The organism is Pseudazoarcus sp. NS20, assembly GCF_059703745.1.
Genome location: NZ_BAAKIY010000002.1, coordinates 170,462 through 285,308, shown reverse-complemented (window position 1 = coordinate 285,308; position 114,847 = coordinate 170,462). Strand labels below are relative to the sequence as shown.

General features: G+C 62.6%; 105 protein-coding genes and 2 tRNA genes (2 of these 107 cut by a window edge). 49 read left to right on the top strand and 58 right to left on the bottom strand.

Annotated elements, in window-relative coordinates; genetic code table 11:
• The 3 genes in view from AC6H0W_RS07050 to AC6H0W_RS07040 are tightly spaced (at most 10 nt apart) and all read right to left on the bottom strand, a layout consistent with a single transcriptional unit that may run on beyond the window.
• Window positions 1-7: the start of an RNA polymerase sigma factor gene (locus AC6H0W_RS07050; protein WP_497576453.1), read on the bottom strand. It extends 1,235 nt beyond the left edge of the window; only the first 7 of its 1,242 coding nucleotides appear in the window; its start codon is at window positions 5-7; its stop codon lies off the left edge, out of view.
• A gap of 9 nt (window positions 8-16) precedes the next feature.
• On the bottom strand, window positions 17-475 hold the full coding sequence (locus AC6H0W_RS07045; protein ID WP_497576452.1) for a VOC family protein: 459 nt from the start codon (window positions 473-475) through the stop codon (window positions 17-19).
• Window positions 476-485: 10 nt separating this feature from the next.
• On the bottom strand, window positions 486-824 hold the full coding sequence (locus AC6H0W_RS07040; protein WP_497576451.1) for a YciI family protein: 339 nt from the start codon (window positions 822-824) through the stop codon (window positions 486-488).
• Between the two features lie 90 nt (window positions 825-914).
• Here AC6H0W_RS07040 and AC6H0W_RS07035 point away from each other — a divergent pair, with 90 nt between their 5' ends.
• Window positions 915-1,130: a DUF3820 family protein gene (locus AC6H0W_RS07035; RefSeq protein ID WP_497576450.1), complete on the top strand. Its 216-nt coding sequence runs from the start codon at window positions 915-917 to the stop codon at window positions 1,128-1,130.
• Window positions 1,131-1,156: 26 nt separating this feature from the next.
• On the opposite strand, the gene AC6H0W_RS07030 is transcribed toward AC6H0W_RS07035, so the two are convergent.
• Together AC6H0W_RS07030 and AC6H0W_RS07025 are read right to left on the bottom strand one after the other, a co-directional pair.
• Entirely contained in the window at window positions 1,157-2,479 is a 1,323-nt protein-coding gene (locus AC6H0W_RS07030) for an NAD(P)/FAD-dependent oxidoreductase (RefSeq protein ID WP_497576449.1), read from the bottom strand.
• Between the two features lie 111 nt (window positions 2,480-2,590).
• Window positions 2,591-3,532: a LysR family transcriptional regulator gene (locus tag AC6H0W_RS07025; RefSeq protein ID WP_497576447.1), complete on the bottom strand. Its 942-nt coding sequence runs from the start codon at window positions 3,530-3,532 to the stop codon at window positions 2,591-2,593.
• An 88-nt stretch (window positions 3,533-3,620) separates the two neighbouring features.
• Between AC6H0W_RS07025 and AC6H0W_RS07020 the strand changes: the two genes are divergently transcribed.
• Window positions 3,621-4,082: a DoxX family protein gene (locus tag AC6H0W_RS07020; RefSeq protein WP_497576446.1), complete on the top strand. Its 462-nt coding sequence runs from the start codon at window positions 3,621-3,623 to the stop codon at window positions 4,080-4,082.
• Window positions 4,083-4,147: 65 nt separating this feature from the next.
• Entirely contained in the window at window positions 4,148-4,957 is an 810-nt protein-coding gene (locus AC6H0W_RS07015) for a DODA-type extradiol aromatic ring-opening family dioxygenase (protein WP_497576445.1), read from the top strand.
• 7 nt (window positions 4,958-4,964) lie between these two features.
• On the opposite strand, the gene AC6H0W_RS07010 is transcribed toward AC6H0W_RS07015, so the two are convergent.
• Window positions 4,965-5,945 carry an LLM class flavin-dependent oxidoreductase gene (locus AC6H0W_RS07010; protein ID WP_497576444.1) on the bottom strand — a complete coding sequence of 327 codons (981 nt, stop codon included), beginning with the start codon at window positions 5,943-5,945 and terminating at the stop codon, window positions 4,965-4,967.
• Between the two features lie 190 nt (window positions 5,946-6,135).
• On the opposite strand from AC6H0W_RS07010, the gene AC6H0W_RS07005 reads away from it, so the two are divergent.
• Complete coding sequence (locus AC6H0W_RS07005) at window positions 6,136-6,459, top strand: hypothetical protein (RefSeq protein WP_497576442.1); 324 nt, start codon at window positions 6,136-6,138, stop codon at window positions 6,457-6,459.
• Window positions 6,460-6,525: 66 nt separating this feature from the next.
• Here the strand turns inward: AC6H0W_RS07005 and AC6H0W_RS07000 are convergent, their stop codons facing one another.
• Both AC6H0W_RS07000 and AC6H0W_RS06995 read right to left on the bottom strand, forming a co-directional pair.
• Window positions 6,526-7,554, bottom strand: coding sequence for a hemolysin family protein (locus AC6H0W_RS07000; protein WP_497576441.1), 1,029 nt, complete (start codon window positions 7,552-7,554; stop codon window positions 6,526-6,528).
• A 248-nt stretch (window positions 7,555-7,802) separates the two neighbouring features.
• Window positions 7,803-8,510 carry an HI_0983 family protein gene (locus AC6H0W_RS06995; protein ID WP_497576440.1) on the bottom strand — a complete coding sequence of 236 codons (708 nt, stop codon included), beginning with the start codon at window positions 8,508-8,510 and terminating at the stop codon, window positions 7,803-7,805.
• Between the two features lie 32 nt (window positions 8,511-8,542).
• Between AC6H0W_RS06995 and AC6H0W_RS06990 the strand changes: the two genes are divergently transcribed.
• The gene (locus tag AC6H0W_RS06990; RefSeq protein WP_497576439.1) at window positions 8,543-9,139 is read left to right on the top strand and encodes a DUF1176 domain-containing protein; all 597 of its coding nucleotides are present in this window, start codon (window positions 8,543-8,545) and stop codon (window positions 9,137-9,139) included.
• Window positions 9,140-9,172: 33 nt separating this feature from the next.
• Here AC6H0W_RS06990 and AC6H0W_RS06985 read toward each other — a convergent pair whose 3' ends face one another.
• Together AC6H0W_RS06985 and AC6H0W_RS06980 are read right to left on the bottom strand one after the other, a co-directional pair.
• Window positions 9,173-10,750 (bottom strand): hypothetical protein, encoded by a 1,578-nt coding sequence (locus AC6H0W_RS06985; protein ID WP_497576438.1) that lies wholly within the window; start codon window positions 10,748-10,750, stop codon window positions 9,173-9,175.
• Between the two features lie 8 nt (window positions 10,751-10,758).
• Window positions 10,759-11,136 (bottom strand): hypothetical protein, encoded by a 378-nt coding sequence (locus AC6H0W_RS06980; protein ID WP_497576437.1) that lies wholly within the window; start codon window positions 11,134-11,136, stop codon window positions 10,759-10,761.
• Between the two features lie 237 nt (window positions 11,137-11,373).
• Between AC6H0W_RS06980 and AC6H0W_RS06975 the strand changes: the two genes are divergently transcribed.
• Together AC6H0W_RS06975 and AC6H0W_RS06970 are read left to right on the top strand one after the other, a co-directional pair.
• Window positions 11,374-11,691: a hypothetical protein gene (locus AC6H0W_RS06975; protein ID WP_497576436.1), complete on the top strand. Its 318-nt coding sequence runs from the start codon at window positions 11,374-11,376 to the stop codon at window positions 11,689-11,691.
• 51 nt (window positions 11,692-11,742) lie between these two features.
• A complete protein-coding gene (locus tag AC6H0W_RS06970; RefSeq protein WP_497576435.1) occupies window positions 11,743-12,213 on the top strand; it encodes a hypothetical protein in 471 nt (156 codons plus the stop codon).
• A 51-nt stretch (window positions 12,214-12,264) separates the two neighbouring features.
• Here the strand turns inward: AC6H0W_RS06970 and AC6H0W_RS06965 are convergent, their stop codons facing one another.
• From AC6H0W_RS06965 to apbC, 3 genes are all read right to left on the bottom strand, one after another.
• Complete coding sequence (locus tag AC6H0W_RS06965; RefSeq protein WP_497576434.1) at window positions 12,265-13,395, bottom strand: hypothetical protein; 1,131 nt, start codon at window positions 13,393-13,395, stop codon at window positions 12,265-12,267.
• Window positions 13,396-13,587: 192 nt separating this feature from the next.
• Window positions 13,588-13,664 (bottom strand) — tRNA-Met (locus AC6H0W_RS06960).
• A gap of 68 nt (window positions 13,665-13,732) precedes the next feature.
• A complete protein-coding gene (apbC, locus tag AC6H0W_RS06955) occupies window positions 13,733-14,824 on the bottom strand; it encodes an iron-sulfur cluster carrier protein ApbC (RefSeq protein WP_497576433.1) in 1,092 nt (363 codons plus the stop codon).
• A 221-nt stretch (window positions 14,825-15,045) separates the two neighbouring features.
• Here apbC and metG point away from each other — a divergent pair, with 221 nt between their 5' ends.
• Window positions 15,046-17,175, top strand: coding sequence for a methionine--tRNA ligase (gene metG / locus AC6H0W_RS06950; RefSeq protein WP_497576432.1), 2,130 nt, complete (start codon window positions 15,046-15,048; stop codon window positions 17,173-17,175).
• 124 nt (window positions 17,176-17,299) lie between these two features.
• On the top strand, window positions 17,300-18,940 hold the full coding sequence (locus tag AC6H0W_RS06945) for a SulP family inorganic anion transporter (RefSeq protein WP_497576431.1): 1,641 nt from the start codon (window positions 17,300-17,302) through the stop codon (window positions 18,938-18,940).
• A gap of 4 nt (window positions 18,941-18,944) precedes the next feature.
• On the opposite strand, the gene AC6H0W_RS06940 is transcribed toward AC6H0W_RS06945, so the two are convergent.
• The 21 genes from AC6H0W_RS06940 to epsL all read right to left on the bottom strand — a co-directional run bounded on the left by AC6H0W_RS06940 (window position 18,945) and on the right by epsL (window position 43,971).
• Complete coding sequence (locus AC6H0W_RS06940; RefSeq protein WP_497576430.1) at window positions 18,945-20,036, bottom strand: nucleotidyltransferase family protein; 1,092 nt, start codon at window positions 20,034-20,036, stop codon at window positions 18,945-18,947.
• Window positions 20,037-20,136: 100 nt separating this feature from the next.
• On the bottom strand, window positions 20,137-21,585 hold the full coding sequence (locus AC6H0W_RS06935) for a mannose-1-phosphate guanylyltransferase/mannose-6-phosphate isomerase (RefSeq protein WP_497576761.1): 1,449 nt from the start codon (window positions 21,583-21,585) through the stop codon (window positions 20,137-20,139).
• On the bottom strand, window positions 21,585-22,913 hold the full coding sequence (locus AC6H0W_RS06930) for a UDP-glucose dehydrogenase family protein (RefSeq protein WP_497576429.1): 1,329 nt from the start codon (window positions 22,911-22,913) through the stop codon (window positions 21,585-21,587). Before AC6H0W_RS06930 ends, AC6H0W_RS06935 begins: the two co-directional genes overlap by 1 nt.
• Before the next feature lie 23 nt (window positions 22,914-22,936).
• Complete coding sequence (locus AC6H0W_RS06925) at window positions 22,937-23,965, bottom strand: acyltransferase family protein (RefSeq protein ID WP_497576428.1); 1,029 nt, start codon at window positions 23,963-23,965, stop codon at window positions 22,937-22,939.
• Between the two features lie 122 nt (window positions 23,966-24,087).
• Window positions 24,088-25,509: an MBOAT family O-acyltransferase gene (locus AC6H0W_RS06920; protein WP_497576427.1), complete on the bottom strand. Its 1,422-nt coding sequence runs from the start codon at window positions 25,507-25,509 to the stop codon at window positions 24,088-24,090.
• 3 nt (window positions 25,510-25,512) lie between these two features.
• Complete coding sequence (locus tag AC6H0W_RS06915) at window positions 25,513-26,607, bottom strand: SGNH/GDSL hydrolase family protein (RefSeq protein WP_497576426.1); 1,095 nt, start codon at window positions 26,605-26,607, stop codon at window positions 25,513-25,515.
• A gap of 9 nt (window positions 26,608-26,616) precedes the next feature.
• Window positions 26,617-27,735, bottom strand: coding sequence for a WecB/TagA/CpsF family glycosyltransferase (locus AC6H0W_RS06910; RefSeq protein WP_497576425.1), 1,119 nt, complete (start codon window positions 27,733-27,735; stop codon window positions 26,617-26,619).
• A complete protein-coding gene (locus tag AC6H0W_RS06905; protein WP_497576424.1) occupies window positions 27,725-28,921 on the bottom strand; it encodes a glycosyltransferase family 2 protein in 1,197 nt (398 codons plus the stop codon). The genes AC6H0W_RS06910 and AC6H0W_RS06905 overlap by 11 nt, the downstream gene beginning before the upstream one ends.
• Window positions 28,918-30,147, bottom strand: a complete 1,230-nt coding sequence (locus tag AC6H0W_RS06900; RefSeq protein ID WP_497576423.1) for a glycosyltransferase family 4 protein — start codon at window positions 30,145-30,147, stop codon at window positions 28,918-28,920. Before AC6H0W_RS06900 ends, AC6H0W_RS06905 begins: the two co-directional genes overlap by 4 nt.
• A gap of 46 nt (window positions 30,148-30,193) precedes the next feature.
• A complete protein-coding gene (locus AC6H0W_RS06895; RefSeq protein WP_497576422.1) occupies window positions 30,194-30,748 on the bottom strand; it encodes a serine O-acetyltransferase in 555 nt (184 codons plus the stop codon).
• Between the two features lie 7 nt (window positions 30,749-30,755).
• Window positions 30,756-32,201 (bottom strand): Atrophin-1 multi-domain protein, encoded by a 1,446-nt coding sequence (locus AC6H0W_RS06890; protein WP_497576421.1) that lies wholly within the window; start codon window positions 32,199-32,201, stop codon window positions 30,756-30,758.
• Window positions 32,202-32,217: 16 nt separating this feature from the next.
• The gene (locus AC6H0W_RS06885) at window positions 32,218-33,651 is read right to left on the bottom strand and encodes an O-antigen ligase family protein (RefSeq protein WP_497576420.1); all 1,434 of its coding nucleotides are present in this window, start codon (window positions 33,649-33,651) and stop codon (window positions 32,218-32,220) included.
• Between the two features lie 88 nt (window positions 33,652-33,739).
• A complete protein-coding gene (locus AC6H0W_RS06880; protein WP_497576419.1) occupies window positions 33,740-35,233 on the bottom strand; it encodes a lipopolysaccharide biosynthesis protein in 1,494 nt (497 codons plus the stop codon).
• Entirely contained in the window at window positions 35,230-36,273 is a 1,044-nt protein-coding gene (locus tag AC6H0W_RS06875) for a glycosyltransferase (protein ID WP_497576418.1), read from the bottom strand. The genes AC6H0W_RS06880 and AC6H0W_RS06875 overlap by 4 nt, the downstream gene beginning before the upstream one ends.
• Before the next feature lie 104 nt (window positions 36,274-36,377).
• Window positions 36,378-37,301 carry a glycosyltransferase family 2 protein gene (locus AC6H0W_RS06870; protein WP_497576417.1) on the bottom strand — a complete coding sequence of 308 codons (924 nt, stop codon included), beginning with the start codon at window positions 37,299-37,301 and terminating at the stop codon, window positions 36,378-36,380.
• Window positions 37,273-38,151, bottom strand: coding sequence for a chain length determinant protein tyrosine kinase EpsG (gene epsG / locus AC6H0W_RS06865; RefSeq protein ID WP_497576416.1), 879 nt, complete (start codon window positions 38,149-38,151; stop codon window positions 37,273-37,275). Before epsG ends, AC6H0W_RS06870 begins: the two co-directional genes overlap by 29 nt.
• 10 nt (window positions 38,152-38,161) lie before the next feature.
• Window positions 38,162-39,550, bottom strand: coding sequence for a chain length determinant protein EpsF (gene epsF / locus AC6H0W_RS06860; RefSeq protein WP_497576415.1), 1,389 nt, complete (start codon window positions 39,548-39,550; stop codon window positions 38,162-38,164).
• Between the two features lie 15 nt (window positions 39,551-39,565).
• Window positions 39,566-40,378, bottom strand: coding sequence for a polysaccharide export protein EpsE (gene epsE, locus AC6H0W_RS06855; protein WP_497576414.1), 813 nt, complete (start codon window positions 40,376-40,378; stop codon window positions 39,566-39,568).
• 85 nt (window positions 40,379-40,463) lie between these two features.
• On the bottom strand, window positions 40,464-41,414 hold the full coding sequence (locus AC6H0W_RS06850; RefSeq protein ID WP_497576413.1) for an EpsD family peptidyl-prolyl cis-trans isomerase: 951 nt from the start codon (window positions 41,412-41,414) through the stop codon (window positions 40,464-40,466).
• A gap of 194 nt (window positions 41,415-41,608) precedes the next feature.
• Window positions 41,609-42,238: a hypothetical protein gene (locus AC6H0W_RS06845; RefSeq protein WP_497576412.1), complete on the bottom strand. Its 630-nt coding sequence runs from the start codon at window positions 42,236-42,238 to the stop codon at window positions 41,609-41,611.
• 506 nt (window positions 42,239-42,744) lie between these two features.
• A complete protein-coding gene (gene epsL, locus AC6H0W_RS06840) occupies window positions 42,745-43,971 on the bottom strand; it encodes an XrtB/PEP-CTERM-associated polysaccharide biosynthesis outer membrane protein EpsL (protein ID WP_497576411.1) in 1,227 nt (408 codons plus the stop codon).
• 326 nt (window positions 43,972-44,297) lie between these two features.
• Here epsL and AC6H0W_RS06835 point away from each other — a divergent pair, with 326 nt between their 5' ends.
• The 4 genes from AC6H0W_RS06835 to AC6H0W_RS06820 all read left to right on the top strand — a co-directional run bounded on the left by AC6H0W_RS06835 (window position 44,298) and on the right by AC6H0W_RS06820 (window position 49,181).
• On the top strand, window positions 44,298-45,692 hold the full coding sequence (locus AC6H0W_RS06835; protein ID WP_497576410.1) for an undecaprenyl-phosphate glucose phosphotransferase: 1,395 nt from the start codon (window positions 44,298-44,300) through the stop codon (window positions 45,690-45,692).
• A gap of 24 nt (window positions 45,693-45,716) precedes the next feature.
• On the top strand, window positions 45,717-46,538 hold the full coding sequence (locus AC6H0W_RS06830) for a polysaccharide pyruvyl transferase family protein (protein ID WP_497576409.1): 822 nt from the start codon (window positions 45,717-45,719) through the stop codon (window positions 46,536-46,538).
• Window positions 46,539-46,637: 99 nt separating this feature from the next.
• Window positions 46,638-46,922, top strand: a complete 285-nt coding sequence (locus AC6H0W_RS06825; RefSeq protein WP_497576408.1) for an acylphosphatase — start codon at window positions 46,638-46,640, stop codon at window positions 46,920-46,922.
• 78 nt (window positions 46,923-47,000) lie between these two features.
• Entirely contained in the window at window positions 47,001-49,181 is a 2,181-nt protein-coding gene (locus AC6H0W_RS06820; protein WP_497576407.1) for a UvrD-helicase domain-containing protein, read from the top strand.
• A gap of 19 nt (window positions 49,182-49,200) precedes the next feature.
• On the opposite strand, the gene AC6H0W_RS06815 is transcribed toward AC6H0W_RS06820, so the two are convergent.
• Window positions 49,201-49,971, bottom strand: a complete 771-nt coding sequence (locus tag AC6H0W_RS06815) for a ParA family protein (protein WP_497576406.1) — start codon at window positions 49,969-49,971, stop codon at window positions 49,201-49,203.
• Window positions 49,972-50,131: 160 nt separating this feature from the next.
• Here AC6H0W_RS06815 and AC6H0W_RS06810 point away from each other — a divergent pair, with 160 nt between their 5' ends.
• From AC6H0W_RS06810 to AC6H0W_RS06765, 10 genes are all read left to right on the top strand, one after another.
• Window positions 50,132-51,109 carry a quinone oxidoreductase family protein gene (locus AC6H0W_RS06810; RefSeq protein WP_497576405.1) on the top strand — a complete coding sequence of 326 codons (978 nt, stop codon included), beginning with the start codon at window positions 50,132-50,134 and terminating at the stop codon, window positions 51,107-51,109.
• A 992-nt stretch (window positions 51,110-52,101) separates the two neighbouring features.
• Window positions 52,102-55,599: a DNA polymerase III subunit alpha gene (dnaE, locus tag AC6H0W_RS06805; RefSeq protein WP_497576404.1), complete on the top strand. Its 3,498-nt coding sequence runs from the start codon at window positions 52,102-52,104 to the stop codon at window positions 55,597-55,599.
• An 862-nt stretch (window positions 55,600-56,461) separates the two neighbouring features.
• Window positions 56,462-59,065, top strand: coding sequence for a leucine--tRNA ligase (gene leuS, locus AC6H0W_RS06800; protein WP_497576403.1), 2,604 nt, complete (start codon window positions 56,462-56,464; stop codon window positions 59,063-59,065).
• A gap of 11 nt (window positions 59,066-59,076) precedes the next feature.
• Window positions 59,077-59,574 carry an LPS-assembly lipoprotein LptE gene (locus AC6H0W_RS06795; RefSeq protein ID WP_497576402.1) on the top strand — a complete coding sequence of 166 codons (498 nt, stop codon included), beginning with the start codon at window positions 59,077-59,079 and terminating at the stop codon, window positions 59,572-59,574.
• A complete protein-coding gene (gene holA, locus AC6H0W_RS06790; RefSeq protein WP_497576401.1) occupies window positions 59,571-60,578 on the top strand; it encodes a DNA polymerase III subunit delta in 1,008 nt (335 codons plus the stop codon). Before AC6H0W_RS06795 ends, holA begins: the two co-directional genes overlap by 4 nt.
• Window positions 60,579-60,640: 62 nt before the next feature.
• Window positions 60,641-61,918 (top strand): glutamate-5-semialdehyde dehydrogenase, encoded by a 1,278-nt coding sequence (locus tag AC6H0W_RS06785; RefSeq protein ID WP_497576400.1) that lies wholly within the window; start codon window positions 60,641-60,643, stop codon window positions 61,916-61,918.
• A 10-nt stretch (window positions 61,919-61,928) separates the two neighbouring features.
• A complete protein-coding gene (locus AC6H0W_RS06780) occupies window positions 61,929-62,417 on the top strand; it encodes a methylated-DNA--[protein]-cysteine S-methyltransferase (protein WP_497576399.1) in 489 nt (162 codons plus the stop codon).
• Complete coding sequence (gene xerD / locus AC6H0W_RS06775) at window positions 62,414-63,328, top strand: site-specific tyrosine recombinase XerD (protein WP_497576398.1); 915 nt, start codon at window positions 62,414-62,416, stop codon at window positions 63,326-63,328. The genes AC6H0W_RS06780 and xerD overlap by 4 nt, the downstream gene beginning before the upstream one ends.
• A 27-nt stretch (window positions 63,329-63,355) precedes the next feature.
• Window positions 63,356-63,853 (top strand): Cys-tRNA(Pro) deacylase, encoded by a 498-nt coding sequence (gene ybaK / locus AC6H0W_RS06770; RefSeq protein WP_497576397.1) that lies wholly within the window; start codon window positions 63,356-63,358, stop codon window positions 63,851-63,853.
• A 95-nt stretch (window positions 63,854-63,948) separates the two neighbouring features.
• On the top strand, window positions 63,949-64,314 hold the full coding sequence (locus AC6H0W_RS06765; protein WP_497576396.1) for an H-NS histone family protein: 366 nt from the start codon (window positions 63,949-63,951) through the stop codon (window positions 64,312-64,314).
• A 67-nt stretch (window positions 64,315-64,381) separates the two neighbouring features.
• Here AC6H0W_RS06765 and AC6H0W_RS06760 read toward each other — a convergent pair whose 3' ends face one another.
• Entirely contained in the window at window positions 64,382-64,750 is a 369-nt protein-coding gene (locus AC6H0W_RS06760; RefSeq protein WP_497576395.1) for a dihydroneopterin aldolase, read from the bottom strand.
• Between the two features lie 74 nt (window positions 64,751-64,824).
• Between AC6H0W_RS06760 and plsY the strand changes: the two genes are divergently transcribed.
• Window positions 64,825-65,415, top strand: coding sequence for a glycerol-3-phosphate 1-O-acyltransferase PlsY (gene plsY, locus AC6H0W_RS06755; protein ID WP_497576394.1), 591 nt, complete (start codon window positions 64,825-64,827; stop codon window positions 65,413-65,415).
• 4 nt (window positions 65,416-65,419) lie between these two features.
• Here the strand turns inward: plsY and tsaD are convergent, their stop codons facing one another.
• Complete coding sequence (gene tsaD, locus AC6H0W_RS06750; RefSeq protein WP_497576393.1) at window positions 65,420-66,445, bottom strand: tRNA (adenosine(37)-N6)-threonylcarbamoyltransferase complex transferase subunit TsaD; 1,026 nt, start codon at window positions 66,443-66,445, stop codon at window positions 65,420-65,422.
• A 150-nt stretch (window positions 66,446-66,595) separates the two neighbouring features.
• On the opposite strand from tsaD, the gene rpsU reads away from it, so the two are divergent.
• From rpsU to AC6H0W_RS06720, 6 genes are all read left to right on the top strand, one after another.
• Window positions 66,596-66,808: a 30S ribosomal protein S21 gene (gene rpsU, locus AC6H0W_RS06745; RefSeq protein WP_473216645.1), complete on the top strand. Its 213-nt coding sequence runs from the start codon at window positions 66,596-66,598 to the stop codon at window positions 66,806-66,808.
• 93 nt (window positions 66,809-66,901) lie between these two features.
• Window positions 66,902-67,348, top strand: coding sequence for a GatB/YqeY domain-containing protein (locus AC6H0W_RS06740; protein ID WP_497576392.1), 447 nt, complete (start codon window positions 66,902-66,904; stop codon window positions 67,346-67,348).
• A 21-nt stretch (window positions 67,349-67,369) separates the two neighbouring features.
• Entirely contained in the window at window positions 67,370-69,169 is a 1,800-nt protein-coding gene (dnaG, locus tag AC6H0W_RS06735) for a DNA primase (protein WP_497576391.1), read from the top strand.
• 59 nt (window positions 69,170-69,228) lie between these two features.
• Window positions 69,229-71,253 (top strand): RNA polymerase sigma factor RpoD, encoded by a 2,025-nt coding sequence (gene rpoD / locus AC6H0W_RS06730; RefSeq protein ID WP_497576390.1) that lies wholly within the window; start codon window positions 69,229-69,231, stop codon window positions 71,251-71,253.
• A gap of 32 nt (window positions 71,254-71,285) precedes the next feature.
• A tRNA-Ile gene (locus AC6H0W_RS06725) sits at window positions 71,286-71,362 on the top strand.
• Window positions 71,363-71,468: 106 nt separating this feature from the next.
• A complete protein-coding gene (locus AC6H0W_RS06720) occupies window positions 71,469-72,581 on the top strand; it encodes a site-specific integrase (RefSeq protein ID WP_497576389.1) in 1,113 nt (370 codons plus the stop codon).
• Here AC6H0W_RS06720 and AC6H0W_RS06715 read toward each other — a convergent pair.
• Window positions 72,520-73,494: a helix-turn-helix transcriptional regulator gene (locus tag AC6H0W_RS06715; protein WP_497576388.1), complete on the bottom strand. Its 975-nt coding sequence runs from the start codon at window positions 73,492-73,494 to the stop codon at window positions 72,520-72,522. The two genes, AC6H0W_RS06720 and AC6H0W_RS06715, sit on opposite strands and share 62 nt — an antisense overlap.
• A gap of 90 nt (window positions 73,495-73,584) precedes the next feature.
• Between AC6H0W_RS06715 and AC6H0W_RS06710 the strand changes: the two genes are divergently transcribed.
• Together AC6H0W_RS06710 and trfA are read left to right on the top strand one after the other, a co-directional pair.
• Window positions 73,585-73,818 carry a hypothetical protein gene (locus AC6H0W_RS06710; protein ID WP_497576387.1) on the top strand — a complete coding sequence of 78 codons (234 nt, stop codon included), beginning with the start codon at window positions 73,585-73,587 and terminating at the stop codon, window positions 73,816-73,818.
• Window positions 73,819-73,859: 41 nt separating this feature from the next.
• Window positions 73,860-74,780: a plasmid replication initiator TrfA gene (gene trfA, locus AC6H0W_RS06705; protein WP_497576386.1), complete on the top strand. Its 921-nt coding sequence runs from the start codon at window positions 73,860-73,862 to the stop codon at window positions 74,778-74,780.
• A gap of 1,152 nt (window positions 74,781-75,932) precedes the next feature.
• Here trfA and AC6H0W_RS06700 read toward each other — a convergent pair.
• Window positions 75,933-76,448, bottom strand: a complete 516-nt coding sequence (locus AC6H0W_RS06700; protein ID WP_497576385.1) for a hypothetical protein — start codon at window positions 76,446-76,448, stop codon at window positions 75,933-75,935.
• A 731-nt stretch (window positions 76,449-77,179) separates the two neighbouring features.
• On the opposite strand from AC6H0W_RS06700, the gene AC6H0W_RS06695 reads away from it, so the two are divergent.
• The gene (locus tag AC6H0W_RS06695) at window positions 77,180-78,508 is read left to right on the top strand and encodes a DUF5623 domain-containing protein (RefSeq protein ID WP_497576384.1); all 1,329 of its coding nucleotides are present in this window, start codon (window positions 77,180-77,182) and stop codon (window positions 78,506-78,508) included.
• Window positions 78,509-78,636: 128 nt separating this feature from the next.
• On the opposite strand, the gene AC6H0W_RS06690 is transcribed toward AC6H0W_RS06695, so the two are convergent.
• From AC6H0W_RS06690 to ffh, 11 genes are all read right to left on the bottom strand, one after another.
• Window positions 78,637-80,187, bottom strand: coding sequence for an LA2681 family HEPN domain-containing protein (locus tag AC6H0W_RS06690; protein ID WP_497576383.1), 1,551 nt, complete (start codon window positions 80,185-80,187; stop codon window positions 78,637-78,639).
• A gap of 65 nt (window positions 80,188-80,252) precedes the next feature.
• Entirely contained in the window at window positions 80,253-81,278 is a 1,026-nt protein-coding gene (locus AC6H0W_RS06685; protein WP_497576382.1) for a DUF4917 family protein, read from the bottom strand.
• 33 nt (window positions 81,279-81,311) lie between these two features.
• Window positions 81,312-82,094 carry a hypothetical protein gene (locus AC6H0W_RS06680; RefSeq protein WP_497576381.1) on the bottom strand — a complete coding sequence of 261 codons (783 nt, stop codon included), beginning with the start codon at window positions 82,092-82,094 and terminating at the stop codon, window positions 81,312-81,314.
• Window positions 82,095-82,195: 101 nt separating this feature from the next.
• On the bottom strand, window positions 82,196-83,917 hold the full coding sequence (locus tag AC6H0W_RS06675) for an ABC-three component system protein (RefSeq protein WP_497576380.1): 1,722 nt from the start codon (window positions 83,915-83,917) through the stop codon (window positions 82,196-82,198).
• On the bottom strand, window positions 83,914-84,162 hold the full coding sequence (locus AC6H0W_RS06670; RefSeq protein ID WP_497576379.1) for an ABC-three component system middle component 6: 249 nt from the start codon (window positions 84,160-84,162) through the stop codon (window positions 83,914-83,916). The genes AC6H0W_RS06675 and AC6H0W_RS06670 overlap by 4 nt, the downstream gene beginning before the upstream one ends.
• Window positions 84,159-85,079, bottom strand: a complete 921-nt coding sequence (locus AC6H0W_RS06665) for an ABC-three component system protein (protein ID WP_497576378.1) — start codon at window positions 85,077-85,079, stop codon at window positions 84,159-84,161. Before AC6H0W_RS06665 ends, AC6H0W_RS06670 begins: the two co-directional genes overlap by 4 nt.
• A gap of 813 nt (window positions 85,080-85,892) precedes the next feature.
• Complete coding sequence (gene gloA, locus AC6H0W_RS06660; protein ID WP_497576377.1) at window positions 85,893-86,309, bottom strand: lactoylglutathione lyase; 417 nt, start codon at window positions 86,307-86,309, stop codon at window positions 85,893-85,895.
• 11 nt (window positions 86,310-86,320) lie between these two features.
• Window positions 86,321-87,097, bottom strand: coding sequence for a M48 family metallopeptidase (locus AC6H0W_RS06655; protein ID WP_497576376.1), 777 nt, complete (start codon window positions 87,095-87,097; stop codon window positions 86,321-86,323).
• Window positions 87,094-87,843, bottom strand: coding sequence for a competence/damage-inducible protein A (locus AC6H0W_RS06650; RefSeq protein ID WP_497576375.1), 750 nt, complete (start codon window positions 87,841-87,843; stop codon window positions 87,094-87,096). Before AC6H0W_RS06650 ends, AC6H0W_RS06655 begins: the two co-directional genes overlap by 4 nt.
• A gap of 12 nt (window positions 87,844-87,855) precedes the next feature.
• Window positions 87,856-88,620, bottom strand: a complete 765-nt coding sequence (locus tag AC6H0W_RS06645) for an EI24 domain-containing protein (protein WP_497576374.1) — start codon at window positions 88,618-88,620, stop codon at window positions 87,856-87,858.
• An 11-nt stretch (window positions 88,621-88,631) separates the two neighbouring features.
• Complete coding sequence (gene ffh / locus AC6H0W_RS06640) at window positions 88,632-89,990, bottom strand: signal recognition particle protein (RefSeq protein WP_497576373.1); 1,359 nt, start codon at window positions 89,988-89,990, stop codon at window positions 88,632-88,634.
• 122 nt (window positions 89,991-90,112) lie between these two features.
• Between ffh and AC6H0W_RS06635 the strand changes: the two genes are divergently transcribed.
• From AC6H0W_RS06635 to argB, 12 genes are all read left to right on the top strand, one after another.
• Entirely contained in the window at window positions 90,113-90,931 is an 819-nt protein-coding gene (locus AC6H0W_RS06635; protein ID WP_497576372.1) for a cytochrome C assembly family protein, read from the top strand.
• Between the two features lie 69 nt (window positions 90,932-91,000).
• Window positions 91,001-92,293, top strand: a complete 1,293-nt coding sequence (locus tag AC6H0W_RS06630; RefSeq protein ID WP_497576371.1) for an HlyC/CorC family transporter — start codon at window positions 91,001-91,003, stop codon at window positions 92,291-92,293.
• A 91-nt stretch (window positions 92,294-92,384) separates the two neighbouring features.
• The gene (gene pilB / locus AC6H0W_RS06625; protein ID WP_497576370.1) at window positions 92,385-94,103 is read left to right on the top strand and encodes a type IV-A pilus assembly ATPase PilB; all 1,719 of its coding nucleotides are present in this window, start codon (window positions 92,385-92,387) and stop codon (window positions 94,101-94,103) included.
• A 16-nt stretch (window positions 94,104-94,119) separates the two neighbouring features.
• The gene (locus AC6H0W_RS06620; RefSeq protein WP_497576369.1) at window positions 94,120-95,355 is read left to right on the top strand and encodes a type II secretion system F family protein; all 1,236 of its coding nucleotides are present in this window, start codon (window positions 94,120-94,122) and stop codon (window positions 95,353-95,355) included.
• Window positions 95,356-95,410: 55 nt separating this feature from the next.
• Window positions 95,411-96,265 carry a prepilin peptidase gene (locus AC6H0W_RS06615; protein ID WP_497576368.1) on the top strand — a complete coding sequence of 285 codons (855 nt, stop codon included), beginning with the start codon at window positions 95,411-95,413 and terminating at the stop codon, window positions 96,263-96,265.
• A gap of 72 nt (window positions 96,266-96,337) precedes the next feature.
• On the top strand, window positions 96,338-96,601 hold the full coding sequence (locus tag AC6H0W_RS06610) for an FmdB family zinc ribbon protein (protein WP_497576367.1): 264 nt from the start codon (window positions 96,338-96,340) through the stop codon (window positions 96,599-96,601).
• A gap of 66 nt (window positions 96,602-96,667) precedes the next feature.
• A complete protein-coding gene (gene aspS / locus AC6H0W_RS06605; protein ID WP_497576366.1) occupies window positions 96,668-98,467 on the top strand; it encodes an aspartate--tRNA ligase in 1,800 nt (599 codons plus the stop codon).
• Between the two features lie 101 nt (window positions 98,468-98,568).
• Window positions 98,569-100,227, top strand: a complete 1,659-nt coding sequence (locus AC6H0W_RS06600; RefSeq protein ID WP_497576365.1) for a response regulator — start codon at window positions 98,569-98,571, stop codon at window positions 100,225-100,227.
• A complete protein-coding gene (locus tag AC6H0W_RS06595) occupies window positions 100,227-100,580 on the top strand; it encodes a guanyl-specific ribonuclease (RefSeq protein ID WP_497576364.1) in 354 nt (117 codons plus the stop codon). Before AC6H0W_RS06600 ends, AC6H0W_RS06595 begins: the two co-directional genes overlap by 1 nt.
• Window positions 100,577-100,993, top strand: a complete 417-nt coding sequence (locus AC6H0W_RS06590; protein WP_497576363.1) for a barstar family protein — start codon at window positions 100,577-100,579, stop codon at window positions 100,991-100,993. The genes AC6H0W_RS06595 and AC6H0W_RS06590 overlap by 4 nt, the downstream gene beginning before the upstream one ends.
• Window positions 100,990-101,457 (top strand): dihydroneopterin triphosphate diphosphatase, encoded by a 468-nt coding sequence (gene nudB, locus AC6H0W_RS06585; protein ID WP_497576362.1) that lies wholly within the window; start codon window positions 100,990-100,992, stop codon window positions 101,455-101,457. The genes AC6H0W_RS06590 and nudB overlap by 4 nt, the downstream gene beginning before the upstream one ends.
• Window positions 101,458-101,541: 84 nt before the next feature.
• Entirely contained in the window at window positions 101,542-102,441 is a 900-nt protein-coding gene (gene argB / locus AC6H0W_RS06580; protein WP_497576361.1) for an acetylglutamate kinase, read from the top strand.
• 21 nt (window positions 102,442-102,462) lie between these two features.
• Here the strand turns inward: argB and cysN are convergent, their stop codons facing one another.
• Window positions 102,463-104,370, bottom strand: coding sequence for a sulfate adenylyltransferase subunit CysN (gene cysN, locus AC6H0W_RS06575; RefSeq protein WP_497576360.1), 1,908 nt, complete (start codon window positions 104,368-104,370; stop codon window positions 102,463-102,465).
• Between the two features lie 78 nt (window positions 104,371-104,448).
• Window positions 104,449-105,348 carry a sulfate adenylyltransferase subunit CysD gene (gene cysD, locus AC6H0W_RS06570; RefSeq protein ID WP_497576359.1) on the bottom strand — a complete coding sequence of 300 codons (900 nt, stop codon included), beginning with the start codon at window positions 105,346-105,348 and terminating at the stop codon, window positions 104,449-104,451.
• A gap of 101 nt (window positions 105,349-105,449) precedes the next feature.
• On the opposite strand from cysD, the gene cysQ reads away from it, so the two are divergent.
• Both cysQ and AC6H0W_RS06560 read left to right on the top strand, forming a co-directional pair.
• The gene (gene cysQ, locus AC6H0W_RS06565) at window positions 105,450-106,223 is read left to right on the top strand and encodes a 3'(2'),5'-bisphosphate nucleotidase CysQ (protein ID WP_497576760.1); all 774 of its coding nucleotides are present in this window, start codon (window positions 105,450-105,452) and stop codon (window positions 106,221-106,223) included.
• Between the two features lie 437 nt (window positions 106,224-106,660).
• Window positions 106,661-107,215 (top strand): SLC13 family permease, encoded by a 555-nt coding sequence (locus tag AC6H0W_RS06560; protein ID WP_497576358.1) that lies wholly within the window; start codon window positions 106,661-106,663, stop codon window positions 107,213-107,215.
• Between the two features lie 9 nt (window positions 107,216-107,224).
• On the opposite strand, the gene AC6H0W_RS06555 is transcribed toward AC6H0W_RS06560, so the two are convergent.
• Window positions 107,225-107,473 carry a phosphopantetheine-binding protein gene (locus AC6H0W_RS06555; protein ID WP_497576357.1) on the bottom strand — a complete coding sequence of 83 codons (249 nt, stop codon included), beginning with the start codon at window positions 107,471-107,473 and terminating at the stop codon, window positions 107,225-107,227.
• 125 nt (window positions 107,474-107,598) lie between these two features.
• On the opposite strand from AC6H0W_RS06555, the gene AC6H0W_RS06550 reads away from it, so the two are divergent.
• Both AC6H0W_RS06550 and AC6H0W_RS06545 read left to right on the top strand, forming a co-directional pair.
• Complete coding sequence (locus tag AC6H0W_RS06550) at window positions 107,599-109,191, top strand: acyl-CoA ligase (AMP-forming), exosortase A system-associated (RefSeq protein WP_497576356.1); 1,593 nt, start codon at window positions 107,599-107,601, stop codon at window positions 109,189-109,191.
• Window positions 109,191-110,432 (top strand): pyridoxal-dependent decarboxylase, exosortase A system-associated, encoded by a 1,242-nt coding sequence (locus AC6H0W_RS06545; protein ID WP_497576355.1) that lies wholly within the window; start codon window positions 109,191-109,193, stop codon window positions 110,430-110,432. Before AC6H0W_RS06550 ends, AC6H0W_RS06545 begins: the two co-directional genes overlap by 1 nt.
• A 4-nt stretch (window positions 110,433-110,436) precedes the next feature.
• On the opposite strand, the gene AC6H0W_RS06540 is transcribed toward AC6H0W_RS06545, so the two are convergent.
• The 5 genes in view from AC6H0W_RS06540 to gpmA are tightly spaced (at most 53 nt apart) and all read right to left on the bottom strand, a layout consistent with a single transcriptional unit that may run on beyond the window.
• Complete coding sequence (locus tag AC6H0W_RS06540) at window positions 110,437-111,195, bottom strand: HesA/MoeB/ThiF family protein (protein WP_497576354.1); 759 nt, start codon at window positions 111,193-111,195, stop codon at window positions 110,437-110,439.
• Between the two features lie 53 nt (window positions 111,196-111,248).
• The gene (locus AC6H0W_RS06535) at window positions 111,249-111,698 is read right to left on the bottom strand and encodes a hypothetical protein (protein ID WP_497576353.1); all 450 of its coding nucleotides are present in this window, start codon (window positions 111,696-111,698) and stop codon (window positions 111,249-111,251) included.
• 21 nt (window positions 111,699-111,719) lie between these two features.
• Window positions 111,720-113,087 (bottom strand): S41 family peptidase, encoded by a 1,368-nt coding sequence (locus AC6H0W_RS06530; RefSeq protein ID WP_497576352.1) that lies wholly within the window; start codon window positions 113,085-113,087, stop codon window positions 111,720-111,722.
• 30 nt (window positions 113,088-113,117) lie between these two features.
• A complete protein-coding gene (locus tag AC6H0W_RS06525; RefSeq protein WP_497576351.1) occupies window positions 113,118-114,347 on the bottom strand; it encodes a murein hydrolase activator EnvC family protein in 1,230 nt (409 codons plus the stop codon).
• 30 nt (window positions 114,348-114,377) lie between these two features.
• A protein-coding gene (gpmA, locus tag AC6H0W_RS06520; RefSeq protein ID WP_497576350.1) for a 2,3-diphosphoglycerate-dependent phosphoglycerate mutase crosses the window boundary here: on the bottom strand, window positions 114,378-114,847 show its 3' portion. It continues 280 nt past the right edge of the window; only the last 470 of its 750 coding nucleotides appear in the window; the start codon falls outside the window, past its right edge; the stop codon is at window positions 114,378-114,380.

Sequence of the window (114,847 nt, the reverse complement as noted above, 5' to 3'; positions counted from 1 at the left end):
CGATCATGGCCGCGCTTCAGGGGCCGGGCGGATTGCAACCGAATTCATCGGCGGCGCGCTGCAACTCGTCGGGCGCCACGTCCCGCACGTGCTGCGCGAACGACCAGCGGTGGCCATACGGGTCGGCCACCACGGCGTAACGATCTCCCCAGAACATGTCCTGCGGCGGCATCTGCGCAGAGCACCCGGCCGCCAATGCCTGAGCGAAAGCGGCGTCGCAATCGCTTACCGGCAGGTTCAGGGTAACGCCGCTGCCGCCCAGATCCAGTGGCGACGGGCAGCCCCACTCGGGCGCAGCTTCGCCGAGGTAGAGCACGGCATCGCCCACCGACAAGGCTGCGTGCATCAATTGGCCATTGGCGGCCTTCAGCACCATGGCGGGCGTGGCGCCAAAGGCGCGGCCGTAGAATTCGACAGCGCTCGCCGCGTCGCGGCACGCCAGGTGGGCAATCAGGGAATGGACTTGGTGGCTCATCGTGATGTCCTCAGGCGTCGGCGTTGAGTTCGCGGAGGGGGCGCACTTCGATGCTGCCCACCTCGGCCGGCGGAATGCCGGCGGCCACCTGAATGGCCGCATTGAGGTCTTCGGCCTCGATGAGGTAAAACCCCGCCAGTTGCTCGCGCGTTTCGGCGAACGGCCCGTCGGTGACCGAAACCTTGCCGCCGCGCACGCGTACGGTGGTAGCGGTCTCCACTGGCTGCAAGGCTTGCCCGGCCACGAAATGGCCGCTGGCGATGAGTTTTTCGACGTAATTCAGGCAAGGGCGGTCGCTCAGCTCGCGCATGCGGCCCTCTTCGCCATAAACCAGGCACAGGTATTTCATGATCGTCTCCGTGAAAGTGCGGGGTGCTTCCCGTACCCTAGTCGAAGCACGCGACAGCAAATCGACACCGAGCTTATTTTTTAGCACCCCATGAACCTGCCTGAACTGGAACGCCTACTCACGGTGGAAATGCCCTTCGGGAAATACAAAGGCCGGCTCATCGCCGACCTTCCCGGGCACTACCTGAACTGGTTCGCACGCGAGGGCTTTCCGCGCGGGGAGCTCGGCAAACTGCTGGCGTTGATGCAAGAGCTTGATCACAACGGCCTGCGCGAATTGCTCGACCCCCTGCGCCGCCGCGGCTGAGGGCCGCACGGCGCACGCCACGCGGCTCAATGCAGCTTTACGGACGGCCCCGTCGGCTTGCGCACGAACTCCGAAACGGTTTCGAGTGCCGTATCGCCCACCCCCTGCACCGTCATGCGGTGGCTGCGGTAGAGCATGCGATACATCATCCCCGCCATCCAGCCTTCGATGCGCAGGCCCTTGCCCTGCACCAGACCACGCAGGTTGCCGACGGTGGTCTCGTCGCCCAGCGACACCAGCGAACCGCGATTGCGGAAGCTGAACGGCTCGACCGACTCCCCGCGCATGCGCGCCGGCAAGGCCTTGGCGAGATAGCTCGCCTGCTGGTGCGCCACCTGCGCCAGTGGCGGCAGGATGCCGTCACCTTCGGCCGGCGTGGCAGCGCAATCGCCCATCACGTAGATGTTGGGGTCCTGCGTGGTGGCCAGGGTATTGGTGACCACCAGCCGGTCTGCTTTGTCGGTTTCGAGCCCGTCGAACTCGGCCAGAAGCGCAGGTGCCTTGGCACCCGCTGCCCATACGGCCAGATCAACGGGAATCACCTTGCCCGACTCGGTGTGGATCTCGTTCTGCGTGACCTTTGAAACCTTTTCATCGGTGAGCACCTCGACCTTCATGTCGTCGAGACGGCCACGCACCTCGCGTGCCAGGTCTTCCGCCAGCCCGCCCAGAATGCGCGGACCGGCTTCGATCAGGCGGATGCGCACATTGCGCTCGGGGTCGAGTCGATCCAGCCCGTACTCGGCCAGCGTCTCGATGGCGCCGTGCAGCTCCGCCGCCAATTCAACTCCCGTGGCGCCGCCACCTACGATAGTGATGCTGAGGTGGTCCGGCGAATCGCCGGGCAGCTCGTTGGCGCGGTAGCAGGTATTGATCAGACGCTGATGAAATTGCTCGGCCTCATGCGCGGTATCCAGCGTGTACATGTGGTCGGCCACGCCGGGCGTGCCGAAATCGTTGCTTACCGAGCCCACGGCAATCACCAGCGTGTCGTAGGGCACGCGCCGCGCCGGCAAGACTTGCTCGCCTTCGCTGCCGAGCACCTCGGCCACCAGAACCTCGCGGGTGAGGCGGTCGAGCCCCTCCATGGCGCCGCGGCAATATTCGAAGCCGGTGGAATGCGCCTGGTAGAGGTAGTCGATGCGCTCGTCGTGCGCGCTCATGCTGCCCGCCGCGATGGCGTGGAAGCGCGGTTTCCAGATGTGCGTGCGGTTGCGGTCGATCAGCGTCACGCGCACCCCGCCCTTTCGACCAGGCGTGCGCCCCAGGCGCGACGCCAGCTCCAGCCCCCCGGCGCCGCCGCCGACGATCACGATGCGATGAAGTGTGTCCGTAGCTTGCTCGGTCATGCAGAACCTCCCGACGTTTTGAGTGCGCTTTCGGGAACGGAGCAATCGCCACGCCCGGCCAATGCATCCATCCCTCATACGTTCACTACGATAGGCCCATGTAGCCAGGGTTCAGGTTTCAGCAAGTAAGTCGGCGAGCTCGCCCTTGAGGAAATCCCGGAAGACCCGCACACGCGCAGGGGCATCTGCACCGCCCACGCTGATGGCGTACATGCGCGCCTTCGCCACGTGCCAGTCCGGCAACACGCGCTGCAGGCGCCCGGCCGCAACGGCCGCGGCGGCCACGAGCGTAGGCAGCGCCGCAATGCCGCCGCCGTGCTCGGCCAGGCGGGACACGCTGGAGAAATCCGAACTGCGCATCACGGCACGCACGGCCACGTTTTCGCTCCGCCCGCGCCGGTCCGTCAAGCTCAACGGCAGGGCAATGGCGGTGCGCCGCGCGCCGACGAAATCGTGCTCCGCCAGATCGGCCGGAGCCTGCGGCATGCCCCGGGCCGCCAAGTAGTGCGGCGCGGCGTACAGATCTATGCTGAAGTCGGTGAGTTTCGAGGCGCGGTAACCCATGTCCGGCAGATCGCCCGGCGTGGCGCGCAGGGCGAGGTCGATGCGGTGTGCAGCAAGGTCGAGCGCCGCATCGTCGAGCAGCAGTTCAACGGTCATTGACGGATGCAACGCACGAAAGCGCACCAGCATGGCGGGCAGCACATCCACGCCGAAATCCACCGGCGCAGTGATGCGCAGGTGACCACGTGGCTCCTGGCGCGCCGTGGCCGCCGCCTCGACGGCGTCGTCAATCAAACGCAGGGATTCGCGTGCCCGGCCGAAGAACAGCGTGCCCTCTTCCGTCGGCGTCACGGCACGCGGCGTACGCGCCAGCAAGGCCACGCCGAGACGCTTCTCCAGGCGCGACACGCGCCGACTCACGCCGCCCTTGGTTTCGCCGAGCAGGCGCGCGGCGGCCGAGATGGTGCCGAACTCGACCACCGCGCAGAACGCACGCACATCCTCGAAGGCGCCGCCAAAGGTTTCCGATACATCAACCTTGTGTTCCATATCCGCCGTCTTCCGCGTTTTTTACAACCATAGCAGTCTACGCACCAGCAGCAAACAAAACACACATTCGAATCCCAGGGAGAACCCCATGAACACGCACAGCACCTCTGCTCTGGCCGGCATCGGCCGCTTCTTCGACGGCCTGTCGCACCTTTCCTACCCCATCGTGCGCATCGTCACCGGCCTGTTCCTGATGCCGCATGGCGCGCAGAAGCTGTTCGGCTGGTTCGGTGGCCACGGTCTCGAAGCCACTGGACAATTCTTCGGCACAAATCTTGGCCTGGAGCCCGGCATCCTGTTTGCCTTCCTCGCCGGTTTCGTCGAGTTCTTCGGTGGTCTGGCACTAGTACTCGGCCTGCTGACCCGCCCGGCGGCACTCGGTGTCGCGGTGTTGCTGGGTGTAGCCATCACGGTGCACCTGCCCAACGGCTTCTTCTGGAACAACGGCGGCTACGAATACCCGCTGCTGTGGGCCTTGCTGGCGGTGGCCATCCTGTTGCGCGGCGGCGGTGAAGCCTCGCTCGACCGCAAGCTGGGCCTGCCCTTCTGAACACCGGGCCGTCACCAAGCAACAAGGCCCGGACGACCCGGGCCTTTTTACTGGAGTATTCGAACATGAGCACTCAACGCCTTCCCACCCTGTTCATCCCCCACGGCGGCGGGCCGTGCTTCTTCATGGAATGGAACCCGCCCGACGCGTGGCAGCGCATGGGCGACTGGCTGCGCACCGTGCCCGAGCTCATCGGCCAGACGCCACGCGCCGTGCTGGTAATTTCCGCGCACTGGGAAGGCCCGGCCTTCACCGTGAATGGCCGCGCCGATCACCAACTGCTGTTCGACTACTACGGCTTCCCCGAGCACACCTACCGCCTCACTTGGCCGGCAAGAGGCGACGCGGCGCTGGCGGAGCGCGTCACAGACTTGCTGTCGGGCGCCGGTTTGCCGGTGGCACGCGACGACACGCGCGGGCTCGACCATGGCGTGTTCATTCCCTTCAAGCTGATCGACCCCGAAGCTGCTCTGCCGGTGGTGCAACTCTCGTTGCGTGCAGGGCTGGACCCGGCCGAGCACATTGCCGCCGGGCGGGCTCTGGCTCCGCTGCGCGACGAAGGGGTGCTGATCGCCGGCACCGGCATGAGCTTCCACAACATGCGGCGCTTTCGGCGCGACAACCGCGCGGCGGATGCAGATTCAGAGATCTTCGATGCGTGGCTGGGCAAGGCCGTCGAACAATCGCGGGCGGAACGCGAAGCTGCACTCATCGCCTGGGAAAAAGCCCCTTCCGCTCGCGCCGCGCACCCGGAAGAGGAGCACCTCATTCCATTGCATGTGGTCGCCGGGGCCGCCGGACAGGACGCCGGCCGTCGCGTACTGGCCGATCAGGTGCTGGGCAGCGCGCAATCGGCGTTCGCGTTCGGGCTGTGAAGGGCGCTCAGAGGCCGGCGAGCAGCTCGTACGAGCGCAGGCGCGCGGCGTGGTCGTAGATGTCGGAGATGACGATGAGCTCATCCGCGCCGGTCTCGGCCAGCAGCGCGTCGATGCCGGCGCGCACGGTGTCCGGCGCACCGACGATGGAACGCGCAAGCATATGCTGCGCGTGCATCTTCTCGGCGTGATTCCAGTAGGTCTCGATGTCGTCGATGGGCGGCTGGCTCAGCGCCCGCGTGCCGCGCACCAGATTAACGAAGGACATCTGCTGAGTGGTGGCCAGCCGGCGTGCTTCGGCATCGCTGTCGGCGACGATGATGTTCACGCCGATCATGGCGTGCGGGCGCTCTAACTGCTTCGACGGCTTGAAGCGCTCGCGATACGCCTCCAACGCCGGCAACAGTTGCTGCGGCGCAAAGTGCGAAGCGAAGGCATACGGCAACCCCAGCTCGGCCGCCAGCATCGCGCCGAAGCGGCTGGAGCCCAGAATCCACAACGGCACTTCGCTGCCGGTGCCGGGTATGGCTTGCACACTGCGGCTGGCAGCCTCTTTCGACAGCAAGTGCTGCAACTCCAGCACGTCCTGCGGAAAGTGATCGGAAGCCGCCGGCGTACGCCGCAAGGCGCGCAGCGTGTCCTGATCGGTGCCCGGCGCACGGCCCAGCCCCAACTCGATGCGCCCCGGAAACAGCGCCTCCAGCGTGCCGAACTGCTCGGCGATCAGCAGCGGCGAATGGTTGGGCAACATGATGCCGCCCGCCCCCACGCGGATACGCTGCGAGCCGGCCGCAATGTGCTGGATCACCAGCGAGGTCGCGGCGCTCGCGATGCTCGGAAAGTTGTGGTGCTCGGCCACCCAGAAGCGCTCGTAGCCCCAGCCTTCGGCATGGGCGGCGAGGTCACGGGCGTTGTCCAGCGCGGTGCGCGCGTCAGCACCTTCGGTGATGCGAACAAGGTCGAGGATCGAAAGCGGTACGGAAGGCATCTGGGCAAGACTCGGTCGAAACAGGGTTGAAACACACAGCCGGGATCGCAACAGACGCCGGCCAGGCTGCAAAGTTCTTCGCGGCCATGCGCCGCATCATCGCACCGCCAGGCCAGCTCCGCCCGCCGCGTGATAGCATCGCCCCACCACGCTGGCCCGAGCCAGCCCCGCGACACCGAACGGAAATACCATGGCAAAGCAGAAAAACGATTACGCCTACGTCGAAGGCGTCGGCCTGTTCAAGAGCCGCAACTCGGCGATGATCTACGACTACTTCAAGAACAATGCACAGGACGGCGTCACCGAGACCATCGAGTGGACCCAATTGCGTGACGCCATGTTCGGCGAGCTGTCGTTCATGGAGCACGACGAATTCGTGCTGTTCGAGATCGAAGTGCTCAACCCGACCCTGTCGGAGATCTACAAGCGCACCGGCGACATGATCGAAACCGAACTCATGGAAACTGCAGCCGGCGCCGAGCAGCGCATGCGCTTCGCCCAGCGCAAGAACTGAACGCCTGAGCACCTCAAACGAAAAGCCCGGTCGATCGACCGGGCTTTTTCGTGGCACGCCGTTGTTTCAGTTGTCCCGTGCAGCCGCTTTCACGCGGTGCTCCCAGCGGCGCTTGGCAAAACGGCGCATGTTCGGAATGTCATCGGTTTCGTCCATGATCGGCTTGCCGATGATGGTTTCCATGATGTCTTCAAGCGTCACCAGGCCCCGCCAACCGCCGAACTCGTCATACACCAGCGCCATGTGCTGACGCTCGTGCATCAATTGCGTCATCAGCGTTTCGACACTGGTGAATTCGGGCACCACCTTGATCGGTTTGACGATGGATTCCACCGTGGCCTCGTCGTCTTCAGCCGCCAGCGCGTCGTAACGGAAGATCACGCCCAGCGGCGCCTCGTCGTCACCGATCACCGGATAGCGCGAAAACTGGCTGTCGCGCACACGCTCCTTGAGCCCGCCGATGCTCTGATCGGGCTGGATGTAATCACACACCGTGCGCGGCGTCATGATCTCGCGCACCTTGATCTCGTGCAGGTCGAGGATGTTGCTGATGACGCGCTGCTCATCTTCGTCGAGCTTGTTCAGCTCACGCCCGAGCACCGTCATGGCCTTGATTTCCTGGCGGATGTCGTACTCCGGCTCCTTGCCGCCGAACAACCTCATCATGGCGTCGGACAGCAGGATGAACGGCTTGAGCAGCACGATCATGCCGTTGAGCAGCGGCGGCAATACCGGCGCAAGCTGCGGCCAGTAACGCGCGCCGATGGTTTTGGGCAGGATTTCGGAGAGCACCAGAATCAGTATCGTCATCACCGCCGACGCGATACCGAGGTAGCCGTTGCCGAACACCACCGTCACCTGCGCGCCCACGCCGGTGGCACCCACGGTGTGCGCAACGGTATTGAGCGTGAGGATGGCGGCAAGCGGTTGATCCACCTTGTCCTTGAGGACTTTGAGCCGCTCGTAAAGGCGTGAATTTTGGAGTTTCTGATGAGCGATGTAGCTCGGCGTCAGGGAGAGCAACGCCGCTTCGAGGATGGAACAGACAAAAGAAACGAGGATGGACAGGACAGCAAACGCTATCAGGAGTGTCATACAGAAAATCAAGTAACGCGAAGCGTGTGAATATACAGCAGTTTCTGCCCACCACTACGCCCTTGGATCACGTGCCGGGCGCAAGCCGCGCGCGCCGGAACAACGCAACCTGCCGGTTGGCTTGAGCCACACCGACTCAACACGAAAAGCCCCGGCGTGTGGCACCGGGGCTTTCGACCACGCTCACGGCTCGCGACGCGAGCAAGTTGACCGCGCTGGCACCGACGCGGCCACAGCGCAGACAAGCGTCATTCGAGTTCGGGCCGTGAAGCGGTCGTCAGAGCTTGTAGACGGGCTTTCTTGAATGCAGCCAGCTCGCGCAGGAATTGCTCTGACGCCTGATTTCCGTACGCACGCTCGCTCAAGGCAAACAGCAGCACGCCCCGCCGGCCTTTGAATTCAGCCTCGACGTAGCGGTAACCGTTCCATTCGACGATGTATTCGCCTCGCTGGTCGCGCGCAGAGAGGATGAAATCGAGCAGCACTTCACCGGTGGCGGGGTTCTCGAACGCGGCGAAATTGGCGACCGGGTCGTTGCCAGCCTTGCGCTCGCGGATCATGTTCGTCTGGGCCGCCACCACATCCGCCACCGGGCGATCGGTGGCAAGGAACTCAACAATGACCATGCTCTTGTACGACTCGAGCTTTTCGCCCGAGGACAGGTACTGCTGCTTGAAATAGTCCGCAGTGGGCTGCGAAGACCAGACCAGCGCATATGACTCACCGCCCACCTTGAGCGGGCCCGGCACGCCGAGGCGGTCCGTCTTGTCCTGCGCGACCGCAGGCACGGCGATGAGCGCGCAGATCAGCACGGCAACAACATGGAGGTGGCGAAACATGGGCACATTCCTTCTGAAATTGAACATGGTTGCTTGCAGATGCGGCGCGCCGTGGGCTTGCCGGATTGGTAAGGTGCTCATGGTATGTGTCGCGGGCCGACTAGCCGCACGCAACATCGTTTCAAATCCTTTAGCACGGGAATGACCGCATGTACCCTGCTCTCATCCGCTCGGCAGTGCCTTTGCTGTGGCTCTCGCCTGCGCTGGTGCTGGCCGCCGACTGGCAGACTCAAGCCGTCGAGAAGGCGGTGGAATACCATCTTGCGCACCTGCCCGAGGCGTGCGAGCGCCCCTCCAGCACGCTGCAGGCACCGACGCATTTCGAGTTGCAGATCGGCGAAGACACGGCTGCACGTCAGGCATTGCTGGTTGAGTTTGCGTGCCGCAGCGGCGCCTACAACCATAGCGCCGTGTATCTGATGTCGGATCAGCACGGCCGCGTGACGGAGGTGTTTTTCCCCTCGCCGCAGATCGAGGTGCGCCATGCCGAAGGCAGCGAACAGCGCTTGGTCGAAGACATCGCCATCGTCGCCACACCCGAGCTGCGCGAGGTGGTCAATCCGCGCTATGACGCGGCCAGCCGCAGCATGTACGAGCGCAACAAATGGCGTGGCCTGGGCGATGCCTACACCACGACGCAATGGGGCTACAAACAGGGCCGCTTCCACATCATGCGATTTGCCGTGGATGCCAGCTTCGATGGCCAGGACAACCCGCGCACGCTGATCGAGCAGGACATCTGGTAACACCCCGACCGTCCCCCGGCACACCGTCGACCCTCAGTCCTTCAGCCAATAGGCAGTGCCGTCGATCAGCAAGGTGTCGGGCAACGCGCCTTTGGCGCTCTCGGGCACGGCCAGGAAGCGCCGCTCGGTTTCACCATCCACGTCGAGGATGAGGGCGTAGCCGTCGATGCGGTAACGAGCACTCACCTTGGGGTCGGCGCTACCCGACACGATGATGTAACTCGTGGCCACTCTGCCCGCCACAAAGCCGCTCCGGCTGTATTCCACCGTACCGTCTTTCTTGAAGGCATAGCGGCGGTCCTGCCGGTGACCACCCATGCCGACCTGCAGGTAGTCGTAATTGGCATCGATGCGACCGAAACGCGCCGGGCTCAAACGTTGCGCGCCCTCCAACACGGTTTCCGCGCCCTTGTTCCAACCGCCTTTCACCGTGAGGGTGACGCGATCACCGCGCGCCTTCCAGTCGAACCAGCGACCCGGTTCGCGCTTGCGCGAGCGCTCGACATCAAGATCGGAAAACGGGAAGCCCCAGGTATGCAGATAGGCCGTGCCATCGCGCAGCAGCACATAAATGTCTTCGCGCCGATCGACGTAGCCGTTGCCGAAACCGTCCTGACGGCTGTCGAACTTCGCGTCGTACAGCACGCGATCTACGCTGCGCGGACGAATGCCCCGATCCGGCCCGGCATACGCCTCATCGAACTCGAGGGGGCGCAGCATCAAGCCGGCACGATCATCCTCCTTGAGCATGGGGCGGCCGGTTTCCTGCACGGTGAACAGGCTGCAGCGGTTCAGATCGACCGTTCCACCTTCGGTGCCGTCATGAACGCTGCGCGGCTCGCCCACCAGCACCATTTCCTGGCCGACGGCATCGGCCATGCGCTGTTCGTGGGCCTTTTCCGAGAACGAGCGGCAGTTGGCTTTGAAGCTGGACTGCTGGTCGTCACGCCATTCGCGCATTTCAGTCGCTTTGGTCACGCGCCCGTACAACACCTGCATGCCGTCTTGCCGCAGCCATTGTATGGCGCGCTCACCGCGCGCGTTGCGCAGGGCGCTGCGCTCGCGTGCGCCCGCCCGGCTGCCGACTTCGGCCATCACGTCTTCCAGTCGCGCCGACAAGGTCGCCAGAGGCACGATCTGCGTCTCTTCCAGCGACTTGGGCGCTGGCCGCGGCGATTCGCGATCCGGCAGCGCGATGCCGAGCGAACGGGTGATCGACACCAAGCGACGTACATCGCTCTTGACGCTGAACTGCTCGCCATCAAGCAGCGCGCGAAAGTCGCTGCACTGACCGGGCTTGCTACGCAGGTCTTGCTGGATCTGCTCGGTCAGCCGCTTGCGCTGCGGCTCGATCTGTTGCGCCACTTCCGGAAACTGGCTCGTCATCCCGGCGAGAATCCGCTGATAGTCCGCATATTCATTGGCGTAGCGCCATGCGGCCAACGCATCCTGACGTGCCGAAGCACCCTTGGGGTCGCGGCGGTCGCACTGGGCACGGTAGAGGTCGCTGGCCTCGAAGGCGCCCACGGCCCTCCCCAGATGCGTGCTGAGCGCCTCGGCCTGATCGGCCAGCGCCCAACTCGGCATCGCGCACAGCATCAACATGGTCATGTGCCGCTTCATGCGCAATCCCCCACAACACGATCCACGCGCACAGCCGGTGGAGCGTCAGCACGCGCCGGCTTGATCACCGCCCCTTCAATTGCAAGGCAGTGCAGCGCATCCCACGCCTGCTTGATGCGGTCAACGTCCTCTTCTTCTCCGATGAGTTTCGGCACGGCGCTGCCGCCCCACCACGGGCGCAGCGGATCACGCGCTTCGTCTTGAGGCAGCACGACGCCGCGCCAGGGGCACGGCTGGGTCACGCAACTGATACCGGTGGCGCCGATGTGCATGCGCACGCTCTCCGACGCCGTCTCGCCAGCAATGGCCGGCGCACCCCCCGCCATCAATGTCGTCAGGATCAGCATCGTGCGGATGCGTGCAGCCTGCTTCATGGTTGTCCTCGATCATTGCGATTTTTCAGCCTCGGCACTTTCATGCGACAGATGTGCCGCCGCTTGCCAGTCTTGGGTTTGCAGGCATTCAGGACAAGAAGGAAATTGTTTCGAGAGGCCGCGGACGAAATCGGTATGGTGTACCCGGCACACTCGCTCTGAGGCATTACCGACAATGACGCACGATGATCAGACATGTCATCTGCACGGCTCGGCTGACCTGAAAGATTCTGCGGCATGAACGTGCGCGCCGTGTTCGCACACGGCATTCCCTTGCTGGTGGCCGTATGCGCTGCGCTGGCGCTGCTGCCCTGGATCATGGGTGCCTCTGCGCTGCAGAACGAATCCGCATCGCATGGCTACACGGTTGGCATGGTGGCGCTATTCGGATATCCGGCAGCGTATCAACTGCTGATCATTGGCTGGGGACTGTGCAACTGGCGGGGCTGGGCGCTGAAACGGTTTTTCATGCGGTGCATCTGGTTCAGCCTGGCGGTTTTTGCCGCGGCCATGGCATGGGCCGTGCTAAGCCTGCGAGAGGCCTTGGGGGCATGAGCGCCTCGCCGTCCCCGTTTTCCCGCTGAACTCTTTTCCGAGAACCCACCCATGCTCAAACGCCTGTTTGCAGGTCTCTCAAAGAAGGCGCCGCTGCCGACCATCATGCAATTGCAGGACACCGTCGTGAGAGGCGTGGTGTCCAACATCACCGACCTGCAGGATGGTGAATGGGAGTCGCGCGAATGGGTCTATCTGGCGGTCAACCACGAGGTGTTGGTGGAGGAAGGTCGCCGCTCCAGCACACAGGCAGCGGTGCTGGCTCACGCGCAGGGTGGCGAATTGGAACACCTGTGCTTCCGGCTGAGCCCCCAGACCAAGGCCGACATCCTGGCACTGCGCGAGGCGATGCGCGACGACGCCCGAGGGCCGTGGACCATACTCGACCTGACGGTGGCGCGCAGCGGCCAGTACAGCTTCGCCTTCAGCTACACGCCGCCCCCACGCTTGAACGGCGATCTGCTGCACCAACCGCTCAATGATCTGCTGCAACGCTACCAGGCTCAGAGCGAAAAGCCCTGAGCCACCACCGCGACCGCGCTCGGATTCACGTCGTTTCGCGCAGAACGCTCCTCAGCCGCCGACACCGATCTGCAGCACCGTGAACTGGCGTCGCATCATGGCCGCGATGACGCTGCGGAACAGCGGAGCGTCCTGCGTTCGGGCGCTAACGCGCAGAGTGGCCGCACACAGACCATCCTGCGACCCGGCGGCGACGTCCCCCACCATTTCACCTTGCGCATTCTCCGGCATGCTGTCGGCCCAACGTCGCTCCATCAAAGTCACGGCCTTCCTGGCGGCATCACAACCGGCATAGGTCAGCGAGATCGCCGCGGCGGGCTGGTCGGCCTGAGCGTCGACGATAATGCCGCCCAACCACGGCGGCAGGCCCTCCGAGTCTTGCGGCACGCCGCTCTGCAAACGTGATTGCAGTGCCTCAAGCGCCTCACCGGGCTGCCCCACCCACTGCGCGGGGTCGCCCGCACGCAGACCGAGCACCGGTGACACAACCAGTGCCTGCACGATGGTGTGATCGCCCACCGCGGCCTCCAGCCCTGACAAAGCGGTGCGCACGACTGGATGCTCGTCTGCGCCGCGCGCATCGCGTTGCAACATGCTCACGGCTTGCGGTGCGCTGGACTGCACCACCACGTTGCCCTTGGCCCCGGCAAAGCGCGCCGCGCCCCCGGTGCCCAGCCAAGGGTCCGACGGATCCTGCCTGGACATATTGATCCGACCCGGCTCGCCATTGCCCAGCACGCCCGTACCCGATGCAGTGAAGCCGCGCTTCTGCAGCGCACCGAGCATGCCGTCAGCCGCCGCGTTATCACGCAGCCCCCATACCGCCACCGACTGCGGAGCGCTGCCGAAGCCGATGAAATACCGCACCTCGGCCAGATCAATGCCGGCTTTCTCATTCCACTCTTGCGCCGGGCCGAGGATGAGCGCCTGCACCGGCTCGATCGCCACCCCCAGCACGGCCCGCTGCAGCATTTGCGGCGAAATCGCGCCGTTTTGCGCGCTCAGGCGGCGCAAGGCTTCCATATCGACGAACGCGGCCTGATCCGCCCGCGGATTTTGGAGAACGATGTCCGGCAGCTTGTCGAGCGCCTCGTTCAAGGGCTCGAGGTTCTGCGCGCCAGCCGGCGCAGCAGAGAGCCACAGACCGGCGGCAAGGGAGATCGCGAGAGCGTGCATGCGCATGAGTAGTGTCCTCAGAAAAGCGGATAACCACGTGCGCCAACCCCCGGCGCACCGCTGGAGACTGCGTCAGAAGCGCGTTCAGGACGTGCTCAAGGTGTAAATGAATCCGGGTCGAAACCGCCCAAAAGCCGCTCAAAACCGCGCCGCAAAGCAAAAAGGCCGCACAGCGAATGCTGTGCGGCCTTTTCAATCTGGTTGCGGGGGCAGGATTTGAACCTGCGACCTTCGGGTTATGAGCCCGACGAGCTGCCAGACTGCTCCACCCCGCGTCTGGAAGAACGAAACTATAGCGGGGTTTGCCCTCTGCGTCAAACCCCTTGCTGAAAAATCCTCTGTCTCAGGTGTTCTGGATGACGATTTTCGGGAATTTGTGGCTCATGTCCTTGGCCCTCTCGGCCACGCTGACGGCCACCTTGCGGGCGATTTCACCGTAGATCGTGGCAATGCGGCCGTCCGGCTCGGCAGCCACCGTGGGGGTGCCGGAGTCGGCCTCGGTACATATCTGCATGTCGAGCGGCAACGCGCCGAGGAAAGGCACGTTGTAGTCCCCGCACATCTTCTCACCACCGCCGGCACCGAAGATGCGCTCTTCGTGGCCGCAGCTGGAACAGATGTGCACGCTCATGTTCTCGACCACGCCGATGATGGGCACACCGACCTTCTCGAACATCTTGAGGCCCTTGCGCGCGTCGAGCAGCGCGATGTCCTGCGGCGTGGTGACGATCACCGCACCGGTCAGCGGCGCCTGCTGCGACAGCGTGAGCTGGATGTCGCCGGTGCCCGGCGGCATGTCGACGATGAGGTAGTCGAGGTTGTCCCAGTTGGTTTCCTTCATCAACTGGTTGAGCGCCTGCGTGGCCATCGGGCCGCGCCACACCATCGGCGTTTCGTTGTCGATGAGGAAGCCGATGGACATCACCTGCAGCCCGTGGGCCTGCAGCGGCTCCATGCGCTTGCCGTCTTTCGACAAGGGGCGCTGGCCGCCCACACCCAGCATCTGCGGCTGCGACGGGCCGTAGATATCGGCATCCAGCACCCCCACGCGTGCGCCCTCGGCGGCCAGCGCCAGTGCCAGGTTGGCCGCCGTGGTGCTCTTGCCGACACCGCCCTTGCCCGAGGCGACGGCGATGATGTTCTTCACGTTCGGCAGCAATTGCACGCCCTGCTGCACCGAATGCGCGGCGATCTTCCAGCTCACGTCGACTTCGACCGAGCTGACGCCCTCCACCGCCGACACGGCATCACGCACCAGACCGGCGATCAATTCGCGCTGGCTGTTGGCGGGGTAACCCAACTCCACCACGCTGCGCACGCGACCGCCGTCCTCGACGACGAAACGCACGCTCTTGGAGGTGACCAGATCCTTGCCGGTATTGGGGTCGATGACGGCTTTCAGCGCTTGACTGACGGCTTCCTGGGTAACGCTCATGACGGAATTTCCTCGGAATCAACTCGCCCTGAAGGGGCGCAACCCTTCAATCATACCGAAGCGCTTCGCACCGCTCACCCATGCCGTGAGTGCGGGAATCGCCCGCCGCAAGCCTCCGCCCCGACAGCGCGGCCCCACGTCCCTCACACTGCGCCGCAAGGAGGCACGGCGGGCGCCCCTGCTTTGCTAGAATCACGCCTTTACACCCGGATTTTCTGCCAATGCCGCGCAACATCCTCGTCACCAACGCCCTGCCCTACGCCAACGGCGACATTCACCTCGGCCACCTCGTGGGCTACATCCAGGCGGACGTCTGGGTGCGCTTTCAGCGCATGCGCGGCAATGTGGTGCATTACGTCTGCGCGGACGACACGCACGGCACGCCGGTGATGTTGCGCGCAGAGAAGGAAGGCATCACGCCCGAGCAGCTCATTGACCGCGTGCATGGCGAACATCTGCGTGACTTCACCGGCTTCAATGTCGCCTTCGACAATTACCACTCCACGCACTCGCCGGAGAACCGTGCGTATGCAGAGGAAATCTACGGCAAGCTGAAATCCGCCGGCTTCATCGACACGCGCTCGATCGAGCAGTACTACGACCCGAAGCGCGAGATGTTCCTGCCCGACCGCTTCATCAAGGGCGAATGCCCCAAGTGCGGAGCCGCAGACCAATACGGCGATAACTGCGAAGTCTGTGGTGCAGCCTATGCGCCCACCGAACTGAAGAACCCGCGCTCGGCCGTGTCCGGCGCCACGCCCGAACTGCGCAGCTCCGAGCACTTCTTCTTCCGCCTGTCCGACCCGCGCGCGGTGAGCTTCCTGCGCGACTGGACGCGCGGCAGCAACACCGCCGGCACGCGCCGCCTGCAGCAGGAAGCGGCCAACAAGATGAAAGAGTGGCTGGGCGAAGACGGCGAGAACAAGCTGTCGGATTGGGACATCTCGCGTGACGCGCCCTACTTCGGCTTCGAGATCCCGGGCGCGCCGGGCAAGTATTTCTACGTCTGGCTGGACGCGCCAATCGGTTATCTGGCGAGCTTCCGCAACTGCGCCGACAAGGCGGGCGGCATCGCAGTGGAGGACTTCACCGACGCGGCCCGCGCGGAGGCCAGCGGCACCGAGATGGTGCACTTCATCGGCAAGGACATCCTCTACTTCCACGCGCTGTTCTGGCCAGCCATGCTGCACTTCGCGGGTTATCGTGCCCCCTCGCAACTGGCGGTGAACGGCTTCCTGACGGTGGACGGCGCCAAGATGAGCAAGAGCCGCGGCACCTTCATCACTGCGCACTCGTATCTGGCGCAGGGGCTGAACCCGGAGTGGCTGCGTTACTACTTCGCCACCAAATCCAACAGCACCATGGAAGATGTCGATCTCAACCTCGACGACATGATCGCCAAGGTGAACTCGGATCTGGTCGGCAAGTACGTGAACATCGCCAGCCGCTGCGCCGGCTTCATCGCCAAGCGCTTCGAGGGCAAGCTGGCCGCCAGTGAAGACGCCGCCTGCGCCGAGTTCCGCGCCGCCTGCGCGGCCGGCAACATCGCGCGAGCCTTTGAGGAACGCGACTACAGCCGCGCCATGCGAGAGATCATGCGGCTGGCCGACATCGCCAACCAGTACGTGAATGACCACAAACCGTGGGAGCTGGCCAAGCAGGAAGGCCAGGAGGCACGCCTGCACGAAGTGTGCTCGACGGCGCTGACGATGTTCCGCGACCTGTCGCTGTATCTGAAGCCGGTGCTGCCTACGATGGCCGAGAAGGTCGAAGCCTTCCTCGCCATCGCCCCGCTCGCCTGGGCCGACACCTGGCAGCCGCTGCCGGCCGGCCATACCATCACCCCTTACCAGCACATGATGACCCGAGTGGAACGCAAACAGATCGACGCCCTCATCGACGCAAACCGCGACAGCCTGGCCCCCGCTCCTGCTGGTGTGCCGACCGAGGCCGAGCGCCAGCAGCCCGCGGCTCAACCCGCCAGAGCCGAAGAGCCGTTCATCTCCATCGACGATTTCGTGAAGATCGACCTGCGCGTGGCGCTCATCGCCTCGGCCGAGCACGTGGAAGGCGCAGACAAGCTGATCCGCCTGCAGCTCGACATCGGTGAGACCGACGCCGAAGGCAACCCCAAGCCACGCCAGGTCTTCGCCGGCATCAAGTCAGCCTACGACCCCGCCGCGCTGGTGGGCCGCCTGACGGTGATGGTGGCCAACCTCGCGCCGCGCAAGATGAAGTTCGGCCTGTCCGAAGGCATGGTGCTGGCCGCCTCGGACGAGAACGACAAGGCTTCCGGCCTGTACATCCTGTCGCCGGACAGCGGCGCCAAGCCCGGCATGCGGATTCGCTGAGCATGCATTGACATGGCGCTGACGCCTTCCAAGCGCTGGATGGTTCGCCGGCGCAGGCAACGACGAACGGCCTTGCCGGCTGCAGTCGTGCCTGCCCACCGATCCAGTTGCGAGAGAAGGCGTCATGTTCCGCTTCCACCCGAAAGTCCTCGACACCCTTCCCGGCTATAGCCGGGAAACCCTGACCGGCGACATCGCCGCCGGCATCACCGTCGGCGTGCTGGCCTTGCCGCTGGCCATGGCCTTCGCCATCGCCAGCGGCATGAGCCCGGCCGCCGGCATCTGGACCGCCATCGTGGCGGGCTTCCTCGTCTCGCTGCTCGGCGGCTCGCGCGTGCAGATCGGCGGACCGACCGGCGCCTTCATCCCCATCGTCTACGTCATCGTCGTCGATTACGGCGTGGCCAACCTGCTCATCGCCACGATGATGTCCGGCGTGATGCTGTTCGCCATGGGCGCACTCAAGCTCGGCACGATGATCCGCTTCATCCCGATCTCGGTGGTCATCGGCTTCACCAACGGCATCGCCGTGGTGATTTTCCTTTCGCAGATCAAGGATTTCCTCGGCCTGCAGATCGAGCGCATGCCGGGCGAGTTCTTCGGCAAGATGGAAGCGCTTTACGGCGCGCTGCACACCGCCCACACACCCACCATCGCGCTGTCGGTGGCAGCCCTGCTGGTGTTGATCGGCTGGAATCGCCTCGCCCGCCGCGTCGGCTGGATGCGCCGTGCGCCGGGGCCGCTGGTGGTGCTGGTACTTGCCACGCTGGCCAACGCACTGTTCGTGCTGCCGGTGGAAACCATCGGCAGCCGCTTCGGGGGCATTCCGCAGGGCCTGCCGGATTTCGGCTTGCCGCCCGTCGAACTCGGCACGCTGGGCAAGCTGATCGCCCCAGCGCTCACCATTGCGCTGCTCGGCGCCATCGAATCTTTGCTGTCGGCGCGCGTCGCCGACAGCCACATCGGCGATCGCCACAACCCCAATCAAGAGCTGATGGCGCAAGGCGTGGCCAACATGGCGGCACCGCTGTTCGGCGGCTTTGCCGCAACCGGCGCGATTGCGCGCACCGCCACCAATATCCGCAGCGGCGGGCGCACGCCGGTGGCCGGCATGGTGCATGCGGGCGTGCTGCTGGCGATGGTGCTGGTGATGGCGCCGCTGGCCAGCCACATACCGCTCGCGGCACTGTCGGCCATCGTGGTGGTGGTGGCGCTGAACATGGGCGAGTGGCATGCCTTCCGCCCGGCCGAACTGAGACGTCACAGCCGTCCGTATGCGGCGACGCTGCTGACCACTTTCGTGGTGACCGTGCTGTTCGACCTGACCTTGGCGGTGGAGGTCGGCATCGTGATGTCGGCGCTGATCTTCATCTTCCGCATGTCGGACCTGACGAGGCTAGAGCCGATCACGCTGGGTGCTTCCGATGTAACGGCCTACCCGGACGGCACACCGCGCGTGCTGGCGTTTCGCCTGACCGGAAGCCTGTTCTTCGGCGCATCGAACAAGCTCGACACGCTGCTCGACGACATCGGCCAGCCGGAGGTGGTGGTGCTTGATGTCGACCATTTGGTGCACATCGACACCACCGGCCTCGACATTCTTGAAAACGTGCACCGCGTGCTTGTCGCACGCGGCATCCGTCTGATGCTGGTCGGGCTGCAGGCGCAGCCGGCCGGGGTGCTGAGGCGCTCGGGCTTCGACGCGATGCTGGGCCCGGATGCGATCGCACCCAGCCTGGACGAAGCCCTGAACCGCCTACGCTGAAGAATCAGCCGCGGGCGTCGCCCCAGCGCAGGGAGGTGTTGTCGTCGCCGTTGTAGAAGGTCTTGCCCGAACGGTCGACGCAGTAATCCGGAGAAAGGATCTTCTCTTTGAAGACCTGCCCTTCGCCCACGCGCGTGTGCTCGAACAAAATGCTCTGCTCCACCCGCGAGCCGGCACGCAGATGGCTGCCGTGCCCGATCCAGCTTGGCCCGATGATCGACACGCCCGGCTCGATTCGCACGTTGGAGCCGATGTACACCGGCCCGACCACCTGCACGCTGTCCCACTCGATGGAGGTGTTGAGGCCCAGACGCACGCCTGGCTTGACCTCGGTGCCGGGCATGTCCATCTGCGCCACTTCGCCGCGCAGCACGCGCTGCAGCACGGCCCAGTAGTCGGACAAGCGACCGATGTCGATCCAGTTGAAGAAGCGCTTCTGTGCGTAGAAGGGCATCTCTTTTTCGACCAGCAGGGGAAACAGTTCGCTGCCGATGTCGAACTGCTGGCCCGGCGGCACGAGATCGATGACTTCCGGCTCCAGAATGTAGATGCCGGTCGAAGCGAAGGTGGACTTGGCCTCCTCGGGCTTAGGCTTTTCCTGGAAGGACAGCACGCGCCCTTTCTTGTCGGGCACCACGATGCCGTAGTTGCTGACCTGCTCGCGCGGCACCTCCAGCGTCACCACGCTGGCCACGGCCTTGTTGAGGTGGTGCTCGTCCAACGCGGCGCGGATGTCGAGATCGATGATGGCATCGCCGCACAGCACCAGCGTGGTTTCGTCGAAGAAGCCGCCGAAATCCTGGATCTTGCGCATACCACCTGCCGAGCCCAGCGGCTTCGGCACGATCTCGCCGTGGTCACGCACACCCTCGTAGGAGTAGCCGATGTCGACGCCCCAGCGATGGCCGTTGCCGAAGTAGTTCTCGATCTTGTGATGGTTGAAAGCCACGTTGATCATGATCTCGCGGATGCCGTAGCGCTCGAGGTGCTCGATCAGATATTCCAGCACCGGCTTGCCGAGGATGGGCACCATCGGTTTGGGCATGTCCTTCGTCAGCGGCCTGACTCGCGTGCCCTGGCCTGCTGCCAGAATCATTCCCTTCGCCATCATCAACTCCCTTGGACGCGTGTGCGTCGTCTCATTCAAAAGTGTCTTTCAAATCCGGTCATGCAAACATCGGGCCTCGCGACAGGGCTCAGCCGGCGGCGCGTCCGTAGGTGTCTTCGAAGCGAACGATGTCATCTTCGCCGAGATAGGCGCCCGACTGCACCTCGATGATTTCCAGCGGCACCTTGCCGGGATTGGCAAGGCGGTGCGTCTGCCCCAGCGGGATGTAGGTCGACTCGTTCTCTCCGAGCAGAAAGCGCCGTTCGCCGCAGGTGACCTCGGCCGTACCACGCACCACGATCCAGTGCTCGGCACGATGATGATGCATCTGCAGGCTCAACGTGGCGCCGGGCTTCACGACGATGCGTTTGACCTGAAAGCGCTCACCGAAATCGATGGAGTCATACCAGCCCCACGGGCGATAAACCTTGCGGTGGCTTTGCGTGAGCTGGCGCCCTTCGGTCTTCAGACGGGCGACGAGCTTCTTGACGTCCTGAGTGTGCTCCTTGCGCGCCACCATCACGGCATCTGCCGTTTCCACGATGACCATGTCTTCGCAGCCCAGCGCGGCCACCAGTCGGTGCGTGGCGTGCACCAGCGTGTTGCGGCTGGCTTCGAGCATCACCTCGCCGCGCGCGGCGTTGCCCTCGGCATCCTTCTCGGACACCGACCACAGCGAATCCCACGCCCCCACGTCCGACCATCCGGCCGACAGCGGCACCACCACACCTTGCCCCAGACCGGGCTCTGACTTGAGTTTTTCCATCACCGCGTAGTCGATCGAATCCGACGGGCACGCGGCGAAAGCCTCTTTGCCCACACGCAGGAAATCGGCGTCTGCCTGGCGTTGCTCGAAGGCCTCACGGCAGGCACCGGCGATGTCCGGGCGGAAATGCGCGACCGCATTCAGCCAGACGGAAGCTCGCATCATGAAGATGCCGCTGTTCCAGAAATATGCACCACTCACCACGTAGCGGGCAGCCGTCTCGGCATCGGGCTTTTCGACGAATTCGGCGAGATCCTTGGCGCCATGGGCGCCGGCATCGTCCCCGGCGCGGATGTATCCGTAGCCGGTTTCGGGGCGGTCCGGCACGATGCCGAAGGTCACCAGACGACCGGCGTCGGCCTCGACCGCGCCGACCTCGAGCGCTTCACGGAAAGCTGCGACATCGCTCACCACGTGGTCCGCCGGCATCACCAGCAGCACCGGGTCGTCGCCCTCCACCATCGCGGCCAGCGCCGCCAGCGTAAGCGCCGGCGCCGTGTTGCGGCCTTCGGGTTCGAGCACGATCTGCGGCGAACGCACGTCGATCTGCCGCAATTGTTCGGCGATCAGGAAGCGGCATTCCTCGTTACTCACCAGCAGCGGCCGCGGATCGACGACCGCGCCCTGCAGCCCGGCCAGACGCAGCGCCGTCTCCTGCAGCAGCGAGCGCTCGCCGGTCAGCGGCAGCAACTGTTTCGGATACGCCTCGCGCGACGCCGGCCACAGCCGCGTGCCCGAGCCGCCGGAGAGAATGACGCTTCTGACGGTAATCATGACTTTCCTCGACCGATTGCGAAGTATTCGATGCCTTGCGCCCGCACCGACTCCGGGTCGTACATATTGCGGCCGTCGAAGATCACCGCCTGCTTCAGGCGGCTCTTGATCGCATCGAAGTCGGGGCTGCGGAATTCCTTCCACTCGGTGGCGATGATCAGGGCATCGGCATCGTCGAGCACGCTCTTGGGCCGGCCGCCGTAATTGAGGCGTGTTTCATCGCCGAAAATGCGCTCGCTTTCTTTCATGGCCACCGGGTCGTAGGCAGACACCGTGGCCCCACGGCGGAGCAATTCATTGATGATCACGCGGCTGGGGGCGTCACGCATGTCGTCGGTATCCGGTTTGAATGCCAGCCCCCACAGCGCGAAACGGCGACCGGAGAGGTCTTCGCCGAAGCGCTCGACGATCTTGTCGACCAGCACGTGCTTCTGGCGGTCGTTGGCCTGCTCGACGGCTTGCAGAACCAATAGATCATGGCCATGTTCGCTCGCCGTTCTGACCAGCGCCTTGACGTCTTTCGGGAAGCACGAGCCGCCGTAACCGCAACCGGCATACAGGAAGTGCCGCCCGATGCGGGGGTCGCTGCCGATGCCCTTGCGCACCAGCTCGATGTCCGCACCCAGTGTCTCGGCAAGATTCGCCAGTTCGTTCATGAAACTGATGCGCGTCGCCAGCATGGCGTTGGCGGCGTACTTGGTGAGCTCGGCCGAGCGCACATCCATGAACACCAGGCGTTCGTGGCTGCGTTGAAACGGCGCGTACAGTTCGCGCATCAAGCCTTTTGCGCGGTCGTCCTCGGCGCCGACGACGATGCGATCGGGGCGCATAAAGTCCTCGACCGCCGCGCCTTCCTTGAGAAACTCGGGGTTGGACACAACGCTGAACGCCACATCACTGCCGCGCGTCGCGAGCTCTTCCGTGACGGCCGCCTTGACGCGATCGGCCGTGCCCACCGGCACGGTGGATTTACCCACGATGACGCGATAGCCATCCATGTACTTGCCGATATTGCGCGCAGCCGCGACCACATACTGAAGATCGGCCGAGCCATCTTCATCGGGCGGCGTGCCGACGGCGATGAACTGGATCACGCCGTGGCGAGCCCCCTGCTCGACATCGGTGGTGAACGAAAGCCGGCCGGCTTCGACGTTGCGGCGCACCAGTTCGAGCAGGCCTGGCTCGTGAATGGGAATGCCGCCTTCTTCGAGAATCCGGATTTTCTCAGGGTCCACATCCACGCACAGCACGTCGTTACCCACGTCGGCAAGACAAGCCCCCGACACCAGCCCGACATAGCCCGAGCCAATCACCGATATCTTCATTTTTTTACGCCGTCAAAAGTGAATCAGAAACCATGTGCGGGCCGCTTCGTGGAATACGAACGCCCGAGAAAGGCCATTCTCAATACAGCCACTCTATCGAAAATCAATTCCACCACGATGGGCAAAAGAAGACCGCACGTCATACCCAGAACAAACAGCGTTACCTCACCTTCGACTCCGAGCTTGCCGAAGATGATACGGGCACCGGCCGTTCCGAAAATATGGAATAGGTAAATCGAATACGAATATCCGCCGATCCACGCAATTGCCCTGTTACTCCAACCGAGCGAGTAAAGGAATGCAATGCAGACCACCGAATAGATTTCACCGGAAAGTCTATAGGGATGAAACAACTCGGGAAACAGCCCCGCCAACGATGCTTGGTGAAGAATTGTAAGTGCAATGAAAGCCGCAGCAAGCCAGTGGCGCGGGCGTTCGCCACCCTCATCAAGCTCCGAGAGCCACGCCAATTTCTTGAATGCCACGCCCATCAGAAAATATGGCAACAGATAGATCGCTCCATTGATCGAAAACAGATTCAATTCAAAGGCGATGAACGGTGCGGCGACGAATGCAATGGCGGTCGCCGCGAGCAATGAAACGTGACTTCGGATGCACCCGGTGACATCCAGAAAGAACACGAATACGAAAATGAGGAACAGCGACTGCAGATACCAGAAGTGCTCGAAAGGGAAAAGATAGACTTCGAAAAGACTCGTCTCGATGGGCTCGTTTCCGGCCACCCCTTGCACGAAAAAGTACAGCGCCCCGACGCACAGCAATGGGAACAGCAGTCGCCGCACCTTTCCCCACATGAACCGACCTGTCTGCGACGACACATTCGCGCGCGCAGCGAACACGAAGCCGGCAAGAAATGTGAATAAAGGCATGCGCAGGTAGGCCATCGAGTCCGAGAACCAGGCGAGGAAGGAAGTGGACGAAACATCCAGCCCCCGCCCCTCTTCCCCGCCGATGACGTGATACGCGACGAGCAGGAGGCACGCGATGCCACGCAATGTATCCACACGTGTGTCGCGCGCATTTACCGGCATCGTCCGAATGTTCCCCCTGTATCTTCCACTGCACATTGAGCCGCCCGAAGCGCAGCGCCCCGGCACGCATAATCAGTCTCCAACCTTACCCAACGAGTGCGGCGCAAGAATGACGCCAAACCTCAGAACTGAAAGTAGATGAAACCCGCCACACCCGGCGACACCGCCACCAGGCCATACACCGTGCCCGCGAGCACTACCGCCTGAGCGGGCGCAGGCAACTGCATGAATCGCTGGCCGCAGGCCAGATACCAGCCGCGCGGCACGAAATGCAGCAGCGCCGCCGCGATCAGCGCACACAGCCCCAGCCACGGCAGGCCCGGCGCCGCGACCGTGGTGACGAAAATCTGACGCATGTACTCGCCGGCCTGCGCGAGATCCGGCGCGCGGAACAACACCCGCGAGAACGCCACGAAATGAAACACCGCGACGACCAGCAAGACATGCGCCCACACCGGTGTTGCAGCATCGGCAGGTGTGCCCGCAGCCGCCCGGCGCCCCCGCATCCAGCGCTCGAAGCCCACCAACGAACCATGCAGAAAGCCGTACAGCAGGAAGTTCCAGCCCGCGCCATGCCAGAAACCGATGGCCAGAAAGGTGATGTACAGATTCAGATAGACGTTGCCGTAGCGCGAGCCGCCGATGCCGTAATACAGGTAGTCGCGGAAGAAACTCGACATCGAGATGTGCCAGCGCTGCCAGAAGTTCGACACGCTGGTCGCCAGATAGGGCCGGTTGAAGTTCTCGATGAGGTCGAAGCCGAGCATCTTGGCTGCACCACGCGCGATGTCGGTGTAGCCAGACAGATCCATGTAGATCTGGAAGCTGTAGGCATACACGGCCAGCACCAGAAACAAGGTCGAATGCTCGCCCGGTGACGAGAACGCCGGATTCACCAGATACACCGCCAGCACGTCCGCGAACACGATCTTCTTCACGAAGCCGCGCACCATCAGCAGAAAGCCTTCGCGGTAGGCCATGTCGTTGGGCACGAAGGGGCGCTCGAGCTGCGGCAGGAACTGGTGCGCACGCGTGATCGGGCCGGACAACAAGGTCGGGAAGAACGCCACGAACAGCGCGAAATCGCGCAGGCTGCGGGTGGGCTGCTGCTTGTCGCGGTAAATGTCCAGCGGGTAGGTCAGGCTCTGGAAGGTGAAGAACGAGATGCCGATGGGCAGCACGATCTGCAGCAATTGCAGGTCGGCCTCCAGACCCAGCGAGCGGGCAAAGCCGGCCACACTCTCGATGAAGAAATTGGCGTACTTGAAATAGCCCAGCACGCCCAGTGAGGCGGCGATGGCCACGCCCAGCCACAGCTTGCGCTCCCCCGCCCCGCGTGCCGCGGCAATGCGTGCGCCGACAAGGTAATTGACCAGCGTGACGAACATCAGCAGCGCCGCAAAGCGCCAGTCCCAGCACATGTAGAAGTAGTAGCTGGCCACCAGCAACATGTTCTTGCGCGACTCGGGGCGGGCGGCCAGATGGTGATTGAGCAGAATCACCGCGGTCAGGAAAACGAAGAAATGCAGGGACTGGAATGACATCGTTTATTCCCGGAAGACCACGAGTTCGTTGGCAACGAGAAAGTCGCGCAGGTACTCGGCCATCAAGGCTTCGCCTTCGATGTTGAAATGCGTGGCGTCGACGAAGTACTGCATGCCCACGGGCAGCATCTCGGTCAGATCGAACACCAGCAGGCCGTGCTCTTCGCCGGCCTTGCGGATCACGTCGTTGTGGATTTCGTAGAGATCGAGCATGCCGGCCAGATCGAAGCACGGCGTGAAGCGCAATTGCTCGGCCGCCAGACTGGCCTGCTCCTCCGGCTTCTGACTGCGGCCATAGGCCTTGGCGTTGGTCACCAGCACCAGCGCCACGTCATTCTTGCGCGCCAGCCCGGCGATGCGCTGCAACTCGGCGCGGTAGCGGTCCAGATCCACCTGATCGGGCGGAATGATCTCCACGCTGGGCGCCACCGGCCGCAGGAAGCGCGTGTGACGCTTGATGGCCTCCATGCTGAGCACCCAGTCGGGCATCTTGAGCGTCGGCAAGCCCTGCATCAGGCTGATTTGCGGCTCGCGGCTGCAGTAGTCGGCGAAGTCATTGAAGCCGGAGTAGATGACGATCAGATCGGGCTCGTGCGCCAGCACTACCGACTCGATCATGCGCCGCTGGTCCGCCAGGCGGTGACCCGAGATGCCGGCATTGATGACGTCGATGCGGGCGTTACCGTAATCGCTGCGAAGCTTGTTTTCAAGGATGTACGAGAAGGTTGCCTCGTTCGACGCGGCCATTTCGCCCATCACCGACGAAGCACCGACCACCGCCATGCGGAAACTGCCCGGCACGCGCTCCAGCGGAATGTCGGGGCTGCGCAGGCCGAAGGCATTGGTGTCGATGCGCATGGTCGAGCCGATCAGGCTGCTGCTCGGGCGCAGGGTCTTCACGCCGAGCGCCGAGTCGACCACGTAGCGGGTCTGATCGGTCAGCAGGTTGAACACGCTCTGCCCCTGACGGAAGTGCGATCGCACCTGCAGGGCGAACTCCAGTGCCACCATCAGCAGCACGGTAAGCAGCACCACCCAGCCCACGCGGCTGAGCGCACTCGCGCGCGACACCTTGCTGGCGCCTGTTTTTCTTCGCATGCCTTGGGCCTAAATGAAATCGACGAGTGCTTCCGCCTTGTTCAGTTGATACCAGCGACGCCGCTCGGCCGAATCGAACACCTTCACGTGCGTGGTCGGCACGCCGTGCGTCATCAGATGAATCAGCCCCAGCAGCGACGAATCGGGATCGCGCAGTTTGTCGATGCGGATTTCGCAGGGCGTCTCACGCGGGGCGATGTCGCGCACCGCGCGGATCAAGCCCTCACGCGCCGAAGCGTTCCAGTGGCCTTCAAGCTCAACCATCACGCGATCTTCCTGAGGCTCCACGCGGGTGGCGCAAGGTCGCGCCAAGCCCATACGGCGGCGCAGGTTCAACAGCATCAGCGGCAGCACATTGCCCAGCATCAACCCCAGCAAGGCCATGCCGTCACGCACGTAACGCTGCACCAGCTTGGGCTCTTCCTTGATGCGCCAAAGCCATTCCAGACCACTCTTCTGCATCCAGCGCGGCGCGCGGCTGACCGTGCCCGCGGCGAAATTGATCACCGCACCAAGGTGGCTGATCACCGGCGCCGAGAGCTGCGCGCGGTTGTGTTCGATCCACGCCTGCCCCTTGCCGGCCCCCAGCGCCACCAGCACGAAATCGGGCTGGCAGGCATTGATGTGCGCGATCACTTCGGGCGAACTCATGTCTTCGATGCTGCCGAAGCCCGGGCAGTGGTGGCCGACGCACTGCACCGCGCCGCCCGCGGCATTGATACGTTCGGCCGCCTGTGCGCCCACGCCTTCTTCGCCACCGAACAGGAACACCTTGATCGGCCCCGCCTCGCCGCGCATCAGCGCTTCGAAAATGTCCGAGCCGGCGACCCGCTCGGGCAGCGAGATGCCGAGCAGGCGGGCAATCCACAGAATCGGCATGCCGTCGGCCACCGACAGATCGCTGTTGAGCACCGAGCGCTGAAATGCCGCGTTGCGCTGGCTGGCGATCAGGAAGTTGAGATTGGGCGTGGACATGAACAGCGGCGTGCGCTCGTTCACCGCCGCGGCGATACGGCCCACCGCCTCGCCCAGCGTGACGGCGTCGAACGGCAGGCCGAGCACCCAGTGCACCGGTCGGCCGAGCTGACGCACCACGCGGGCACGCGTCTGCGCGAAGTCATTCTGCATGTTCGGTATCCCTCTTCGATCTCACCCAGCTCACCTGACGACGCACCACAAAGGCGGCGTACAGCGGAATCTTGCGCAGCGCGTAGGCAACGGCCAGCAGCAGCGTCGAAAAGCCGACGATCTCGCGCCCGACCCGCCACCACGCCAGCCCCACCGCCAACACCAGCCCGGCCAGCACCAGCGTTGCGAGGCCCCACGGCCCTGCCGCTGCACCCAGCGCGAACGCCACGCCGGCCAACAGCCACACCACGCCAACCAGCATCACCAACAGGGCCACGGGCGGCACGCACAGGTCGAGCGCCAGCATCAGCACCTGCGAGCGCCGCCGCACGAGGCCTTCGACCAGCATGCGCGGTACGGCGGTGGCGATCATGCCCAGGTGGCCGTGCTCCCAGCGTTTGCGCTGGCTGTCGGTGCCGGCACGGTTGGCCGGGAAATAGCTCTCCACCTCGGCTTCGGGGCAGAACAGCGGCGCGGCGCCGGCACGTGCCAGATCCACGCCCATCTGCATGTCTTCGACGATGTGGCCGCTGGCCAACTGCGCAGTGGCGATACGCGACCACGGGAAGGCCATGCCGCTGCCGGTGAGCTGGCACGGGCCACCCAGGCGCAGAAAGCCCAGCGGCCGCGCGAGGTTCTTCACTTCCCAAGCGAATTCGGCGATGCGCGCAAAACGCCCGGCACCCGGCGGCGTCTTCATGCGGTACAGCGCCTGCACCGGCCGGCCGGTGCTCAGGCTGAGCCGCGCGATGCGGTCGAGCGCACCGGGCAGCACGATGCAGTCGGCATCAACAATCACCACCACGTCCGGCGGCGCTTCAGCCAGGTTCCGCACACCGAAATCCAGCGCGTAGCCCTTGCCGCGATGCACTTCATCGAAGCGCTCCACCACTCGCGCGCGGGCAGCGCGGGCGACTTCGGCAGTGGCATCGGTGCAGTTGTCGGCCACCACCAGCACGTGGTCACCGGGCTGCAGTTGCGGCGCGATCGCCGCCAGTGTGGCCGGCAGGCCGTCGGCCTCGTTGTGCGCGGGGATCAGCACCGCCAGCCGCGGGCGTTCCCCGGCGAGCGGCGCAGCCGGCATGCGGCGCGGCAATGCGCACACCACCTGCACCAGCAGCACCGCTACCGGAATCAGCAGCAGCCCCGCCAGCGCGTAGAGCAGGATTTCGATGATCAAGCTCACGCGGCGTCCTCCCGCACGAAGGCGGCGAAATCACCGCGGAACAGCGCCGCAAGGCGCGCCGATTCACGTCCGACATCGTGGCGTGCCAGCACGCGGGCGCGCGCCTGCGCGCCCATGCGCTCAAGCTGCTCGACCGGCGCCTCCAGGCATTCGCGCATCGCGCGCACCAGTTCGCCCTCGCTGCCGGCGGGAAACAGCCAGCCATGCTCGCCATCGACCACCAATTCGGGGATGCCGGCGATGTAGGTGGTGAGCACCGGGCGCCGCAGCGCCATGGCCTCCATGATCACGATGGGCAGGCCTTCGCCGAAGCTCGGCAGCACCAGTGCACGCGCGGCCAGCAACTCTTCGCGCACTTGCGCGCTGCTGATCCAGCCAGTGATGCGCACCTTGCCCTGCAGGCCGTGCGTGGCAATGCGCTGCTCGATCTGCGGGCGCATCTCGCCATCGCCGGCCAGCACCAGTTCGAAATCGACACCCTCGCGTGCCAGGCGGGCGGCGGCGTCGATCAGCATCATCTGGCCCTTCTGCTCGCACAAACGGCCGATGCACACCACGCGCGGCCTCTCGGTGACGGGCACGTGCTCGACCTCGTGGAACGAGGGCTCCAGCCCGCAATGCACCACCGCCACCTTGTGCCAGTGCGCGGCATCGACCCAGCGATACAACTGGCTCTTGCAGAACGAGGTGATGGCCACCACGAAGGCCGAATGGCGGATTTTCTCGCCCAGGCGGATGGCCTGCGGCTTGTCGAATTCTTCCGGGCCGTGCACGGTGAAGCTGAACGGGCGCTCGCTGAGCAGGCCGGCCAGCAACGCCACTTCGGTGGAGTTGGTGCCGAAATGCGCATGCAGGTGCTGCACTTCGCCCTCTTCCAGCCACAGCGCGACGCGGCAGGCTTCAGCGAGATAGATGAAGTGAAAAGGCAAGGCGCGGTCGGCACGCCACCCCATCGACACAGCCTGCCGCACGGCGCGCAGGAAGCGGCCGGGGCTGCGCAGGAAGCAGCTCACCGCGGACGAGGCCAGACCACGCGCGCCGTCCTGCAGCACGTAGCGCGTTTTGACGCGCTCGCGCTCGTCTTCAGGGTCGACCAGCTCGTCGCCCCAGCCGCGCACCGAGATGCGCAGGACGTCCACACCCTGCTCTTCCAGCGCGAGGATCTCGCGGCGGATGAAGCTGTGGCTGACCTTGGGATACTGATTCACCAGATAGGCGACTTTCATGACGCCCTCCGGCGGTTCGAACTCGGGTGGATGAAATTCACGCTGTTCATGCCTTGTTGCCCGGAATGATGCGAGCCGGCGAACCCACGGCGGTAGCGCCGTCGGGCACGTCGCACAGCACCACCGACAGCGCACCGATCTTGCAGTCGTTACCGATGCGCACGCCGCCCAGCACCTGCGCATAGGCGCCGAACTCGACGTTGTCGCCGATCACCGGCACCGGGCCGTCTGCATACCGGTTGCCGACGGTGACGCCCTGACGCAGCGTGCAGTTGGCGCCGATCACCACGTCCGGGTGCAGGAAGATGCCGCCGAAGTGCCAGATGCGCAGCCCCGGCCCGATGACCGCGGTTTTCGGCAAACCGATGCCGGTGGCGGTTTCCACCAACCGTTGCGCCATCCAGTACAGCGGCGTGTGCAGGCGACGACGCCAGCCTTCGGGCAGCGCCTCGACATGGCGGCCGTAGCGGTACACCGCGATGGCCCAGATCGACTGTTCTTTCAGGAACGGCCGACGCAGGCCGCAGCGCTGCAGATCCGCACGCCAGTCGGCGGCTACGCCGGGCCGGGCCTGGGCGCCGCCTTGAAGATCATCGTTCACGGGGCTTTCAGTCGACACGCACCAGCTCCCCCGCCACCGACGATTCGCCGCTCTGGCCGCTGATCGCGTGCAACACCGGGCGCAACTCGCCTTGCGGCCAATTGAAGGTGTGCGACTGGCCATCCACCAACGGCCCGCTGTCGAATACCGTGCTGCCGTTGGCCACATTCACCAGACGCAGGCGGAACTGCCCGCCGCCGGTGGTGCGCGCCGTCACGCGATACGAGGCGCCTGCCTCGGGCAGCGCCCAATGCACGCGCTGCATGTTGCGCCCGCTGGCGTTGGTCTGCTCCACCCGGGTGTCGCCGGCGGGGAACACCACGGCCTGCCGCCACGAATCAAACACGCCGGCGCGGCCACCCTGCGGCTTGCCCCACGGGCCACGCATCGACAGCAGATTGAGGTGCGAGAAACGCTCGATGGCCTGACCATTGCCGTCTTCCCAGCCATCTGCCCCCATCACCATGCGCAGCCCGGCGCGGATGCGCTCCATGTCGGCCGCGGCGACGGAGTTCCAGCCGCCGCGGTGCAGGTTGAAGCCCGAACCGGTCTCGACGTAAATGACGTAAGGCGTACCGTGGTTGCGGTCCACCACGTAGGCGCCGTACACCTTCAAGGTCTCGGCCACTTTGCGCACCGCCGGGTTGCGGATGGTCTGCGTGTCGAACGACGGTGGCAGCATCAGCAAGGCACCCTGCGGTACGTTGCCGGTGTTCTTGTGCGCGTCGTGATCGGCCGAGGTTGCCGGGAAGATGTAGGCCGGGTTGGCCGCCAGACCGTTGAAGGTCAGCGACATCGCCAGCGCATGGTGGTACATGCTCTGACCGTCATTCACCTCGTGTTTGCGGATCAAACCACCCATGGTCGGCACGGCGGCTGCACGTGCGCCCTGGAAGTAGTGCGCCGGGTCTGCCCAACCGCGGCCGTCGATACGTGACCACGCATACTGCGCCGCCACCCACTGGCCGTTCTGGTTACGCAGCTTCCAGAACGAATGCACGATGCCCGAGCGGGTATCGACGATCTCCGCATGCCCGTCCGCACCTGGCGCGGGCACCACGCCGTCCGGCCAGTGCGGGACAGTGACATCGCCATGCACCTCGGCATCCGGCTGCCAGAGACCCTTGCTGTTGGGCAGGCCGCGCACGGTCACCGGCGGGTCGGTGGGGCGAGCCTCGAACACGCCGGTCGACCACGTGCCTTCGGCAATCGACGGCACGTAATCGGACAGCGGCACGCCGATGTCGCCAAAGCGCGGATTGACCGGTTTGCTGTTCCACGGAGAATCCGCCGCAAACGGCCGCTCGACGCTGCCGAACTGCGCTTCTGCCTTCTGGGCAACGGATGCCGCGCCGGCGGCGAGCGCCAGCATCGTCAACGAACGCACGCAGGCACCCCGCATCCATTCGGCTCCGGCCACCACGCCGGCACGCTCCACCCTTGAAACAACCATAAGGCCCTGTCCTCCTTCAGCGTTTAAACACGAGATCGTTGTCGCCCCGCGCGCCACCCTCGGGCATCGCTGCGGTTCTTCGGGCCACCACCGCCACCGCTGCGCCGGTGATGAACCACACGTACCAGTTGTATGCGAGATAACTGAGCATGTTGTCGGATGCCGAAATGATGGCGTACTGCACGATCAGCGCGGCCGCCACGAAGGCGCCCAGGCGGTCTTCGCTGGCCACCTTCAGCGCGGCGCGGAAAATGCCCCACAGCAGCGCGAGATAGGCCGTCAGCCCGACCACACCAAGATCGAAGAAGAGCTGCACATACACGTTGTGCGCACCGAAGCGCGTACCGCCCGACATCGAGAAGAAAGTCGGCGAGTACGTCATGAAGCCGTTCACTCCATAGCCCAGCAGATAGCGGGCGGGCTCCATCCAGCGCAGGCCGTCTTCCCAGATGAGCTGACGCCAGGCGAAGGAGTTGAGTCGCGCATACGGGTCGAAGTAGCTGGTGGCGCCCAGATCGAGCAGGCGTTCCTGCACCGCCGGCACAAACAGCGAACCCGCCGCCGCAAGCACCAGATAGATCAGATAACGGCGCTCGAAGATCAGCGCGTACATCGCGAAGATGGCAAAGCAGGCCACCCAGGCGCTGCGCGTCTTGGTCATCAGCAGCAGCCCCACCAGCACGCCCATGTAGGCGAACAAGGTGCAGCGCATGGCCGGCGTGAGCGTGAAACGTTCGGACTTCACGGCGTACAGCACCAGCGAGATCACCAGCGTCAGGTAGAAGGCAAAGATGTTCGGGTGCGTGAAGGTGCTCATCAGGCGGAAACCGTAAAAGCCTGTCGCCCCTCGGTTGAGCGCGAAGTCGACGAAGGCATACAGCACCGGAATCACCGAAGACCACAGCACGATGCGGAAGCACTTGGCGAGGTCATCCACGGAGCGCACGTAGAAGTACGCCGCCATGAACACCGCAAAGTACGAAGAGATGGCCAGCGCCAGCCGAATGGCATCGCCGCGCGCCGGCGAATACACCACGCCGAGCATGAACACGCAGATGAACGGCAGCCAGATCTTCACGCCCGTCCAATTGATGCGGTCCTTGTGCTGAAAGATGATCAACGCGGTGATCATGCACACGCAGGCATTCACCAGCCCGCCCACGCCGATGGCGTAGCTGCCGATGGAAAAACGCGTGGTCTCGAACACCAGATCGCCTGACGCGCGGAACAGCAAAATCAGCGTCAGCAGCAGAAAACGGTTGAAGATCAGCAGCAACAGCAAACCCAACGCCGCCGGCAGCACCAGCAGCCGCGCCGGGCTGTCACCCATGGCCATGCTGTAGGCCGGCACGGCCGCGCCGATGAGCACCGCGATGGCGATGCACAACGCCACCGCCACCCATTCGGTCGAGCGCTCGCGTGCCGCCCAGGCAGAGGCGAGTTTCAGCATCGACGCACTCCCGTCGCGCGGGCTGCACTCTGATTCATCGCCTTGTGTTCAACCACGTGTTGATTCATGCATCGTCGCCTTGTTGTTCTTATCGGCGCAGCAGCTTGCGGCTGTTCAGCACAGCCACGACGCTGGCGCGGAAGGCCGACCACAGCACATACAGCAGGCCGAAGGCCGCCAGCATCGCCGCCGTGCCAATCGTAAGCTGCGCCAGCAGCGACACTTCGAACTGCGCGCTGACCAGGGCCGAGACAGCGCCGCATACCCCGTAGCCGGTGAGCACCAGAGCGCCATTGCGCAACATGCCGTGCACCGGGGCACCCGATGCGCGCAGCCAATACAGACCGAACAGCCACTTCAGACCCAGCGAGCCGGCATACGCCGTCGCCACGCCCAGCACGCCCCAATTGGCCCCGACCAGCACCGCGCCGATCAGCAGGCCGCGCGTGAGCAGCGCATAGCGCAATTGCGAGCCGGTCAGCCCTTTGGAGAGGAACACCCAGTAGCTGGCGTAGCTCGCGGCCTGAAAGACCCCGGCAAGGGCGAGAATCTGGAAGATCGGCACGGCCGCAGCCCACTGCGCGCCGAGCACCAGCAGAATCAGCGGCTCGGCCTGAGCGCAGGCAAACGCGAACACCGCCACCACGAAATGCAGCAGCGCCGATTGCCCGTGCAGCAGGAAGTTCTCGTACCGCCACGGCTCGGCATTCAGGCGCGACAGCACCGGTAGCGCGATGGTGGTGGCCGGCGCGTTGATCTGGTTGAGCGGCAGCATCAGCACCTGATAGGCGCGGTTGTACAGACCCAGCGCCTCGGCGCCGAAGCGCTGGCCGATGATCAGCGCATCCACGTTGCGGCTGAGGTAGCCGATGAGCTGCGTCAGCATCAGATTCCAGCCATAGCGCAGGAACGAGCCCATGGCTGCGCCACGCCGCGGCAACCCCGGCCACCAGCCAGACAGCACCACCAGCAACACCAGCATGGCCAGCGCATGGCCCACCTGCTGGGCCACCAATGCCCAGTAGCCGAAGCCCTGCAGCGCCAGCGTGACGCCCGCCGCCAGACCCACTGCCTGCCCGGAAATCTCGACCACCGCCAGACGTCCGAAACGCATGTCGCGATTGAGCTGCGCACGGAACTGGGTCGCCAGGCCGTTGAGCACGAAGGTCACCGCCACGGCCTGGGCGATGGGCACCAGCAAGGGCTGGTCATAGAAAGCGGCAATCCACGGCGCGCCCGCAAACACCGCGGCGGCGAGCACCATACCGATGGTGCTGTTGATCCAGAACAGGTTGTTGCGCTGCGCGTCCGTCACGCTGCTGGCTTGAATGGCCGCCGAAGACAGGCCGAAATCGCGCAGCACTTCGCCGATGCCGACCACCGCGATGACCATCGCCATCAAGCCGTAATCGTCGGGCGACAGCAGCCGCGCCAGCACGATGATGCCGCCGAACTGCAGAATGATCTTGCACGCCTGCCCGCCCATGGTGACAAGCGCCCCGCGCGCGGCGAGTTTGCCCAGCGTGCTGCCCTGCCTGGGCGTCACGAGGGGCTCGTCCGGGGCGGCGGGCGTGGTGCTCATGCGCGCGCTTCTGCAGGGGCGGCGAGTGCCGCGGCGTAGGCCTGGCAATGGCTCACACCAGCCTCGGCCCATTCGCGGCGCGACAGATCCGGGGCCGCGGCACGTTCGTCACGCGCCACCTGCTCCAGCGCGGCTGCCAGCACGGCCGGGCTCAACTCGCCGTCGTACATGTAGATCCAGCCCGGCCCGACCTCTGCCGCCAACACGGTATTGGCCTCGTTGCGCGGCACCAGCACCGGGCGGTTGAGCGACAGCGACAGCACCAGCGAGCCGGAGTTGTGCATCTGGCGGAATGGCAGCACCACCAATTGGGCCTGGCCGATTTCATGCGCCAGCGTGGCGTCATCGACGTAGTCGAGCAGCGCGGTGACCTGCGCATTGGCCGCACACGCGGTTTCGATGCGCTCGCGCAGCGCGTCGGTGGCCGGCTTTCCGACGATGCGCAGCGTCACCGGGGTAGCCGCCTCAGTGCCGCCCTCAAAGCAATCGAGCAGACCTTCCACGCCCTTGTAGGGGCGGATCAGCCCGAAATACAGCAGACGGCCGGGCACGCTGGCCGGCACGTTCAGTTCGGCGAACCAGTCACGGTAATGGCCGTGCAGGATGGTCGCCGTATGCGGCGCACGCAGCGGCGTGGTCTCGTTGATGCGAATCCAGGCGCTGGTGCTGCGATCAAGCTGCTCCAGCAGGCGCCGCTCGATGGCATCCACGCTCTCGTGCGGCTCCAGGTTGTGCAGGGTGCGCACCACGCGCTTGCCGGTGAGCCGCATGCGCAGCAAGAAGGCCGAGAACAGCAGGTACTGCACGAAGCGGTTGCGCCCCTGCTCGCGCAGCAGGAACTCCGGCCAATGCACGTGAAAGACATCGAAGCGCCCGACCAGCGCAGTACGCCACGAGAAGTACTCGATGTCGGCATGCGGTTCGATGGCACGCAGCAATTGCTTGAGGTACGGGTTGTCGTTGCGGGTCTGCGGACGCAGCGATTGCAGCACCACCATGCGCGGCGCCCCTCCCGTTCCGACTCCTGCTGCTGTGCTCATTCATTGCCTCCGATTCAAACCCGGCGCACTCGTGGTGTTGTTGAAACCACCCTCTCCGCCAGATAAAGGCCGCAGGGGCGATGATGGAAACGGCCGTCGGCTGTTCAGCCGACGCTGGCGCGCGTCATGCGCAACAGGCCCGGCAGCCACACACCCAGGCGGACGAACTCGAGGTAGTCCTTCACCGTCGGGCGAATGCCATACAGGCGTGCGAAAAGCTGCAGATAGAGCTGTTGGGTCAGCCGGCAATCGCCCTGCGCATGGGTATCGCGCACGATCTCGAAGGCTTTGCGCATACGCGCCTCGCTCTTCTGCGAGATGCGGTCCTTGCGCGGCGAGTTCTCGAAGTTGTAGGTGGCCTTGTCGACCAGCCGGCCCGGGCCGAAGGTCTTGAGCACCCGCATGAAGAACTCGAGGTCTTGCCACGCCGGCAACTCGGGGTTGAACAGGCCCGCCTCGATGAAATGGCTGCGCGGCGCGAAAATCTGATTCCCTACGGCGTTGCCGGCGAACATCTGCTCGAAGCTCGCCATGTCGGTTTTCTGCGTGCGGTGCGTGACCTTGCCGAACTCGATGACGTTGAGCTGCGAATACAGACACGAAGGCGTCTGCCCGGACGACGCACGAAAGCCCTCCCAGGCCTCCAGAAAGCACTCGAGGCGGTTCGGCGTGAATTCATCGTCGTCATCCAGCCCGGTGACGAACTCACCGCGAGCGACTTCAATGGCCTGGTTTCGCGCCGCCGCGCCGCCCACCGATTCGCGGTTGGTGATCACGCGGATGCGCGAATCACGTGCGCAGGCATTTGCCAGCACGCCTTCGGTGTGGTCCTCGGAGCCATCATTCACCACGATCAACTCGAGTTGCGCATGGGTCTGGCGCAACACCGATTCAATCGCCGCCTGCGCCATCTCGGCGCGGTTCTTGGTGGGCATGTAAACACTGATCAGCATGTCGAGCTCTTCATGAAAGTCTTGAAAACAGTCGATCGGCCCGGCCTCAAGCGGCACGAGCCTGACGGTGGGCATTCATCACCGAGCCCACAACGGTGGCGTTGGCGGCATGCATCAGGTCCGCGCACTGGCGCACTGCACCGACACGGCTGACATCCTGCTGCGTCACCATCAAGGCCCCGCCAGCGCGCGCCGCAACCGCCTGCGCGTCGGCATAACGCACGGCGGGCGGGGTATCGATCAGGATCACGTCGTAGGCGCTGGCCAGCTCGTCAAGCAACTGCCGCAGTTGCGGGCGCGCCAGCAACTCCTGCGGGTTGGGCGGAACGGCGCCGGAAGGGAGCACCGACAGGTCGATCAGATCCGGCACGCGCTGGACCGCCTCGCGGCCTGCGCGCCCCGACAGGATCGACGACAGCCCGACACCGGCATCCAGCCCGAAATGAGTGTGTTGCGACGGTTTACGCAAGTCGGCGTCGATCAGCAGGGTGCGCTCACCCAACTGTGAAAACACCACGGCCAGGTTGGCGGCCAGCCACGAGCGGCCCTCGCCGCTTTGCGGGCTCACGATGGCCAGCGTATTGCAGGCGGCGGATTCGCCGAACCAGCGCAACATCAGTTGGCTGCGCAAGGCACGCAGCGCCTCGACCTTGGGCGAGAACGGCTCATAGGCGGCCACCACCGACTGCGCCACCTTGCTGTTGCCGGCTTGCAGATAGGGGTAGTCGAACTGGCGCGACAAGGCGAACTGGATATCGGCATCATCGAGCAGGCCGAGCTGGATGGCCGCGTCGCCGAAGCGCAGACCTTGCTCGCGCTGCACACGCAGGATGCGCTCGGCGTCTTGCGGCTTGAGTCGATCCGCATCGATCAGGATCGCCCCGATCGAACGTCCGGCCATGGGGGGAGTGATGGGAGCATTCATCGCATTGACCTCACGCAGCAGACGGACCGGACGTCCGGAAAACAGAACCATTGGAGCGATCGGAACCGGGGATCACCCCCAGCAACGGCGCGCCGGACAACCCAGCCAGTTCGGCCGGGCCACGCAGGCGCGGATCGCGGAACTCGAGCAGCAGCGCGGCGCCGACCCCGAACAGGCCCCCGACCACTGCGGCCAACGCCAGAATCACCAACGTGCGCGGGCCCGCGGCATACAAGGGTGCGGTCGCGGGCGTGAGCACCGAGACGTTGGTCTGCTGGCTCTGACTCTCGAGGTTGGTGTGGGCCAGACGCTGCGTGAGCAGGTCATAGGTGCGCTGTGCGCCCTCGACGTCGCGCTGCAACACGGCGATCTGGTCGCGGTGGGATTTGAGTTCCAGCACGCGGGCGTGTTGCTCCTTCACCGCCGCGGCAATCTCCGCCTCGTTGGCGGACGAGATCAGCGTGGTCGTATTCAATGAGCGGGCGATGCGCTGGATTTCAACCGCCAGGCGCTCACGCATGGCGCCGATCTCGGCATTGACGCGCTCCATCTCGGGGTGATTCGGCCCGACGCGGCCGCTCAGTTGCTGGCGCTCGGCCTCCTTCTTGGCAAGCTCACCCTTGAGGTTGGAGATCAGCGGGCTTTGCATGACTTCCGGCAGCGATTCGCCGGCGCCAGCCTGACTCTGGCGCGAACGGCTGTCGGCCTGCTGGGCCTGCACCGTCACGAGTTGCGTGGAGAGCTCGACGAGGCGTCCGGTTTCAAGGTCCAGACGGCCTTCGGTGGCCACGATGCCGTGCTCTTGCTCGTAGTCCGACAGGCGACGCTGAGCCTGTTCGAGATCTTCACGCAGCGCACGCGTGCGCTCGTCGAACCACGCCGCATATTCACGCGCCGGCTCGACCTTGAGCTCCAGCGTGGTGGCGATGTAGGCCTGTGCAAAGGCGTTGGCCATGGTCGCGGCAAACTCGGGGTCGCGTCCGGTGTAGGCAATGTTGATCACGCTGCTGTCGCGCGACGGAATCACTTCAAGCTGGCCCTTCAGCGCACGCGCCAGCCACACTTCGATGGGCCCTTCGCCGCCGGTGGCCTCCATCCATTGATCCTGCACGGCAGGCCGTTCGTGCATACGGGTGGTTTCGACCACGCGCTGCGCGACGCGGTCGGAGCGGATCACGTCCACCTGGGTGGCCATGTAGCCCGGCGCCATCTGCGTGGGCATGAAACCTCCCCCTACCGGGTCGGTGGATTTGATATCCACGATCACCGATGCCTGCGCGGTGTACTTGGGCGGCATCAGCAGGCTGACCACCAGCGCGCTGCCGACCACCAGGCCCGCCAGCACGACGATGACCCACAAGCGGGCGCGCAGTATCGAGATGAGTTGCGTTACGGTCATGAATTCGGCCCTCGATCAGAACAGGCTTTCGCGGATGTGGACGACATCGCTGGGCAACAGCAGATCGTCCAGCCCGGGCTCGATGATCTGCAGCGCACCCGTTTCGTCCCGGCGATGCACGCGCAGGCCGCGCATGGTGCCGCGAGCCGTCAAGCCACCGCCGGTGGCCAGCGCCTGGATGACACTCATGTCGCGTTCCAGACGGAACACGCCCGGGCGCTGCACTTCGCCGTAGATGTAGAACACTGGCGCACGCTCGACGTAAATCATGTCGCCCCCCTCGAGCGGCACGTTCTGATCGTCACCGCCCTCGAGAAACAACTGCTTCATGTCGACTTCGATGCGCAGCGGCTGCCCGTTGCGCGTGCCCTTGAGCACGACACGCTCATCGCCCTCTTCCGAAATACCGCCGGCAGCGGCCACCATGTCGGCCAGACGTTGATTGAAGGTCTCGAGCGGGTAGCGCCCAGGCCGATCGACCTGGCCGAGCACGACCACCTGATTGCCGCGCATTTCAACCGGCAGGATGTTCACGTTGGGTTTGAGCACGAAGCCACCCTCACGCAGCTGACGGGCAATGGTGGCCTCGGCCGCCGAAAGCGACAGGCCGCCGACACGCACCGAACCGAGCAGCGGGAAGGTCATCGTGCCCGCCTCGGAGACGCGCGCTTCGGTCGTGAGGTCCGGGTTCTGGAACACCGTGATGCGCACCACATCACCAGGGCTCAGGACGTACTCCGCCTCTTCGGCCGAGGCCACTGAAGCCAGACACATGAACCACAGCGAGAACAGGAGCGCCAAGGGCCGGATGAAAACGTTTTTCTTCATTTTTTTCCCTGCTTCTGATTAATCCGATAGACACAACGGTCGGGACGCACGTCGCAGCCAGACTGAAAACGCGGCCGTCCGAAATTCACCGCAAGCCCACCACCCCGCGATCCAGCGCAGCATTGACGGGCTCGATGGCCGCCAAGGCCGGCGCAATGCCTTCGGTCATGGCGCCCTCATCCGCCTGCCCGGAGGGAGAGCTTTCGGGCGAGGCCGCCGCATCATCCGAATAGCGGATACGCGCCGTGCCACGAAGACGCGCCACCTCGGCGCGTGCGGCCTCGGTCATGCGGTCGTTGATGAGGTATTCCTTGATGAAAGGGCGCGCTGCTGCCAAATCCAGCGGCTCACTGCGGGCGTTTGCGAGATACACCATCTGAGCGCCAGAAGCCGACGGCGCCAGGGCGATCTGACCCGGCCTCATGCGTGCAAACCCGGCCAGACTCTCGAGCGGCAACTGCTCGGCGGCGCGCACGGCATTGGCGATCTGATACGTGATGGCGTTATCGCTGAGCCACTGCAGCACTGTGTCGAGACTGCGGGCATCAGCAACCACCGCGCTGAGGGACTCAAACGACTCGCCGTCGAGCTCTACGGAGATTTCCTGCAGTTCGTAGATGCGCCGCTCTTCAAACAGCGCAGGATTGGCGTCGTAGAAAGCGCTGATCTCGTCATCTGTCGGCTCATCAGCAGGACCGACAACACGATCAAAGTAGGCACGCACCAGAATTTCCCGCCGCGCCGCCTCGAGCTCCTGCGCGACCTCGGGATCACGCTCGAGATGACGCTCACGTGCCTTCTGGGCAATCAACTCCTGATCGATGAGGCGTTCCAGCGCTTGCGCATCTGCCTGCATACCCGAGGGCTTGAGGCCGTCTTGGTCGAGCATGAGTTGCACTTGTTGAGCACTGATTTCGGCGTTATTGACCTTCGCCAACACTGCCGGATTACGTCCAGTGCCTTCACCGCCGCAGCCGACGAGCGCTGCCGCTATAACGACAAAACCAATGCGCTCCAGGTTAGGACGCGAAGACATGAGTCGACCTCGTAATTGCGATTTGATTTTGTGCGATCGCACAAAATATGACTTTTGCACAATATCATTCGCACAGATTCTGTTAAATCGCATTCATGTTGCTATGTGCAACCAAACGCAAAATGAACAGGTCGATTCAATGAAATACATCGCCATCAAATAGGCTTGTTAATCTATAAAAGAGTGGCCTTCAATCAGCCTTCACTCAACCTCTGGCGCACCATCAGACTGATCAATCCGAGCCCGGCCAACAGCATTACGTAGCCGCTCGGCGGAGTGTTTCCTGAAGCACGCGATGACATCTCAGGAGCAGCGGAGAACACCGTGCGAGCAGCCTCCATCACCATTGCACCGCCGGCCCCGCCAAAGCCAATGTCAGCCAGCGCGAACGGCTCGGACGAAGCCGTTGCCACGTAGTCAGACGCCCTGAAGCGGAAGAAGGGATTCGCCTGCTCACCGGCCACCACAGCGCGCAGATCTCGCACGGCCTGCGCTGAATCAACCGTATCCAACTCGCTCCCGGCAATCGGAAACGACTGCACGGGCGCCACGACCGGATCGACCGATGCCACTGCTTTATCAGGGAAAAACTCACCCACCCAGCGCCCGGGCCGGGCAGCGGACACAAACGAGACGGCATCTCCGGTGACGCTCGTTGCAGCACGCCGCAAGGAAGCCCCCGAACCCGCAACCGCCTCGACCAAGCCGACTTCGCTACCGCCAAACTCTTTGGCGGCTCCCAAACTCATGGAAGAAGCATTTGCCTCGACTGCCACCAGAGCCATTGCAGCCGAAATAGATAGAACTGCAAATTTGAGCTTCATGAATCACTCCTCAAATTGAATTCGCGACATGCCGCACAAATGCAAAGCATCAATCAGGCCAGTTACACGCCTGCGGATGGAAAACAGATAGGGAGCAAGCTGTACGCCGTCGAGCCGCAGTCACAGACGACTGACTTCGAAAGCGTGGAATTAACCGGAGCCCGGACAATACTCTCGACAGCAGCGAAGGGATGTTTTGATATGTTGCAAACCGCCAATAATGAATTCCTTATTGACGGCTTACGATGGCCAACCAATTAAGACGACCGCAGCAAACCACCGCATGCTGCGGCGCAATAATTGAATTAATTTGTTATAAATTGAGTTATTCATTTTTAGATGGATCAACTAAATAACTTTCGCTTTACGCGGCATTATTTGGTAATTCATCCTGACTTAGGAATAAATGAAAACTCGAAAATGAAATGCACCCTCAAGCAAAAATTGCTTTCAGGCGCACCACGATGAGGCGACATGGCGCCCAGCGGCACCATTCATGGGAATACTCAGAAGGTGAAACGAACAGAAACGCTGGCGGAATCGGCGTCGTATTCGCGTGAAGCCGTTCTCGCGCTGCGCTCCTGATGGCGCAGCATCAACATGACCGTCAAGGCATCGATCGGCTTGTAATCCAGAGACAGCCCGTAGCGGTGGGTAACGTCATTGCGAGACGGACGGTCGCCGGGCGGCACGCCCAGACCGGTGTCGCCGCGGAAATCACGCGTCCAGCGTTGATACTCGGCGCCCAGCGTGATCTTGTCGGTGAGCTTCCAGGTCGGCCGCAAACGCACCGCGTCCGTGACCGCAAACGTGGCGACCAGATCCTCTTCGGAGCCCAGCTCACGCCGCAAGGCGAGATTGACCCCCAGCTTGCCGGTCGCCTCCCAGTCGAATTCGATACGCCCCGTCGCACCCCGGAAATCACGATTCGGCGCCAGATCGTGTGTGCGCCGCGTCTGGCCAACGTAGCCACTCATGCGGACCTTCCCGGTCATCTGCCACAAGGTGTTCAGGCGCACTTCACGCTGCCGATAGTCGCGCGTGGAGCCCACCGCGGAAGGGCGGTTGATGTAGGTGCCATCAGTGTCGTGATACGACACGCCCAGACGATTGCCGCTACGCGGATGCCAGTTGAAGCTGAGGATGGTGGTGCGTGCATCGAACTCTGAGCCGCGCCGAGTCACCCCGGTGAACCGGTTGGTGGCGTCGTCGATGCCAAGCCCGACGGACCAACTCGGGTGCCACTTGAATCGCGCCTCGCCAGCCATGCGTCGATACGTATTGATGCTGCGCTCGGTGTCCACGAAATCATCGAATGCCGCCAACTGCTCGATATCGTCATAGCTGAAACGCCCGCTCCAGCGCTTGCCCAACTCCCAGTCCCACGCGGCACGTGCGTCATGGGCGGTGTGATCGAGATTGCTGTTAACCGAATAACGGTTGCGCTTCATCCCCAACGCGGCGCTCACGCGCTGCCGGCTGTAGGTCTGATTGAAGCGCAGGCCAGCCGATGTGGTGGTGACGTTGTCGTGTTTCTTGCCGTTGGGCCCGGTGCGCCCCTCACCCACGCGGTACAGGTTGCTGTCGTAGTAATGGCTGTATCCGACATCCAACTTGATCGAATCCAGCCGCTCGGCCCACGCGGGCTGACTGACTCCGTGCCCGAGCAGCAAGAAGCCGGCCGCCAAAGAGGGGCCAATGAACGAGCGTCGGGCTTGGGGCAATGGTTTCATTAGCGCTTGGTTCAATTCGCTTTCATGCGGTGATTCTCGAATCAGACTGCATGAGCAAACTTGATGCCAATTGGAGGTGGGGAATTGAATGAGCGCGAACTATACGCGAGCCCCCAAGCGAGACGGTGTAGCAGTTTGTGAGTAGTGATTGGTTACACAAAGCGGAATGAGCATTGGCCGGCCTGCGTTAGTTTTTTTGCACGCACTGCAGTGCTGTCGGAACCATCGCCGAATCTTTCATCGGCGGCGCGGGCACCCGCCCCGCTCTGACCTTGATTTCCCGGCCAATCACCTTAGCGATCGACTCGACGGAGCGCCTGAAGCAAATGCTTTTTGCATTGGAGAAACCCACCCATCTGCTGCGCAACGGCTTTACGCTCCCCGGCGCCATCGAGGCATTTCTCGATCCGTTGATCGTCGTCGGCGTGCTGCTCTCGTCAGCATATGTTGCGAGCGGCCAGCTCGCTCCGCAGTACCTGATCCTGGCACTGCTGTCGTTCGCACTGACCTTTCCCGGCAACATCGGCTTTCACGAACCCGCCCCGCGCATGCTGCGCAAGATCATCACCAACTGGCTGCTGTTCGTGCTGGCACTGTTCGCCTTCGGCTACGCCACGGGCTACACCTTTTACTTCCTGCCGAACGTGCTGACTGCCTGGGGCGTGATCACGCCCTTTGCGCTGGTGGCCGGCCATCTGGCGGCGCGCAGCATCCTGCCGCGTGTAATCGCAATGAGTGCCAATCACCGCACCGCAGTGGTGGTGGGCGTGAATGACATCGGCGCGGGACTGGCAGGGCAGTTCCGCGACAACCCCTATCTGGCAACCCACGTCACCGGCTACTTCGACGACCGCAGCAGCGACCGCCTGAGCAAGACCGACGACCTCCCCATCCTCGGCCAGATGAAAGATCTGGCACGCTACGTGAAGGCCAAGAACATCGACGCCATCTATGTAGCCCTGCCGATGGCCAGCCAGCCGCGCATCCTGTCGCTGCTCGACGACCTGAAAGACACCACGGCTTCGATTTACTTCGCGCCCGATATCTTCATGACCGACCTGATCCAGGGTCGCGTGCGCGGGGTGGGCGGCATTCCGGTGGTGGGCGTGTGCGAATCGCCCTTCATCGGCTTCAACGGGGTGGTCAAACGCCTCTCGGACATCGTGCTGTCGCTGATCATCCTGATGATGCTCACGCCCATACTGGCGGCGCTCGCCGTAGGCGTGAAGATGTCTTCGCCCGGCCCGGTGATCTTCAAACAGAAGCGCTACGGCCTCGATGGCAAAGAAATTCTGGTCTACAAATTCCGCTCGATGACCGCCACCGACAACGGCCCGGTGGTCAAGCAGGCCACCAAGAACGATCAGCGCATCACCCGATTCGGCGCCTTCATCCGCCGCACTTCGCTCGACGAGCTGCCGCAGTTCGTCAACGTCATCCAGGGCCGCATGAGCATCGTCGGGCCGCGCCCGCACGCCGTCGCGCACAACGAGATGTACCGCAAGCTGATCAAGGGCTACATGGTGCGCCACAAGGTCAAGCCGGGCATCACCGGCTGGGCGCAGGTGAATGGCTACCGCGGCGAAACCGAAACCATCGACAAGATGGAAAAGCGCATCGAGTACGACATCGATTACCTGCGCAACTGGTCGCTTGGCCTGGACCTCTGGATCATCATCAAGACGGCGCTGCTCGTGGTGAAAGACCGCAACGCCTACTGAGCCCACCCGCAACAGGATCACACCGTGCTGAGCAGAATCTTCCGGCAGCCCAAAGCCACCCCGGCGCAGGCTGCACGACTCCCCTACCCCTACGTGGACGTCTATCACTGGACGCCCAACGACGGCAGCATCAACTTCGGCGACCGCCTGTCGGACATCGTGGTGCGGCAGATGCTTGCGACGCGTGGCCTGAGCGTGGATGACGAAGTGAGTGAGTCGGCCCGCCTGCTGGCCATCGGCTCGGTGCTGCATTTTGCGCACGACCACAACCACATCTGGGGCTCGGGCTGGAACGGCAAGGTGGCCGAAGAGCACTTCAAGGCGCGCACGCTCACGGTTCATGCTGTGCGCGGCCCGCTCACCCGCGAATTCCTGCGCAAGTACGGCATTGAGGCACCCGAAATCTATGGCGACCCTGCCCTGCTGGTGCCGCACCTTTTTGCCGGGCGTTTCAAACCACAGCCCACGCAGGACCACGTGTTCGTGCCCAACCTGCACGATCTGCGCTTGGTGCAGCATCAACCCGGCGTGGTCTCGCCGCTGTGGGGCTGGAACGTGGTGATCGACGCCATCCTCAACGCCCGGCTGGTGCTGGCAAGCTCGCTGCACGGGCTGATCATTGCCGAGGCCTTCGGCATTCCGGCACGCTACGTGCGCTTGTCCGAAACCGAAGATCTGTTCAAGTACAAGGATTACTACCTTGGCAGTGGCCGCAGCGAGGCGGAATTCGCCTTCGCCACATCCATCGACCAAGGGCTGGAGATGGGCGGCGCCCCCCTCCTCCGCCATGACCCGCAGCCGCTGCTGCAAGCCTTCCCTTTCCACCTCTGGCAAGGCCGCGACTGAGGGGGCTGATCAGCGGCGGGGGCTGCACGGCACATCGTTCAATGCGACACTTCACGATTGCGTCGCACGACACCCGCAGCCGCCCTCAGGAGCCCCGCCATGACCCGTGAGCCCATCACCCGACACCTGCTGATTCACGGCAAGGTACAAGGCGTGTATTACCGCGCCAGCGCCGAGCAAGAGGCGTTGCTGCTGGGGCTTTCGGGCTGGGTGCGCAACCTGTTTTCCGGCGAGGTCGAAGCCGTGGTGCATGGGCCAGAAGAGCAGGTCGAAGCCTTCATCGATTGGGCACGCAGCGGCCCGCCTGCAGCCGAGGTAACGCGCGTGGAAATCTCGTCGGCCGAGCGCCCGGAAGATGGCTTCAAGGTGCTGCCGACGCAATGAGCGACATCGCAGCGCGCTCGCCCTGCTGCCCGGAGGACTCGCCGCGCGCGGTTACAATGGCCGAAAAAAGGTAGCCGCATGTCCGATCTTCTCGCCAAGCTCAACACCGAACAGCTTCAGGCCGTCACCCTGCCGCCGCAGCACTCCCTCATTCTGGCCGGCGCCGGCTCGGGCAAGACGCGCGTGCTCACCACGCGCATCGCCTGGCTCATCCAGACCGGCCAGATCGAGCCTTCCGGCCTGCTGGCGGTAACCTTCACCAACAAGGCGGCGCGCGAGATGCTGGCGCGCCTGGGCGGGATGCTGCCGATCAACACGCGCGGCATGTGGATCGGCACCTTTCACGGGCTGGCCAACCGGCTGCTGCGCGCCCACTGGCGCGACGCCAACCTGCCGCAACTGTTCCAGATTCTCGATTCCGCCGACCAGCTTGCAGCCATCAAGCGCCTGCTCAAGACGCTCAACGTCGATGACGAGAAGTTTCCGCCGCGCGAGCTGCAGCACTTCATCAACGGCCAGAAAGAAGCCGGCCTCCGCCCGCAGGCGGTAGAAGCCTGGGACGACTACACACGCCACCGCGTGGGGCTGTACCAGGAATACGAAGCCCAGTGCCAGCGCGAAGGCGTGGTCGACTTCGCCGAATTGCTGCTGCGCAGTTTCGAACTGCTCGAGCGCAACGAGCCGCTGCGCCGCCACTACCAGCGCCGCTTCCGCCACATCCTGGTGGACGAATTCCAGGACACCAACAACCTGCAATACCGCTGGCTCAAGCAGTTTGCCGACGAAGGCCGCGAGGGCGGCGCGGCGATGTTCTGCGTGGGTGACGACGACCAGTCGATTTACCGCTTCCGCGGGGCCGACGTGGGCAACATGCGCGATTTCGAGCGCGAGTTCCGCGTTGCCAACGTAATCCGCCTGGAGCAAAACTACCGCTCCCACGGCAACATTCTCGACGCCGCCAACGCCATCATCCGCAACAACGCCAACCGCCTCGGCAAGAACCTGTGGACCGAGCGTGGCGAGGGCGAGCCGATCCGCATCTTCGAGGGCTACGCCGATCTGGACGAAGCGCGCTGGGTGGTCGAAGAGATCCAGCAGCTCGTACGCGACGGCATGAGCCGCTCCGACATCGCGCTGCTGTACCGCTCCAACGCCCAGTCGCGTGTGCTCGAACACCAGCTTTTTTCCAGCGGCATCGCTTACCGCGTATATGGCGGCCTGCGCTTCTTCGAACGGCAGGAAATCAAGCACGCCCTGGCCTACCTGCGGCTGATCGCCAACCCGGACGACGACACCTCATTCGCGCGCGTGGTCAACTTCCCGACGCGCGGCATCGGCGCGCGCTCGCTCGAAGCCCTCACCGACGCCGCGCGCACCTACAACGGCAGCCTGTACGCCACGGTACCGCACCTGTCCGGCAAACCCGGCACGGTGCTGGCCGGCTTCGTGCGCATGATCGAAGACCTGCGGCGCGACACCGCCAAGCTGACGCTGCCCGAGCTGGTCGACCACGTGCTCGACACCTCCGGCCTGCGAAACCATTACCGTAACGAGAAAGAGGGTCAGGACCGCCTCGAGAACCTCGACGAACTGGTCAGCGCCGCCACCAACTTCCTGGGCGAATTCGGCATGCCCGAAGAGCCCACCGACCACGCCCTGCTGGCCGACTTCCTCGCCCACGCGTCACTCGAAGCCGGCGACCACCAAGCCGACGCCGGCTCGGATGCCGTGCAATTGATGACGGTGCATTCCGCCAAGGGTCTGGAGTTCGACGTGGTCTTCGTCACCGGGCTGGAAGAAGGCCTGTTCCCGCACGAAAACAGCATTCTCGAAGCCGACGGCCTCGAAGAAGAGCGCCGCCTGATGTACGTGGCAGTCACGCGGGCGCGCGAGCGGCTGTACCTGTCGTTCGCGCAGAGCCGCATGCTGCACGGCCAATCACGCTACAACCTGAAATCGCGCTTCCTCGAAGAAATCCCCGAGCCGCTGGTGAAGTGGCTCACGCCGCAGCGCGTACCGCAAATGCCCGGCAGCTCCTACTTCCGCCCCTCGGCAGCACCGCAACGCGCAGCCGTGCCGCCCCGTCGCAGCGACGATGGCGGTTTGCGTGTGGGGCAAGTGGTGGCGCACGCCAAATTCGGCCAGGGCGTGATCGTATCGACGGAAGGCTCGGGCTCGGACGCCCGGGTTCAGGTCAATTTCGGCGCCAACGGTCTGAAGTGGCTGCTGTTGTCGATGGCCAAGCTGGAAGCCTGCTGAAGCCCGGCCTGAGCCCTGCTCAAGCCGGCGTCAGCGCAGCGTACAAGGCTTCGAATTCGCCCGTGAGCTTGTGACGTGCGTCCAGATGAATCATCGGGCGCGACTGCTCGTGCGATTCGCGAATCTTCACCGAGCTCGACAGATACGGCGACAGCAGCGGCAGCTCCTCCGCCAGCAGTTCGGTCACCAGCTTACGCGGCAGTGCTGCGCGTGCCTGAAACTGGTTCACCACGATGCCGTCGATGCGCAGCCCCGGGTTGTGATCAGCGCGAATTTCACCGACGTTTTCGAGCAATGCGTACAGCGCGCAGCGGGAGAATTCGTCGCAATCGAACGGGATCAGGCACGCATCCGCTGCGATCAGCGCCGAGCGCGTGTAGAAATTGAGCGCCGGCGGCGTGTCGATCCAGATTTCGTCGAAGGTCTCGTCAAGCTCTTCCAGCGCCTCACGCAGTTTGTAGATCTTGTAGCGCGACTCCAGCTTGCCGTGCAGATCTTCCAGCGCCGGGTGCGAGGGCATGACGGACAGCCGCGGAAACGGCGTCGGCAACACGAAGCCTGTGGTCGGCCGGGGTTCGAGCTGGAAGCTCAAGGTCTGCTCGAAGAAATCCGCCACCGAGCCGTTGGCGCATGAGGCATTGCCGCCCAGCAGGTAATGGGTTGAATTGCCCTGCGCATCGAGGTCGATGAGCAAGGTACGCTTGCCGCGATGCGCACCGATGGCGGCAAGATTGCAGGCAATGGTCGACTTGCCGACCCCGCCCTTCTGGTTGAAAACCACTCTGCGCATGGCATGCCCCGCTGAATGCATTTATTGCACCGCAGCATAGCAGCAAGCCGAACAACGTGCAGCCGGCCTGCGGATATTCCGCATAGCCAGCGGTGCCTGCCGACCCTAGGTTTCATGTCTTCAATGCGCCACCGGCGCCCGTCGGAACGAGGAGAACACCATGTCGCACGCCATCCGCTTTCACCAGACCGGCGGGCCCGAAGTATTGCGCTGGGAGGCCGTGGAGCTTGCGCCACCCGCCGCCGGCGAACTGCGCCTGCGACAGCACGCCGTGGGCCTGAACTACATAGACACCTACCACCGCAGCGGCTTGTACCCGCTGCCGAAGCTGCCATCCGGCCTCGGACTCGAAGGCGCCGGCGTGGTCGAAGCCGTGGGCGAAGGCGTCACCGGCTTCGCAGTGGGCGATCGCGTAGCTTACGCACACGGCCCGCTCGGCGCCTATGCCGAGGCACGCAACCTGCCCGGCGACAGGGCGGTGAAATTGCCTGACGCCATCTCTTTCGAGCAGGGCGCCGCGATGATGCTGCAAGGCCTCACCGCCCAATATCTGCTGCGCCGCACACATCGCGTGCAGCCCGGCGAGACGATTCTGGTGCACGCCGCAGCCGGCGGGGTGGGCTCCATCCTCGTGCAGTGGGCCAAGGCACTGGGCGCCACCGTGATCGGCACGGTGGGCTCGGATGAAAAGGCCGAGCGCGTGCGGGCGCTGGGGTGCGATCACGTCATCGTCTATTCGCGCGAGGACTTCGTCGCCCGCGTGAAGGACATCACCGGCGGGCGCGGCGTGCGCGTCGCCTACGACTCGGTGGGCCGCGACACCTTCCTGCGTACACTCGACTGCGTGCAGCGCCTGGGCTTGGTGGCGCTGTTCGGCAACGCCTCCGGCGCCGTCGAGCCCTTCGACCCGTTGTTGCTGGCTCAGAAAGGCGGCTTGTTCTTGACGCGCCCGATTCTGGCGCAGTACATCGCCACCCGCGCCGAGCTGGACGAGATGGCGGCCGACCTCTTTGAGGTCGTGCTATCGGGCAAGGTACGCATCGACGTCAATCAGCGTTTCGCCTTGCGTGAAGCGGCGGAGGCGCATCGGGCGCTCGAGGGGCGGCGCACGACGGGGGCGAGTGTGTTGTTGCCGTGATGGCTGACGGGGCACACGGTTCGTGACTGCCTGCGGCTCACTGCCTGTGGCCGAAGCTTGGGCCTTCGGAACGGGGAAAGCGAAAACCGGCTGCTGGAGCGCCGTGTGCGGCGTCGCTCCTGAGGGGACGACGCCCCTCTCCTCCGTGCTGCGCATGGTCTGCGGGGTTTCCATGGCACCGGAGCGAGTTCATTTGTTTGACCTTGACCGGCCGGGATTTCGCCCCGGCGGGCGACCTTCTTTCTTGCTGCGCGGCAAGAAAGTAGGCATCGAGCCCGCCCTCCTCGCCGCCCCTTCGGGGTCCCTTCGCTACGAGCACTCCCGGCGGCCGGCCTTGCAAACTCGCGTTCCGCTCAAACAGCAAGGCCGGAAAACCCCGCCGTGAGCACTCTGCGCTCAGCGGCTCAGAAGGGATCGGGAACCACGACGTCCGTTGGGGCAGCGACTTTTGTAGTTGGCGCTGAGATCACTTCCGTCATTGCGAGCGCAGCGCGGCAATCCAGTGACTGTGCAATCTGGAAAGACTGCGAGATTGCCGCGTCGCTGCGCTCCTCGCAATGACGGTAGAACGGTTGTGCCCTCGGCACCTCTGCGCTTCCGAATAGCACTGCGAAAGAACCCAAAGCCCAACCCACCCACTCAAAAAAACGTGCCGCACCGCGCGCACCCATCCTCCCCTCAGCAGCGCCGAGCGCAGGGGGATTTCGACGGGGTAGTCCGGTCCTGCTGTCCGAGCGAAGCGAGTTCAGGACCGGCCGGCGAAATCCCACGGAGCGAGGGAACCCCGAAGGGGCGCGGATGCGGGGCACGTTTCTTTGCCCTCTTTCTTGTCGTGAAACAAGAAAGAAGGTCGCCCGCCGGGGCGAGTCCCGGCCAGTCGAGACCAACACAACCACCAACCGCAAAACAAACAAAAGCACCCAACCCAACACCCTTACCTGTTACTCGACACCGCCCGTCACCCACCCACGGATCGGGTAAACTCACCGCCCATGAGCACCCCGAACCCCCGCTTCGTACACCTTCGCCTGCACTCCGAATATTCGATCCAGGACGGCATCGTCCAGACCGATAGCGCCATCGAGCGCGCGCTGGAGGACGGCATGCCTGCGCTGGGCATTTCCGACCTCGCCAACCTCTTCGGCATGGTCAAGTTCTACAAGGGCACGCGCGGCAAGGGCATCAAGCCCATCATAGGGGCCGATGTCTGGATCACAAACGAAGCCGAGCGTGACAAACCGCACCGCGTGCTGCTGATCTGCCGCGACCGCACCGGCTACGGCCAACTCTCCGAACTGCTTACCCGCGCCTACCTCGAAAACAAGCACCGCGGCCGGCCCGAGCTGCGCCGCGAGTGGTTCGACGAGCAGCCCGTCACCGGTCTGCTGTGCCTGTCGGGAGCCATGTCGGGCGACATCGCTCAGGCACTGATGAACGGTAACCGCGACACCGCCGACGTGCTGGCCGCATGGTGGGCCGCACACTTTCCGGGTGCGTTCTACATCGAACTGCAGCGCGCCGGACACCCAGGCACCGAAACCTACGTGGCCGAGGCCGTGCTGCTGGCGAGCCGGCTCGATCTGCCGGTGGTGGCCACGCACCCCGTCCAGTTTCTGGCGCCCGACGACTACATGGCGCACGAAGCCCGCGTGTGCATCGCGCAGGGCTACGTGCTGGCCGACAAGCGCCGGCCGCGCGACTTCACGCCCGAGCAGTACTTCAAGAGCCAGGACGAGATGTGCGCGCTGTTTGCCGACATCCCCGAAGCGCTTGAAAACGCGGTGGAAATCGCCCGACGTTGCTCGCTTTCGGTGCAGTTGGGCAAGAACTACCTGCCGCTCTTCCCGACGCCGGAAGGCATGACGCTGGACGACTTCCTGATCGCCGAGGCCAAGGCCGGCCTGGAAGTACGCCTCAAAGAGCTCTACCCCGACGAAGCCGAACGCGAACGCCAGCGTCCGCGCTACGCCGACCGGCTGGTATTCGAGACCGACACCATCATCCAGATGGGCTTCCCCGGTTACTTCCTGATCGTGGCGGACTTCATCAACTGGGCCAAGGAAAACGGCGTGCCGGTGGGGCCGGGCCGAGGATCGGGTGCCGGCTCGTTGGTGGCCTACAGCCTGCGCATCACCGACCTCGACCCGCTCGAATACGCACTGCTGTTCGAACGCTTCCTGAACCCGGAACGCGTGTCGATGCCCGACTTCGACATCGACTTCTGCCAGGACAACCGCTACCGCGTCATCGAGTACGTGCGCGAGCGCTACGGCAAGGAGGCGGTCAGCCAGATCGCCACCTTCGGCACCATGGCGTCGAAAGCCGTGGTGCGTGACGTCGGCCGCGTACTCGATCTGCCCTACGGGCTGTGCGACCGCCTCTCGAAGCTGATCCCAGTTGAGGCCAACAAGCCGGTCTCACTCAACCGCGCCTACGAGATGGAGCCGCAGATCGGCGAGATGATGGCCGACGGCAACGACGGCGAATCGGTCAAGGAACTGTGGGACCTCGCATTGCCGCTCGAAGGCCTGTCGCGCAACGTCGGCATGCACGCCGGCGGCGTGTTGATCGCACCCGGCAAGCTCACCGACTTCTGCCCGCTCTACATCGCCGACGGCGAAGACGCCACGCCGGTGTCGCAGTTCGACAAGGACGACGTCGAGGCCGTCGGCCTGGTGAAATTCGACTTCCTCGGCCTGCGCAACCTCACCATCATCGATCTGGCGGTGAACTACGTCGAACGCCTCACCGGCGTGAAGCCCGACCTCAACGCTCTGCCCTTCACCGACCCGGCCGCCTACAAGATTCTGAAAGACGCCAACACCACGGCGATCTTCCAGGTCGAATCGGACGGCATGAAGAAGCTGCTCAAGAAGCTCGGCCCCGACCGCTTCGAAGACATCATCGCCGTACTTGCGCTGTACCGCCCCGGGCCGCTCGGCTCGGGCATGGTGGACGACTTCATCCTGCGCAAGAAAGGCCAGCAGGAGATCGACTACTTCCACCCCGACCTCAAAGCCTGCCTGGAGCCGACCTACGGCGTCATCGTGTACCAGGAACAGGTGATGCAGATCTCCCAGATCATCGGGGGCTACACGCTGGGCGGCGCCGACATGCTGCGCCGCGCGATGGGCAAGAAGAAAGCCGAGGAGATGGCCAAGCACCGCGCCACCATCGCCGAGGGCGCCAAGCAAAAGGGCTACGACCCGGCACTGGCGGAGCAACTCTTCGACCTGATGACCAAGTTCGCGGAGTACGGCTTCAACAAGTCGCACACCGCCGCCTACGCCGTGGTGACCTACCACACGGCCTGGCTCAAGGCGCACCACTGCGCGGCCTTCATGGCCGCCACCATGTCAGCGGATCTGGACAACACCGACACCATCCGCATCTTCTTCGAAGACACGGTGGCCAACGGCATCAAGGTGCTGCCGCCCGACGTGAACGAATCCGACTATCGCTTCGTGCCGACGGACTCCAAGACCATCCGCTACGGCCTTGGCGCAGTCAAAGGCTGCGGCGAGCCGGCCGTACGCTCGATTCTCGCCGCGCGCGAATCAGGAGGCCCGTTCCGCGACCTGTTCGACTTCTGCGACCGCGTAGACCGCCGCATGGTGAACAAGCGCGTGGTCGAGGCGCTGATTCGCGCCGGCGCCATGGACACCCTGCCCGGCCACGCCGGCCGCGACCGCGCCGAAGTGCTGGCCACGGTCAGCCTGGCCATGGATGCCGCCGACCAGAACGCCGCGAACGCCATGCAGGGCGGCCTGTTCGACATGATGCCGGAGGCCGCAGGCGCGGCACCCGAGTTCATCAAGGTGCGCCCGTGGACCGAGCGTGAGCGCCTCAAGGAAGAAAAGACCGCCATCGGCTTCTTCCTGTCCGGCCACCCCTTCAATTCCTTCAAGCCCGAAGTGCGCCGCTTCATCCGCCGCACGCTGGCCGAAGTCGAGCCTTCGCGCGAGCCCACCACCATGGTCGGCGTGGTCATGGAAGCCCGCACCAAGGTCGGCAACCGCGGCAAGATGGCCTTCGTGCTGCTCGACGACGGCACCACGCCACGCGAGGTCACGGTGTACTCCGAAGTGCTCGACGCCAACCGCGGCAAGATCGTCACCGACGAAATCCTCATCGTCGAAGGCAAGGTCAGCCGCGACGACTTCAACGGCGAAGGCGGCGTGCGCATCATCGCCGACAAGCTGATGACCCTCGGCGAAGCCCGCGGCCGCTACGCCACCGCGCTGCAACTCAAACTCAACGGTGAAGTCGGCGAGGCCGGCGGCCCGGTCGCCGCCGTCGAGCGCCTGCAAGCCCTGCTCGGCCCCTTCCGCGACGGCGGCTGCCCGGTGCGCCTGCGCTACCGCAACGCCGTGGCCGAAGTCGACCTGCCGCTGGGCGACGCCTGGAGCATCCGGCCGGAGGATGCGCTGCTCGAGAATCTGCGCGAGTGGTTGCCGGGGGATGCGGTGGAGTTGCTGTACCGAAATTGATGCTGTGCCGGTGGGCGGCACTGCCGCGCCGTAACGGATGACGCGTCTACAAGCCTTGACCGGCCGGGATTTCGCCCCGGCGGGCGACCTTCTTTCTTGCTGCGCGGCAAGAAAGTAGGCAAAGAAACGCGCCCTCCTCGCCGCCCCTTCGGGGTCCCTTCGCTACGAGCACTCCCGGCGGCCGGCCTTGCAAACTCGCGTTCCGCTCAAACAGCAAGGCCGGAAAGCCCCGCCGTGAGCACTCTACGCTCAGCGGTTCAGAAGGGATGGGTAACCACGACGTGCGTTAAGGCAACCGCTTTTGTAGCTGGCGCTGCGCCTCCACCCGTCATTGCGAGCGCAGCGCGGCAATCTAGTGACTGTGCTATTTGGATACGCTGCGAGATTGCCGCGTCGCTACGCTCCTCGCAATGACGGTAGAACGGTAGTGCCCTCGGCACCTCTGCTCCTCCGAATAGCACTGCGAACGAAACCCGCAAGCCCAACCCACCCACTCAAAAAAACATGCTGCACCGCGCGCACCCATCCTCCCCTCAGCAGCGCCAAGCGCAGGGGGATTTCGTCGGGGTAGTCCGGTCCTGCTGTTCGAGCGAAGCGAGTTCAGGACCGGCCGGCGAAATCCCACGGAGCGAGGGAGCCCCGAAGGGGCGCGGATGCGGGGTGCACTTCTTTGCCTACTTTCTTGTTGCATCACAAGAAAGTAGGTCGCCCGCCAGGGCGAGTCCCGGCCAGTCGAGACCAACACAACCACCAACCGCAACGCAGGCAACAAGCGCAGCAGCAAAGCGCCCACTGGCGCCGGAAGCCCCCACCTTCGGGCTATAATCATCGGCTTGATTCAGCCCACCAGGCCACGCATTCCATGCAGGAAAAATACACGCCCGCCGAGATCGAAACCGCCGCCCAGACCGAATGGGAGAGCACCAGCGCGTTTCGTGTCGTTGAAGACAGCAGCAAGCCCAAGTACTACTGCCTGAGCATGTTCCCGTACCCGTCGGGCAAGCTGCACATGGGCCACGTGCGCAACTACACCATCGGCGACGTACTGGCGCGGCAGCACCGCATGAAGGGCTACAACGTGCTGCAGCCGATGGGCTGGGACGCCTTCGGCATGCCGGCGGAAAACGCCGCCATCCAGAACAACGTGCCGCCCGCCAAGTGGACCTACGCCAACATCGACTACATGAAGACCCAGCTCAAGCGCCTGGGCTTTGCCATCGACTGGTCACGCGAGATCGCCACCTGCACGCCGGAGTACTACCGCTGGGAGCAGTGGCTGTTCAAGCGCCTGTTCGAAAAAGGGCTGATCTACAAGAAGCTCGGCACGGTGAACTGGGATCCGATCGACGAGACGGTGCTCGCCAACGAGCAAGTCATCGACGGGCGCGGCTGGCGCTCGGGCGCACTGGTAGAGAAGCGCGAGATCCCCATGTATTACATGAAGATCACCGCCTACGCCGACGAGCTTCTGGCCTCGCTCGACGACCTGCCGGACTGGCCCGAGCAGGTGCGCACGATGCAGAAGAACTGGATCGGGCGCTCCGAAGGCGTGGAGATATCCTTCCCCTACGACGAAGCCAGCATCGGCAGCGCCGGCGCGCTCAAGGTGTTCACCACCCGCGCCGACACGCTGATGGGCGCGACCTACGTCGCCGTGGCCGCCGAGCATCCGCTGGCCGAGCAGGCTGCAGCGAATGACCCCGCGCTGGCCGCCTTCATCGAAGAATGCAAGAAGGGCGGCGTCTCCGAAGCCGACATGGCGACGATGGAGAAGAAGGGCATGGCCACGCCGCTCTTCGTGCGCCACCCGCTCACCGACGAACTGCTGCCGGTGTGGGTCGCCAATTACGTGCTGATGGGCTACGGCGAAGGCGCGGTGATGGCCGTGCCGGCGCACGACGAGCGCGACTTCGCGTTCGCCCACAAATACAGCCTGCCGGTGAAGATGGTCGTCGGTTCGGACGCCTATGGGGATGTAGCCGCACCGTGGCAGGCCGCCTATGGCGAACACGGCCGGCTGGTGAATTCCGGAAAATACGACGGCCTGGATTTCCAGGGCGCCATCGACGCCATTGCTGCCGACCTCGAAGCCAAAGGCCTCGGCAACAAGCGCGTGCAGTACCGCCTGCGCGACTGGGGCATTTCGCGCCAACGCTACTGGGGCTGCCCGATTCCGATGATTCACTGCGACGACTGCGGTGACGTGCCGGTGCCGGACGAAGACCTGCCGGTGCGCCTGCCCGAGAACGTCGAGATCACCGGTCGCGGCTCGCCGCTGGCCAAGATGCCCGAGTTCTACGACTGCGCCTGCCCGAGCTGCGGCAAGCCGGCGCGGCGCGAAACCGACACCATGGACACCTTCGTGGAATCGTCCTGGTACTTCCTGCGCTACGCCTGCCCGGACAACACCGAGGCCATGACCGACGCGCGCGCGAATTACTGGGCGCCGGTGGATCAGTACATCGGCGGCATCGAGCACGCCATTTTGCACCTGCTGTATTCGCGCTTCTTCACGCGCGCCATGCGTGACTGCGGGCTGGTGGACGTGTCCGAGCCCTTCACGCGCCTGCTCACGCAAGGCATGGTGGTGGCCGACACCTATTACCGCGAAGACGCTTCGGGCCGCAAACAGTGGTTCAACCCGGCCGACGTGGCGGTGGACCGCGACGACAAGGGCCGTGTCACCGCCGCGCGTGGGCAGGACGGCCAGCCGGTGGTCATCGGCGGCACCGAGAAGATGTCGAAGTCCAAGAACAACGGTGTTGATCCACAAGCGCTGGTGGACCAGTACGGCGCCGACACCGCGCGCTTTTTCATCATCTTCGCCGCCCCGCCGGACCAGCAGCTTGAATGGTCGGACTCCGGCGTGGAGGGCGCCTACCGCTTCCTGCGCCGCGTGTGGAACCTGGGCCACGCATACGCCACCGAATACCGCGCCAAGCGCGGCGATGCCGCACTGCCCACCGGCGGCGGCGCGCTGGCCGTGCTGCGCCGCGAGGTGCACCTGAACCTCAAGCAGGCCAACTTCGACTTCGGCAAGCACCAGTTCAACACCGTGGCCTCGGCCACGATGAAGATGCTCAATGCGCTGGAAAAAGCCCCGCAAGAGGACGCCGCCGCACACGCCGCAGTGATTTGCGAAGGCCTGTCGATCCTGCTGCGCGTGCTGGCACCGATCACGCCGCACCTTGCGCACGCGCTGTGGACGGAATGCGGCTTCGAAGGCAATCTGCTCGATGCGCCGTGGCCCGAGCCCGACGACGAGGCTCTGCGTCAGGATGAAATCGCGCTGATGGTGCAGGTGAATGGCAAACTGCGTGGCAGCATCACCGTGGCCGCCGACGCCGCTCAGGCCGACATCGAGCAGACCGCACTGGCCTCGGAAGCCGCGCAGAAATTCATGGATGGCAAGCCGCCGCGCAAGGTCGTGGTGGTCAAGGGCCGTCTGGTCAATATCGTCGTGTGAGGACCGTGTCGATGCCCGCAACGAACACCCGCCGCACCCTGCTTCTGGCCGGTCTTTCGGCTCTTTCGCTGTCGGCCTGCGGCTTCAAGCTGCGCGGCCCGCAGCCCCTGCCGTTCAAGACCATCTACGTCGGCGAGCTGTACCACGTGCTGGGCGGCGAACTGCGGCGCCAGATCGAGCTGAGTGGCACCACCACGGTGGTGCAACGCATCGAGGATGCCGAAGTGCGGCTGGATATCCAGCGTAACGACCGCAACCGCGAAATCCTGTCGCTGGCCGCTGACGGCTCGGTGCGCGAATACGACCTCGAACGCACGCTGGTTTTCCGCGTGCTCGACCAGGCCGGCAATGAGCGCCTGCCCGCCAGCATCATCCGTGCGCGTCGCGAATACGAGTTCTCGGACACGCAGGTGCTCTCCAAGCAGCGCGAAGAAAACCTGCTGTTCGACGATATGGACCGCGACATCATCACCCAGCTCGTGCGCCGCCTCGCCGTCGTCCGTCCGTGATCCTGCGTCCGGAGCAGCTTCCCGCTCACCTCGAACGGCCGCTCGCCCCGCTGTACGTGCTGTACGGCGACGAGCCGCTGCTGGTGCTCGAAGCCGCCGACGCCCTCCGCGCCACCGCCCGCGCGCAGGGCTTTGACGAACGCGAGACCCTGGTCGTCGGCCAGGGCTTCAAATGGGATCAACTCACCCTGGCCGCGGGCAACCTGTCGCTGTTCGGCGGCCGCAAACTCATCGACCTGCGCATTCCCACTGGCAAGCCGGGCCGCGATGGCGGTGACGCGCTGCAACGCTACATCGCAGGGCTCGATGGCGGCACCGTCACCCTGATCACCCTGCCCGAGCTCGATTGGGCCACACGCAAGACGGCCTGGTTCAAGGCGCTCGAATCTGCCGGCGTGGTCGTCGAACTCAACGCCCCCGAGCGCGAGCGCCTGCCCGGCTGGATCGCGGCGCGGCTCGAACGCCAGCAACAGAAGGCCTCGAAAGACGCGCTCGACTTCATCGCCGAGCACGTCGAGGGCAACCTGCTCGCCGCGCACCAGGAAATCCTCAAGCTCGGCCTGCTTCACCCGCCCGGCCCCCTCAGCCTTGAAGACGTGCAGGCCGCCGTGTTGTCCGTGGCCCGCTACGATCTCGACGCCCTGCGGGAGGCCTTGCTTGAAGGCGACCCGGCCCGCTGCGTGCGCCTGCTCGAAGGCCTGCGCGCCGAGGGCGCTGCGCCGCCGCTCGTGCTGTGGGCCATCACCACCGAAATCCGCACGCTGGCCGCACTGCGCGCCGCACAAGACGCCGGCCAGCCATTGGCCGCCGCGATGAAGGCCGAACGCGTCTTCGATGACCGCCGCCGCAATGCATTGCAGCGTGCCCTGCCGCGCCTGCGTCTGGCCACGCTGCGCACCTCGTTGCTGGCGGCTGCGCGCATCGACCGCATGGTCAAAGGCATTGCCGATGGTGAGGTGTGGGATGAATTCCTGCAGCTCAGCCTGCGCCTGTCGCGCCGGTGATGCAGCGCGTCAAGCAAGACGCAATCTGCTAAATTCCTTGAATTGAACGCCTGAAAAGAATCATGAACACCGCCGAATACATGCAAGACCTGGGCCGCCAAGCGCGTGCCGCCTCACGCATTCTCGCGGCCGCCTCGACCGGCACCAAAAATGCCGCGCTCGCCGCCATGGCCGCCGCCATCCGCGCGCAGTGCGACACCCTGCTGGCCGCCAACGCACGCGACCTCGAAGCCGCCCGTGCCGCCGGGCTCGAGCCGGCCATGATCGACCGTCTGACGCTCACCGCCAAAGGTGTCGAATCGATGGCTGCGGGCGTTGAGCAAGTCGCTGCACTGCCCGACCCGGTAGGCGAAATCACTGACGTGCGTCGCCGCCCGAGCGGCATCGAAGTGGGCAAGATGCGCGTGCCGCTGGGTGTGGTCGGCATCATTTACGAAGCCCGCCCCAATGTCACCGCAGACGCGGCCGCGCTGTGCCTCAAATCGGGCAATGCGGCCATTTTGCGTGGCGGCAAGGAAGCCCTGCACTGCAATCAGGCCATTGCTGCCTGCGTACGCAGCGGCCTCGCCGCCGCCGGCCTGCCGGAAGCCGCCGTTCAAGTGGTCGAAACCACCGATCGTGAGGCAGTCGGGCAGCTCATCACCATGCCCGAGTTCGTCGATGTCATCGTGCCGCGCGGCGGCAAGGGCTTGATCGAGCGCATTTCGCGCGAGGCACGCGTGCCGGTGATCAAGCACCTCGACGGCAATTGCCACGTGTATGTCGACGACGCAGCCGACAGCGCCAAGGTCGAGCCCATCGTCGAAAACTCCAAGACCCAGCGCTACGGCACCTGCAACACCGCCGAATCGCTGCTCGTGGCACGCAGCGTCGCGCAGGCCCTGCTCCCCGGCATCGGCCGCATGCTGGCCTCGAAGAAAGTCGAGATGCGCTGCTGCCCCGAGTCCCTCGTCATCCTGCAGCACGCCGGCGTGGACGCGTCGCTGCTCAAGACGGCACAGGAATCCGACTGGGGCGAGGAATACCTCGCGCCGATCATCGCCGTGAAGATCGTCGCCGGGCTGGACGAGGCCATCGCGCACATCAACCGCTACAGCTCGGGCCACACCGAAGCCATCATCAGCGAGAACTACAGCCACGCCATGCGCTTCCTGCGCGAGGTCGATTCCGCCTCGGTGATGATCAACGCCTCCACGCGCTTCGCCGACGGCTTCGAGTACGGCCTGGGCGCCGAGATCGGCATCTCCACCGACAAGATCCATGCGCGCGGCCCGGTCGGCCTCGAAGGCCTCACCAGCCAGAAATGGATCGTCTTCGGCAATGGCGAGGTCCGGAGCTGAACCAAGGCACATGAGCACCGCCCCACACGCCCAGTACGCGGCCATCACGCTTCTGCCTTTCGGGCCGATGGGGGTGGTGTGTGACGAGGCATCGGTGCGCGCCCTGGTCTTTCTGCCGCCCGAGGTGGCAGAACTGGCCCCCGCCAGCCCACTTGCCGAACGCGCAGTGCATGCCCTGCACCATTGGCTCGAGCAGCCCGAGGCCCCTCACGCCTTGCCGCTCAGCCCGCAGGGCACGCTTTTTCAGCGCCGCGTATGGGCCGCCATTTCCTCCATTCCGCAGGGCACAACGCGCCGTTATGGCGACATCGCGCGTGACTTGGGCAGCGCTGCACGCGCCGTGGGTGGAGCCTGCGGCGCCAATCCCTTTCCTCTGCTCGTGCCGTGTCACCGCGTCGTCAGCGGGCAAGGTATCGGCGGCTTTTCCGGCCACACCGACGGCCACCTCATTCGCGTCAAACAATGGCTGCTGGCGCATGAGGCCGCGCTCTCGCAATGAGCGAAGTCCCGCAGCTTTCAGCCGACACCATTGCGCAACTCGATGCGTTCGGTGATTTCCTGTGGCTTGAACACGGCCTGGCACGCAATACCATTTCCGGCTATCGCAGCGACTTGGATCATTTCGCGCGCTGGCTGGCGCAACGCAGCCGCAGCCCGATGGACGCCAGCGATGCGGACCTTGCGGCCTACCTGGCCGAATTCAGCGCTCGCTCGCGCCCTGCCAGCCAGCGCCGGCTGTTATCAGCGTGGCGACGCTTCTACCGCCATTTGATCGAACGCGGGCAAATCTGCTCCGACCCCACCGCGCGCATCGACCCGCCATTGCCCGGCACGCGCTTTCCCAAGACGCTGACCGAAAGCGAAGTCGAACGCCTTCTCGACGCACCGGACACCGACACGCCTCAAGGCCTGCGCGACCGCTGCATGCTCGAGGTTCTGTATGCAACCGGACTGCGGGTTTCAGAATTGGTGGAACTCAAGCCATTTTCGCTGTCACTGCGCGAAGGCTTGGTGAAGGTGATCGGAAAAGGCGACAAGGAACGTCTGGTTCCTCTCGGCGAAAATGCCATCGACTGGCTTGAGCGCTATATCCGCGAAGGCCGCACGGCCATACTCGCCGGTCGCCACAGCGACCACGTATTCGTCACCCGGCTGGGCTCCGGAATGACGCGTCAGATGTTCTGGCGCATCATCAAGCAACACGCGGGGCAAGCCGGAATTGCCGCGCAGCGCCTTTCCCCCCACACGCTGCGGCACGCTTTCGCCACTCATCTGATCAACCATGGCGCCGACCTTCGGGTGGTGCAGATGCTCCTTGGTCACGCAGACATTTCGACCACCCAGATTTACACGCACGTTGCGCGGGAAAGACTCAAAGCACTTCATTCCGTGCATCACCCGCGTGCCTAGGCAACTCTTACACGCACTCTGTTCATCATGAGCAAGATCGACCGAAACGCACCCGAAACACCCGCGACCCGTTATTTGCGCCAGCACCGCATTGCCTATTCGACGCATTTGTACGAATACGAAGAACACGGTGGCACCGCCGTATCGGCACGCGAATTGAATGTATCCGAACATGACGTCATCAAGACCTTGATCATGCAGGATGAAAGCAAGCAGCCGCTGATCGTCTTGATGCATGGGGACATGCAGGTCTCGACCAAGGAACTCGCGCGCCAAAGCGCACACAAACGTATTGAGATCTGCCCGCCGGCAATAGCGAATCGTCATTCCGGCTACCTGGTGGGCGGCACCTCACCTTTTGGCACAAAAAAGGCAATGCCGATATTCATGGAACGCAGCATTCTTGATTCGTCACTGATTTACATCAATGGCGGGAGAAGAGGATTCCTTGTCGGCATTCACCCGCACGACCTCGTCAATACACTGCAGCCACAGCTTGTCGAAGTCGCTCAGAAAAGTGAATAGACTTTGAATTTGCATTCAGTGGTGGCAAAATCCCGGCGTAGCGATACGCAATAACGGGATTTCCCGAAAATTGCATTCACCTAAAAGGATGAGCCATGAATTTGTCGTCGATGTCCCTGCCGGAGCTGAACAAGCTGCAGACTCAGGTAGCAAAGGAAATCGCCAAGCGAAACGACTCGGCCAAACGTGAGCTGCTGAAAGAAATCAAGAAACTCGCTGACCAGAAAGGCGTGTCACTCGGCGAAATCATGAAAGAGGCTGGCGTCTCCGCGCCCGTCCGCAAGCGCGGCCCGAACAAGAAAAAAGCTGGCGCAACCAAGAAAGTGGGCGGCAAACTGCCGGTGAAATACCGCAACCCGGCCGACACTTCGCAAGGCTGGAGTGGTCATGGCCGTCGCCCGCAGTGGGTGCTCGACTGGCTGGCCAGTGGCAAGCCGCTCGAAGGCCTCGCCAAAGGCTGATTTGCACCACATATACAAGAGGCCATTCCCACAGTGCGGGAATGGCCTCTTGTCATTTACAGCGGGCTTACTCCGGAAACGCTGCGCCGTCTCGCCCACGCTGAATGAATACACCCACTCGGCGCACGTCTTTCATCACCCCGATCTTGGCGATGCGCAATTTCACCCAAGGCGCGCCGAAATCATCAAAGAGCATTTTCACGACGAACTCGCCCAGCGTTTCGATCAGGTTGAAATGGCGCTGCCCCAACTCGGCCTTCAGGCGCGCAACGACTTCCGCATAATCGATGGTGTCTCGAATGTCGTCATGCTCGGCCGCGGCATCGGGCACGCCGAAGGTCAGATTGAGCTCCAGCATTTGCGGCGCAACTTTTTCGCGCGGATAGATTCCCACCCATGCCTGCACCTTTAATTCCTCGATGAAGATGAAGTCCATACTTTTTTCCGATTAGAATCGCGCCGATTCTAGCCCGGTTTTCCGGACCTCGCCGTCGACTACCCTGCCTCGCCATGAACCTTCTTCTGCTCGTCATCGTCGCCTACCTGATCGGATCGATCCCCTTCGCGGTGGTTTCATCGCGCCTGTTCGGTCTGGCAGACCCCCGCAGCTATGGTTCGGGCAACCCCGGCGCGACCAACGTGCTGCGCAGCGGCAACAAGGCGGCCGCGGCGGTCACGCTGATCGGGGATTGCCTGAAGGGCTGGCTGGTGGTGTGGGGCGCAGGCGCACTCGGCTTTGATGCGGGCGCCGCCGCCCTCGCGGGCCTCGCGGCCTTTCTGGGGCACGTATTCAGCATCTTCCTGCGCTTCAAGGGTGGCAAGGGTGTAGCCACCGCACTGGGCGTGCTGGCTGGCATCAGCCTGCCCATCGCAGGCGTTGCATTGGTGGTGTGGATCATTCTTGCAAAGACCACCCGCTACTCGTCTGCGGCCGCCCTGGGGGCCGCCGCATCGGTCCCGCTTACCGGCTTTCTGCTGATCGACGATGTTCAGGTGATAGGGGTGCTGATGGCCATGGCTGCGTTGCTGGTGCTGCGCCACTCCGAGAACATCCGCCGCCTGAAGAACGGCACCGAGCCACGCATCGGCAGCAAGAAATAATCTGTCAGGCCAGCGGCCGCTGCAGTTCGGCCAGCGGCCAGCGCGGACGCACGCCCACCGCCACTCCCGACGCGGGGCGCTCACCGCCCACCAGGCGCAGAGCACCGGCAAAAGCGATCATGGCGCCGTTATCGGTACATAGCTCAGGCTCGGGGTAATACACGCGGCCACCGCGACGCTCTATCGTGCGGGTGAGCACATCGCGCAGCTTGCGGTTGGCGCCCACGCCCCCGGCCACGACCAGGCTGGACGCGCCGGATTGCTTGAGCGCGCTCAACGCCTTGGCACACAGCACATCGACCACGGCATCCTGAAAATCAGCCGCCAGATCCGCCGTATGGTCGGCATTCCAGCCCTGCGACGACACGACGTTGAGGACTGCGGTTTTCAAACCGGAAAAACTGAAGTCGAGATCCCCCGAACGCAGCATCGGGCGCGGCAGCTTGAAGCGGCCGGGCGTACCCTTGGCCGCAAGCGCTGCCAGCTGGGGACCACCGGGATACCCTAGGCCCATCAGTTTGGCGGTTTTGTCGAACGCCTCGCCCGCCGCATCATCAAGCGTTTCGCCCAGCAGCGCATACTCGCCGACGCCCGTGACATGCATCAGCTGCGTATGCCCGCCAGACACCAACAAGGCGACGAAGGGAAATTCGGGCGGATCTGCTGACAGCAACGGCGACAGCAGATGCCCCTCCAGGTGGTGGATGGGCAGTGCGGGAATCCCCAAGGTCATGGCGTACGACTGCGCAAAGCTCGCCCCCACCAGCAGCGCACCCGCGAGCCCCGGCCCGGCGGTATACGCCAGCGCCGTCAGATCGCCCGCTTCACAACCGGCCGCTTCGAGCGTCTGCCGTACCAATACCGGCAGCAAACGGATGTGGTCGCGTGAGGCCAGCTCGGGCACGACGCCGCCGTAGGCGGCATGCAGATCGACCTGGGTATGCACGTAGTGCGAAAGGAGGCCGGCCTCCGTGTCATACACGGCCACCCCGGTCTCGTCGCACGAGCTTTCGATGCCAAGAACTTTCATGAATCAGCCAGTTGGCGAAAAGGCGAGCAGTCTACCGCGGAACGCGGACACCTCTCTACTGACTCGTTGCGCAACGCTCTTGCATTCCCCCACGCAAGGCCGTTATACTTCGCGCCTTTCTGCACCAGACACACACAAGGACGTCCGTTCATGCCGGGTATTCGCGTTAAGGAAAACGAGCCGTTTGAAGTCGCGATTCGTCGCTTCAAGCGCACCATCGAAAAGACCGGGCTGCTGACCGAACTGCGTTCGCGCGAGTTTTATGAAAAGCCCACTGCCGAGCGCAAGCGCAAGCTCGCCGCCGCAGTGAAGCGCAATCACAAGCGCCTGCGCAGCCAGATGCTGCCGCCGAAACTGTACTGATCGAAGCTTCCCCTCGAGCAGACACCCCACGCCGGGGCGACCAGAACGGTCGCGCCGGCGTGGTTTTTTCGTTTAGGGAAAACGGAGTTCGCCATGTCGCTGAAGACACAGATTCAAGATGACATGAAGGCCGCAATGCGCGCGCGTGAGGCAGATCGCCTGTCGGCCATTCGCCTGCTGATCGCGGGCATCAAGCAGCGCGAGATCGACGAGCGCGTCGAACTGGACGATGCGGGCGTCGTGGCTGTCGTCGAAAAGCTGGTGAAACAGCGCCGCGACGCCGCACAGCAATTCGAAGACGCGGGCCACCCCGACCGCGCGGCTGCGGAGCGCTTCGAGATCGAAGTCCTGTCCGCCTACCTGCCTGCAGCGCTCGACGAAGCCGAATTGACTGCCGCCATCCAGAGCGCCATCGAGGAAAGCGGTGCAGCCGGTGCGGCCGACATGGGCAAGGTAATGGGTTTACTGAAGCCACGACTCGCCGGCCGCGCCGACATGTCCGAAGTTTCGCGCCGCGTGCGCGCACAACTTGCCGGCTGACACAGCCGACCGCGCCGCCCGATGATTCCTCGATCCTTCATCCAGGATCTGCTCGCTCGCGTCGACATCGTTGACGTACTGGAACGCCATCTCACCCTGAAAAAAGGCGGTGCGAACTACTTCGCCTGCTGCCCTTTCCATGGCGAGAAAACCCCTTCGTTCTCGATCAGCCCGGCCAAACAGTTCTATCACTGCTTTGGCTGCGGCGTACATGGCAACGCCATCGGCTTCCTGATGGAGTACAGCGGGCTGTCGTTCGTCGAGGCGGTGCGCGAACTCGCCCAACAAGTCGGCATGGAAGTCCCGCAGGAGCAGGCCGACCCGTCACACGCCCAGCGCGCCGGCGAGCATGACGCCCTGCTCTCTGCCATGGAAAGCGCTACGCAGTTTTACCGCGAGCAGCTCAAACGCAGCCCTCAGGCCATCGAATACCTGAAGCGGCGCGGCCTCACCGGCGAGATTGCCGCACGCTTCGGCATCGGCTTCGCTCCGGCGGGATGGCAGGCACTCGAGACGGTCTTCCCGAACTATCAGGACAAGACGCTGCTCGACGCAGGGCTGGTCATCACCAACGAGCAGGGGCGCCGCTACGACCGCTTCCGCGAACGCATCATGTTTCCGATCCAGGATCGGCGTGGCCGCGTGATCGCTTTTGGCGGGCGCATCCTCGACAACGGCGAGCCGAAGTACCTCAACTCACCGGAAACCCCGTTATTCGAGAAGGGGCGCGAGCTTTACGGCATTCGCCAGGCCATGCAGCCGATTCGCGACGACGGATACGCACTCGTTGTCGAGGGCTATATGGATGTGGTGGCACTGGCGCAGTTCGGCATCGGCAACGCAGTGGCCACACTGGGCACGGCTACCACGCCGCACCACATCCAGTCGCTGCTGCGCTACGCCGACCGCATCGTGTTCTGCTTCGACGGCGACAACGCCGGCCGCAAAGCGGCACGGCGGGCACTTGAAAATTCGCTCGAAGCACTGCGTGACGATGCCACGCTGGCCTTCCTCTTTCTGCCGCAGGAGCACGACCCGGATTCATTCGTGCGCGCCGAGGGCGCTGAGGCATTGCGCAGCGCCGCAGACAACGCCGTGCCGCTGGCCAGCTTCCTGATGAAGCAGCTTTCCGCCGACTGTGACCTTGAAACTGCCGAAGGACGCGCCAGATTGGTACACGAGGCCCGCCCGCTGGTGAGCAAGATCGCCGCCCCGCTGCTCAAGTTACAGCTGATCAAAGCCGTAGCAGAGGCTGGAGGACTGAACCAGGGCGAGGTTGAACAGGCTTGGGGTTTGCCGAGCGTGCGCCAAAGCAGCCGACCGGCGCCCCAGAACCGGGCCTTCGCCGGCAAGCCGCGCACCGCTGTGCGCGGGCCGCGGCGCGCACCGACCACGCCGACGGCCACGCTGCTGAGGCTGGTGCTGCAACATCCGTCATGGATTGCGCGCATTCCTGTTGATCTGGTGCCTCACGATGAAGTGCATGGCATGGCGCTTGCTGCGATGTGCGATGCGGTGAGCATCGGCGAACTCGAAACGAACGGCGGCCTCGCTCAGGTGGTCGAGTATTTTCGGGATTCGCCGCACCACGAAGTGTTGTCGGCCTGCGCAGCCGAGTTGGTGGGTTCGGACTTCGACGATGCGGTGATCGAGACGCTGTTCGAAGACACGCTGGACAGTCTGGCCGCCCGTCGCATCGATCAGGACATTCAGGAGCTCACCGAGAAAGAACGGGCTCAGGGACTGGATTCCGGCGAACGACGCAGGCTGGCTGAACTGATCATGGAAAAGCATCGAACCCGCACACCGGGCAAAAGCTGACTTTTGTTCTATAATTAACGGTTTCCCTCAAACCATTCAACCGCGATTCAAGGAGTGCCATGGCCCGCGAAAATTCCAAGGGTTCTCGCAAGGACAGCCCCAAGGGACGCACCCCCCGAGCCAGGAAGAAAGTCGAAACTTCCGCCGACAGCAACGCGGCAGCCGTCGCCGCGCTTGATCCGGAAGTCCGCCGCACGCAGCTCAAGGCGCTGATTGCCCTGGGTAAGGAACGTGGCTATCTGACGTACGCGGAAATCAGTGACCACCTGCCCGATGACGTGGCCGATGCCGAGCAGATCGAAGGCATCATCGGCACGTTCAACAACATGGGCATTCAGGTCTTCGACGAGGCTCCGGCCGCCGAAGACCTGCTGATGTCGGACAACGTGCCGACCTCGGTGGACGAAGACACCGCCGAGGAAGAGGCCGAACAGGCGCTCTCCTCCGTCGACTCCGAGTTTGGCCGCACCACCGACCCCGTGCGCATGTACATGCGTGAAATGGGCTCGGTCGAGCTGCTCACGCGCGAAGGCGAAATCGAGATCGCCAAGCGTATCGAGGAAGGCCTCAAGCATATGGTGCAGGCGATCTGCGCCAGCCCGACGACCATCATCGAAATGCTCGATGCCGCCCAACGTATCGAAAAAGAAGAAATGCGCGTCGATGAACTCATCGACGGCATGGTCGAACCGCACACCGGCGAAGACGCCGCCGCTGCAGAAGACGAGGACGACAGCGACCTCGAGGACTCCGACGACGACAGCGACGACGCAGACGGCGACGACTCCGACGACGACTCGAGCGACGAAGAAGACGACGAAGAGACCGCTGCCGAGAAGGAAGCCAGCGCCAACGCCGCCACGCTGCTCAAGCTGAAGACCGACGCCCTTGAGCGCTTCAACGTCATTCGCGAGTTGCACGAGCGCCAGCAAGCCATCCTGGCCGCCGGCAAGGGCAGAACCGACGAATACGAAGCCCTGCAACAGCAGATCGCCGACACCCTGCTGAGCATCCGCTTCACCGCCAAGACCATCGAACGCCTGTGCGACTCGGTGCGCCACATGGTGGATCAGGTACGTGGCCACGAGCGCCAGATCCTGCGCCTGTGCGTCGACCGCGCCGGCATGCCGCGCCAGCACTTCATCAAGTCCTTCCCGGGCAACGAGACCAACCTGGACTGGCTGAAAGGTGAACTGTCGAGCGCCAAAGGTTACGCCGACGGCCTGATGCGCGTGCACCCGGCCGTGATGGAAGAGCAGCAGAAGCTCATCGACCTGCAAACCAACACCGGCATTTCGCTCAAGGACATCAAGGACATCAACCGCCAGATGTCCACCGGCGAAGCCAAGATGCGCCGCGCCAAGCGCGAGATGACCGAGGCCAACCTGCGTCTGGTGATCTCCATAGCCAAGAAATACACCAACCGCGGCCTGCAGTTCCTCGACCTGATCCAGGAAGGCAACATCGGCCTGATGAAGGCGGTGGACAAGTTCGAATACCGTCGCGGCTACAAATTCTCGACCTACGCCACGTGGTGGATCCGTCAGGCCATCACGCGCTCGATTGCCGACCAGGCGCGCACCATCCGTATCCCGGTGCACATGATCGAGACCATCAACAAGATGAACCGCATCTCGCGTCAGATCCTGCAGGAAACCGGCCTTGAGCCGGACCCCGCAACGCTGGCCGAGAAGATGGAGATGCCCGAGGAGAAGATCCGCAAGATCATGAAAATCTCCAAGGAGCCGATCTCGATGGAAACCCCCATCGGCGACGACGACGACTCCCATCTGGGCGACTTCATCGAAGACACTGCCACGCTGGCTCCGGCTGACGCGGCCATGGTGTCGAGCCTGCGCGAAGCCACGGCCGACATTCTCGATTCGCTCACCGTGCGCGAAGCCAAGGTGCTGCGCATGCGCTTCGGTATCGAGATGAACACCGACCACACGCTGGAAGAGGTCGGCAAACAGTTCGACGTCACGCGCGAGCGCATCCGTCAGATCGAAGCCAAGGCCCTGCGTAAACTGCGCCACCCGAGCCGCTCCGAGCGACTGCGCAGCTTCCTCGACAGCGACAGCTGATTGAACGCCGCCCTCAAAGGCGGCGTTTTTCAGGGCCGTTAGCTCAGTTGGTCAGAGCAGGCGACTCATAATCGCTTGGTCGCAGGTTCAAGTCCTGCACGGCCCACCAACAAAAATAGGCACTTAGGCCAACCTTTCGAGGTTGGCCTTTTGCTTTTAAGAGCCTGAAGGTACAGTTTCGGTACAACCATCAATCACTCCCCCATCGGATTCCCATGGCGACACTGGTCAAAACACCTTCAGGAACGTGGAAGGCCGTTATTCGAAAAAACGGCTTCCCGACTGCGACCAAGACCTTTCGCACTAAACGCGACGCCGAAGACTGGGCTCGTCGCACTGAGGACGAAATGGTGCGGGGCGTCTATATCCGGCGAAGCCCATCAGAACGCATGACCGTAGAGACTGCCCTCAATCGCTATCTATCCGAGGTCTCTCCCACCAAGCGCCCGGCATCCGCGGATTGCGATCGACGACACGCCAAACCGCTTGTGCACCATCTCGGCAAGTACTCCCTCGCCGCCCTCACTCCCGAAATCATTGCCAAATATCGGGATGAACGCTTAGCCGGAATCGACCGCAAAGACGCGCGAGGAAAATCAACCCCCAAGCCCCGCTCGCCAAATACGGTACGACTCGACTTGGCGTTGCTGGGACACATGCTCAACATCGCGATCAAGGAGTGGGGCATCGGCCTCCCCCACAACCCCGTACAAAACATTCGTCGCCCAGCCCCCGGACCCGGGCGCGAACGACGACTGACCCCTGAAGAAGAAACACGGTTACTTGAAGCGATTGATGGTCACACCAACCCCATGCTCAGCTGGATTGTCCGCATCGCGCTGGAAACCGGAATGCGCTCTTCTGAGATCGCTACCTTGCAACGAAGTCAGGTCGACCTCAAACGCCGCATCGTGCGCCTCCTCGAAACCAAGAACACACAACCCCGCACCGTCCCGCTAACCATTGCAGCCTCCGAGACGCTCCGTCACGCACTCAACAACCCCATACGGCCCATCGACACCGATCTGATTTTTTTTGGCGAACCGGGAAAGGACGGGCGACGGCGCCCTTACGCCTTCAACAAGGTGTGGCAGGGGATCAAGGCGTCGATTGGACTAGAGGACTTCCGATTTCATGATCTACGCCATGAAGCAGTCAGTCGCCTAGTAGAAGGCGGCCTGAGTGACCAGCAAGTGGCTGCCATCAGTGGCCATAAGTCCATGCAAATGCTGCGGAGATACACTCATCTGCGGGCGGAAGATCTCGTCAGTGAATTGGACACGCTTGCCGAGCGTCGAGCCGAAAAGCGGCAGGAATCGAAGCAATAGCCTTTGAGACAGCCTGACGACTGACACCGAGCTTTCTGGCAATGCTGGACTGGCTCCAGCCCGACGCAAGCATCATGAGGATTTGCTTTTTACGGTCCGACAGGCCGCATTCAGCCATTTGATGTGCATGATCGCGCAATCGACTCTCTTCGTCGGGGTAGTAAGCGTTACTCGAAACAAGATTGTGTATGTAGCAATCAACCACCCGGTCGCCGGACTGAGCCAAGGGCGCTGACAAGATTGCGCTTTGTTCTGTTAGCCGCTTCAATTCAAGATCAAATCGCACCTTGGAGCGTTTCGCCCTTCGATACGCCGGATTCCACGCTCCATCGAGCAACCGCGGGCGATGGTCTGCACAGTACCGACTGCTTAAGCGAAGAACGTCCTCCCTGTCGTCGCACTTTGCGCCTTCCCCGCGCTGCACAAACGTACCAAACTCAGTAAGTTCTCCACAGAACTGACAAAAGCTTTGCACACGCTGACCGTTCAGATTGGTATCCCGCACTTTCGATTTTTTCGGCCGCTTGCGGGCGCTAGACCAAACCACTTCGACCAACGTCTCAAGGGTTGCTGCAAAACAATGATCCACTTGCGGACATCCAGGCGCAGCATGCAGAAAGTCTTGCAGTAGCTGCCGCTGAGCTCGCTCCATGGAGCGAAACCCCATCTGTCGAACAGCGCAGCTAAACGACATCCCACTTACCCCCCCGGCCACATAGCATTTGTACAGAGGAGGCAGTTCTGACAGATAGCCGGCCCAGGCGGGGTCAATCAGCTCCTGAATCAATCGAACGATTGGGTAACGTCGGGAAGCCAATGAATATGCCCCCCAGCACTCTTGCAACCGTTCAACCGCTCGGCTAACAGCCTCATCACATCCCGCCCAGACGATAATTTTTGAGTCAGCTTTCATGTCAACCATTTTGACCAACTAATAAGCTGAACGCAATTTGGATGACGATTAACCTCCGTAACCATCAAGTTACGTACGGACGGTTACTCAATGACGATAGAAGACTCCCTGCTGCAACGCTTTGGCCCCCTGCTGAGCCTTGCTCAGCTCGCGCTGATTCTTGATAGATCTCCTGACGGACTCCGGATCAGCCTGAGAACAACCAATGCTTGGGCATCGCGAATCAACAAGGCTCGTCTGAAACTTGGCCGACGCGTTTATTTTCGGACCTCGCAGATCGCGGAGGTGTTGAGCGACGAAACGCTCAACAGCACGAAAGGCTGAGCTCGGAGAAGGCTCCCACCCGCCCTCCCCGGCTCAGACCTATGAACACAAGCGCCGAAATCGCACTTTCCGGAATCTTTAAGCGGGGAAAAGAGGCAGCCGCGCGCATGGCAGCGCAAGCCGAACAACCGCAGCAGTTGCACCTACCTGGTTTAGACATCGGCACACTGCCGAATCATCTAAACCGCTCGTCATTGATTGCACCGATCGCCCGAGCCAAACGCAAACTCTATCGGCAGACCGTTATGATCACGCGCCGAGACTGCGTTCTCGAGTACAGCGGGGAGCAACTGGACGAGGCAGACGGCGACCTCATCATGGGGTTGATAGACGTCGCGCAGCCATACCCCTTGGGGGTGGATGTGCAGCTCAATCGAGCAGCCTTGCTACGTCGCATCGGTCGATGCACTGGCAACAACGACTACAAATGGCTACACCGCAGCATGAAACGACTGCGCGAAGGCACGTTGTTTCTTGAGGCACGAAAACCAGATGGCTCAACGCGGTATAGCGTTGGAAAAATGGAATCCTTCAACATTCTGAAGGATCTGAAGTACGACTACGATACCGAAACGTACACGTACACCCTCGACTCTCGCTGGGTAGTGATGTTCAGCAACCGAGAGTATGCCCGGATCGACTGGGACAAGCGCTTAAGGATCAAGCGAAACATGGCGAAGACCCTGCAGCGGCTTCTGGCCACGTCTGCCGACAAGGTGCAGCGCTATGCGCTCGACCGGCTCAAAGACAAAATGGTGTATGGCAGCCCCATGAGGAAGTTCAAGGATGCTCTGGAAGAGGCATGCAAGGAATTGGAACGAGTAGAGATCGTAGTCGCATGGAGCATTGAGACGAGCACCAAGGGAAAACCACAGGTTGTGTTGCGCCTGCCAGCATCGGGACAGTGTTCCCCTATCGCTGAAGAGCCTTCGCCAGCATTAAACACTCATCCTCTTCCGTGACACGCTGACGGAACCCGCTTAAGTGAACCACACCGTTCGAAGACCTCGCCAACCACGTAACACGACGAAGCTAATGACCTTAAGGCTCTCGTGCTCTGCGTCTAACGGGCCGCTCGAGCATCCCCTTGCAGGTTGGGCAATCCACACACGTAGGCGAGTGATGGCGGCGTCTCGCCTCCCTTCGCAACCTGCCTGAAAAGCGCAAAACACGCTTGGCACCACCTAGCCCCTCCATCGGGATAACGTTCCGCCCTCGTCGGGACAGCATTCCGATGGGTCGGGACAACGTTCCTTTTTGTCGGGATAGCGTTCCGCGTCTGATGCCAAACCCCTTAGCAACACTGCTCTCCAGCACTACGCCTAGCGTGTCTACTAGTCTTTATTGTTTACTACTACGCTCGCTTGTTAATAACTGGCGAGCAGTGGCAGCAAGACCCAACTCAGAAGGCATCCAACGTGATGTACAGCCAACTTCCATCAGATCCAGGTTACGCAATTTGACCGTCCCTGCGGCCGCGGACAAACAATCGCCTTATGCATCCTCATATCTACGCCCAAAACCCTCGTTGATTGAACAAATCCCAGAGCCAGTTAAATCAAGGACTTCTAAATCATATGGTGAATCACGGTGACGTCGTATTCAGGAGCACCGATGCGCTCCCCTCGCATCTCGCCCAATTCGCTAACGTTCCCTTGATCTCTACATCGACCAAACCGTTCGCTAGAAAGTTGACTGAAAACGGAGCAACACTGCGGACAGGATGCCAGATGTACGTACAAGACAAGTCTTGCCCGCCCAACGGGCAAAAGTGTTCGGCGCTTGGCCCCTCCGCACTTTCGCCCTTCTGGTTGAACTCAGGGCTTTGCCCCGAGACCCGAGTTGCGAATCAGCCCACCCAGGCCTGCTCAACTTGTTGCGCGTCAGCCCGCCCTACTCCGGCGTGCAGTCATGTGATGGCAAAGCTAAAGATTGCTTGCCAGGGAAAGTATGTCTGATCGAATCCATAGACTGCAGGGTTACGTCCCACAAGACATGGCAGGTGGGTCTCCGATGGGTATCGACGTTCCCCACACACAAGACTGCCGCCCTCTAAACCGACATACACAGGCTTGAAGGCTTCTGACGTTGAAACCCGCGCAAAGCGCGGTTTTTTACATTTTGCGTTGCTGTCTCAGTACCTTGATAAACGGCGTGTTCTGCCGCAGCGCCGTAGCTTGCGGCGAGTCTTCGACCAACAGTAAGCCCAGCACATCCAAGTCACCAGCGAGCAGCGCCCGCCATGCGTCGATGTAGTGGCGGCTGCAGAGCCGTTCACGTTCCCACCGCTCCACCTCTCGCCAGGCGCCGGCCAGCGCCTCGTCCCGCTGGAGCGGATCGCGTAGCACCTCCGCCACCTCGGCATGGCGGGCCAGTCGCGCGAGATCCACACTACGCTGTCCGGCCCGCGCCTCTAGTCGCTTAAGCGCAACCTTGAGAGCGATTGCATCCCTGGCCATTGGCACATGCTCACCCTCCCGGCAGTCGCCGCAGTGCGCATACTCAGCCGTTACTCCGGCAGCATGAAGCGCGTTGGCTAGCTCCCCGAGGTCGGCGCGCTCAATCGCTCGACCATCTTCGAGATCAGCCCGAAAACCGCTGTCCGTCAGCCGGATTTGTGCCGTGAGCACGTCAATTCCCCCAAAGATCCCAAGCCAGATTCATGTCTCTAACATAGCAGTCGCAGCACCGCCGGCGCTGGTCGCCGGCGACGTTGGTTACCGGTGCGGGCATGGCGCCACAGCGGCAAGGCATCACCGCTGCGGCGGGATCTCGCTGCAGAGCGATCTTCCAGAGATCGTGGAGGTCAGCTCGTTTCATGGCCAGTATTTAACGTTGGTTTGCGACGACACCCGGAGCTCTATGCTTCCGAGTCGATTTTTTTGCCGAATCTGCCTACCCAAGCTTCGAAAGGCCCTAAATCCGCACAGTTTTCATTCTATTTCTGCACCACCATCCGAGCTTCCCTTATAGCCAAACAACGCGACGCGACCTCACGACTATTCCCGTCACTGCGGACCGGTTCGGCGGCAATCTGGCTGAGGACCAAACTGCACGTTGAATTACCCTGTCGGCCTGCTGGGTAAGGCGCGCAAGGTATTGCTTACCCAAAAATTTCTAACGTTGGAAATTACCGCGACGTGAAACATGGGTGCTAATTACAAATGCATGTCAAAAGCTCAGCGAGTTGCACCTAAGGCGTTGAGGTTGCACAATGACGGTACGGCTCCGGGCAGGAGCCGGACACCCGTCTCACCAAAGCTGTTGACAGCACTGCCTTCAATCTCTTGGCCCTCATGAGCGACCTCTGGCTCGGATGGCGGTTGGCGGGTGACGTCACGATTCGGGCCGGGAGTTCAACATGATCGGCAACGATATTCGACCGACGACCATCGTCGGTATCAAACGGCTCGCCAATGCTTTCCGCAAGAGCGAAGGCATCCAATACGCGACGGCCCTCGACTTGGCCTCAGTACGCGCGGGGTTCTCAAATTACCGCCATGCATGTTCAGTGCTTGGCAGTGAGCAAGCCAAGCTGCCAAAACTAAGGCACAGCCTTTTCCTTACCGCATATTGGCGCGAACCTCGCGGCATCGCCGGGGGCCGGGAAACAATGGAGCTTCGCCTTCAACATCCTTGGCAATCGCTGATCACCCCGAGGGGTCTACGAACCAGCCGCGCTTTGGGAAAGTTTCGTGGACGGGCGCCGGATCATCTCGCAAGCAAGGCCATGCATCAGAATAAGCATGCAGCCCAACAGGCCCTTTGCTTCGCGGCCCGCGAGTTACAATTCATGGCGGCAACGGGACTCCGCCCAGCCTACGGGCAACGACTGCTCCGTCCGAAGATTCGAGAATCACTGCCAGCGTCCGACCATGTGACGTACTGGATGGATCCCGAGCGCGGAATCGACGTGATTATCGACGAACCGTATGTGGGCGCAATTGGGCCGGAGAAACTGGCACGGCGGGTAGCCTGGGCACGGCGGCACGGATACCGAATCGAGCAGGCCTCTTGGCCAGGGATGTACGCTCCCGACATAGGCAGTCTGATGTTTATCGCGATGCACGAAACCAGCGCCATGCATTTCGAAGCTGTCCAAGCATCACTGGAATACGCGCCGGCACCGGCTACCCTCGAATCATGGTCCGGAGCATCCGCTCCATTCAGACCAGCCTTCCGATCTCCGCAAGAGCAACAGAATGGACTTCGTGCAATCGCACCGTTAGATCCGTTCTTATGCCGCAATACTGAAACGACGCGTGTCATCGGCTACGATCTCGATCGATCAATCCGTATGCCCACCGGCAGGATGCCCATTGAGGCCCACGAGGAAATTGCAACCCTGCTGAAGAGGATAATCGGCCTCTGCGGCAACCGCGAGGGCGTGCGTGGCCGCGCTGAGCAGGTTCGAGCGCGGCTAAATTGGTGGCTGGAAGCTGAGCACCCTACGGCCGGACTTGGCGACGAACGCTTCTTTGAAGGTTACTACCACGGCACCCTTCCGATGCCGCTTCGGAAGGATATGCCGTCTCCGGTCCGCGAGCGCTTAATCGCAGACCTCTCACGAGTCGGGCAAGTCTTGAATATGCACTACCGGGACTGCGCGCCGCTGCGAGATATCCAAATACGATTAGAACGGGCGATGAAATCGTTGGGAGATTGGAGGAAGAAGCAGACAGCCCTTTGACTTCCGATGTCATGTTTATTGCAGACCTACACCCAATGCCGCGCCTTGTGACCGGGGCGGCATGGGTGTTGGTTTGCCCCATTACCCAAACTTTTGACTGAAGGCCTTTATCTGCGGGGATTTGCTTCTTAGTTGCGTCCGCGAATCCAGTCGTAATCTGGGACGATCAATGAGCCAACAAGATCGCCCGCCTGCCGCCTCATTCCCTGTTCGTGCTGCGAAATCGAAAGCGCAAGCATTTGCAGGGCTGACCTCGCAACACGCAAGGCGCTCAATACTTCTTGAGTAAACGGTTTCTTCCGATGATGTTCGATCTCAGGCGCTTGCCTGACATTAATTGGTGCGAGCATGTCATGCAGTACCACGAATCGGTGCGTGCCTGCGTTGCGGAGGTCCTTCTGAGAGCGGAGGATACCCGAGCTACTTTCATAGTCTTCGGCAAGCTCTACAAGGCCATAGAGGGCAGTGGCACCGTCACGAATCGCCCTATCCACCTTGCTATTAAGGGGACGCTCGCCCGTGTTTTTATCGACAGCTCCCCGCCACACCTTCCCGAAGAAAACCTTGTCTGGTGACTTCCCAAGCTCGAAGTAGTGGTTCGCCGTTACGGCGATCTTGTCGAGCAGGTCGAGAGCCGTACGGTGCGCTAGGATAAGCGCAGATGAATCTGGGCCATAGGTAGCGTAGTCAAGAGTGTCCCCGAACCTTCCCGTGGCTGGCCACGCGTTTTCGTCGAACGCCCGCCATAGCAAATCACGCGCGAGAATGAAGTCGCTTTTCAGCATGTTGAACATGGCGAACACAGGCGGTGGCGTAGCGCCTGCACCACATTCACGCTCCAGAATCCCAGGAAGCATGAGCCAGTCCAATTTACCCATTGCAGGGTCGACGAGCCCGACGACAGGCGCAAGCGTCAGTCGTTCACACTCGACCCAACTGACGAATGGATCTTGGTGCTGTGATCGCGATGGCGGATCTCCCAATTCGCTTGCGAACGCAGCGATCTGCACCGCAGCCTGTGCGCCAGCGTACTCGATGACTCGATCCCGATGCCGATCCGCAATCTTGGCCAACATGATCGCCTCGATACGGTTAAGCTCTGAACAGCCACCGCGCTCATAAAGCCAGAGAAGATTGCGAGCCGCAGAACTTGCAGCAACTCCGTTCTCCGGGTCAAGTTCAAGTGCGGCAAGCCATCCATCATGGGCCTCGCCGAGCCGATAGCTGCTGCTGAATTGGTTGGCAAGGTTCGTCCAAGCTTGAGTTCGAAGCGCTGATTCGGCTTCCACATCGTGAGCCACGCTCCAGAAGCATCGTCGGGCTTCTGCGCGACGCTCTCTAGTGAGCTCCTGATGATTCAACCAATTTGCATCGCGAGGTGGGGAGCCTGTCGCGGCGACCAGCCCGTTGGCTAGGTTGTATGTGATATGGGCAGTTGGAAATAGGCTGTGGAGCTCCCTAAACAGCGCGAGCCCTTCTTCAATCGCGTCCTTCTGCTGAGTCAATGTACCGCCATCTACCAGGATGGCCGCGCGCAGACCCATCAGGTTGAATCGCTCATCTGCATCGAGATTGAGATTGACCTCCCGAGCCTGTTTCACCGCCTCGGCAGGATTGGTGTTCAGCAAGGTATTCAGATGAGCGGATCGCTCGTAGAAGCTGTCCAGCATTGATGACATAAGGGGGCTCCGTCACGGGATGCCGTGCCCGTTTGGGAGGACGGCGCGGCCTGCCGTCCTTGGGGCTACATGACAGGACGAAATACTTGATGGGCTGGGTGAATCCAGCAACCTGGGCTTTCGCTATCGAAGAAATCCACCTCGACATGTGCTCCCAACTCGTCGTGAATCGTCTGGAAGACCCGATTGCAGTAAGCCTGATCCCCTCGGAATACTGATACCGCCACACGATTGATGCCCGTGTCTTTCATGCGTTTCAGGAGGTGAATGTCTTGCTCGGCAAAGCTCCAGCCGTAGACCACCAGTGTGTCCCGCTGTGATTTCAGAATCTCTCTATAGACGGTGGAGAGGTAGTAGCTGTTCTGAATGGAAGCAACTTTCTGCGCCCACGTTCCCTCGCTCACGAACAAGGGCACGACCTCTCCGTTCTGCCAGCGGTCCAAGACCGCCTCCAGCAACCCGTTCTGAAGGTTGTGAATTTTGCGCTCTTGCTCAACCAAGTTTCGGCACAACACAAGATTGCCATGCGCATAAAACACCAGCGAGGTCGAACGATCTCTTCGGATCGGCCGCCTGAATCGCTGCCAGTCATCGTCGAAGACGCCACCTCCCACAAAGCAGTCTTTGAACGCATGCTGGTCGTCTATGTCCAAGCCGTAGGTCATTGCCCAGTACAACACCAAGTCGTAGTTGAGCGAGATGACGGTTCTGAACTGCTTCAAGAAATGATAGATGCTCGGCAGGTGGACGCTTACCGCACCGTGCTCCGGGTGAATGTCGCGGACTGTTTGGATCAAGCAGTCCCTAAGACCGACGTAGGCGGCATGGGTCCGCTCGTCCGGTATTCGTAGCGAACGATTGACGTTTGATGCCTGCCAGACGATCCGAAGAACCAGCTCGAAGTCGCCGGTCTCAAAGAACTCAAACAATCGCTGAGCATCCTCAGGAAGCAGGTTCTGCTCGGCGGCATGTTGCAGCAGCGATCCGTAAGAGAAGCTCGGACTAACGGAAATGCTGGCGCCGTTGCCGAGCAGAACTGTGCAGCCGTAGTTGTCCGCAATCACTTCCCAAGGCTTGATCTCAAACGGCATGTCGTTGGTCCTTTCGCATCCAGGTCGGGAGGCTCAAGGCTGTGAAGTTCTCACGAGATGGTTCTTGAGCAGGAACCAGCACATATTGAGTGCGAAAGAACGGCCAAGCCGCGTCATCTGATCTTCAGGGACTCCCACCGGGCGGTGAGCGCCAGGACTGAGAAAACCAAAAACACCAGCCAAGCCTTTTTCCTCCTCCGTGGTGATCTCGCCATTGCTGCGCAGGAACGTAAGTACCTCGCCCCACTTTGATGGGTTGTAAGCAGCGGGCGTCTGCCGCTGCGAGGCAACATCGGCGGCTATGTCGCCGGCCAAAGCTTCCAGCGCCACGCGTGCATTCACAAGCGATGCGTTGTAGTCAGGAGGAGTTGCCCGGAACGCGCCAGCCGAATCGTTGATCTTGGCGATGATCTCCTGCGCACGAGGTGCCCCAGAGTTCTGTAGCGCCGTAATCAGGTCATCTTCCAAGGGAGCTGCATCGGAAATCGACGGATCGGTCTGGATCAGCTTTTTGTTCTGGATGATGTAGCCGTCCAGCAGAAGGCATTGCTCCAGATCATGTTGGCGCTCGTCGAATCGATACTTCGGATTGACCCTGGCGCGTAAATCGCCCGCAGTTGCAATGACTTCAGCGAGCGCCAGCGTAAGCGTGCGGTCATCCAGATCGCGGACCGTATTCAACAAACCGTACAACAGCTGCCCGTGCGAAAACGAAAGGTGCTTGGCGCCGTACTTGCCCAGAAGCACGATGGAAATCATCGGCTCCTGCAGTTCCAGGAATTGGGCGAACGAATAGCGGGTTCTCTGGCCGATCATGCTGCCTCTCGGAAATTGCAGATGGACGTACAAGCTTGCTTTTACCCTAGCCTGAAAACTTGGGCTCAGGCGAACGCCCTAGATTTCAATCAATCCCGTACTCATCCGAATCTGATGCCAAACAGCCCGCCATCCTCCGTTGCATCTGTCAACCGCGTGGGAAGTACATAGTCATTCAGGTCAAAGCCTTCGATAGTCTCTTTGAAGGCATCGTCTTCATTCATCGTCACGATGTACTGAAAGCCAAGCTCCTGCGCGATTTCTGAGCCCAAACGCAATGCGCTGATGACCTGGCGCCCATCGACCCCATCGAATAGATGACTGTCATGGATCAGGAAGCCCGGCCCCATCTGCCGTTTGGCGCACAAGCGCATAAGCATCATATCGAAGCAGAAGATCTGCATGTTCTTGATGCCCTTGCTGCGCTCGCCCTGCATCGGAAATTTGAAGATCGGTCCATTCGAGGTTTCGTCGACCGTCATGCTGCCGGCCGACTCGTATAAACGTTGGGAGGTTTCCTCGAAGGCGACGATAGCCTCCGCTAATCGGTCCTTTTGCTCGGCGAAGTCACGCCGCAGGCGGATCGTAAGGCGGTTGCGCTCGATCTCCAATTCGTTCTTTGTCCCTTCGAGTTGCTCTGCGGCCTCGAAGCGTTGTCGTAACGATTCCACTTCGGACTCCAGCCGCCCCAGCTCACCTTGCAGCTTAAGGAACTGTTCAAGCGCGCCGTGGCTCCTGAGAATGCCCAGGATTTCGCCGCGTCTCTGGTCGAGCTGCGCCTTCTTGCTATCGCGCAGCTCGATACGTAGCTTCGCAGCTTCGAGTTCGCTGGACAGATAGTCTTTTCGATTGCGCACCACGGATTCATGAAAGCTCTTCACGTCCTCGTAGCGGCGCTTGACCAAGCCAGGTAGCACGATGCCGGCTTCTTGATAGACCGCTTGGAGGTCTTCATGGTCCGGTGGAATCTCAGAGGCCAGCGCGCTTTCCAGATCACGAATAGCTGAGAAGTCGATGGTGTTGGCATTCGCCAGCTCATTGAGGTGGCGGGTCAAGCTGGCGCTCTCGACTTCCAGTTCCCGGTACTCCGGCAAGACCTGAAAAGTTTCAACTTCTGCGTGAAGCTTCCTGAGACGAGCTTCCTGGATGGTCAGCTCCGTGCGCAAGTCGGCGGCCTTGCCGATGATCGAGCCGAACGCACCGTCGCCGGCCGCCTTCTTCAACTCTTCGAGGGTCTTCTCCCGATCGCGCACCGCTTGCCAATCTCGGGCAATCTGCCAGTCCAGTCCGAGCAGGAACATCAGCGCCGTCTGCATGTCGCCAGTTCCCTGCATCGTGGCCTGCTTTTCTGGCGTCATAAAGGCGCCGCTCGCCTGCCGACGTACGAAGTAGGCAAACAGCGACCGAAACGAAGGCGGCTTGCTGCCTGCAGCTTCAAGGCTGCTCAGGCCAAACATTTGTTCGCCGAGAAACGTGCACCACTCGGTGGCCGAGAACTTGACCTTCGCGGCAGGCGGAGCTGTTATGAAAATTTTGGCTTTGGAGCCGCCGCTTCGCTCGACGACGGTTCGTCCCGACTTCAGATCGAAGTCCATGCCGAAAGTGTGTTCGGCCAACACCGACGTGCGAAAGATCGACTCCGGACCGGCATCCGCGCCAAGAAGAAAATGCACTAATTCAATAAAGCTGGTTTTGCCGGCGCGATTGCGCGTTTGCTTAGTGGTCGCTCCCTCGGTTTTTTGAGCGAGCAGTACGTTCAGGCCGGGCTTCAGTTCTCCAAGACTCTTGAAGCTAGGCAGGGTGCTGAAAATGTGGTGAATCACGCCGTCCTCCGCGCCACAAGGCCACTTTCGAGTTCGATGGCTCCAAGGGCAAACAGGAGGGCGAGGGCGAGCAAGAACCAGTCATACGTAATTCGCCGGGGCATTGCGGCCAAGCCAGCGTCATGCCTGTTCAATTCCTCCCACAGCGCGGAGACGGTCTTGGGGCGCGCGAGGAAGGTTAATACATGCGCGGCGACGGTCAGTAGCGCACGATCCTGCGGCAGATGTTTGGACGGCAGGATCATGCAGCCCCCATCGCTTGAGCGTCTTCAAAAATCTCGCACTTATCGAACAGGTATGCCATGACGGCCAACACAGCGGCCTTGTGCGCTGGCGAGGTATTCGCAGCGCCCCCGGCCCACGCTTCTAGGCTACCGAATATTTCATCTGGATGGAGCTGCGGAGCGCCGTCCCGCAGCCTCACGTATTCACCCTTGAACGCCTGCGCGATTTGTTCACCGTAGGTGGGGCTCTTCCAGTTATTGAAGAACTGAGCAACGAGCGGGGACTTCTGCATGCCGATCTTCAGGAAGTCAGCCACAGCCTGAGACAGCTGGTTTGCCTCGATCTTTCCGCGTGACACGTCCTTCACTTCGCTTGTCGTGGGGATGGGCGTGATGCTGATATGGGTAAGCACAGCGACCAAGTCGCTGAAGCCCAAATTAATGTTCGCTTCCATTGTCAGGGAGGGGCCAAACCAGGATTCAAGATCCTGAAGGCTCAGCAAGCGGAACTTCGTCAGCATTTCCTCGTACCCACAGTGGCCGATTTTGATCTGCGGATTGTCTTGCCTGAGTTTGGCCAGGGCTTCGAGGATGTGGGGGCCTAATCGCCCATCCGGTGCATTGTGGACGAAGGTCCACTCATCGAAATGTTCTTCCCAGTGCTCTTTGGCCCCCTCGAAGTCTTCGCGAATCTTCTTGATGGCTTCCGCGGCGCTCAATTCATTGGGGGCGTAGCTCTGAAACAGGATTCGCGCGGATGGTAGATATCCGTCGTTCTTCCGGTCTCCAACACTGCCCCAAGGCCGGCACGCCATGAAGTCGTTGGGATGGGCCTTCGACATCAGCGTCTCGAACAGGCGTTGAAACCCATCCCCCTTGGATTCCAAGAAGGCGATGCGGAAGTCCTTTTCGTAATTAAGCTGCTGTATGCGATCCATGCGGTCAGACCCTAGCCTCAATCCTCTTGTGGTCGTGGGGCGCAGCTTTTAGCCGCCTAGCGTTGTCGGGCTCCAGCGGGACAACGATTAGTATCGAAAGGGACCGGATGATAAACGTCGATTGCGCCTAGTTAGCAACCGATACAGTCCGGCAGCGCCCCGAAACAAGACCGTATTCCCTTTACCGACAGTCCTTCAATCCAAGGGGCCAACGGGGCAACTACGAGACGCCGACCAACTTCTAAAGCCCCGCCGCCGCGGCATTGTACTTCAATGGCATTTTTATCTTGCGCGATTTTCGGAACAGCGGCAGCAGTTCACAGTCCGCCCGCCATCAGCGCCGCCTGCCCTGCGCATGCCCGGAAGGCTTGCATTGCGGGTTACAGACGGAGGCTCGCACCAAGACGAGGCGTAACATCGTCGGCTCAATCGACATCGAACAGCCGCTACAACCGGCTCCAAAAAAAGGAGCATCTAGGCGACATGCTGACAGAGATCATCCATCTTACGGGCTATCCGAGGCTGAGAGGAGGCCCCTTCTCCACGTTATTAGGCGAGTCGTCCATTATCGGTACAGTAACAGTACGCTGACTCGTTTGTTCTGAGTTTGACTAATTACTCTAAACTACTGTCAAGTAAGTACTTTTTAGTTATCTTAGCTATGACCAACTTTCCTTGATTTTGATGCATTTACAGCATCACGTACCAACTCATAATCGCTTGGTCGCAGGTTCAAGTCCTGCACGGCCCACCATCCCACACAAAAACGCCACCCCTCGGGTTGGCGTTTTCTTTTAGTGTCTGGCCCGACGATCAGCTCAGGCCCTTGCCCGCCGCGTGGTCATCCTTGCGCTCGATCAGTTCGATCTTGTAGCCGTCCGGGTCGGTGATGAAGGCAATCACCGTATTGCCACCCTTGACCGGGCCCGGCTCGCGCGAGATGTTGCCGCCAGCCGCGCGGATACGGTCACAGGTGGCGTAGATGTCGGGCACCCCCAACGCGATGTGGCCGTAGGCCGAACCCATGTCGTATTCGCTCTGCCCCCAGTTGTAGGTAAGCTCGATCTCGGCCTGCTCGGGGTTGCCCTCGCCAAAGCCCAGAAACGCCAGCGAATACTTGTATTCGGGGTTCTCAGAGGTGCGCAGCAGGTTCATGCCCAGCACCTTGGTGTAGAACTCCACCGAGCGATCCAGATCGCCCACGCGCAGCATGGTGTGCAGCAGTCTCATCTTCAACTCCTTCAGTCTTCGGCACTCGGCGCGGCGCCGCTGCCAGGTTGGATGATCGGCAGCGTGCGAGCCAGGGCGTGGAGCCTGCGCCGCGAATTCTGCCAGTCGGGATGCAGCGTTCCGACGATTGTCCAGAAACGCGGCGAATGGTTCATTTCAACGAGGTGCGCCACTTCGTGCGCCACCACGTAATCGATGAGGTCGGGGGGCAAATGCATCAGCCGCCAGTGCAGACGAATACCTGAACGCGAGCTGCAACTGCCCCACCGTGTGCGTGCGGAGGTCAAGCGCACGTCTGGCAGAGTGAGATTCAGACTCGCGCAGTGTCCGGCAACACGGGCTGTATAGTCCGGCAGCGCCCGTTTGCGCAGCGCCCGCACGATAGCAGCAGGAGCATCGCGCTCGCCCACATGCAGAACTTCACCGGCATCGTCGCGCGCCCAACGCACGCGCGTGCGCCCAGGCTCCACCGCGAGGCGGCAGTCAGCGCCGAACAACGGAAAGCAAGCACCGTCGTGCGCCGCAAAGGCCTGCTCAGCCCGCGCTTCTTCGCGCTCGGCGAGGCGCTTGAGCAGCCAGTCGCAATGCTGCGCCACGAAACGCTCAGCCTCTTCAGCACTCGCCCGCAAGGGCACGCTGACACGCACGCCAGCCGAATCCACCCGCAAACCCAGCGTACGGCGCGCCGAACGGCGCAATTCATACGCAAGTTCGCGCCCTCCCAGCGTCACGACACGCTGCTCACGCTCAGGCAAGGCACCACGCAAGCGGCGCAGCAAACCCATCATGCGCGCGCCTGCCACTCAAGCCCGCGAGCGCTTACCTCGCTTTCGATTTCGGCCATGGCAGCGGCAACGTCTGCGGCACTGCCCTTCATGCCCAATTCCACCGAGCGGCGCTCGCCCGCCTGGGCCACCGTGGGCAGGCTGAACAAACTGGCCAGCGGATAACTTGCCGTGATGCGCTCCATCAGATCGACCAAGCTGCCTTCATTGGCATCGAGCACCACAATGGCCCGTTCGGTGTAGTCCGTGCAATGGTGCAGCTCTGCAAACTGAGTATCGAGCACCCACTCGACCATCGGCCACGCCATTACCGGAAAGCCCGGCACGAAGAAATGGCGGGCGACCGAAAACCCGGGGATGTTGTTGAAGGGGTTGGGGATGATTTCGGAGCCGACCGGGAAGACTCCCATCTGCAAGCGGTGAGGCGTGATCTCATCGCCGAAACGCTGGCGTATGGCGGCCTCGGCCTGCGGGTGCAATGCCAGCTCAACACCCAGTGCGGCAGCGGCTGACTGACGCGTGCGGTCATCGGGTGTGGCGCCGATGCCGCCGAAGCTGAACACCACGTCACCGGTTGCGAAGGTCTCTTGCAGGGTCTGCACCAGGCGGCTTCCGTCGTCTCCCACATAACGCGCCCAGCCAAGCCGCAGCCCCCGAGCGGTCAGCAGTTCAATGACCTTTGCGAGATGCTTGTCGGCGCGGCGGCCGGAGAGGATTTCATCACCGATGATGAGCGCGCCAAACGCCATATGAAAGCTTCCTCAGGTGCCGGATTGCGGCTGTGGGTCGAGCAAGGTGACTCCATTCGCCGCGCGCTCTTCACGCAGTGCGCGCAGCATCAGATGCACGAAGGCCAGGGCACTGAAGGCCGGTGCCACCAGATTCACGAACGGCACATGAGCCAGCAAGGCGCAAACACCGCCCAGCAGGAACATGCGGTCGCGGCGGGACTTCGGCAGGCGCTTGAGCTCTTCGCCGTCGGCGTGCGCCATCAAGGAGTCGTAACCGAACGTGCGCGCACTCAACCAGGCGGTCAAAGCGATGGAAATGACCAGCCCCGCCCCCGGAATCAACCACAAGGGCAGACTGAGCAGCAGCAAGAGAACGAACAGCGCCCCCACCCACAAGGTGTTGGCGATGCTGACCAGATTGCTGCCGCCGTGCCGCTCCTGCAGTTCGGGGTATTCCTCACGCGCAACGCGCTCGATCATCATCGGCAAGGCAATCAGTGCCACCAGAATCGCCGCCGTGAGGTAGATCAGCGGCACCATCGCCAGCACCACCGCGATCTTAACGAGGATCAAGGCTGCGGCAGCCGCGACTTCAGAGGTGCGCACCCACTCGCCGGCCAACGGCCAGCTTTCCACCCAGTTCATCAGCGCGCCGATCATCACCGACCACGAGAAAATCCCGCCGACGATCCACAACACCAGCGCCACAATGGCGGGCCACACCATGTGCCACAACATGCCGGGGGTACGCAGACTGCCCAGGGCACGCCCGAACGCGGTAAAAACCTCCGTCATGTTCAGACTCCTCAGCGCATCATGCCGGGCAGCATGCCCTTCATGTTGCGCATCATTTTTTGCATGCCGCCTTTGGAGAACTGCTTCATCATCTTCTGCGTCTGCTCGAACTGCTTGAGCAGACGGTTCACCTCCTGCACCGGCACGCCGGCGCCGGCAGCGATGCGACGCTTGCGACTGGCCTTGAGCAGCTCGGGCTTGGCGCGCTCTTGCGGCGTCATCGAGTTGATGATGCCCTCAATGCGTGCGATCGACTTGTCTTCGGTGCCGCCTTGCAGTTTTCCGGCCGCAGCAGCGAACTGCGCGGGCAGCTTGTCCATCATCGAACTCAAGCCGCCCATCTTGCGCATCTGACCGATCTGCGCCTTGAAATCTTCAAGATCGAAGCCTTTACCGGTCTTGAGCTTCTGCGCGAGGGCGCGCGCTTCGTCCTCATCAACACCGCGGCGCGCCTCTTCCACCAGACCGAGAATGTCCCCCATGCCGAGGATACGGCTGGCCATGCGCTGCGGATGGAACTCTTCCAGCCCCGTGAGCTTTTCGCCGACACCGGCAAACTTGAGCGGCTTGCCGGTGACGTGCCGCACAGACAAGGCCGCACCGCCACGCGAATCACCGTCAAGCTTGGTCAGCACCACGCCGGTCAGCGGCAGCGCCTCGTTGAACGCACGCGCGGTATTGACGGCATCCTGACCGAGCATGGCGTCGACCACGAACAGCGTCTCGATCGGCTTGGCGGCTGCATGCAGGGCGCGAATTTCGGCCATCATGGCCTCATCCACCGCCAGACGGCCGGCGGTATCGAGCAGCACCACGTCGTAGTAATGGCGACGTGCGTAATCGATTGCGGCCAGCGCGATGTCCACAGGCTTCTGATCGGCCGAGGACGGGAAGAAGTCGATGCCGGCCTGCCCGGCAACGGTCTTCAACTGCTCGATCGCCGCCGGGCGATAGACGTCGGCGGAAACCGTCAGCACTTTCTTTTTCTGACGCTCGACCAGCAACTTGCCGAGCTTGCCGGTCGTGGTGGTCTTGCCAGCACCCTGCAAGCCGGCCATCAGGATGACCGCCGGCGGCTGGGTTGCCAGATTCAGCCCGGCATGGGCCCCGCCCATCAGCGCAGTCAGCTCGTCATGCACCACCCCGATCAACGCCTGACCCGGCGTGAGCGAGCCGACCACCTCCTGCCCGACCGCCTTTTCACGAACACGGGAGATGAACTCCTTGACCACCGGCAGCGCCACATCGGCTTCGAGCAGTGCCATGCGCACTTCACGCAGGGCTTCCTGAATGTTCTCTTCGGTCAGGCGTGCCTGCCCCCGCAGCGTTTTCACTACGCGCGACAGACGTTGGGTAAGGTTGTCCAGCATGGATTCAATGCTCCGCAGGGGGCCGAAAGAAAGAGTGGTCACGGCACGGCTCAAACCGCAGGACTCGGCACTGCTGCCAAAGTCCGCCAGCTACCTGCGCCATGGAGTAAACTCGGCCCGAAATGGCTTCCATTCTACTTCATCTGCTCGCAGCCTCGCTTTACGGCGCCCTGGCGCTGTGGTTCCGCCGCGGCTCCCCGGACAGCGCGCTGCCGCGCACCATCACCACGGCCGAGCGTGGCGTGCTGCTGTTGGCGCTCGTCTCACACGGCTTGGCATTGCACGCCGCCCTGTTTGCAGACGGCAGCATGCGCTTCGGCTTCGGCCCGGCCATTTCAATGATGGTGTGGCTGGCGATCTGCTTCTACTGGATCGAAACCTTCTACACCTCGCTGCACGGCCTGCACACACTGGCGCTGCCTGCTGGCTTGGTGGCCAGCCTGATTCCCTTGGCCCTGCCTGCTCAGCATGTGCTGACCAATGCCGACTCACCCGCTTTTCGCGCACACTTCATCATCGCGATGCTGGCCTACAGCTTGTTTACGCTGGCAGCACTGCACGCTGCCCTTATGGCTGTTGCCGAGCGTCAGCTGCACAGCGGGCGTATCACCCGCGGCATCGCGAGCCTGCCCCCCCTGATGACGATGGAAGCCCTGCTGTTCCGCTTGATCGCCATTGCATTCGTGCTGCTGACGCTGACCCTGCTTACCGGAGTGCTGTTCTCCGAGGCGCTGTTTGGTCAAGCCGTGCGCTTCGATCACAAGACTTTGTTTGCCTTCATCTCCTGGCTACTGTTCGGCACCTTGCTGTTCGGTCGCCGGGTTTGGGGCTGGCGCGGCCGAGTGGCGCTGCGCTGGACGCTGGCCGGCTTCATCGCCCTTCTGCTGGCCTACGTCGGCAGTCGTTTCGTCCTCGAAGTACTGCTGCACCGCAGCAGCTGACAGCAGCTTCGCTTGACACCCCCGCACACCGGCTGAATACTCCAGCCACACTCCTTCGCCTCCTGCCCCGTGCAAAACCTCTCTTTCGGCGCCCAATTCTCGGCGCTCGTTTTTCTTTTGGTCCTTTCTGCGATGTGTTCGATGACCGAAACGGTCATGATGGCGTCGAACCGCTATCGTCTGCGCTCGCTCGCCAGCGCAGGACATCGCGGCGCGCAACTCGCGGTGGATCTACTCAACAAGACGGACCGCCTGCTGGGCGTCATCCTGCTGTTCAACAACCTGGTGAATGTCGCCGCTGCGACGCTGGCCAGCGTGATCACCATCAACCTGTTTGGCGAAGAAAGCTGGGCGCTGGCCACCGGCACCTTGCTGCTGACGTTTTTCATCCTTGTCTTCGCGGAAATCACACCCAAAGTCCTTGGTGCTCACCATGCCGACCGCCTGGCGTTGATCGTCAGCTACCCGCTTACGCTCTTGTTGAAGATCTCTTACCCCGCGGTGTGGTTCGTAAACCTCTTTGTCGCCGGCCTGCTAAAGGCTTTGCGCCTGCAGCCTGCAGAAGGCGAGAACACCAACAGCCTGTCCGTCGAGGAACTGCGCTCAATGGTGCTTGAGTCCGGCCAGTACATCCCGCAAAAGAACCGCGACATCCTGATCAATCTGTTCGACCTGGAGCACATCACGGTCGAGGATGTGATGACCCCGCGCGGCATGATCGAATGCCTCGACATGCGTCAGCCGGCAGAGGTGCTGCGCAGCCAGATCGCCACGAGCTATCACACGCGTCTGCCGGTGCTGGAAGGCGACAATGAGCGGGTGGTAGGTGTGCTGCACCTGCGGCGGGTCGCCTCCCGCGCCCTGGAAACCAACTTCAGCCCGGAGGACATTACCGCGCTGGTGGCCAAACCCTATTTCATTCCGGCCGACACGCATGTGTACGCCCAGTTGCAGTTCTTCCAGGAGAACCGGCAGCGCATGGCAATGGTGGTGGACGAGTATGGCGAACTGCTCGGCCTCGTCACAGTGGACGACATCATCGAAGAGATCATCGGCAAGTTCACCACCAGCCAGCCCGAAGCGCAGACCCGTGCCGAGTGGGACGAGGACGGATCGGCCCTGGTCGACGGCAGCCAAAACCTGCGCGAACTCAATCGGCGCCTCGACATCGAACTGCCGCTGGACGGCCCCAAGACACTTAACGGCCTGATTCTGGAACACCTGCAGGAAATCCCCGAGGCGGACCTCTCGCTCCGCATCAACGGCGTCGCCATCGAAGTCGTGCAAGCCGAGGACCGCATGGTGCGCATGGCGCGCATTTACCGCCCTGCACCTCCGCCCGACACGGACGCTGATGGCTAAGACGCCACACATCCGAATGGGATAGCCGTACAAAGCTTTACAACCTCTTTGGCGGCGGGCAAGATCGGGCGTCAACATGAATCGAGCTCCCATGGCAGCCAACCCCCAGACCTCCCTCAGCGGCCTCGCACGTGCCCTGATCCAGCAAGGGCGGGTTTCCGAGGCCGATGCCATGGCCTGTGCCGAGGCCGGACATGCCTCCGCCAACGGATTCATTCTCGAACTCGAAAAGCGCAATATCCTCAGCGGCCTCGAGACGGCCCGCTTTGCGGCCGAGACCTTCGGCTACCCGCTGCTCGACATTTCGGCGCTCGACCCCCATTCGATCCAGCGCGACGGCGTGGATCGCAAGCTGCTTTCGAAGCATCAGGTCATCCCGCTGGCCAAGCGCCAGAACCGTCTGGTCATCGCCACTGCCGACCCCTCCAACATGCGCGCTCTGGACGAGATTCGTTTCCAGAGTGGCATGCAGGTAGACTTGGTCGTCACCGAAGCAGCCAAGCTGGCCAAACTGGTCGAGAAGCTCGCCGAGTCGACCGAACAAACCCTGCGCGACCTCACTGGCGACGCGCTGGACATCGACCTTCTCGAGAGCGCCGGCGCATCCGAATCATCCTCCACCGACGACGCCAATCAGGAGGTCGATGACGCCCCGGTCGTCCGCTACATCCAGAAGATTCTGGTCGACGCCATCAACGAGGGCGCATCGGACATTCACTTCGAGCCCTACGAAAAGTCTTACCGCATCCGCGTGCGTACCGACGGCGTCCTGCGCGAGATCGCCCAGCCACCGCTGGTGCTCAAGGACAAGATCGCTGCACGCATCAAGATCATCTCGCGCCTGGACATCTCGGAGAAACGCGTCCCGCAGGATGGCCGCATGAAGCTCGTGCTGTCGAAGAACAAATCCATCGACTTCCGCGTGTCTTCGCTGCCGACCATTCACGGCGAGAAGATCGTGATGCGTATTCTCGATTCGTCATCCGCCATGCTGGGCATCGACGCACTCGGCTACGACCCCGATCAGAAAGAGGCGCTGATGGAGGCCATCCAGCGCCCCTATGGCATGATCCTCGTGACCGGCCCGACCGGCTCCGGCAAGACGGTTTCGCTCTACACCTGCCTCAACATCCTGAACACGGCAGGCAACAACATCTCGACGGCGGAAGACCCGGCCGAAATCAACCTGGCCGGCATCAACCAGGTCAACGTTAACGAAAAGGCCGGGCTCACCTTCGCCGCAGCCTTGCGCGCCTTCCTGCGTCAGGATCCGGACATCATCATGGTCGGTGAAATCCGCGACCTGGAAACAGCAGAGATCGCCATCAAGGCTGCCCAGACGGGCCACTTGATGCTCTCCACGCTGCACACCAACGATGCCCCGACCACGCTGGAGCGCCTGCGCAACATGGGTGTTGCTCCGTTCAACATAGCCTCTTCAGTCATCCTGATCACGGCGCAACGACTCGCCCGACGCTTGTGCTCATGCAAGAAACCCGTCGACATCCCGGCCGAAGCGCTGCTGCAGGCGGGTTACAGCCCCGAAGACCTGGACGGAAGCTGGCAACCGTATGGCCCGGCTGGCTGTGAACGCTGCGGCGGAACAGGCTACAAGGGGCGAGTGGGCATCTATCAGGTCATGCCGATCTCCGACGAAATGGCCCGCATCATCATGACCAACGGCAACTCGATCGACATCGCCGAACAAGCTCGCGCCGAAGGCATCCGCGATCTGCGTGGCTCGGGCCTGCTGAAAGTTCGGCAAGGCGTGACATCGCTCGAAGAAGTCCTCGCCAACACCAACGACTGAACGGACACCTGCTTCCATGGCCACCACGACCACAGCTCGACGCCCCGCAGCCCTGCGCGCCAAGGAAGAACTTTTCCACTGGGAAGGCAAGGACAAGAACGGCAAGCGCATTCGGGGCGAGCTGCGTTGCAGCGGCGAGAACGTAGTGCACGTAACGATGCGTCGCCAAGGCGTGATCGTGACCAAGATCCGCAAACAGAAGCTGTCGCGCGGTCGCCGCATCAGCGACAAGGACATCGCACTGTTCACTCGGCAACTGGCCACCATGATGCGCTCGGGCGTTCCATTGCTGCAGGCCTTCGACATTGCCATCAAGGGCTCGACCAACCCGACCTTCGCCCGCATGCTGAACGACATCCGCAATGATGTTGCCAGCGGATCGAACCTTTCCAATGCCTTCGCGAAACATCCGGTGTATTTCGACCGTCTGTTCTGCAACCTCGTGGCCGCCGGCGAACAGGCCGGTATCCTCGACGACCTCCTTGAGCGTCTGGCGACGTACAAGGAGAAGATCATTGCCATCAAGAGCAAGATCAAGTCCGCGCTGTTCTACCCCACTGCGGTCGTCGTCGTCGCTTCGCTGGTCATCTCGGTGATGATGCTGTTCGTCATCCCCGAATTCAAGAACGTGTTCGAAGGCTTCGGGGCCGATCTTCCCGCGCCGACGTTACTCGTCATGGCGATGTCGGATTTCTTTGTTCAGTGGTGGTATGTGATTTTTGGCGTGGTGATCGGCAGCGTCATCACGATTGCTTATCTTTATAAGCGATCCCCACGCATGCAGAACCTGCTCGATCGCCTGATCCTCAAAACGCCGATCATCGGTGACATCGTGCTCAAAGCAACCGTCGCGCGGTGGTCACGCACTCTGTCAACGATGTTCGCTGCCGGCGTGCCGCTGGTCGAAGCGCTGGATTCGGTCGGCGGCGCATCCGGCAACCAGGTGTTTCTGCAAGCCACCAATGAGATCCAAACGGAAATATCGACAGGCACCAGCCTCACGGTGGCAATGCAGAACGTCGACGTGTTTCCCGTAATGGTGGTGCAGATGGTGTCGATCGGCGAAGAGTCAGGCGAGCTCGATGGCATGCTGAGCAAAGTCGCCGACTTCTACGAACAGGAGGTCGATGACGCCGTCGCCGGGCTGTCTCAGTTGCTGGAGCCCATCATCATGGTGTTCCTGGGCGTCGTCATCGGGGGCCTGGTGGTCGCCATGTATCTGCCGATCTTCAAACTCGGCGGGGTCGTTTGACCATTTCCTCCCATCCCGAAACGTATTGCGTTCCGGGATGGGGGCAGCTTTCACGATGACTATTCTGCAAGACCCCCTCTCTGGGACCATCCTCGCAAGCTTGCTCGGCCTGTTTGTCGGGAGCTTTCTCAATGTGGTGATCCATCGCCTGCCACGCATGATGGAGCGCGAATGGCAGGAGCAGGCCGCTGAGCTTCGCGGCGAAACCACCGCCCCAGTCGAGCGCTACAACCTCGCCACGCCGCGCTCAAGCTGCCCTCACTGCGGACATCGCATCGGCGCGCTCGAGAATATTCCGCTCGTCAGCTATGTTGTGCTGCGCGGCCGCTGCGGTCACTGCTCGGCCCCAATCGGCAAGCGCTACCCGGTGGTGGAAGGCATCTCGGCCGCCATCGCCGCCGGTGCTGCCCTGCACTTCGGCCCCGGCGTGGCGCTGATTGGCGCTCTGCTGTTCATCTGGGCACTGATCGCACTCACCTTCATCGATCTCGACACCCACCTCCTTCCCGATCAGATCACGCTGCCGCTGCTGTGGCTTGGGCTGCTGTTCAATCTTTCCGGCACATACGTGTCTCTGGCCGATGCCGTGATCGGAGCCATGGCCGGCTACCTGGCACTGTGGTCGGTGTATTGGCTGTTCAAACTGATTACCGGCAAAGAGGGCATGGGCTACGGCGACTTCAAGCTGCTGGCAGCGATTGGCGCCTGGCTGGGCTGGCAAACCCTGCCTCTGGTGATTCTGCTGTCGTCGCTGGTGGGCGCGATCGTGGGTATCGCCTTGATCGTGTTGAAGCAACACAATCGCAGCACCCCCATTCCGTTTGGGCCCTACCTTGCCACTGCCGGCCTGATTGCACTGTTCTGGGGCGGCGACATCATCGCCGCCTGGCTGGGCACGCTCAGCACTTGAAATCACGCGGCGGCACCCCCATTCACCGCTCGGCTATCTGTTAAAATCGTCAGCTTGATTGCGGAGTCTGTCATGCCGATCTACGAATATCGTTGCACTGCCTGCGGCGCCCACAAGGAACATCTCCAGAAGATGAGCGACGCGCCCTTGACCGTTTGCCCCGCCTGCGGCGCGGAAAGCTACGCCAAGCAGATTTCTGCGGCGGGGTTTCAGCTCAAAGGCAATGGCTGGTACGCCACCGATTTCAAAGGCGGCGGCACGTCTGCAAAACCCGCCGCTGAGTCTGCCGCAGCGACCGGCTCAGCCTGCAGCACCGGCGGCTGCGGCTGTCACTGATTCACGCGCCTTGCCCGCGCAGCCTTCCATTTCGGCAGGCTGCGGATTCAACTCTCGGAACACATCATGCGTACTCAATACTGCGGCCAGGTAACGGCTGCCGATCTCGATCAGATTGTCACCCTATGCGGCTGGGTGCATCGCCGCCGCGACCACGGCGGGGTGATCTTCATCGATCTGCGCGACCGCGAAGGCTTGGTACAAGTGGTGTGCGATCCGGACCGTGCCGAAACCTTCGCCACGGCCGAATCGGTGCGTAGCGAGTTCGTGCTGAAGATTTCGGGCAAAGTGCGTCGTCGCCCGGCCGGCACTGAGAACAGCGCACTCACCTCGGGCGAAATCGAAGTGCTGTGCCATGAAATCGAAGTGCTCAATAGCGCCGTCACCCCGCCCTTCCAGCTCGACGAGGAAAACCTTTCCGAGAACGTACGCCTGACGCACCGCGTGGTCGACCTGCGCCGCCCGCAGATGCAGAACAACCTGATGCTGCGCTATCGCGTGGCACGCGCCTTCCGTCGCTTCCTCGACGACAACGGCTTCATCGATGTCGAAACGCCGATGCTCACCAAGAGCACTCCCGAAGGCGCACGTGACTACCTCGTGCCCTCGCGCGTGCACCCGGGGCAGTTCTTCGCGCTGCCCCAATCCCCGCAGCTGTTCAAGCAGATGCTGATGGTGGCCGGCTTCGACCGCTATTACCAGATCACCAAGTGCTTCCGCGATGAAGACTTGCGCGCCGACCGCCAACCGGAGTTCACGCAGGTCGATATCGAGACCTCGTTCATGGACGAGATCGCCATCACCGGCCTGATCGAGCAGCTCATCCGCTACGTCTTCAAGGACGCGATGGAGGTCGATTTGCCTTCGCCCTTCCCGCGCATGAGCTACGCCGAGGCAATGCGCCGCTACGGCTCCGACAAGCCCGATCTGCGCGTCACGCTCGAACTGATCGACGTCACCGACGCGGTTACCGACGTCGCTTTCAAAGTATTCTCCGGCCCGGCCACCACCGGCGGTCGCGTGGCAGCCCTGCGCGTGCCTGGCGGCGGGCAGCTCACGCGCGGCGAGATCGACGAATACACAAAATTCGTCGGCATCTATGGTGCTCGCGGCCTCGCCTACATCAAGGTCAACGATGCAAGCCAGCCGAACGAGCAAGGCCTGCAGTCCCCGATCGTCAAGAACCTGCACGAGCAGGCGCTCAAGACGATCATCGAGCGCACTGGCGCCGAATCGGGCGATTTGATCTTCTTCGGTGCCGACAAATCCAAGGTGGTGAACGACGCCCTGGGCGCCCTGCGCGTCAAGCTGGGTCACGAGAAGGGCTACCTCAACGGTGAAGCCTGGTGCCCGGTGTGGGTCGTCGACTTTCCGATGTTCGAGTACGACGACGAAGACAAGCGCTGGACGGCTTGCCATCACCCCTTCACCGCGCCGAAGGACGACCACGTCGACCTGCTCGAAAGCGACCCGGGCGCGTGCCTGGCCAAGGCCTATGACCTGGCGCTGAACGGCTGGGAAATCGGCGGCGGCTCGGTGCGTATCCACCGAGCCGACATGCAGAGCAAGGTGTTCCGTGCGCTAAACATCGGCGACGAAGAGGCCCAACTCAAATTCGGCTTCCTGCTCGACGCGCTGCGCTACGGCGCGCCGCCGCACGGCGGCTTGGCTTTCGGCCTGGACCGCATCGTTACGCTGATGAGCGGTGCCGAATCCATCCGCGACGTCATCGCCTTCCCGAAGACGCAGCGCGCCCAGTGCCTGCTGACCGACGCCCCCAGCGATGTCGACGAGAAGCAACTACGCGAGCTGCACATCCGCCTGCGCCAGAAAGTCGAAACGCAAGTGGATGTCGCCAAGGGCTGACCTGCTGTTACACGGCACGCGACTTCAGTTCAGGCGTCGCGTGCCGTAAGCTTGCTCACACGGCAGCCACTTTCTTGCGGGGCTTGCGCCTCGCCATGCCCATGGCAAAGCTCGAACAACTCTCCGTCCTGGCCGTTGCGGCCAGTCAGGGCACCCGGGCGCACCTGCGCTCGACGCTGGACAATTTCGGCATGCGCGACGTTCAGTTCGCGAGCTCCGCCGCCACAGCCATTCGCAAACTGCGCGAAGCCCGCTTTGACCTGATCCTGAGCGAACACGATCTGGGGGACGACGCACAGGACGGCCAGCATCTGCTGGAAGACCTGCGCACTCACCGCATCATTCCGCGCGCCACTGTATTCATCATGATCTCGGGTGAGCGCAATACGGACCGGGTCGTAGGCACGGCCGAATTCTCACCCGACGACTACATACTCAAGCCCTTCACCGCGGGCATCCTGCAAGCGCGTATCGAACGCGCCATAAATCGGCGCGACGCTTTTTTGCCGACGTTCAAGCTACTCGAAGAGGGGCGCACCGAACAGGCCATGGTGGCCTGCGAACAGGCAGAGCAACTGCATCCCTCATGGCGCACCGACTTCGTGCGCTTGCGCGCAAATCTCGCGCTGGAGCGCAATCAGCTCGACCTCGCAGACAGGCTTTATCGGCAGACCCTAGAAACCAATAGTGCTCCCTGGGCCAGTTTGGGGCTGGCCCGTGTTCTGGTGAGCACGTCACGCCATGCCGAAGCCACACCGCTGCTCGAAGCACTGGTGAGCGAGAGCGAGCATTATCTTGAGGCCTACGACCTGCTGGCCCAGTGCCGTCAGAACAGTGGGGCAAACGCGGAAGCTTGCCAAACCTTGAACGAGGCCGTGCGCCGCTCGCCGCGCCGCCTCAGCCGCCTGCGTCATTTCGGCACGCTGGCGACGCGGGTTGGCGAATACGGCCAAGCCGAACAGGCACTGCAACAACTGGTTCACTTAGGCAAACGTTCTGAATTCCGCGACCCCGCCGACCACGTTGAGCTGGCTCGTGTGCAGATCCTGCAGCGCAATCTCAAAGATGCGGCAGCGACGGTGCAGGATCTTGAGCGCAGCATGGGGAGCATGCCCGCCGCCAAGGTCTGCGCCGCGCTCGGCAAAGCCTTGCTGTTTCGCGAGAGCGGTGACGACACAGCGGCTCGCGCTGCCGCGGCAACGGCCGCAGCGGCACTGTCCGATGCCGGGGATATCTCGCTTTCCATCAAACACGAAATCGTGCGGGCCTGCCTTGCCAGTGGCCTGGACCAGCAAAGCGGCCAGATCGTGAGCGATATCCTTCGCCACGCGGCTGACGAACGCACCATCATGCAAACACGCGAGCTGCTTGCCGAGCAGGGCCGCAAGGACCTATCTGAACAGGTAGACGAAAAGCTGCACGCAGAGGTGCGCAGTTACGTCGCGCTGGGGGCGCAGAAAGCGCAGGCCGGCGATCACAATGGTGCGGTCACCGAAATGATGGGGGCCGTGCGCAAGATGCCGGGCAACCCGCACGTCCTTTTCAACGCCTCGTTGGCGCTGCTGCGCTATCTCGAACATGCAGGCTGGAACGAGCGCTTCGCCGAGGAAGCCCGTACGCTGCTCGCGCGCACGAGACAAGTCGATCCGGGCAACCCGAAGCTCGACGCCCTCAACAATTTCATGGCTGGCCTTGAGCGCAAGTACGGCATGCAACCGCAGGCACCTCACTCGGCTGGCTCGGCCGCCGTGCGCAAGTGATGCGCTCGATCCTTACTCGTCTGACGCTGCTCTCGGCGCTGGCACTGCTGCTCGGGGCATGCGCCCCAGGCGACGGGCAAGCGGATGCCTTCCCGGACGAAGCCTGGCATACGCTGGAGCTGATTCAGCAAGGCGGCCCGTTTCCGTATGGCAAGGACGGCACCACCTTCTTCAACCGCGAAGGCCTGTTGCCGGAGAAGCCCCGCGGCCACTACCGCGAATACACCGTGCCGACGCCCGGTGCGCAGAATCGCGGCGCCCGTCGCATCGTGAGCGGCGGCCAGCCACCTGAGATTTTTTACTACACGGCAGACCATTACCGCAGCTTTCGCCGCATGCCCACGAAACCATGACCTTGCGCACCGACACCTCTCCCGACGCACCCTCCGTCCTGCAGGCGGGAGTGTTCGACATCGATGCCCCGCAGCGGCCCATGATCGTGGAAGCGGCCCGCGCACAAGGGCGCTGCACCCGTGTCATCAATGCCGACGGCGCGCGCGACAAGCACATCTTGCTCGCGCGCATTGCGGATGCGCTCGCGTTCCCGCCGTGGTTCGGCCAAAACTGGGATGCGCTCGCCGACTGCCTGGGTGATCTGTCTTGGCTGCCACCACAAAGCGGCTATGTCTTTCTGCTGGACGACTGCAGCGTACACACCGAGGCCATGCCCGTGCTGCGCGAAATTTTTGATCAGGCGTGCACCGACTGGCACAGGTGCGGCGTCATGATGTCGATTTTCATCGTGCGACCACAGGTAGAAGCATGACCGCGACACGCTTCAAGGTACCCGTATCGGTTCTGGTGGTAATTCACACGCCCGAGCTTGAGGTGCTGCTGATCGAACGCGTGCGTCCCGCCGGGCAATGGCAGTCTGTCACCGGCAGCCTCGAACCCGGCGAAGTTCCACTACACGCCGCAGTACGTGAAGTTGCCGAGGAGACCGGGCTGAGCTACCCAGCATCGGCGTTCCACGACTGGCACCACACCAACCGCTTCCGCATCCGCGGCGAATGGCGCCCGCTGTATGCGCCGGACGCCACCCACAACATCGAGCATGTATTCAGCCTGTGCATCCCCACCATACTGGACGTCGCACTGGCCGCGGGCGAGCATACCGCGCAGCAATGGTTGCCGTGGCGCGAAGCCGCCGAGACGGCGTTCTCGTGGTCGAACCGCGACGCAATACTCAGGCTGCCCGAGGTTTGCCCTCTTGCCCGCCGCACCGGCTGAGCCGCCTGCCACGTGATTGCGTCCTCCATTCGACGCACCCCGTGCTATCCCCTACAATCTGCGCAACTTTCAGGCGAGCCGAACATGACCGAAACCAGCCCGAACCGCCCCTCCCCCGCTCTCAAGGCCGAAATCCTGGCCGAGGCGCTGCCCTACATCCAGCGCTTCTTCGACAAGACCATCGTGATCAAATACGGTGGCAATGCAATGACCGACCCGCACCTCAAGGACTGCTTCGCGCGCGATGTGGTGTTGCTGAAGCTGGTCGGCATGAACCCGGTGGTGGTGCATGGCGGTGGCCCGCAGATCGAGAACCTGCTGAACCGCGTCGGCAAGAAAGGCGAATTCATCCAGGGCATGCGCGTCACCGATGCGGAGACCATGGACGTGGTCGAAATGGTGCTCGGCGGTCAGGTCAACAAGGAAATCGTCAATCTCATCAACCAGCACGGCGGCAAGGCCGTGGGCCTGACCGGCAAGGATGCCGGCTTCATCCGCGCCAAAAAGCTGTTGATGCAGAAGAAAGACGCGCCGCCGGGCGATGTCATCGACGTCGGCCAGGTTGGCCAGATCACCGGCATCGACCCGAGTCTGATCTCGTTTCTCGACAAGGGTGACTTCATCCCCGTCATCGCTCCGATCGGCGTCGGCGAACACGGCGAAACCTACAACATCAACGCAGATGTCGTGGCGGGCAAACTCGCCGAGATCCTGCACGCCGAAAAGCTCGTGCTGCTGACCAACACGCCGGGCGTGCTGGACCAGAGCGGCAAGCTGCTCACCGGCCTCACGCCGCGTGAAATCGACGATCTGGTCGACGACGGCACCCTGTCCGGAGGCATGCTGCCGAAGATCGGCTCAGCTCTGGACGCCGCGCGCAGCGGCGTGAAGTCGGTGCACATCATCGACGGCCGAGTGGAGCACTGCCTGCTGCTGGAGATCCTCACCGACCACGGCGTCGGCACGATGATCAAGAGCAAGTAAAAGCCTGATGCGCCGCGAGGCTCAGTCTCGTAACAGGCCTCGCTGGCGCATCCACTCGACGATCTGCTCCGCCGCCGCCTCCGGTTCGAGGTGCGCGGCATCCAGGCGTATCTCGGGCGACTCCGGCTTCTGGTAGGGCGAATCGATCCCCGTAAAGTTCTTCAGCTCGCCGCTTCGCGCCTTGCGGTACAGCCCTTTAGGGTCGCGCGCTTCAGCAATTTCAAGCGGCGTATCAACGAAGACTTCGACGAACTCATCTTCGGCCACCAACGCACGCGCCATGCTGCGCTCCGAGCGGAACGGCGAGATGAAGGCGGTGATGACGATCAAACCAGCATCGACCATCAGGCGCGCGACTTCCGCCACACGACGAATGTTCTCTACGCGGTCAGCGTCGGTGAAACCAAGGTCCTTGTTCAGGCCATGACGCACGTTGTCGCCATCGAGCAGATAGGTGTGGCAGCCCAATGCATGCAGGCGCTTCTCGAGCAGGTTGGCGACGGTCGACTTGCCCGCACCCGATAAACCTGTCAGCCACAATACGCAGGGCTTCTGCCCCTTGCTTGAAGCGCGCGCAGCCTTGTCCACATCGACATGCTGCATGTGGATATTGTGAGCCCGACGCAGCGCAAAATTGAGCATGCCGGCCCCCACGGTCGCATTGCTCAGGCGATCGATCAGGATGAAGCCGCCGGTATCGCGGTTGCTCGAATACGCATCGAAGGCGATCGGCCGATCCAGCCCCAGATTGCACTCGGCAATCCCATTGAGTTCAAGCTTGCGCGCCGCACTGCGATCAAGCGTATTGACGTTGATCTGGTGCTTGATCGACGTCACGGTTGCACTCACCGTGCGCGTGCCGATCTTGAGCAGATATGGCCGTCCTGCCAGCATCGGCTCATCGGACATCCACACCACCGTGCAGGAAAACTGATCAGCCACTTCGGCCGGCGCATCCGCGCCGGACAGCATGTCACCGCGCGAAATGTCGATTTCGTCGGCCAGTGTAAGAGTGACCGACTGCCCGGCCACCGCGAGATCCAGGTCACCCTCGCGGGTGACGATGCGCACCACCGTGCTCTCTTTGCCCGAAGGCTGCACGCGCACTCGGTCACCGGCACGCAGGGTGCCACCGGCAATCGTGCCGGCAAAGCCGCGGAAATCGAGGTCGGGGCGGTTCACCCATTGCACCGGCATGCGGAAGGCGCCGCGCTGAGCGCGCGCATCATCGACCTCGACGGACTCCAGATACGCCATCAAGGTCGTACCGCCGCACCAGGGCATGCGCTCGGAAGGCTCGATGATGTTGTCACCCTTGAATGCCGACATCGGTATGAAGCTGACGTCATGCATGCCCAGTTGCGTGGCAAACGCCCGGTACTCTTCAACGATGGCATTGAAGCGCTGCTCGGAGTACTCCACCAGATCCATCTTGTTGATGGCCACGACCACGTGACGGATTCCGAGCAGATGCACCAGATAGCTGTGGCGCCGCGTCTGAGTCAGCACGCCTTTGCGCGCATCGACCATCAGCACCGCCGCGTCGGCCGTCGAAGCGCCGGTGACCATGTTGCGGGTGTACTGCTCGTGGCCCGGCGTATCCGCCACGATGAACTTGCGCTTGTCCGTCGAGAAGAAGCGGTAGGCCACATCGATGGTGATGCCCTGCTCCCGCTCGGCAGCGAGCCCATCGACGAGCAAGGCAAAGTCGATGGACTCGCCTTGCGTACCCCACTTGCGCGAGTCGGCCTCGACCGCCGCAAGCTGGTCTTCGAACAGCATTTTTGATTCGAACAGCAGGCGCCCGATGAGCGTGCTTTTGCCGTCATCCACGCTGCCGCAAGTGATGAAGCGCAGCAGGCTCTTGTGCTGATGGGCTTCGAGGTATTGATCGATGTCGGTAGCGATGAGGTCTGAAACGTGGGCCATGTCAGCAAACCTCCCGCGGTGTCTTGATGAGGCTCTCCCCCCCTTCCCGGGTGGCAAAAAAATCAAGCTTGAGCGTCATCAGAAGTACCCCTCTTGTTTCTTTTTCTCCATCGAGCCGGCCGAATCGTGGTCGATCACCCGCCCCTGGCGTTCCGAAGTGCGGGTCAGCAGCATCTCCTGAATGATCGCCGTCAGCGTATCGGCCTCGGATTCGACGGCACCGGTCAGCGGATAGCAGCCGAGTGTGCGAAAGCGCACCTTTTTCATTACCGGCTTCTCGCCAGGCTGCAACGGCATGCGCTCGTCATCGACCATGATCAATGCACCGTCACGTTCGACCACGGGGCGCTCTGAGGCGTAATACAGCGGCACGATGGGGATGTTCTCGAGGTGGATGTACTGCCAGATGTCGAGTTCCGTCCAGTTCGAGATCGGGAACACGCGCATCGACTCGCCCTTGTGCTTGCGCGCGTTGTAGAGCTTCCACAACTCCGGGCGCTGATTCTTCGGGTCCCAGCGATGCTGGGCACTGCGGAAAGAAAAGATGCGCTCTTTGGCACGGCTCTTTTCCTCGTCGCGCCGCGCGCCACCGAAGGCCGCATCAAAACCGTGCAGGTCGAGCGCTTGCTTGAGCCCTTCCGTTTTCATGATGTCAGTGTGGATGGCCGAACCATGCGTGAAGGGGTTGATGTCTTGCGCGACGCCGTCCGGGTTGATGTGCACCAGCAACTGCATGCCACTCTCACGCGCCATCCGGTCCCTGAAGGCGTACATGTCGCGAAACTTCCAGCGCGTATCGACGTGCAGCAGCGGAAACGGCGGCGGCGCAGGGTAGAAGGCCTTCATTGCGAGGTGCAACATCACCGCACTATCTTTCCCGATGGAATACAGCATCACCGGGTTGTCGGCTTCCGCGACGACTTCGCGGAGAATGTGGATGCTCTCGGCTTCGAGGCGTTGCAAATGGGTCAGCGTCATTAGTAATTCCGGTTTCAAAAGCATTCGCGGAAGACTGTTGGCGAGCACCTACACTAAGCGACTTGCGAAGCCCCATATGTCTCGAAAGGATACTGATGCCGATGTCCCCCGCTGAGCGCCAAGCGCTTCTCGAACGCCTGATCCCTGTCGTCCGTGATGCCGGAAAAGTGATTCTCGACGTGTACGCGACCGACTTCGCTGTGCGTGGAAAAGACGATGCTTCGCCTGTCACCGAAGCGGACGAACGCGCCGAAGCAGTCATCGTCGAAGCGCTTGAAAGGCTCACTCCGCAGGTACCCGTGGTCGCGGAAGAGGCGGTCGCAGCGGGCAAATCTCCGGCAGTCGCTCAGTTATTCTGGCTTGTCGATCCGCTCGACGGCACCAAGGAATTCATCTCGCGCAACGGCGAATTCACCGTGAACGTGGCCTTGATCGAGAACGGCAAACCGACCCTTGGCGTGGTGCTGGCGCCGGCATTGGATCGCCTGTTTGCCGGCGCCAAGGGCAACGGCGCCTTCGTCGAAGACGGCGGCGTCCGACGCACGATCAAGGTCCGCAGGCCGCCTGCGACGGGGCTCACCGTCGTAGCCAGCCGCTCTCACGGTGACCCCGCCGCGCTGACGGCCTTCCTGCAGGGTCGTCCAATTGCGGAGCTGAAGAATGCAGGCTCTTCACTGAAGCTGTGCCTCGTCGCCGCAGGCGAGGCAGACATGTACCCCCGCCTCGGGCGCACCATGGAATGGGACATCGCTGCGGGTCACGCCGTGTTAAATGCAGCAGGTGGGAGCGTGCACACCGTCGACGGCCATCCATTGAGCTACGGCAAACCCGGCTTCGACAACCCCCACTTCATTGCCAGCGGCCTCTCCGACTGAGGCGGCTGGGGCGGGAGGTGGATAGGGCTCATCTTGTTCTGCTGTCGATCTCCATACTGATCGGCTTGCTTGCTAGCGCCGACTTTCGCCAGCCATGCCGCTCATCGGCTTCGCCGGCGCCTACTATCTGGCCGGTTGCTAGGATCAGCCCGTATTTCTCAACAGCTACACCAAGCCCGCGCTGGCCAAGCTGATCTTGTTGCCGTGCTTACCGCTTGTACTTGAGCGCTCGCTATGGATTCAGCGCCTGTCCGACGCACTGCCGAATGGTCGGCCGGCCATAGCAACCTGACGTCTGGGTGGTTTTGCTGCGTTGAGCTCGGCCTTCTTGAACAACACGGCAGTGGTCGGCGCGTTACTGCTGGCCGTCGGCGCTGGCTTCACGCAACACCGCAAACTTGATCGCAACTTCCGTGTAGTAGCGGGGCCGCGCTCTGTTGACGCTGTCGGCATTCAGCGTATTGCCACTGTTCGACAGGCTGCTGATCTTGCTCTTGGGGCTGCTGGCAACACGCCTTTCCAAGCTCGCGGAAATACGCAGGCGCTTCCCGTTCGGGCTACTGATGATCATCGGCTCTGCGCTGGCCATCGCTCGGGCGATCGAAAGCAGTGGCGCGGGCGCACTCATCGCGCAGGCCATGCGGGCCGGCTTCGACGACTTCGGTGCGTGGGGCGCGCTGGTGGGCATCTATTTGATCACGCAGGCCCTGACCGAACTGGTGACGAACAACGCCGCAGCCGCGCAGGCGTTTCCGATCGGGTTATCCACCGCTCAGGCCTTCGGCGTTGACACGATGCCCTTCGTGAAGGTGGTAGCGTTTGGCGCGAGCGCATGCTTCCTGATGCCTTCCGGATATCAGACGCATCTCATGGTGTATTCGCCGGGACGTTATCGAATGACGGACTTCTGGAAGGCGGGCTTGCCGATCAGCCTGCTGTATTCGGCGGGGGTCTTGCTGCTGGTACCGCGTGTGTTTCCGTTTGCCGGCTGAGGCGCAGGCTCAGCGCGACAGGCGATCGACGAATTCGACGACCGTTCCGACCGTTTCAAACGAACTGCCGTCCACCTCGTCATCGGGCACCTCGATGCCGAAACGGATTTCGATTTCCTGGATCACGGCCAGCACCGCCATCGAATCAAGCTCCGGCACGCTGCCGAGCAGCGGCGTATCCGCCGTAAAACGCAAGCCCCGGCCGTCCAGCGCCAGCACTTCGTCAAGCAGTTGCAACACGTTTTGCAGGGTGTTCAAGTATTCGACCTCTTGCTCATTGCCGGATCGCCCGAGCTACTGCACTGGCGGCGGCCAATCGCGCATTATACTTGCAAGTTCGCGCGCGGCCGGCACCGCGCCACGATCAAGCCTCACGGACCCGGATGAACAGCACGACCTTGCTGCACGAACTGGTACTCGGCGCCGCCATGCGAGGCGGCGACACGCCAGCCCTCACCGTCGGCCAGCACACGCAGTGCTACGCCGAAGTGGCCACGCTATGCGAGCGCGTAGCGGGCGGCTTGGCCGCGTTCGGCCTGGCCCGCGGCGAGCGCGTGGCGATCTACCTCGACAAGCGCTCGGAGTTCGTCACCGCCGCCTTCGGTGCCGCAGCGGCGGGGGGCACCTTCGTGCCGATCAACCCCCTGCTCAAGCCTGAGCAGATCGGCTACATCCTGCGCGACTGCAACGTGCGCATGCTCATCACCAGCGTCGAGCGCCTGCCACTGCTCGAAGCCACACTGGCCTCATGCCACGATCTGCGTCAGGTCGTGGTAACGGGCACCCTGGATGAGCTCCCTCGCTTCGAGGGCGTAAGCACCCACCGCTGGCAAGAGCTGCTCGACGCCCCAAGGCGTGAAGGCAGCCGAGTGATCGACAGCGACATGGCGGCCATTCTCTACACGTCGGGCAGCACAGGTCGCCCCAAAGGCGTGGTGCTGTCACACCGCAACATGGTCGCTGGCGCACAGAGCGTGGCGCAGTATCTCGACAACCAGCCCGACGATGTGCTGCTAGCCGCGCTTCCGCTGTCCTTCGATGCAGGCTTTTCCCAGCTGACCACTGCTTTTCACGTGGGCGCTCGCGTGGTGCTCCTCAACTACCTGATGCCGCGCGACGTGCTCAACGTCGTCAAACGTGAGCGCATCACCGGCCTTACTGCCGTCCCCCCGTTGTGGATACAGCTGGCGCAGCTCGACTGGCCGGAAGGCACGGACGAGCATTTGCGCTACTTCGCCACAACCGGAGGGCGCATGCCCCTCGACACATTGCAAACCTTGCGCGGCAAGCTCCCGCGCAGCCGCCCGTATCTGATGTACGGGCTGACCGAAGCCTTCCGCGCCACCTACCTTCCGCCTGATCAGATCGACGTTCGCCCAAGCTCCATCGGCAAAGCCATCCCCAACGCCGAAGTGTTGGTGCTACGCGAGGACGGCTCCGAGTGCGCTCCGCACGAGCCCGGCGAACTCGTGCAACGAGGGCCGCTGGTCGCACTGGGTTACTGGAACGACCGAGAGAAGACGGCCGAGCGCTTCCGCCCTCTCCCGCCTCATATCAGTTGCCGCTGCAACGGGCTGGTGTTGCCGGAGATCGCCGTGTTCTCCGGGGACACCGTGCGCCGCGACGAAGAGGGCTATTTCTATTTCATCGGCCGGCGCGATGAGATGATCAAGACTTCTGGCTACCGCGTCAGCCCAACGGAAATCGAGGAAGTTCTGTACGCCACCCGCATGGTCGGCGAATGCGTCACCTTCGGCATCCCCGACGCAAAGCTTGGCCAGATCATTCAGGCAGTGGTGACGCCGGCAGGCGATCAAAGCGTCGACTGCGACGCGCTGCTGGCCGAATGTCGCACACGCATGCCCGCGTACATGGTGCCCGCGCGCGTCGAAGTGCGCAGCGGGCCGCTGCCACGCAACCCAAACGGCAAGATCGACCGCAAGGCCCTGGCTGCCGCGGCCGGAGAGGAATCCTGATGAACGAAGCAAGGCCTGCACCCATGCACGCCCCGATGGACCAATTCACCAGCGCGGAAGGCGAGCTTCTGGTCGGCGGCGTAACCCTGTCACGCCTCGCGGCCCGAGCAGGTGGAACGCCCTTTTTTGCCTACGATCGCGAGTTGCTCACTCGCCGTGTGGCCGAACTGCGCACCGCGCTACCGACCGCAGTGGAACTGCACTACGCCATCAAGGCCAACCCCATGCCTGCCTTGGTGCAACACCTCGCACCCCAACTGGACGGGCTCGACGTGGCATCGGCCGGCGAGCTGGCGGTGGCACTGAATGCAGGCTGCCGGTCTGAAAACATCAGCTTCGCAGGCCCCGGAAAATCTCAGGAAGAACTTGCTCAAGCCGTCGCTGCTGGCGCGCTCCTGAACGTCGAATCGGTGCGCGAGGTGCGCACACTGGCTGAAATCGCCTCTCGCACCAGCTGGCCGGCTCGGGTGGCCGTGCGCGTAAATCCTGACTTCGAGTTGAAAAGTTCGGGCATGCGCATGGGAGGGGGATCGAAACAATTCGGCGTCGATGCTGAAGAGGTGCCCGGCCTGCTGAAAGAAGTCCGCTCGCTGGGGCTGGCTTTCGAAGGCTTCCACATCTTCGCAGGCTCTCAGAACCTGCGCGCCGAAGCCATCGTCGAAGCCCAGCGACTGAGCTTCGAGTTGGCGTTGCGCTTGGCTGAATATGCGCCGGTGACACCGCGCATCCTCAACCTTGGCGGCGGTTTCGGCATCCCCTACTTCCCCGGCGACACGCGCCTGGACCTCGCGCCCGTGGGCGACAATCTTGCGCAACTCGTGGATGAGGCCACGACACGCATGCCCGGTGCCCGCCTCGCACTGGAGCTCGGCCGCTATCTGGTAGGTGAAGCCGGTATCTATGTGTGCCGCGTGGTGGATCGCAAGATTTCGCGCGGCCAAGCCTTCCTGATCTGCGACGGCGGCCTGAATCACCATCTCGCGGCATCGGGCAATTTCGGGCAGGTGCTGCGCAAAAACTTTCCGGTCGCCATCGGCAACCGCATGAATGCCGAAGCTTCAGAGCCGGTGAACGTCGTCGGCCCGTTGTGCACGCCGCTCGACTTGCTGGCTGACCGCATGCCGCTTGCCGAAGCAGCCCCGGGCGACTTTGTGGTGGTATTCCAGTCTGGCGCCTACGGAGCGAGTGCGAGCCCGCAGGCTTTCCTCGGCCACCCCCTCCCGCGCGAACTGTTGGTTTGAAGATTCAAGCCGTCACATGCGTAGCCGCGCAGACGGCACAATCAGGGTCGCGCACCACGCCTATGCTGCGCCATTCCATGCGCAGCGCATCCAGCAAAAGCAAACGGCCCGACAGCGACGTACCGCAACCGATGAGCAGCTTGAGCGCCTCGGCCGCCTGAGTCGTACCGACGATACCGGTCAGCGGGGCAAAAACCCCCATGACGGCGCAGCGCACTTCCTCGACATCCTCGCCCTCCGGGAACAGGCAGTGATAGCAGGGCCCATCTCCTCGCAGATCGAACACTGAAATCTGCCCGTCGAAACGGATCGCCGCGCCTGACACCAACGGTACCCCATGCCGCACACAGGCACGATTCACCGCATGGCGTGTGCTGAAGTTGTCCGAGCAGTCGAGCACGACGTCCGACATCGCCACCTGCTCGTCCAGGGCACTGCCCTCAAGGCGCATTGCCAGCGTCTCGATGCGAGTCTCGGGGTTGATGCGATGCAGACTGCGCTCTCCGGACGACACCTTGAGTTCCCCCACACTGTCCGCGGTGTGCAGAATCTGACGCTGCAGGTTGGTGAGGTCCACCGTGTCATCGTCGGCCAAGGCAATGGCGCCCACTCCGGCGCTGGCCAGATACATCGCCGCTGGCGACCCCAGACCGCCCGCACCCAACACCAAAACGCGTGCATTGAGCAGGGCCTCCTGCCCTTCGACGCCGATTTCCGGCAAAAGAATATGGCGGCTGTAACGCAGAAGCTGGTCGTCGTTCATGATCTGGAATGAGGGAAATGCAGACGCCGCTCGCTGGAAACGGCAGGAAAAGACTACTTGTAGTCGCGCAGTTCAACCGGCGTATCGTCGTGATCGCCATGCGGATGTTGATCGTAGACCTTGATGTACACCTCGTTCGATTTCTTGATGAGGCGCTCGGGCGACAGCAGATTGTGTCGCTGGGTCTCTTCACAGAAATATACGATGGCGCGCACGAGCTTGCTGTAGAGGCCGTTGTCGAGGTGGTAACCCGCCTCGCGCAATGCATCCTCCAGCAATTCGAGAGAGTAGTCGAGGATTGAGTAACGGATACACAGGGATAAGCCCGTCGGGCCAGCCGATACATTGACCCCTTTGAGCACCTCAAGCGCACTGCGAGCCCGCTCGACCTGACCGGCCGGCGAGCTCGCAAACGTCAGTTGCCGCTCTTTGACGAGGCCTGCGCCGGGCGACGGGTGATCGTGCTTTCTGCCCGCCAGCTTGTATGCCGTTTCCCGTCGCATAGCGCTCGTCCTTGCGTTGGATCAGTCCTTATTCTGGACGATCGATTCACCCTTGAGAAGCTTGATGGCCTGAGCCAGCTGATAGTCATCCGCCCCACCCATCTCGAAACGCGGCGTAGGCGTATCTTCAGGCCCGGTCACGCCCGGAATCTCCTCACCCGGAGCGAGGGGCTTCTCGTCGATACCGATCAGGTGACCTACCAGATCGGCTTCACGCACACGGCGCGCGGACGAGCCGTTCTCGGACTCCTCGATGACGATGTCCGGCACGATGCCCTTGGCCTGAATCGAGCGACCCTTCGGCGTGTAGTAACGCGCCGTGGTCAACTTGATGGCCGACTGGCTGTTCAGCGGCAGAATGGTCTGCACGGAGCCCTTGCCGAAGGTCTGCGTCCCCACCACGGTGGCGCGGCCATGATCCTGCAGCGCGCCGGCCACGATTTCACTGGCGGAAGCGGAGCCGGCATTCACCAGCACGACCATCGGGACATCGCGTGCAAACGCCGGCAACTTGCGGATGAAATCATCACGACGGCCGCGCAGATAATCCTCCGGCGTCGCGAAGTACTCGCGGTGAGCGTCCGGAGCACGACCATCGGTCGAAACCACCAGCGTGTCACGCGGCAGGAACGCGGCCGACACGCCGATCGCACCATGCAGCAAGCCGCCCGGATCGTTACGCAGATCAAGCACCAGACCTTTCAACGGCCCTTCGGCAGCGACTCGATTGAGGTGATCGACCACCGACTCGGCGGTGTTCTCCTGGAACTGCGCCACACGCAGATAGCCGAAACCGGGCTCCAACACCTTCGAGCGCACACTCTGCACACGGATGATCTCGCGCGTGATGCGAACCACAATCGGTGCAGGTTCCTCCTGACGCATGATGGTCAGTGTGATGCTGGTGTTGGGCTTGCCGCGCATCCGCTTGACCGCATCATTGAGGCTCATGCCTTTAACCGGCGTGTCATCGAGCTTCACGATCAGGTCGCCCGCCTGGATGCCTGCGCGAAAAGCTGGCGTATCCTCGATCGGCGACACAACCTTGACGAAGCCGTCTTCCATGCCGACCTCGATGCCCAGGCCACCGAACTCACCCTGAGTGCCTTCACGCAACTCCTTGAAGGCCTCCGAATCAAGGTACGCGGAATGCGGATCGAGATTGCTCAACATGCCGCTGATGGCATGGTTGATCAGGGTCTTGTCTTCCACGGGCTCGACATAGCCCTGCTTGATGGCATTGAAGACGTCCGCGAAAGCGCGCAATTCCTCCACCGGCAGGGGTGTCGGCGCGGTCCGATCGGCCACGGCGGAAAAATTCAGGCTGATGAGAACACCAGCCACTACGCCGGTAAAGATCAGTCCCAGTTTCTGCAGCTTGCTGCGCATGACGACTCCATGAATACAGATTGCACTAGATCAGCGGCTACGCATCCAGACCAGCGGATCAATCGGCTCGCCCTTGTGCCTGAGTTCGAAGTATAAGCCCGATTCGGGCACCCCTCCGCTCGCACCGACGTTGGCGATCGACTCTCCGCCCATCACCCGATCACCCGCCACACGCAGCAAGGCATCGTTATTGGCGTAGATTGTCAGATAGTCCTCGCCGTGATCCACGATGATGATGTTGCCATAACCACGCAGCCAGTCCGAAAAAACGACTTCTCCCGCAGCCACAGCCCTTACTTCGGCACCATCCTTGGCGCGGATGAACAAACCGCGCCAACGCGTCCCACCATCGCCGCGTTGGGCACCGAAACGTCCTGCAAGTTCGCCACTGACCGGAAAGCCCAGCTTCCCGCGCAAGGTGCGGAACGCAGCACCACCGCGAGCTGCTTCTGCGAGGGGACCCGTATCAACCCGTCCGGGGGCACTCGAAGGCGCGCGCGGCGTGGCAGCGGCCTTCGCTTTGGCAGCCGCAGCCGCAGCCGCTTGGCGCGCGGCTTGTTGCTGCAAGAGCTCGATTACGCGACCAAGCTGCTCCTGATCTTCACGCAGCGACGACATCGTGCCTTCTTGCCCACGCAACTCGCCGGACAACTTGGCCACCATCGAAGCACGGCGTGCCAACACCTTTTCGAGTTCGGCCTGCTCGCGTTTCTGGGTTTCTTCCAATGCCAACAAGCGATCACGCCGCTCCGCCGCCTCGACGCCGAGGCGCTCCTGCTCTCGCTGATCAGCCCGCAGCCCGTCAATCAACTCCAACCGCGCTCGCCCCAAATGCTCCATGTAATGGGCATCGCGCGCAATCTGATTTGGGTCGCCGCCAGCCAGCAAGGGGGCCACATCACTGCGGCCATGCATGTAATGCCGGCGCAACAGACTCGACAGCTCTTCGCGACGCACCTCGATTCGCGCTTCGACTTCACGCTGACCAGCCTCGGCTGCCGCCAGTTCGCGCTCGGCAGTCGCGCGCTGACGATTGAGGTCTCTCAGGCTGCGACGCGCCTGCGACACGGCGCGCTCGGCTTCGGCCATTGCGGCCGTTTCCTTGCCATGAGAGCTGCGGGTGCTCGATATGTCGGATTCGAGCGCCCGGATACGCTGCTGCAGCGCGTCGAGTTCAGCTCGCTTCTGATCGACTTCGGCCGTGGTCTGCGCCGCGGCAGGAAACACCGTCAGGCATGCGGCCAGGACGGAACTCGCCATCAGAAGGCCGCGCGCCTTCACAACCACGCATCAACCTTGCGGACCGCCGTGACGCGCGACCTCAGCCTCGGCCTTGCGAATGGTTTCCTCGTCCGCGAGGTAATAGCTGCGCAACGGGCGCAAATCGGCGTCGAGCTCATACACCAGCGGCTGCCCGGTGGGGATGTTGAGTTTGACGATGTCGCTGTCGGAGATGCTGTCGAGGTACTTGATCAGCGCGCGCAGGCTGTTTCCGTGCGCAACGATCAGCACTCGCTTGCCGCTGAGAATCTCGGGAGCAATGGTGGTTTCCCAGTACGGCACGAAGCGCGCGACGGTGTCTTTGAGACATTCGGCGCGCGGGAAGCGGGCCCGCGGCATTTCGGCGTAGCGCGGATCGTCGCGCGTCAGACGTTCGTCGCCATCTTCCAGCGGCGGCGGCGACGTTTCGTAGGAGCGACGCCAGACCAGCACTTGATCATCTCCGAAGCGCGCGGCGGTCTCAGCCTTGTTGAGCCCTT

Bases quoted from the DNA above. Each gene is read 5' to 3' on its own strand.
- AC6H0W_RS07045 (WP_497576452.1), bottom strand. From the start codon at position 475: ATGAGCCACCAAGTCCATTCCCTGATTGCCCACCTGGCGTGCCGCGAC.
- AC6H0W_RS07040 (WP_497576451.1), bottom strand. From the start codon at position 824: ATGAAATACCTGTGCCTGGTTTATGGCGAAGAGGGCCGCATGCGCGAG.
- AC6H0W_RS07035 (WP_497576450.1), top strand. From the start codon at position 915: ATGAACCTGCCTGAACTGGAACGCCTACTCACGGTGGAAATGCCCTTC.
- AC6H0W_RS07030 (WP_497576449.1), bottom strand. From the start codon at position 2,479: ATGACCGAGCAAGCTACGGACACACTTCATCGCATCGTGATCGTCGGC.
- AC6H0W_RS07025 (WP_497576447.1), bottom strand. From the start codon at position 3,532: ATGGAACACAAGGTTGATGTATCGGAAACCTTTGGCGGCGCCTTCGAG.
- AC6H0W_RS07020 (WP_497576446.1), top strand. From the start codon at position 3,621: ATGAACACGCACAGCACCTCTGCTCTGGCCGGCATCGGCCGCTTCTTC.
- AC6H0W_RS07015 (WP_497576445.1), top strand. From the start codon at position 4,148: ATGAGCACTCAACGCCTTCCCACCCTGTTCATCCCCCACGGCGGCGGG.
- AC6H0W_RS07010 (WP_497576444.1), bottom strand. From the start codon at position 5,945: ATGCCTTCCGTACCGCTTTCGATCCTCGACCTTGTTCGCATCACCGAA.
- AC6H0W_RS07005 (WP_497576442.1), top strand. From the start codon at position 6,136: ATGGCAAAGCAGAAAAACGATTACGCCTACGTCGAAGGCGTCGGCCTG.
- AC6H0W_RS07000 (WP_497576441.1), bottom strand. From the start codon at position 7,554: ATGACACTCCTGATAGCGTTTGCTGTCCTGTCCATCCTCGTTTCTTTT.
- AC6H0W_RS06995 (WP_497576440.1), bottom strand. From the start codon at position 8,510: ATGTTGCGTGCGGCTAGTCGGCCCGCGACACATACCATGAGCACCTTA.
- AC6H0W_RS06990 (WP_497576439.1), top strand. From the start codon at position 8,543: ATGTACCCTGCTCTCATCCGCTCGGCAGTGCCTTTGCTGTGGCTCTCG.
- AC6H0W_RS06985 (WP_497576438.1), bottom strand. From the start codon at position 10,750: ATGACCATGTTGATGCTGTGCGCGATGCCGAGTTGGGCGCTGGCCGAT.
- AC6H0W_RS06980 (WP_497576437.1), bottom strand. From the start codon at position 11,136: ATGAAGCAGGCTGCACGCATCCGCACGATGCTGATCCTGACGACATTG.
- AC6H0W_RS06975 (WP_497576436.1), top strand. From the start codon at position 11,374: ATGAACGTGCGCGCCGTGTTCGCACACGGCATTCCCTTGCTGGTGGCC.
- AC6H0W_RS06970 (WP_497576435.1), top strand. From the start codon at position 11,743: ATGCTCAAACGCCTGTTTGCAGGTCTCTCAAAGAAGGCGCCGCTGCCG.
- AC6H0W_RS06965 (WP_497576434.1), bottom strand. From the start codon at position 13,395: ATGCGCATGCACGCTCTCGCGATCTCCCTTGCCGCCGGTCTGTGGCTC.
- apbC (WP_497576433.1), bottom strand. From the start codon at position 14,824: ATGAGCGTTACCCAGGAAGCCGTCAGTCAAGCGCTGAAAGCCGTCATC.
- metG (WP_497576432.1), top strand. From the start codon at position 15,046: ATGCCGCGCAACATCCTCGTCACCAACGCCCTGCCCTACGCCAACGGC.
- AC6H0W_RS06945 (WP_497576431.1), top strand. From the start codon at position 17,300: ATGTTCCGCTTCCACCCGAAAGTCCTCGACACCCTTCCCGGCTATAGC.
- AC6H0W_RS06940 (WP_497576430.1), bottom strand. From the start codon at position 20,036: ATGATTCTGGCAGCAGGCCAGGGCACGCGAGTCAGGCCGCTGACGAAG.
- AC6H0W_RS06930 (WP_497576429.1), bottom strand. From the start codon at position 22,913: ATGAAGATATCGGTGATTGGCTCGGGCTATGTCGGGCTGGTGTCGGGG.
- AC6H0W_RS06925 (WP_497576428.1), bottom strand. From the start codon at position 23,965: ATGCCGGTAAATGCGCGCGACACACGTGTGGATACATTGCGTGGCATC.
- AC6H0W_RS06920 (WP_497576427.1), bottom strand. From the start codon at position 25,509: ATGTCATTCCAGTCCCTGCATTTCTTCGTTTTCCTGACCGCGGTGATT.
- AC6H0W_RS06915 (WP_497576426.1), bottom strand. From the start codon at position 26,607: ATGCGAAGAAAAACAGGCGCCAGCAAGGTGTCGCGCGCGAGTGCGCTC.
- AC6H0W_RS06910 (WP_497576425.1), bottom strand. From the start codon at position 27,735: ATGCAGAATGACTTCGCGCAGACGCGTGCCCGCGTGGTGCGTCAGCTC.
- AC6H0W_RS06900 (WP_497576423.1), bottom strand. From the start codon at position 30,147: ATGAAAGTCGCCTATCTGGTGAATCAGTATCCCAAGGTCAGCCACAGC.
- AC6H0W_RS06890 (WP_497576421.1), bottom strand. From the start codon at position 32,201: ATGGTTGTTTCAAGGGTGGAGCGTGCCGGCGTGGTGGCCGGAGCCGAA.
- AC6H0W_RS06885 (WP_497576420.1), bottom strand. From the start codon at position 33,651: ATGCTGAAACTCGCCTCTGCCTGGGCGGCACGCGAGCGCTCGACCGAA.
- AC6H0W_RS06880 (WP_497576419.1), bottom strand. From the start codon at position 35,233: ATGAGCACCACGCCCGCCGCCCCGGACGAGCCCCTCGTGACGCCCAGG.
- AC6H0W_RS06875 (WP_497576418.1), bottom strand. From the start codon at position 36,273: ATGAGCACAGCAGCAGGAGTCGGAACGGGAGGGGCGCCGCGCATGGTG.
- AC6H0W_RS06870 (WP_497576417.1), bottom strand. From the start codon at position 37,301: ATGCCCACCGTCAGGCTCGTGCCGCTTGAGGCCGGGCCGATCGACTGT.
- epsG (WP_497576416.1), bottom strand. From the start codon at position 38,151: ATGAATGCTCCCATCACTCCCCCCATGGCCGGACGTTCGATCGGGGCG.
- epsF (WP_497576415.1), bottom strand. From the start codon at position 39,550: ATGACCGTAACGCAACTCATCTCGATACTGCGCGCCCGCTTGTGGGTC.
- epsE (WP_497576414.1), bottom strand. From the start codon at position 40,378: ATGAAGAAAAACGTTTTCATCCGGCCCTTGGCGCTCCTGTTCTCGCTG.
- AC6H0W_RS06850 (WP_497576413.1), bottom strand. From the start codon at position 41,414: ATGTCTTCGCGTCCTAACCTGGAGCGCATTGGTTTTGTCGTTATAGCG.
- AC6H0W_RS06845 (WP_497576412.1), bottom strand. From the start codon at position 42,238: ATGAAGCTCAAATTTGCAGTTCTATCTATTTCGGCTGCAATGGCTCTG.
- epsL (WP_497576411.1), bottom strand. From the start codon at position 43,971: ATGAAACCATTGCCCCAAGCCCGACGCTCGTTCATTGGCCCCTCTTTG.
- AC6H0W_RS06835 (WP_497576410.1), top strand. From the start codon at position 44,298: ATGCTTTTTGCATTGGAGAAACCCACCCATCTGCTGCGCAACGGCTTT.
- AC6H0W_RS06825 (WP_497576408.1), top strand. From the start codon at position 46,638: ATGACCCGTGAGCCCATCACCCGACACCTGCTGATTCACGGCAAGGTA.
- AC6H0W_RS06820 (WP_497576407.1), top strand. From the start codon at position 47,001: ATGTCCGATCTTCTCGCCAAGCTCAACACCGAACAGCTTCAGGCCGTC.
- AC6H0W_RS06815 (WP_497576406.1), bottom strand. From the start codon at position 49,971: ATGCGCAGAGTGGTTTTCAACCAGAAGGGCGGGGTCGGCAAGTCGACC.
- AC6H0W_RS06810 (WP_497576405.1), top strand. From the start codon at position 50,132: ATGTCGCACGCCATCCGCTTTCACCAGACCGGCGGGCCCGAAGTATTG.
- dnaE (WP_497576404.1), top strand. From the start codon at position 52,102: ATGAGCACCCCGAACCCCCGCTTCGTACACCTTCGCCTGCACTCCGAA.
- leuS (WP_497576403.1), top strand. From the start codon at position 56,462: ATGCAGGAAAAATACACGCCCGCCGAGATCGAAACCGCCGCCCAGACC.
- AC6H0W_RS06795 (WP_497576402.1), top strand. From the start codon at position 59,077: ATGCCCGCAACGAACACCCGCCGCACCCTGCTTCTGGCCGGTCTTTCG.
- AC6H0W_RS06785 (WP_497576400.1), top strand. From the start codon at position 60,641: ATGAACACCGCCGAATACATGCAAGACCTGGGCCGCCAAGCGCGTGCC.
- AC6H0W_RS06780 (WP_497576399.1), top strand. From the start codon at position 61,929: ATGAGCACCGCCCCACACGCCCAGTACGCGGCCATCACGCTTCTGCCT.
- xerD (WP_497576398.1), top strand. From the start codon at position 62,414: ATGAGCGAAGTCCCGCAGCTTTCAGCCGACACCATTGCGCAACTCGAT.
- ybaK (WP_497576397.1), top strand. From the start codon at position 63,356: ATGAGCAAGATCGACCGAAACGCACCCGAAACACCCGCGACCCGTTAT.
- AC6H0W_RS06765 (WP_497576396.1), top strand. From the start codon at position 63,949: ATGAATTTGTCGTCGATGTCCCTGCCGGAGCTGAACAAGCTGCAGACT.
- AC6H0W_RS06760 (WP_497576395.1), bottom strand. From the start codon at position 64,750: ATGGACTTCATCTTCATCGAGGAATTAAAGGTGCAGGCATGGGTGGGA.
- plsY (WP_497576394.1), top strand. From the start codon at position 64,825: ATGAACCTTCTTCTGCTCGTCATCGTCGCCTACCTGATCGGATCGATC.
- tsaD (WP_497576393.1), bottom strand. From the start codon at position 66,445: ATGAAAGTTCTTGGCATCGAAAGCTCGTGCGACGAGACCGGGGTGGCC.
- rpsU (WP_473216645.1), top strand. From the start codon at position 66,596: ATGCCGGGTATTCGCGTTAAGGAAAACGAGCCGTTTGAAGTCGCGATT.
- AC6H0W_RS06740 (WP_497576392.1), top strand. From the start codon at position 66,902: ATGTCGCTGAAGACACAGATTCAAGATGACATGAAGGCCGCAATGCGC.
- dnaG (WP_497576391.1), top strand. From the start codon at position 67,370: ATGATTCCTCGATCCTTCATCCAGGATCTGCTCGCTCGCGTCGACATC.
- rpoD (WP_497576390.1), top strand. From the start codon at position 69,229: ATGGCCCGCGAAAATTCCAAGGGTTCTCGCAAGGACAGCCCCAAGGGA.
- AC6H0W_RS06720 (WP_497576389.1), top strand. From the start codon at position 71,469: ATGGCGACACTGGTCAAAACACCTTCAGGAACGTGGAAGGCCGTTATT.
- AC6H0W_RS06715 (WP_497576388.1), bottom strand. From the start codon at position 73,494: ATGAAAGCTGACTCAAAAATTATCGTCTGGGCGGGATGTGATGAGGCT.
- AC6H0W_RS06710 (WP_497576387.1), top strand. From the start codon at position 73,585: ATGACGATAGAAGACTCCCTGCTGCAACGCTTTGGCCCCCTGCTGAGC.
- trfA (WP_497576386.1), top strand. From the start codon at position 73,860: ATGAACACAAGCGCCGAAATCGCACTTTCCGGAATCTTTAAGCGGGGA.
- AC6H0W_RS06695 (WP_497576384.1), top strand. From the start codon at position 77,180: ATGATCGGCAACGATATTCGACCGACGACCATCGTCGGTATCAAACGG.
- AC6H0W_RS06690 (WP_497576383.1), bottom strand. From the start codon at position 80,187: ATGTCATCAATGCTGGACAGCTTCTACGAGCGATCCGCTCATCTGAAT.
- AC6H0W_RS06685 (WP_497576382.1), bottom strand. From the start codon at position 81,278: ATGCCGTTTGAGATCAAGCCTTGGGAAGTGATTGCGGACAACTACGGC.
- AC6H0W_RS06680 (WP_497576381.1), bottom strand. From the start codon at position 82,094: ATGATCGGCCAGAGAACCCGCTATTCGTTCGCCCAATTCCTGGAACTG.
- AC6H0W_RS06670 (WP_497576379.1), bottom strand. From the start codon at position 84,162: ATGATCCTGCCGTCCAAACATCTGCCGCAGGATCGTGCGCTACTGACC.
- AC6H0W_RS06665 (WP_497576378.1), bottom strand. From the start codon at position 85,079: ATGGATCGCATACAGCAGCTTAATTACGAAAAGGACTTCCGCATCGCC.
- gloA (WP_497576377.1), bottom strand. From the start codon at position 86,309: ATGAGACTGCTGCACACCATGCTGCGCGTGGGCGATCTGGATCGCTCG.
- AC6H0W_RS06655 (WP_497576376.1), bottom strand. From the start codon at position 87,097: ATGATGGGTTTGCTGCGCCGCTTGCGTGGTGCCTTGCCTGAGCGTGAG.
- AC6H0W_RS06650 (WP_497576375.1), bottom strand. From the start codon at position 87,843: ATGGCGTTTGGCGCGCTCATCATCGGTGATGAAATCCTCTCCGGCCGC.
- AC6H0W_RS06645 (WP_497576374.1), bottom strand. From the start codon at position 88,620: ATGACGGAGGTTTTTACCGCGTTCGGGCGTGCCCTGGGCAGTCTGCGT.
- ffh (WP_497576373.1), bottom strand. From the start codon at position 89,990: ATGCTGGACAACCTTACCCAACGTCTGTCGCGCGTAGTGAAAACGCTG.
- AC6H0W_RS06635 (WP_497576372.1), top strand. From the start codon at position 90,113: ATGGCTTCCATTCTACTTCATCTGCTCGCAGCCTCGCTTTACGGCGCC.
- pilB (WP_497576370.1), top strand. From the start codon at position 92,385: ATGGCAGCCAACCCCCAGACCTCCCTCAGCGGCCTCGCACGTGCCCTG.
- AC6H0W_RS06620 (WP_497576369.1), top strand. From the start codon at position 94,120: ATGGCCACCACGACCACAGCTCGACGCCCCGCAGCCCTGCGCGCCAAG.
- AC6H0W_RS06615 (WP_497576368.1), top strand. From the start codon at position 95,411: ATGACTATTCTGCAAGACCCCCTCTCTGGGACCATCCTCGCAAGCTTG.
- AC6H0W_RS06610 (WP_497576367.1), top strand. From the start codon at position 96,338: ATGCCGATCTACGAATATCGTTGCACTGCCTGCGGCGCCCACAAGGAA.
- aspS (WP_497576366.1), top strand. From the start codon at position 96,668: ATGCGTACTCAATACTGCGGCCAGGTAACGGCTGCCGATCTCGATCAG.
- AC6H0W_RS06600 (WP_497576365.1), top strand. From the start codon at position 98,569: ATGGCAAAGCTCGAACAACTCTCCGTCCTGGCCGTTGCGGCCAGTCAG.
- AC6H0W_RS06595 (WP_497576364.1), top strand. From the start codon at position 100,227: ATGCGCTCGATCCTTACTCGTCTGACGCTGCTCTCGGCGCTGGCACTG.
- AC6H0W_RS06590 (WP_497576363.1), top strand. From the start codon at position 100,577: ATGACCTTGCGCACCGACACCTCTCCCGACGCACCCTCCGTCCTGCAG.
- nudB (WP_497576362.1), top strand. From the start codon at position 100,990: ATGACCGCGACACGCTTCAAGGTACCCGTATCGGTTCTGGTGGTAATT.
- argB (WP_497576361.1), top strand. From the start codon at position 101,542: ATGACCGAAACCAGCCCGAACCGCCCCTCCCCCGCTCTCAAGGCCGAA.
- cysN (WP_497576360.1), bottom strand. From the start codon at position 104,370: ATGGCCCACGTTTCAGACCTCATCGCTACCGACATCGATCAATACCTC.
- cysD (WP_497576359.1), bottom strand. From the start codon at position 105,348: ATGACGCTGACCCATTTGCAACGCCTCGAAGCCGAGAGCATCCACATT.
- cysQ (WP_497576760.1), top strand. From the start codon at position 105,450: ATGTCCCCCGCTGAGCGCCAAGCGCTTCTCGAACGCCTGATCCCTGTC.
- AC6H0W_RS06550 (WP_497576356.1), top strand. From the start codon at position 107,599: ATGAACAGCACGACCTTGCTGCACGAACTGGTACTCGGCGCCGCCATG.
- AC6H0W_RS06545 (WP_497576355.1), top strand. From the start codon at position 109,191: ATGAACGAAGCAAGGCCTGCACCCATGCACGCCCCGATGGACCAATTC.
- AC6H0W_RS06540 (WP_497576354.1), bottom strand. From the start codon at position 111,195: ATGAACGACGACCAGCTTCTGCGTTACAGCCGCCATATTCTTTTGCCG.
- AC6H0W_RS06535 (WP_497576353.1), bottom strand. From the start codon at position 111,698: ATGCGACGGGAAACGGCATACAAGCTGGCGGGCAGAAAGCACGATCAC.
- AC6H0W_RS06530 (WP_497576352.1), bottom strand. From the start codon at position 113,087: ATGCGCAGCAAGCTGCAGAAACTGGGACTGATCTTTACCGGCGTAGTG.
- AC6H0W_RS06525 (WP_497576351.1), bottom strand. From the start codon at position 114,347: ATGGCGAGTTCCGTCCTGGCCGCATGCCTGACGGTGTTTCCTGCCGCG.